Consider the following 115343-nt stretch of genomic DNA (forward strand, 5'->3'; position numbering starts at 1 on the left):
CTGCAACCGCATTACTGGTAACCTCCCCCAAACTGGCGGTCACTGTAGTGCTGCCTGCCGCGGCGGCACTCAATAATCCGGCTGGGGTCACTGTCGCCACGCCGGTATCGGCCGAGAGCCAGGCCACCAGGGTAGAGATATCTGCCGACGTTCCATCACTGTAGCTGGCTGTCGCAGCCAGTTGCTGTTGCTGCCCCTTGGCAAGGTTTACCGGTGAAGGTGTCACCTGAATCGCGGTGACCACAGCATCCGACACGGTTACTGCAACCGCATTACTGGTAACCTCCCCCAAACTGGCGGTCACTGTAGTGCTGCCTGCCGCGGCGGCACTCAATAACCCCGCTACGGAGATAGTGGCAACATCATCATCACTGGAGTTCCACAAGACCTCATCTGTAATAATGCGCGATGAACCATCTGAATAATGGCCTGTAGCAGAAAATGGCTGTTTATTGCCGATAGCTAAAGTTAAATTATCTGCTCCACTAGTTTTAACTGGAGTAGCAACAATATCAATACGCTCAAGCTCTATTTGAGATGGAGGGATAACACCAAAAGCATCTTCGGAGTTGCATCCTGATAAGGCGAATGCTAATGCGGCAATAACAATCCCCGAAACGGATATTTTCTGTAAAAAAGACAACATTATATATATCCTTATTTGGTCGAATATTCAAAAGATGGAATAATAACCTCAACCCGGCGATTTTGTGCACGCCCTTGAGGAGTTGCATTGCTCGCAACCGGCATTAACTCTCCTTTGCCTGAGACGCTAATTTGAGACTCTTGCACTCCCAACGAGTGCAATTGACTTGCAACAGCTTGAGCACGCCGCAACGACAACTTTTGGTTATAACTATCGGACCCCGACGAGTCAGTATGACCAACTATATTAACCTTTGCTTGTGGATAAGACTTTAGAGTGGAAGCGACTTCTGCTAAACGCATAATAAAATGCCGACTTAGAGCAGCCGAATCAAATCCAAATGAATAATCTCCACCAATTGTTTCTTCAGAAAACGTATAATTTTTTGTAGAGGTAGTCTTTATCACTTTAACTTCAGGCTCTTTGTAATCAGTTTCTTTTTTTAATTTAATCTTTTCTTTGTTTGAGCCACCAAAAACATAATCAACACCCAATAATAATGCATGACTGTCATATTTTCCTGTACTAGAGCTTCCAATCCCGTCAACATATTTATATCCAATTGACATACGGATATTAGGTGTGGCACGGTAATTTAATCCTATTTCACCTATGGGTGAAAATCCTGTATCATCAATATATTCTGAGTACTGAACAGTTTTCTCTATATCCCAGTAAGCAACACCCAGTCTACCATAAAAGCTCAGATTGTCTCGTATATACCAATCATAACGGATAGCACTTTCGGCTAGCCAAGTTTTAACATTAATTGAAGTTACTTTAGCCTCCAAATCATCATGATATTGATAACCCAAATCCCAGCTCCATGCTTTAGAGAATTTTATTCCACCATAGAGCCCGAATATGCCACCCTTAGGCTCACTGTGGTTATAAGCATCATCTGAAGCTAGTTGATAACCAGCTTTCAATCCAACAAAAGGTTGTAAATAAGACCTTTCTAAATCCTCCTGTTTTGCCTCTACTGCACCACCTAAAGCTAAACTTAGTCCCAGAAATAAAACTGGACCTTTAATCATATAAAAGCCTCCGAAATCTATATATTGGCCGGTGAAGTTGCCACAAAGTCCCGCATTCTCTAACTGGATTAATCCATACAATTACATTAACATCCCCTGCGATAATTATTCTGTACAGGTTAAAAATAATTATGCGAACAATGGGCTATAGTGATATTGCATTAATTTTATTGAACATTGATATCGGAAAGCGATGAACATGAAGTGGGAAGATTCCTAGACCATTATCCTGAACATTGCAGGTGCTGGTCTCTCCCCCGAATTTAAAACCATGACATTGATGAGATTTTCAATGCACTGGAGCCAATGGAGATCTCACAATTAAGAAATGTTACAGCGAAGAAGCTTTGTTTCCTAATATCTAAAACACAAATTTATGTGCAATAAATCAGGATGAAATCCTGTTACATGGGAAGCAATCAATTATGGAACAAGAGCTATAAGCTTATTTGTCGTGTAGTGAGAAGCATCGTATAGTTATTTATCATTTTAGGAAACAAGCGCCCCCAGCTTCTCAAGCATACGCGGCGAGTAAAATGCCCCGGTGGACGCTTCGATCCCAATCAGACAGGCTGAAATATTTGCCAGCGTTTGGAGAAATTATCTTAGGCCTGTGCGTTTCGTATAAACCGGTTTGCCGGTCTGATTTAATCCACAGAGCTGAAAAACATTTTTAGCTAGATCAATACCCAGAAATAAGATATTCATGGCGATTCTCCTGGTGAGCGCATTTCGTACAGTTAACCGCAGCGGGAGGAGGTAGTCCATCCCATTAACTGGCGCAGCAAGCATGCCGGGCTAAATATCTGTTCCTAAATGTAGATCACTGAGTTTCGAAAATAGAAGGAACTCGGTTCGATTCAAGCGATCTGATCAATCGCCAAACCAACCAACTTAACTACATCATCCACAAGAGTAAAAAGACTCAAGCTTGGCTCAAGCAAAACCCAAAGTTTATCTTGTTGTTTCAGCCGGTTTACTCACCTTGGGTTAACAAAATAGAGCAGTTGTGGCACGCACTACATGAAACCATAACCCGAAACCATCAGTGCAAAAGCATCTGGAAGCTGATGAAGCGGGTTAAGTACTTTATGGACCATGCTTCACCATTCCCTGGTGGCGGGCATGGTCTCATGAAAGTGGAGCACAATTAGGATCACTTATTTAGAAACTCCCTGATCTCTGTGCCCATATTTGTTATTGCAACCGTCAGCTTAGTCAGATGCGCGCAGGCATCTTCGGTTGTTTCGCTCTGCTCCAACTGCTCACATAGAGTGACTATGGCGGTCGCGGCTATGATCTTGGCTGCGCCTTTGATTTTGTGAGCTACGCTCTTGGCTTCATCAAGATCACAGTTGTGTACTGCTGATTGTATCCTGGCAAGATCGGCCTCGTTGGCACTCAATAACTCCTGCAATAATTGTTCAGTCAGTTGCTTGTTACCTCCGGTGAGTTTATCTAAGGAGCTAGGCAGGAAACTCTGCCTTGGGCCTTCCTGATTCAGTAGATTTCTGAAACTGTTCAATTTTTGCTGTAGCTCTTCCAAACTTATGGGTTTGAACAGGCAATCGTTCATACCGGCCTCAATGCAGGCCCATTTGGCTTCCAGTTGGGCATTGGCGGTATAACCCAGCAATACAGCAGGGGATAAGTTCTGATTTTGCTCCAGTTGTCTCAAGCGGCGACTCAACTCATAGCCATCCATTTCGGGCATGTTGCAGTCGGTGATGACAATCTTGTAGGAGTGTTGGCTAAATAGCTGTAGCGCTTCTTTGCCATCATTGGCTTCTTCTACAGTGTGGCCCAAGTACCTTAGTTGTTGGGATAACAGCAGTCGATTGGCTGGATGATCATCAACGATCAATACGTGTTGCGCTTGAATCGAGGGTATTACATCGGCGGAAGAGTTGACCTTGTTCTCTCCAAATAGATGAGTTTCGGCAGCTAATAAGGGTATGCACATGCCGATGCAAGTTCCCTGCCCGGGCTCACTCATCATACTAAGTGTGCCACCCATCATGTCGCAAAGTGAGCGGCATATCATGAGTCCCAAGCCGGTTCCTCCCTTGTTATGGGCACCGTTATGAACTTGGGCAAAGGGGCGGAACAGCTTTTGCTGCTCTTCAATTGGAATACCTATACCTGTATCTGCGACTCTGAGGAGCAGCTGTGCCTTTCCCTCTGCATCCAACTCTTTTTGTGCAGTGATTTTGATATGCCCTTGATAGGTAAACTTGATCGCATTGCCTATCAAGTTGGAAAGTATCTGCTTGACCCTGAGGGGATCCAACTGAGCATACTTGGGTAGTTCAGGGTCAAACTCCAATGTTAATGCCAGTCCTTTTTGAATGGCGATGCCATCAAAAATGCGGATTACTGAGTCAAGCGTCTGTTTCAGTTCGACTTGAACCGGATTGAGGCTCAGCTGCCCAGCCTCGATCCGTACGACATCGAGAATGTCGCCAATCAGGTCCAACAAACCCTTGGCTGAGTCGTAAGCGACCTGGATAGAGTTGAAATCAAATTGATTATCTTGGGCACGTTTCAACGATAACTCGAGCAATCCTATGATCGCATTCATTGGCGTGCGGATCTCGTGGCTCATGGTCGCAAGAAACTGGGTCTTGGCCTTACTGGCACTATCGGCCATATCTTTAGCCTGGGTTAGCTGCTCCATTAATTTGACCCGTTCGCTTACATCTATCCAACCTCCTACTATACCTTGTATCTGCCCCTGTTCCCCTTTATAGGGTTGAAACCAATGGTATATATCTATAGCTTGATTATTAACGTATACTCTTCTATCTCTATGGAAAGCGCGGTTCTCTGTGATAGCTAGCTTGTACTCTTGGTCAATATTTTCTACTTTTAGTATATTTTGTTTGTTTTCAACTACTGTTTTACCTAAAACTTCTTCTTTAGATAGCTGGAATATTCTCTGATAACTTTCATTGCAAAGAGTCAGCTTTCGATCAATGTCACGGGCATAGATAGGATGGGGAATGCTGTCGACCACCTCTTGCATGAATACCAGTTGTTCCTTGAGTTCCTGTTTGGCATTGAGTCTTTTGATATAGTGGCTACGGGTAAACCAAGCCCATATCAAGGATGCTAGAATCAACAATATAGAAGCTATGGTTATTGTGTATATGGTATATTTATAATCACGCCAAGTTTCCTGCCTTGGTACTGCATTGCGGCGCCATTGGTTTTCCATGATATGCAACTCATCTACCGGAATTGCTGCAATTGCTTTGTTTAGAATACTGATCAGTTCAGGTTTTTTTTTGTTGGTTGCAAAGGCTGCAGTCGCTAATGGGATATTATCCAAAACCCTGTCTATGGTGAGTTGTTGAAAATATTTACTTATGTAGTAATTAGCTATTGCCATTGGAGCAATAGTCGCATCCACTTCACCTTTAGCAGTCGCTTCCATTGCATCAAGATAATTCCTAACCAAGACAAATTTTGCGTCCGGTATAACTTGCTGTATCAGCGTATTAGAAACATGACTTGTGGGTAGAGCAACTCTTATCCCCGATCGCTCTAGTTTTTCCTCAGTTTTTTTTCCGGAAATTAACACATAAGGTGAATATGTAAACACCTTGCTGAACAGCAGGTTTTGCTTGCGTTTGTCTGAAGGTGAAAAAATGGCTATATCTGCACTATCGTACTCAAGATATTCCTCTATGTCGCTGAAGTTCTTAGTCTTGATAACTATGGTGTCCATACCTGTATAGAGCTTGATCGCCTCAAGTACGTCGGCAGAATAACCGTGTAAGTTATTATTTTGATCAAAATAACTTAGAGGGGCATTAAATTCGTTTAGTACAATTCTTACTGGAGAATGTAGCTCTAACCAACTCTCTTCCTCTGGTGTTAATATAGGCCTACGTGTAACGTTTGGAAGAGTTATTCCCCCTCCACTCCAGCGTTTCTTTATGGCCCACTGCTCACTTTCGGGGATTTGTTTTAATACGCTATTGACGATTTCTTTGAGCACCCTATCATTGGGTTTTAGCGCAAACCCTACACCTTTACTGTCTATCGGTAATAGCGTTCTCATCAATAGTTTTCTTGAAAAACTGTTGTTGACCATATAGTTGGCAGAAAATCTATCAATGATGACAGCATCAGCTTGGCCATAAGCTGCCGCAGCGACAGCTTGCTGTCGTGAGGGATAGTTGATCAGTTTGGCGCTAGGAAATAGTTTAATAACTTCAGAATCGGGTAGGTAGTCATGGGCCATGGCTATACGGGTTGGGTTTTCGTCCGCTAATTTTCCAGAGACATATAATACTGGAAGGTCATTGATATAAACGTTGCTGAGTTGCAGCCCATGGTATTCTTCGTAGCGATTAGATGTTGTCAGTAAATCTAATTTGCCAGCCATCATAGCTTCAATCGCACTTAGACGTGAATTATAGAAATGCAGTTCTATTTTCATTTTCAGAACTTCAGAGAGAATTTGAAGGTAGTCGGCACTCAGTCCTTCATAGTAATAGCTGGCACCATTCATGGTCATGTCAAATGGAGGGTAATCAGGTATAGAAATTCCAACCCGGAGTATACTTTTCTCCTGTAACCAGCTCCATTGTTGTTCGGATAATTGAACCTTGACCTCGCCTATAGTGGTGTGGCCAAAGAGTGTCAGCGGGTGATTTTCATCGCTTTTTGCTTGTGGTGAAGCCACAAAACAATAAACCAATATCAAATAGAGCACCCGGATAAGAGGTGCTGTATTCATATAATTTGATTTCGCTTTGATATCTCAATGAGATCAACCAGGGTTCGGGCGTTGAGCTTCTCCAATAGCCGGGTTTTGTAGGTGCTGATAGTTTTATTGCTCAGCAACATACGGTCGGCAATCTCTTTATTGGAAAGGCCATTAGCCAGTTGCTGCAGTACCATCATTTCTCTACCGGAAAGCTTGGCCAGTTTTTCGGCCTCACCCAACTGATTACCCTGGTTGCGCTGCATGCTGGCGATATTGGGGAAGTAGGAATATCCAGACAATACCGCCCGCAGAGCTCCCAAGACTTCCGTCAGATCTTCCTGTTTTGAAACAAACCCTGAGGCCCCGGCCTGAATGCAGCGAGTCACGAAGTATTCAGATGGCTGTGCTGTAAGTACCAAAACCTTGGATGGAAGTGCCAGATTGTTGAGGCGATTAATCACCTCCAATCCGTCGAGTTGGGGAATGCCTATATCCAGAATCACGGCATCTGGCTCGTGCTCTTTGATGAGCTTTAGAGCATCTACGCCATTATCTGTAGTGGCTATAACATGAAATCCATTTTGTTCCAGCATGATCCTTATCGCCATCACCACAACGGGATGATCATCAACAATAATAACGTTCTTCATGTTTTCAATTACTCTTCATCTATTCTCAGTTAAAACAGTCTGACGGCTTACAAGGCCTATGTAAGTAAGACGATTCTTACCGGCATTTCAGACTTTTCGATTGAGAAGCTCAGGTAAAATATTCGCATGCTTCGAGGCTGTAAACGGAAATTCATATTGATTTCCGTGACATGAATCTTGTTTTAGATGAAGCGTTAGTAAATCTTGTTTGCATAAATGATTTTTATGAGTTTTGGCATCACCTTTTCTTTATATTTGTAACTTTGAACACCTTAATTGCATACAAGTTTTCCGTTGGCCAACTTAACCTAAATAAGTAGTTGCCTGAACCCTTATTACTTTTATAGGCAGACTCATGAATAAACTCAGGGTATTGATTCTTGAGGATCATCCGTTTCAACGCACTGTGCTGGAGCATAATCTTAAGTCGTTGGCCTGTGTGGATGTTGTTAGTTTCGGCAGTGCAACTGCAGCCTTCTCTTGGTTAACTCAAAATCGCGAAGTCGACATAGTTATCTGCGACCTGATGATGGGCGGAACCGATGGACTGTCATTTCTGCGTCAGGCAAGGACTAGGTTTAAAATTCGTGCCGTAGCACTTTATAGCGATGTGGATAGAGATCTGCGCCGGGCAGTATCGCAGATGGTCAAACTGTTGGGGTTTCAATATTTGGGAGACTTGGCCAAGTCTCCCACAGTTGAAAACCTGAGCTCAGTGATTTGCCGTTATCGCGAGTTGAACGAACCTCGTCAGCAAACGCTTGAGCCTGAAAGACAAACAGACTGGGTATCTTTGAATTCCAAAGACTTTAAGGATGCAGTTATGGATCAGCAGTTTGTCGGCTTTTATCAGCCCAAGTTCCACGTATCTGATTTACAGATAGAAGGTGCTGAGGTCTTGGCGCGTTGGCAGCATCCCGTGTTTGGTCTCTTGAGCCCGGCACTGTTTATTGGGCCTTTAATCCGCTATGGGCTACTGGATGAAATGTTTCTGCGACTATTCCGCCAGGGGATAAGGCTGCAAAAGCAATTGCTGGAACAAGATTATCGCTTGTCGCTGGCCTATAACCTGGATATTTCTCAACTGAATTCCACTGAGCTGGTATATCAGATCTCCAAGTTGATCCGTGACCACAAGTTGCCACCGAAATTGGTCACCATAGAGATCACCGAGTCCGGGCTTATCTCGGCGCCGGCCCTCAATATGGAAAACCTGATCCGCTTGCGCATGTTGGGCTGCGAGTTGGCCATTGACGACTTTGGTGCAGCTTATTCTTCTATGGCTCGTCTGTGTGAGCTGCCTTTTTCGCAAATGAAACTGGATGCCTGTTTTGTGGCTGGCCTGGATACAGAGCCCAGATGCAAGGCCGCGATTTCCAGTGTGATAGCACTCTCTGATGCACTCGATATGCAGCTGGTGGTTGAAGGTATTGAGACCGAGGCCCAGCTCAGGTTGTTGCAAAATCTTGGCTGCAATCTGGGGCAGGGATTCTACTTTTCCAAACCCTTGAGTGAAGCCGATTTTCTTAAGCGCTATTTAGATTCCCAAATTCTAAGCATTTCTGGTTGAATTGATCGCAGCAATAAGCTGTTTACGCTGTACCTTGAGTCCCTCTGCAACCTGCTGCGGCCAGGGATAATAGTGCCTCGGGCGCTTAAAGCGGGCCAGCTTGTCTGCCAGGAAGGCGGTCAACTCGGCTTCACTCGGCGCCTGTGAGCCTCGATAACGCAAAATAGCGGCCGGTAGTAAACCAAACTCGGGGTTATCTTCACCAAAGACGATGGCATCCAGGATGGCCGGATGTTGTTTCAGTGCCGCTTCTACCTCTTCCGGTTGAATATTCTCGCCGCCGCAGATAAACATATTGTCGACCCGCCCCTGAATATGCAGTAGCCCATCCTGGCTCCAAAAGCCTTTGTCCTTGGTGCAGAACCAACCGTCTTGGGTCTCTTTAACTATGCTTCCATCCGGCTGCAGGTAACCCATGAACAGGGTCTCACCCCTGACCCAGATAACTCCTTGTTCTATTTTGAGTTCGCGCCCGGGTAACAGGCGGCCACTGCTGCCATCGCTGCGGGCCATTCCCGTGGTGATCTGCGAGCCCATCTCTGTCATGCCGTAACTGGTAAAAGCTTTCACCTTCAAGGGGGATAGCCTGTCCAGCAGGCCTTGGCCTATGGCGCCGCCGCCAAGTAGCAGGCACTTCACTCCCATAAGGCTTTCGGGGTTGTCGTCCAACAGGCGTTGTAACTGGGTGGCCACCAATGAGAGATGAGTGATGGCATCACGCTTTAACTGCGCCGCCATAGTCAGCTTATTATCCGGCAGCACCACGGCTGCGGCCGCCAGGGCGCAGCGATTAAGAATGGCCAGGCCACCGATATGGAACAGCGGCAGCGAGAGCAACCAGGCATCACCACTTGCCAAGGGGATCAACTGCCGACTGCCATCGGCGTTGGCGATATGGTTGTTAAGGCAGTGGACTGCGGCCTTGGGGCTGCCACTGGAGCCCGAGGTAAGAATAATATTGAGCGGCGTATCGGTCGAGACAGTGGCTATCTCGGCTGGGATACCATTCGATTCGTGAATGGCAAAATCCGCCTGCACTCGGGTGACCGCCAGCGCTTGCCAAAGCTGATCTCTGGCGTTATCCGGACACCAGATAAAGCGAATATGTAAACGTTCAAGTAGCTCCTGAAGCTGACTATCTGGAAACTTGGGTGACAGCGGGCAAAAGAGTAGCCCCAGATCCAGACAAGCCCAATACAACAACATCTGCTCGCGGCAGTTGGCAGCCACACAGGCCAGTTTATCCCCGCGCTGCAACCCCAAGGCTTGCAGCTTAGCGCCGAGCGCCAACACCTGCTGGCTTACTGCCTGATAACTATGGCTGATACCGCCCTCTACCAAGGCGATGGCATCTGGAGTCTGTTGGCCACTGAGGTGAAGGGGCGAGTAGGTCATGTGCTTTCCTGTTACTGAGATTGCTGGTTGCAGAGGCTGTCTGAGCTTGGCGGTTACAGACAGGGCCACTGACCCAAGAGTTCCAGCTCAGCAAAGTCCAGACAGGGTTTGTGGCCTTGGCCGACAATAATATCGCGTCCGAAAGGCGCCAGAGTATCCAGTCCGGGGGCTTCGTTTGGGGTCAAGAGGGCACTGACCGCCTCTAGATCGGCAATTCCCAGAGAAGATTCCAGGCTGGAACTCAATAGGGCGCGCACGCCTGCCGCTTCGGCCTGTTCGATCAGGGTTTGCAGTCTGGTTAAGCTGCCGAGCAACATGGGTTTAAGCACCAGCGCGGTGAGACCGCTTGCGAAGTCATTGCAGTCAGGTACAAACTCACTTTGCAGCAGACTTTCATCCAGGGCATAGCGGATCCCTGTGGTCTTGAATAGGGCCGGGTTATCGTCGGCGCGGCGGCAGGGTTCCTCAATATATTCAATGCTGGCCTTGGGCAGACAAGCGCAAAAATCCACTGCTTGCTGATACTCAAAGCCCTGATTGGCATCCAGCCTGAGTTTGAGATGAGGTTTGGCGGCCAATACAGCATGGATCAGTCTGAGCTCTTGCTCCATGCTGGTCTGGGCGACTTTGATCTTGGCTCTGAGAACCGTATCGGGAAGCGCCACCAACCTTTGTTGCAGCAGCGCCAGAGGCTCTTCTTCCCTGTGATAGATGAGTGGAATGGTTTCAAAGGCCGGCCAACGCTGTGGCAGTTGTCCTTTGAGTTTGGCATCGAGCAGACTTAGCCCCCAGGCGAGCGAGGGATACTGACAGGCATCGGCCGCCTGACTCAACTCCAGCTCTTTGGCTGCCAGTGCTTGCATCAGCGCCAAGGCTGCTTCTGTCACCTCCGCCAGCGATTCACGGCTGAAACCCAGCAGTGGCTCGCCGTTGGCATCCAGGCCGCTCAAGGGGGCGACTTCCACAAAATGCTCTTCATTGCCGCAACTGGCCTTGATAACCAGCCCGGACCTCTGTTCGATTCTTTGCTTGCCCACAGGTAGTGAGGTTTCCAGCGGTAGCCTATAGCGGGCCAGTGACAGTGAGTCTGGATGCATCATTCCCCCCTTTAAATCGCGTTCAGGGCGCCTTTGAGCGCCGTGGCAAAAGCGCCGGGTTGGGCCTGATGGCTATTATGGCCCGCATCGGCAATGGTATGCAGCTTGAATCCGGCTTGTGGCTGCCAGGCCTTGGCGAGAGCGCTAAACTTGGCATCCTGCTCCCCTAGGTAGTAGTGGCTTGGGCAGGCAAGCTTGGCCGGCACCTGGCGCAGATCCTGTTGCAGTGCCAGTGAGGTGGCCTGGTAACAGTTGATTAGGCCTAGCGGCTGCTGATGGCCGCGTTTTTCGATTAAACGTTCACGTTCGGCGCTTGATAGGTCGGCAAATACCGCTTGCTGATACCAGAGGGCCAGCACTTGTTCAATCGGCATAGTGTTAAAACGTTCGGCCCACAGCTTATCGGCCATCGCCCTCTGCTGACGTTCATCATGGGATAACAGGCCCGGGTGACAGGACTCAAGATGCAGGCTCAGCAGCGCCTCGGGCCAGGTTTGAGCCAGATGCAGCGCGATACGACCACCAAGCGAGTATCCCAATAAGTGAAAGCGTGGGATGCCAGCCTTGAGCAGTGTATGACGCAGCAAGGCAACACAGTCACTGAAGCCCGGGCTGTCGATTTGGATATCACCGCTGCGGCCATGGCCCGGGAGATCGACCGCAATACAGTAGTAGTCCTGACTCAGGTGCGGCAGCAACTCGCGCCAATCATGGCTGCTGCCGAGAAAACCGTGCAGCAGCACCAAAGGCGGCTGGGTTGCTGAACCCTGAGTCGTTGTGGCTAACATCAGCTTTGCTTTACCCATTGGCCTATGCTGGCTATCTGGTCGCTGGCCTGGGTTTGGCTGACGCAAACCTCAATAACCGAGGCGCCGTTATAGTTGAGCGCTTCACTGTAGGCATCCATAAAGCCCTGGAAGTCTTCCACCCTATTGTAGGGGAGGCCAAACATGGCTGCGCCATAGCCAAACTCCAGCCCGTGGCTTAATCGGTAATAGTGAGCCCTTACTTGCTCATCCGGTACCGGCAGGATATTGAAGATATTGCCGCCATCATTGTTGAGTATCACTATCACCAATGGCCCCTGAGCCTGGCGTGCCAGTGCCAGAGAGTTGAGGTCGTGCAGCGCCGATAGATCGCCGAGCACCAAGGTGGTGGCCTGGCCCTTGTGGTTGGCGACGCCGCAGGCACTGGCCAGCAGGCCATCTATCCCCGAAGCGCCGCGGTTGGTATAGGTGATGGCGGCGCAGCAACTGATGGGCGCGAACATATCATAAAGTCGCACCGGTAAGCTGTTACCGATAAACAGCTGCTGCTCGCCGGTGCGGATTGCCGCTATGGCCCTGATCACCTGGGCCTCACCGAACTCGCCGTTATCGATTTGGCGTACAAAGAGCTCATTGAGCGCCTCATTCTGGGCGGTGAGCTCCAGCGCCCAATTGGCGGAGGACGAGCGTGGCCACTCAAGCGCGGCTATCTGCTGTAGCTCTGCCAGCCAGATCTGCTTGGGTTTATGGCTGGGATCCAGGCGCATCTGCAGCGGCAATACTTGCCAATACTGGTGCCAGTTCTGCTGTTCCAGGTAGCTTATTAAGCGTTTCGACAGCAGGCGTCCACCAAATACCAGTGCCCGGTCTGCCTGTTGCAGCAGGGCTCGGCCCTTGGGGTTGAGCAGCAGTTGGTCGACATTGCCTATCGCGGCAGGATGTTGACGCAGCTGAGACTGGGCATCTGTCAGCAGCGGCCAACCGAGTTTGCTGGCCAGTTCGACCAACTTTTGTGGATTATCGGCACTATCCAGGGTGCCGGCAATGATAACACCCTTGCCGTGAACAAAACGCGCCATGGTATCCCAACTGGGGACTTGTCCCATGCCTACAGCTGCATATTGGTTATAGGGTGTGCTTGCCTGTTGCCAGCTCGCCAAAGGTTGCAGGTAGTGCTCTATGGCCTGGCTTCTGGGGGCATCCAGGCTGCTTGGGTACAGCGGCTCACGATACATACAATTGATGTGGACCGGCATGCTTTGGTTGGCCACGGCTTCATCAATCTGAGTCAGCAGTGCCTGAGGGGCTATGGCCAGATCCGGTGTCGGCAGGTTCAACTGCTTGGCATATTGGCCGAAAATCGCCGGTTGGAGTATGGCTTGGTTGGCGCCGCAAGCTATCAGCTCAGGCGGTCTGTCGCCGGAAAGCACGACCAAGGGGACTTGAGTCAACCAGGCCTCAACGATGGCCGGATACAGGTTGGCAACGGCCGTACCCGAGGTGGTGATAATGGCCACCGGAGCCCGACTGGCCTTGGCGAGCCCGAGCGCCATAAAGCCCAGTCCACGCTCATCGAAGTGCAGGTGTTGTTTTAGTTTGTCCTGGCGGGCGGCTGCCAGCGTCAGGGGCGTGGAGCGCGAGCCCGGCGCCATGCACACATGCTGAGCCCCAAGGCGTGCCAGTTCTTCAAGTATGAGGGAACCCCAAAGGAGATTGAGTTCGGCGTGAGAATTGATTTGCATAAACAGCTTACCCAGTATCGAATGCTCATTAGTGTACCGCTTTTGGCAGCGCTATTGTATGAACTCTTGGGCAAATCTGTCTGTATACCTCGAGGCCAAAGATCGGCTGAGATCGGGTTCAGATTGATGTGACAAGCCTACAGCAAGGTTCCGCTCACCAAACGCAGCTGTGAGCGAATCCATTCCAGATCCGGGTCTTGCTGGCCGCTGGGGCTGAGCAGTGTCAAAGTCAATGGCTCAGTGACATTGAACAGCCGGGTTGTTTCCATTTCCGACAGTTTGCAAAGGTGTAGCAGGGGTTCTTCGCCCAGCAGATCGAATACCGCCTTATAGGGCACCAAAGCCACCGCCTGTGAGGCTTCCAGATAGGCACTCAGGGAGGAGATGCCGGTGATGGTCATCTCGACATTCAAATCCAGATTGTTGATCCGGCAGTAGTCTTCAAATGGGCTCAGGCTGTTGGGCCCAAGGCCCAGATCTGTATTGATATAGGGATACTCGGCTATGGTTTCCAGTGTCAGTTCACGGGACAACAGCGGATGATTCTTGTTGCAGATAAGGTAAAGGCTATCCAGCTTTCTCAAGGCTTCTATCTGTAACTTATTGCCGATTGCCAGCAAATCCTGCGGGTAATGGCAACTGCAAAGCCCGGCACTGATGTTGCCGTCTATTATTCCTTGCAATGAGTTGCAGCCCCAGGAGTTCAAATTGATATGCAACTGCTTGTTCTGTTGTTTAATGGCCTGCATCAAGGCTTTTGGGTAGGCGTAGGATATCAGCCCGGGGGTGACCAGCTCGAAGTTTTTGTTTCCTGCCAAGGTTGGGTTTCCAAGATGATTGAAGCCCTTGGCACAGTCGACTATTTCTTTGGCAATAGGGTAAACCTTGGCTGCAAATTCATTTGGAATAAGGCCATACTTCTTTCTTAAAAATAGCTCGTTACCAAAAATAGATCTGGCGGTTTTTAAACAACGGCTTATTTTTGGTGCGGGTACATTTAGAATTTTGGAAACATGTGTTGCAGACTTGTTCTCATATAAGCTAACAAGAATGGAAAGACTAAGAATATCCAGTTTTTCAAAGTCAATATGGTTCATCTGCAATACTCCTTTAGTGGTACCCTCGATATCTATATTAACCAGTTTTTTCAGAAAAAATAATTTTATTCGAAGCTATTTTTGATTCTGTATTCTAGATCACTAAATGCTGGGTTTTAGGTTAATTAAAGGTTGTATGTGAGAGGGATTCTCATTACGCCTGCATATTTCAAATAGTGAAATAGTGTATTTTCAAATATCGTTTTATCTAAATTCAATTTCTTATTTTTAGCAGTTTATTTTCTAGAAAATGGCAATGTAGTCAGTGTCTTATGTTTTGTTTTTTAAGTCTTTCTCCGGATGGTTATTTGATGATGATCAAAATTTATATTGCTGTAGATAGTAATAATTCAACTGCGCAATAAGCGCATTAAAAACTAAAAATGATGTTTGGAGGGTTATATGGATACTTCAGTTATTCTAAGTTATGCCTTTATCTACTTCGTGCTTTTTATTGCAGTACCATTCGTGCTGGTGGTATTTGTGATGACATGTATCAAGTTCTTTAAGTCAGACGAAAAAAACGCCGAAGCGATAAAGCTCAAGAATCGGTTCTTTGACAAACAGAGTTTAGACTTTTTTAAATCTCTGAAGTCTTTAACCAATGGTCGATACGAAGTTTGCAGCAATGTAGCTTTGGAGTCAGTGGTTGATATTGACCCACATGCGCCTGCAAGTCACTCACGTCTGGACTATGTATTGATAGATCAGAATTCTTCAGAAATAAAAATGGTAATTTCAGATTTCAGTGATGCTGAAAGTGCCAATTCAAAGAGCCTACTCGAAAAACTCAACGTTCGCCTCATCGATATGAAACGCTCCAATCCCCTGGATGCACAGCATCTTGAGCAGATGTTGACGGCTTAGGCTGCAATAACGGGTGGCGGTGCTGCGCTGCCACCCTTGAGTCCCTGTTAGATCCAATTGAAAGTGAGGACCCGAGATGTCCAGTATTCGATGGCGTGCAATATTAGGCGCGGCCTCTTTGACTTGTTTGTTGGGAGTGAGCGGCGTTGTCTATGCCGAGACCGCGTTGAAAATCAACAGTGATCCCTGTGTGAAGTGCCACAAACGTAATGGCTTAATGCAGGGACACCATGGCCAGGATCAGCTCAATATGAGTTGCAGTACCTGTCATGGTGAAAAAGGAAACCATCCAAGAAAGCCCAATGATTTAAGGGTATTTACTCCTCAGGAAGGGATTGCACCTGTAACCCAGAATGCCACCTGTCTCAAGTGTCACCAGCCGCAGAAATTGGCTGAAAAAGAGTGGACCCACAATGTTCACGCCGACAAGTTGAGCTGCGCCGCCTGCCACAAGCTGCACCCGTTGGACGATCCAATGAAACAAGCAACAGGCAAACAGCACAGTAAGTTGTGCCGCGACTGTCATACGGCCAACTAAGGGGTAAGAGTAATGGAAAATTCCAGAAGACGTTTTTTAAAAGGGGGCTGTGCCCTGATGGCCGGTGCCTCTCTCTATCCATTGAGTGGCAATGAAGCGGTTGCCAGTGCCGATCATGACTCGGGCATCAATTATGCCCTGCTCCATGATGAAACCAAGTGTATTGGTTGTAACGCCTGTAGTGACGCCTGTCGGGAAGTCAACCAGGTACCTGAAGGGGTTTCCCGGTTGGAGATTATTCGCACCGGCCCTTACGGCGAATACCCAAACCAGTTTTATCACTTTAGCCGTAAGTCTTGTCAGCACTGTGAAGATGCGCCTTGTGTCAACGTCTGCCCAACAGGTGCGGCGTTCAAGGACAAGAAAACCGGCATAGTGACTGTCGACGCCTGGAAGTGTGTCGGTTGTCAGTACTGTATCGCGGCTTGCCCCTATCAGGTGCGCTTTATCAACCCTGTTACCAAAGCGGCCGACAAATGCGACTTCTGCCGTGAGACTCAACTCAAGCAGGGTAAACAGCCGGCCTGTGTGGAAGCCTGCCCAACCAAAGCCTTGGTATTCGGTAACCTGAAAGATCCGAGTTCAGAAGTGGTGCAGATAATTCGGGCCAACCCAACCCAGAGATCCAAGGTCGATCTCGGCACCCGGCCCAAGCTGTTCAAGATTGTGGCCAAACAGGGGGAGATTAAGCTATGAGTCCTTTTCATTTTGATACTTTGGTTTGGCACTGGCCCATTGCGTTTTATCTGTTCTTCGCCGGGGTTTCGGCGGGCGCCATGTTCTTTGCCGTGCTGTTGAAAAACCTTTGTCTGAAGCAGGATGCCTGGCGTTCCGGCTTTGTCCAGGCAGCTTGTCTGGTGGCGCCGATCACTGTGATGGCGGGCTTGGGGATCTTGGTAATCGACCTGACCAAGCCGTTCCATTTCTGGAAGATCCTGGTGTTCTATAACCCCACTTCAGTGATGTCCATCGGGGTGATGATCCTCATGGTTTACATGGTGTTCATGTTTGCCTGGATTGCCATGGTATTCCGTCAACCGATAGATGACTGGTGTGAGCAACGTTTCCCCGTGGTGCTTAAAGTGACAGGCTTTTTGGCCAAGCATGAGCCCAGTTTGACAGGTCTGTTGCTGATCTTCTCCCTGGCACTGGGGGCTTATACCGGCTTCCTGCTGTCGGCTCTGCCCGGTTACCCCATGCTGAAGAACCCGGTATTGCCTCTGCTGTTCCTGATCTCCGGTTTGTCTTCCGGTGCGGCGGCGTCTCTGCTTGGTGGTGTACTGCTCAAGGGTAATCCTGACGGCAAGGAAGTGCACTTTATTCACAAGATAGAGATCCCTCTGATCCTGGTGGAAATTGCGGTGATCTTCACCTTCTTCGCCGGCTTGGTACTCACCGGTGGCCAAAGCAAAGTCGCGGCCTTCAATGCCATAGGGGAAGGTTTCTGGGGCTGGGTGTTCTGGCTGGGGATCCTGGGTTGTGGTCTCTCTATTCCACTGGCCATGAATCTGTTTATGACCGCCACGGCCAAGCGTAAATGGTCTTATGTGGCTGCGACAGCAACCCTGAGTCTGTTGGGGGTCATTTTGCTGCGCCACTTCATCCTGTACACAGGACAAATGACGATTGCTTAACCCCCATAAAAAGGAAAATGTGATGTTGAAAAAAATGCTTCTGATGATGGCTCTGGGTTTCTCCGGTTCACTGCTGGCTGCCCCAATTGCCGATTCCCACACGGAAATGTCCGGCTGTGAAGCCTGCCATAAAGATGGTTCGCCTTCTGCCGACTATGCCTTTGAAAACGAGCAATGTGCTTCCTGTCACGGTGATATGAAGTCGCTCGAAGGTGAGGCTCACAAGAAACATGATGGCGTGCTCAGCTGTACTGACTGCCATACAGCTCACGAAGAAAAAGACCCGGCAGCGGGTTGCAAAGACTGCCACTGATAAGAGGTTAAGGAATGCGGCGGCTTTGCAGTCAATAACAAGCACCGCCGCATCCTGAAGCAGCGTTTTACGTTGCTGACAAGGAAGTGATTGGGCAGGAAGCCACTTTGTTATTGCGCCTTTGACGCATTTCCCGATCCTCCACGGGACTCGCCACCTATTGAGCACGCGGGTGGCTTTTCTTGGTTTTAGTTCACTGGTTATTAATCCACTCGCTCATCACCACATGGGTTTTAATCTTCACTATCTCGGTGTGTGTGTCGATATATTCGCGGATCTCATGCAGCCGCCGCATGGATGGGGTTTTGACAAACACCAGCAGATCCATGTCGCCTGAGATACCATGGCAGGTCACGACTTCCGGAATCGCATGAAACACATGCACCACATCGCTGCAGCGGGGGCACTTATGCTGAATTTCAAAGTAAGCACTCACGGCTTCTTTTTGGGATTCGCTGAGCAGCAGTTGGTAACCGCGGATTACACCGTTTTGCTCGAGCTTCTTGATCCTGTCCGAGACAGCGCTGCGGGACAGCGACACTTCGGCTGCCACATCTGAAATACTCCGACGGGCGTTTTTTTTAAGCGCATTAATGATTGCTTTATCGAACTTATCCATGCTACCTGACGTTTTGAGTGTTTTTTGCTGATTTGCCGTCATTTCGTCGGCCTAAAAGCCGTATTTGACGGAAACGAATGACAGAAAGTCTGCCGGAGAACGACTATACTGGCGCCATTCAAGATACTGATAATTTAGCAGATGAATCAAGTTACAGGAACCATAGGACGCTGGCAGGGCGCCGGCTTAATGGCCACCACATTGTTGGGTACCGGGGTGTTTATTTTGCCGCAGATGACGGTCGCCAAAGCCGGTAGTGGGGCCTTGTTGGCCTGGGCTTTGCTGACCTTGGCCATTATTCCGGTGACCCTGGTGTTTGCCCGTCTGGCCAGTCGTTTCCCTCACGCCGCCGGGCCGGCTTATTTTGTCGAACGAGCCTTTGGCCGTACTCTGGGCCGCACCATAGGCCTGAGCTTTTTGATGGCTGTGCCTATCGGTGCGCCCGCCGCCATTTTGATGACTTTCCAATTCGTTAATGCGCTGGTTCCCGTGTCCGGCTGGGTTCAGGTGGGCTGCGAACTCTTGGTTCTGCTCGGGCTCTGGCTACTCAATCTCAGGGGGATTCAGGTTTCTGCCAAGGCGCAATTTGCCCTGACACTGGGAATTGTGGCCGTGGTGGTAATGATGTTCGGCGCCGGCGGCGCCAAGGCCGGTGAATTGGTGTCTTTGACTGCTCATTCCACTCCCGATTATGACGGCGTGATGCTGGCAATAGGCATCGCCTTCTGGAGTTTCCTCGGTGTGGAGGCCATGACCCACTTGGCCAACGATTTTCGGCGCCCGGATCGGGACTTGATCCCCGCCATGGTGATAGGGGTGATTTTGGTCGGCGCGGTTTATTTGGCCTGTACCTTGCTGTTATTGCTGGTGGAAGTGGATACCAAGGTCGCCATGATAGGCGCATTCGATACCCTGCTCGGCGGATACGGCGCTCAGGTGATAGGTGTGCTGGGTATTGCCAGTGGTCTGGCGGCGGTTAACGTTTATGCCGCCAGTGTATCGCGGCTGCTTTGGAGCTTCAGTACCGAGGGGATATTGCCGGCCTGGTTCCGTGAGCGTAACAGTTATCAGGTACCGGTCAGAGCCTTGTCGGCCGTGCTGGGTGTGATGGGGCTGGTGATAGTGCTGACCTATATTTCAGGCCAACAGCTTGAGCAGCTTATTGCCTGGAGTAACGGGGTATTTGTGGTGATCTATCTCTTGTCCATGCTGGCAGCCATTCGCTTGCTGAGCAAACGCTACCTGCCTTTGGTACTGCTAAGCTGCGCGCTTTGTGTTTTGCTGGCGTTTGCACTCGGCAGCGCTATGGCTTACGCCCTGGGGTTGCTCTGTGTGCTGGCTGTGTTGTTGACACTGCAACAGCAGTGGCAGAAACGCCAATTGCCGCCGGTGATCCCTATGCAATAAAGCGTGCAATAAAAGGCGGGTTCAGTCTGAGTTGCCAGTCATGGCCTGGTTGCGCAGCTGGATCAGCTCAGAGTGTTTGAGATACAGCAGGTCGGCACAGCGGCGAATGATCTGGTCTTCGTAGCGGCACAGTTCGCCGTCGGCATAGGCCACACGCCACATCGCCAGGATCAGCTGCTGCTTCTGCTCAAGGGTAAAGCTATCATTGATGGCTGAGGTGAACTCAAACAGTGAGGTGGCATCGTGACGGCTTTGTTTTGCCTCAACTATCAGCTCGGCCGCCGCTTCGGCGGCTATACCCAGCGTTTGTTCGAGAAGTTCGGGTAACAGCTGGGCCTCGGTGCCGGACATCTCCTCATCGGCATAAACCACTTCCAACAACATGCTGGCGGCTGCCAATTCCAGTTGTTTCTGTTGTTCCTGCGGGGATTTACTCTGCTGATGGGCATTCAAAAACTGCTTGAGTTTGGCGATCATAGGCTTCTCTTGTCAGTTGGCTCAGTGTTGGGGCTAACCCTGTTGGCTCTGGGAGTGTCGGGCCGCGCGGTTTGCGGCTTGGGTAGGGTGAAAACCAGCCTTGCCGATGCGCGCTTTAACCGGGCGGCCACATTTTTTAGACGCCATCAGTGGCCGCGGGTTCCCCTTTGATAGCGTGAACCGCTTTACAGCAGTGAGCCCAGCCCCTTGACCAGGAGATCGGCTGTGCCTTCGCCACCGCTACTTTGCAGGTAGTTTTTGACTATATCTATCATGGGCGCAGCCAGCTCTTTGGAGATCCCAAGTTTGGCAAAGGCATCATAGACCATGGCGCTGCCCTGTAGAGAGTTACCCAGGTCGCCGGCTTTGGAAAGCAGGCCCGTCATCCCTGAGTTGCCATCCAGCTTGGGCGCTGCGGCCAGCAAGCCATCAATACCGGGAATGCTGTCGGCAATGGGAGAGAAAGATTCTTGCCCCAATGAAGTCTTGGCCAGTCCGAGCAGGCTGCCAAGGCCACCTTCGGCCTGGGTTTGAGTCAGACCCAGCTGTGACATCACGGTGCCAACCAGCTCACTGTTTTGAGTGGCGGTCTGGGTATTGGTGGCTGTATCGGCTTGTGTCTGGGGGTTGCTGGTGAGTTTGTCGAACCAACCGGCCTGCGCTGGGGCCGCCAACAGTGAGCCCACGATTACGGCTGCAGTGATATAAGCTTTCATTTCTGCTTTCCTGTGCAAATAAAAGGTCTTCTGGGGCCATATTCTAGTCTTATCTTTGGCGTCGATGCACGGCTTTTGCGTGACAGGCGGTCGTTTTGCTGTATTTCATTTGTGCATTGGCGCGTGAATTTGGGTATCCTTGGCGTCTATCTTGATCCTTTAATTACAACCTTTTTGGGAAAGCTGCATGTCTCTGTCTGCCATCCTGACCGAAGCTTATAACTTCTTCCGTAATCATATCGTTCAGCTGGCGATGCTGACCGTTCCCTTACTGCTGTTGCAGGTGGGTATTCAAATGTGGCTCGGTGCCGAGCTGCTAAATGCCGATCCTGAAAATCCGCAGTTCGGCACTCCTCATATGCTGGCAGTGATCGCCTTGATGGTGATCTTCTCAGTGCTTATCGCGGCGTTGACGCTATTTATGGAGCTGCGTACCGAAGGCATGCAGCCCAGTACAGGCCAGGTGTTGAAATCCAGTCTGGCATTTGTGCCTGGGCTGATGTTGGCCGGAGTGTTCTCCGGAATGGCGATCGCGGCGCCGACCATGATCCTGGCGGCCATAGGGCCGATTTGGATCCTGGGGATGGGGATCAGCCTGTATCTGTTTGCCCGCCTGGCCTTTGTTAACTTTATGGTAGTGGTCGAGCGCATGAGCCCGTTGCAGGCCATCAAGGCCAGTTTTGAGTTCAGTAGCGGGCTCACTGGCACGACAATCTTGGTACTGCTGAGCTATTTTCCGCTGCTGCTCATCGGCAGTGTGCTGTCGCAACTGGGACAGGCTGGTGGTATGCCACTGCAGTTGGTAGTGGATACCTTTGTGGCTTTCATTGGTTTGTTCGTCAATGTAGCCTTGTTCCGCCTCTATCGCGTTGCCCGTAAGGGCCGAGCTTGAATCTTCTTTGCTAGCCGCTCAAGCGGCTCTGTGAGGTCAGACTGTGCTGGATGATGTTGCCTTTATAGCCAGTGTGTCGGAAGACTTGGCCCGGGAGTACCGGACTGCCAAGCGCTATGTGCAGGATGTGCCAACCCAGGCACTGCTGCATGTTCGCAGCTTTGCCCACAAATTGACTGAGCTGTTGGCCGCACCGGCCAAGCTCAGTTTTGACAGCCCCAACCTTTATGATCGTATCGAACAGCTCAATCGCCAGCGGCTGATCGATGTGCGCATCACCCGGGCGCTGCATAGGCTGCGGGCCGATGGCAACCGCGGCGCCCATCCGGAAAAGTTCCACCTCACCGAAACGGAGCTGCTGGCGCTGGCCAGAAAGGCCATCGGCGATCTGTTGAAACTGATGGAACTGGCCTACCCCAGGCTGAAGGGCCGGGAAGCACCTGAATACCGCTTTGATGACTTTGATCTGCAGGCCGGACGCGAGCTCTGCTATCGGGCCGTGATGGAGGATGATGCCGAGGCGCAATATTTGCTGGGTATGGCGCTCAAGAATCGGGCCCTGATTGCCCGTGGCCAGGAACAGGCCCTGCAAGATAAGGCCGACGAACCGCTCACGGGTGACTCGGCGCGAATGCTGGCCAAGGCGGCACACTGGTTTGCCGAGGCGGCGCCAACTGAACCCAAGGCGTTGTTTGAACACGGAGTGGCCCTTATTCATGGCTACAGTGGTGATGTTGATCTTGCTAACGGACAGCAGGCTATTCGCCAAGCCGCCGAGGCCGGCGTGACCGATGCCATGGCGCTCTTGGGCTACTTCTATCTGGTGGGCAGCGGTGAGCTGGCTAAAGATGAAATCGAGGCAGAACGTTTCCTCAGTGCTGCTGCCGCCAACGAACAATCTGAGGCCATGGCCAATCTCGGGGTGCTCTGTTATCAACGCGGCGAGCTGCAACAAGCCTTTGAACACATAACCCGGGCGGCCAGAGCCGGGGATCCCCACGCTCAATACCACCTAGCCCTGATGTTGGCCCGTGGCGAAGGCTGTGAAGCAGACCAAGGTGCCAGTGAACAATGGTTGGCCGAAGCGGCAGAGCAGGGACAACTGGATGCCATGTTGGCGCGGGCGCAGCATATGCTCAACGATGACACCGCATTTGGCTCGGATCTGTCTCAGGCCGAAAGTTATTTAAGACAGGTTATCCGCTATGGCCACAGTGTGACCGCCATGATTGAATTGGCGATAGCCCTGACCGATGGTTGCCTTGGACGTATAGACGTGGTGGAGGCTGTTGCTTGGTTGCGCCTGGCGCGAGAGCGAGCCGATGAGCGTGAACTGGAGGTAATAGGCCCCTTGTGGCAGTCACTGCAACAACAGGTTGAGAATGTATTGCAACTGAGCCAATCGGCAGATGAGCGGCGTGCCCTGAAACGGGCACAGGAACTGCTCGCCGATTAGTCCGGTTCGTGCTCTATGATACGACCCCTTGGGCTCAAGCCTGAATCCCGGCACAGGTTGGGATCCAGGTCGTAGAGATCTCTTTGTCTGCCTCTTTGGCGGCATTGGTGGATGCTGGCCAACTGACGTTTCAAATAGCTGCGGCCAAACAGGCTCAAACACAGGAGTGTAGTCGCCGCCAGGATCAACACCAGGGGCATAAGCAAGAGTGCCAGGCTAAAGGCACTGAGACTCAGCAGTGCTCCCGCCAAGGTTCTGGGATTGAGTGGCTGACTCTGCGCAAATTGTCGGTACATCTTTCTTCCTCCGGTCTTTGCTTGGGTCCAAGTGTGACCCCATCCCTGGCTCAGGTCACGTTAAATCTGCTTCATTATTCATCATGTTTAATACGACTTTATTAAGAAAGCGTTAAGAGGCAGGAGTTCCCCGAATAAATAATTATTCATCAACTGTGGTTTAAAACCCAAAAGCCAGATTTTTTGTTGCAATTTTGACCTGTTTTTCAACTAATTGTGAACTATCACTCAGTCAAATCAGCAGAATATGCGATCATTTCGACAAAGCTGTAGGTCGCTACTCCGATGGTTGTCGGCCTTTTCTCAAATATCGGACCCCGCTGAAGATGAAACTCCGCTCATTGAAACACAAGTTGCTGGTGTGTGTGGTACTGGCATTGACTCTGGTTGTGGCTCTGCTTTCCTGGCAAAGCTACAGCACTCAAAAAACACAACTGTTGCAAGCCAGCCAGCAAGAGTTAAAGCGTATTGGTGATATGCAGGCACAGCGTGTCACCGAGTGGTTGGCGATTCGCACCAACGTGGTTTCATCCTTGCAGGAATACATAAGTGATGACTTTGTGCCTGCACTGCAGCAGGCCAGGGCGGCCGGCAAGCTGGAGTCTGTCTACTTCGGTGGCAGTGACGGCAAAATGCAGGATGCCGATCCCAGCGTGGACAACAGTCATTACGACCCCCGCAGCCGTCCCTGGTACCAGGATGCCATGGCCAAAGGCCGGGCCATTATCACCAAACCCTATATCGACAGCGGCTATGGTATTCAGGTGGTCTCTTTGGCGCAGCCAACCGCCAAAGGGGTGATAGGTGGTGACTTGGCAATTGATACTCTGGTGGCCGAGGTCAACAGCATGGCTATCCCGGCTGCGGGTTTTGCCATCATGATGCATAACGACGGTACCGTAATCGCTTATAAGGATGGCAGCAAGGCGATGCGTCCGGTTGCCGAAATTGATGATGATCTCGGTGCAGGCATTCTGGCCAACATTCAAAAAACGGCGCAGTTGCAATCCCTGTATTTTGATGCCGATGGTCGGGACAAACTTGTTTGGGCAACGGCCATCCCGGATACCGACTGGCAGCTCTTGCTGCTGCTGGATAAGGCAACGCTTGAAGCACCGCTCGGCAAATTGCTTTGGACCCAGGTTGGCTTGGCGGCGCTTGTGCTGCTGGTGAGCACGGCGGCTATCTCTTGGTTTCTCGGACTCTTGTTGGCTCCGCTTGGGCGGGTATCCCAGGCGCTGGCACGGATTGCCGACGGCAATGGCGATCTGACCCAAAGGATCACGGTCGACAGCAATGATGAAGTGGCCGAGCTGGCCGACAACTTCAACCGCTTTGTCTCGGCCCAGCATCAGCTGATAAGCCATATACGTCAGTTGGCGGCCGAACTGGATCTGGATGCCGAGCGGGGGTTGAATACCACCCAGAGCTCGGTTGTTGAGCTGCAAAGGCAGCAGCAGGAAGTAACCATGGTGGCTACCGCCGTTACCGAGATGGCCAGTGCCACTCAGGAGATTGCCGCCAACGCCGAGTTGACCGCTACTGCAGCGCAGCAATCTTCCTGCAGCTCGCAGCAGGGTAAGAGCCTGGTACTGCAGACCCGAGACTCGATACATTCATTGGCTGAGGAAGTAGGCCAAACCACCGAAGTGATCAATGAGCTCAATCGTCATGCCCAGGCTATCAGCGGTATTCTCACCGCAATTCAAGGGGTGGCCGAACAGACCAATCTGTTGGCGTTGAACGCCGCCATCGAGGCTGCACGCGCCGGCGAGCAAGGGCGCGGCTTTGCCGTGGTGGCCGATGAAGTGAGGGTTCTGTCTCAGCGTACTCAGGATTCGGCCTCCGAAATCCACGACACCATAGAGGCATTGCAGCAAACCACCGCCAGGGCGGTAGCCTCCATGGAAAACAGCCGCCAGATGGCAGGCCGCAGTGTCGGCGATGCCGAAGAGGCCAGTAAGGCGCTGGAAGAGATAGCCGTTGCAGTGGCACAGATATCCGATATGGCCGGGCAGATAGCCACGGCGGCGGAAGAGCAGACTCAGGTAACGGGGGAGATTACCCAAAATACCACGGCCATCAAGGACGTTACCGATGAGATCACCGCCACCGCCATGGACGACCTTGAGCACGCCAAGGCGCTCAAGGTGCGTGCGACCGATCTCAATGCCAAGGTCGCGACCTTCGTGCTCTAATCACGTTTAACTCAAGACCGCTGCTCAGGCGGTCTTTTTACTGCTCATGCTGTCACCTATCAGCTGCCGCATCCAGCGGTGGCCTGGGTCGTCATTATTGCGCTCATGCCAGAGCAACACATAAGCCATGGGCATAAAGTCTATCGGCAGTGGCAATTGCTGCAGCGAGTATAGCTTGCAGGCGTGCAGTGCAAAACTGGAGGGCAAGGTAAACACCAAGTCACTGTGAGCGCAAATACTGGCAGCACCGTAGAAGTCGGGCACTGTAGCACTGAGGCGGCGATGATGACCGAGATCCGCCAGAAAGTAGTCCAGCGCCCACCAATCATTACCCTCACAACGCACCTGTACATGGGGTAGCGCCAGATAGGCTGCCAGATCCCAGACCTTGTTCTTTTGAGCTTGCAGCGCCGGGTGTCCTTCGCGCACCAGACACACTTGATGATCCTGAAACAGAGTTTGGTACAGGATCCCTTCCGGCAACTGGCTGAAGTGAAAGCTGGAGCTGGGCTGCAGATCCCTTCCAGAAATTCCCAAATCTATCTGCCCCTGCTGCAGTGCCTGCATGGATTTTTCGGTCCAGACATAGGAGTCGAGCCTGACATTGGGGGCGTTGCTGAGCAAGCGACCGATAAAACTGGGCAGCAGAGTTTCATAGGCGCTTTCTACCATGGTGAGCGAAAACTGCCGGTTGCTGCTGGCCGGGGTAAATACGGGAGGTTGGGTCAGTTGATGCAGACTCTGTAAGGCGATAGGCAGATGTTGCGCTAACTGTTCGGCGTGAGCCGTCGGTTTGAGGCCGTGGGCGGTGCGCTGAAACAGAGGATCGCCCAACATGTCGCGCAGGCGGTTGAGGCTCTTGCTCAATGCAGATTGACTCAGGTGCAGTCGATTGGCGGCGCGGGTCACGCTGCGCTCTTCCAGCAGCACCTGCAACATGACCAACAGGTTGAGGTCGATACGGGCCAGATTATCCAGATTCACCCTGATATTCCTCAGAGGAAATTATGTTGTGAGATTATATCATTTCTTTTCATACCACCAGTTCATTAGAATGTGCCCCATCTCAGTTTTCACTCAGGATTGAACGACAACCTATGGCAAAAAACCTCCTGCCTATGCTGATGGCCATGGTGCTGTTAAGCCCACTGGCTATCGATATCTACTTGCCCTCTTTGCCGACTATGGCGATTGAATATGGCGTCAGTGCCGGCGAAGTCCAGTCTACTCTGGTGCTTTTCCTGTTCGCCATGGGGGTAGGGCAGATCCTCATAGGCCCTTTGGCTGACAGATTTGGCCGCAGGCCTGTGGCATTGGGGGGAATTTCTCTCTATGTGCTCAGTGCGCTGTTGGCTGTGGTTGCCATGGAGTTCGAATGGCTACAGATTGCCAGGGTATTGCAGGGATTGGCGGCTTGCTCCACTTCTATCGTTGTCTTCAGCGCAGTGCGTGACTGCTACGCACCGGCTGAAAGTTCCCGTATCTACAGCTATCTCAACGGCGCGATTTGCGTCATCCCCGCACTGGCGCCAACGCTTGGTGGCGTGATGGCGATGCAATTCGGTTGGCGTTCAACCTTTGGACTGATGGCTGTTTACGGCTTGGTGATCCTGCTGCTGGTGAGTATGCGTTTTCCAGAAACCCGGCCGCAGAATACTGTCAGCAGTGGGCCGCTGTACCGCTGGGGCCGCTATCAGCCTGTATTGGCCGAACGCCACTTCCTGTTTTATGCCTTCTGCTGCATGGCGGGTATGGCCTCAATATTGAGCTATGTTTCCTACGCACCTGTATGGCTGATTGATCATTTGGGTATGTCAGAACTGGCATTCAGTGGCCTGTTTGGACTCAACGCCTTGGTGAACATTATTGCCTGCTTTGCCGCGCCAGTGGTCACCAAACGCCTTGGAAATCGCGCGACCGTTGTGTTTTCGCTCTGGTTGCTGCTGGCTTCTGCCGCGATGCAACCTGTGCTGCAGATCTATGGCCCTCAGCAAGGTATGGCTGCCGCCATGAGCTTTATGTTGCCCATGATGTTGCTGTGTGTCGGTTTCGCCTTCCTGCTGGGTCCGGCAACCAGTATGGCGTTGGCGGCCTTCGGCGAGCGTGCCGGTACTGCGGCAGCCTTGCTCGGTTGTATTCAGATGAGCGGCGCCTCTTTACTGGCCGGTCTGGTGCAGCAAACCGACCTCAGTGCGCCATTCGCCGTAACCTTGGTGATGGGCAGCCTGTCTATGGTGCTGCTGCTGATTATGGCCCAGCGTCGTTTCAATGCCTGGCATCAGGAGCAGCAGTTTGCGCATCACTGAGTTTTAACAGATTTAAGCATCACCCTTGGCCCGTTGCAGTTGACCGCTGCCGCGGGCATTTTTTTAGTGCCAGGATGGTGTATGGGGGCAGTGCCTGTTGCCGGCGGGGGTTGTGTTACCATAGCTGGCGCTGTGGTAGGTCCGCAGTCTTAAAAGTGTTGAATCTCTGATAGAGAAGGCCTATGTCGCGCCCTTACTGTGAACAATGTGGTTACCCGCAAACGGCCTGTGTTTGCGGGGCCGTGTCAGCTATATCTCCCCGCAACCGGCTGTTGGTGCTGCAGCATCCCTCCGAGGTGGAACATGCCAAGAACAGCGTGCGTTTATTGCAGTTGGCGGTGCCGAGCACCAGAGTGGTAGTGGGCGAAACCGAGGCGGACTTTGCTGAGCTGAGAGCCGAACTGGCAAGGGATAGCATGCCGACTTTCTTACTCTATCCCTCTGATGAGAGTCAGCTGTTACAGGCAGCAGAATCATCTGAAGCGGTACGGCTTATCCTGCTGGATGGCACCTGGCGCAAAACCTTGAAAATGTATCGACTTAACCATTGGTTACAGGCCTTACCCCAAAAGCATTTGTCACTGACGGCGCCGACAGCGTATCGCATTCGCAAGGCCAGTCGCAGCGATAGCCTGTCGACGCTCGAGGCGGCAGCAGCGGCCCTGTCTCAGTTGGAGCCTGGGCTGGATGTGGCGCCTATGCATGGGTTACTGGCTGAGCTGGTGGCGCAGCGGCTGCGACGGATGCCGGCCAAGGTGCGGGAGCGGTATTGAGTAAGCGGTAGCGAAAATTTCGTGTAGATCACGACATTTATAAGCTAATCCGGTTTTAATTAGCGTACATCATCCCTGATGATGGAGTGGGACTGTCGGCTTACCGCTTTTGCAGGGGAGTGGTAGCAGAATGACTCTGTTGCCGGCAGTCCTGTTCACTCCGCTGACTAAAGCTGAAAATGTGCCAGGGCAAACTGTTCTGGATGCAAGGGATAACCGAAAAAGAACCCCTGTGCCAGCCCGTCACCCATCTGCCGCACCATATCATTTTGATCGGCTGTTTCTATTCCCTCGGCAACAAACTTGAGCTCCAGTGCCTGTGACAGCTGCACTATGGCCTGACACAGACGTTTGCCTTTCTGATGCTCCAGCTGTTCGGCAAATTCACCGGCAATTTTCAGCCCATCCAGGGGCAGGCTGCCTAAACGGCTCAGTGATGACAGCCCGGTACCGAAATCATCTAGGACGATTCTGACCCCCAGTTCCCTGAGCTGTTTGAGGGTTTGTTTGGCCTGGCGTGGATGGCCCAGCAGTGCCGATTCTGTGATCTCCAAAATCAGTGCTTCGGCGGGAAGCTGATGATGTTGCAGCGCCGATTTTACCTGCTGGTAAAAGTCCAGGTGCTCCAGCTGCAGCGGCGACACGTTGACCGAAATAATAAAGTCGTTGTCCTGTTGCCGCCAAAGCGCCAGTTGCCGGCAGGCTTGCTCCAACACCCAGTTGCCGACAGTGACTATTAGACCGGTTTCTTCCAGCAAGGGCACGAAATCGGCCGCTTCCAGCAGTTCGTGTGGACTCTTGTGCCAGCGCAGCAGCGCTTCGGCGCCGGCCATGCGGTTATCCTTGAGCCTGACTATGGGTTGGTAAAACAGGCTCAGTTGCCCCAGCCCCAAGGCATGACGCAGATCGCCGAGCAATTTGAGTTTATGTTCGGCGGCCTCACTCATGGAGCTATCATAGAAATTGATATGGCTGGCGCTGCGTTTGGCACTGTACATGGCTGTGTCGGCCTGACTCAGCAGCTCGGAGGGATTTATCTCCCGGTCGCCAAACAGGCTGATACCTATGCTGGTACCCAGGTAGAATTTCTGTCCTTCCAACTCAAACGGCGTCTCGAACAGGGCCAATATCTGCTGCGCGAAACGGTAGATATCTTCTCTGTCGCGGCAATGCTGTAACACCAGGGTAAATTCATCACCGCCCATGCGGGCGATGTCGGCTCTCTCTATGCAACCTGCTTCCAGCCTGGCGGCGACCAATTGCAGTATTCTGTCACCCATGGAGTGGCCAAAGCTGTCGTTGACATGTTTGAAGCCGTTGAGGTCGAGAAACATTAAGGCACCTGTGGTTGGTTTTCCTTGGTTGGCTGCTTCGCGACTGGCACTGAGAGCCTGGCGCAGTTTGCGCTTCATATGACGACGATTGGGAAGTCCGGTGAGCATGTCGAACATGGCTTGTTCTGTCAGGCGAGACTCCAGTTGCTTGCGCTCGCTGATATCGCTGAAGATGGTGACCAGATAGCAACCGGATTCGGTCTGCAACCTGCGACTGCTCTGCCAGGCGGGAAAGTGACTGCCATCGACTCGGGTATGGCTGACCTCGCCCTGCCAGAAGTCCCGCTGCGCCAGGGCGGCGCGGCATTCTCTCTGTTTGGGATCGTTTGCGGTTTCGAGGATCTGCAACTGCTGGCCTATCAATTGTGCCTGGCTGAAACCGCAAAGGCGGCAGAGGGCCCGATTGACTGCGAGGATTTTGCCCGAGGTATCACTGATGACAACGGCTTCGGCACTTTCTTCAAGAATGCCCGCCAATACGCTGCGGGGCAGCAAGCCAAATACGTCCTGAGCTTCATCTCTGGGACCCAGGCGACGATCCAAGGCTTCGAAACGCACCAGGATCATCTTGTTACTGTCTATTCTGACTGGTTCCAGGTAGAGGCGGGTTGGCAGTTCTTTGCCGTGGCGATTGAGATGCAACCACTCCTGCACCTGGGACTTAGCCGTAGCGGCCTGCAGTAGTTTTTTCGCCAACTCTATGCTGCTCTGGCCGCCCAATTGCAATCTGGGGGCAAAGTCATAGAGAGTGGCATCGAGAATTTCCTGGTGGACACAGGCGAAGTAATCCAGCGCGGCCTGGTTGGCTGCGAAAATTTTACCCCCTCTGAACAGTGCCAGAGGTGTTGAGTGTGGATCGCTGCGCCAGAGTTGCAACTGGGGGCCAAGCTTTGTGTCGGCCACCAGACTCTGCAGCAGTTGTGTCCATCGGATCATCCAGGATACTCCCTTGTCGTTCTCCCGCTGAGAACCACTTCCCTTTGTCAATACTTCAATCCTTTGGTTTTAAAACTAAACAGATCTACTCTGTGGCTCAATCAAAATTTCGTTTTGTTGCTAAAAATGTTCATTATCGGTCAAACTGGTGAAAAAATGTGTGATAGTCCTTGGAAGATGGATTTTTGTTCTCTCTCATGCAGGAGTGAATTATGGCGAGATTCATACTGTTACTGAGTTGGCTGCTGGCCTTTGGCGTGAGTGCGGCCGATTTGACTCAACTGAGTGAAAAAGCCAGTGAAGATGCCCGGCGTCTGGAGCAGGAACAACTGGAAAAAGCCAGGGCCGCAGCCAAGGAAACTGCCGAGCGGGAACAGAAGGTGCTCAAACGCCAGCAATCCGGTGAATGGCAGGAGGAGCAAAGGCTAAAAGCCAGTAAACAGTTTGATGAGAGGGCGCAGCGGGAACAGAAATACTTGCAGGAAGCCAAAGAGGCTGCGGCCAAAGAGCGCAAAATCGAAGAGCCCAAGATGAAGAAGCTGAAACAGAAGCAGATAGAACCTTAAGCCAGCTGTATTTCAGCCCCCAAGTTAAAGTGCTCGCCGTCCAAACCATTCAGACTAACAGGGAGATGTTATGAAATCTTTTGTCTCGGGACTGAGCCTGGTTCCTGCCTGGTTGTTGCCATTTGCCGCATTCGCAGCCGACCCTACTGTGCTGGCGCAGCAGCAAGCCGCCAAGTTGGAGCCAAAAGTGATTGAATGACGACGGGATCTGCATAGGCACCCTGAGTTGTCCAACCGTGAGTTTCGCACGGCCGCCAAGGTCAGTGAGCACCTGCAATCTTTGGGATTGGAAGTACAGACGGGTGTGGCTCATACCGGTATCGTTGCCTTGCTCAAGGGTGATTATCCCGGGCCCTTGATCGCTCTTCGGGCCGACATGGACGCCTTACCTGTTACTGAAGCCGTGGATCTTCCCTTTGCCTCCAAGGTTAAGGCCGACTACCGTGGGCAAGAGGTGGGTGTCATGCATGCCTGTGGTCACGATACCCACGTGGCTATCTTGATGGGGGTGGCCGAAGCCCTGAGCAACTTGCGATCTCAGCTTCATGGTGAGGTGATGTTTATTTTCCAACCGGCGGAGGAGGGAGCGCCTGAAGGGGAAGAAGGCGGCGCCGAGTTGATGCTGAAGCAGGGGCTGTTTGCCGCCAAACCCGAACGTGTTTTTGGGCTGCATGTAACCTCGAATCTCCCAACAGGCATGATAGGGCTCAGAGCCGGGCCAACCATGGCCAGTGAAGACTCTTTCAGCATCCAGGTTAAAGGGCGTCAAACCCATGGCTCCCGTCCCTGGAATGGCGCCGACCCCATAGTGGCCGCGGCACAAATTGTCAGTGCCTCGCAAACCATTATCAGCCGCCGCACGGATTTGACTGCCGGCCCCGCGGTATTGAGCTTTGGTGCCATCAACGGCGGGATACGTTCGAATATCATTCCCGATGAAGTTGAGCTTATCGGCACCATCAGAACCTTTGATCAGCCGAGCCGGGCCAATATCAAACAGCAACTGAGCAAGACCGCCGAAATGATAGCGCAAGCCAATGGCACTGAGGCGAAGACAGAGATAGTCCAGGGTTATCCTGTGCTGGTGAACAGTGCTGAATTGGTGGCCGAAGTCAGGCCCTTGCTGGAGCAAGTGGTCGGCAAGGGGAGGCTGGTGGACCCCGGGCTTATCACAGGGGCTGAGGACTTTGCTTTCTACGCGCAAGAAATCCCGGGAGTTTTCTTCTTTCTTGGGGTAACTCCTGAGGGGACTGACCCGGCAACGGCGGCCAGCAATCACTCCCCCTATTTCTATGCCGATGAAGCAGCGTTCAAGACGGGGGTAGAGGCGTTGACCACACTGGCACTCTCCAGCTTAAGCGGCAAATAAACCGTACGGGATAAAGCATTTTGCTTACAAAATCTGACAATTCCGTATCACTTGTTACTTGATTTACAGTGCTTTTTTACCCGATATTGGATCTTTTGAAATCAGCAATCAGCCAAGGAGCGACCCAATGAAGCGTACGCTGACCGCCCTGCTGATGTCAGCCAGCCTTCTTGGGGCGGCGACAACACAGGCGACCACGGCCGAAGATATTCAGAGTTTTACCCTGAATAACGGCATGAAAATCATGGTATTGGAGGATTCATCCATTCCCAATGCCAACATGTATCTGTTTTGGAAGGTGGGCTCACGCAACGAGGTGCCCGGGATCACAGGGATTTCCCACTTCTTCGAGCATATGATGTTCAATGGCTCCAAGAAATACGGCCCCAAGATGTTTGACCGCACCATGGAAGCGGCCGGTGGCGCCAATAACGCCTACACGACTGAAAACGTGACCGTTTATACCGACTGGTTCCCTTCCAATGCTCTGGAAACCATTTTTGATCTGGAAGCCGATCGGATTGCGGCGCTGGATATCAATGCCGAGATGGTAGAGAGTGAGCGCGGCGTAGTTGCCTCCGAGCGTACCACAGGGCTGGAAAACTCCAACTGGCGTACCCTGCAGGAAGAGGTAAAAGGTGTGGCCTTCAGGGCGCATCCCTATAGCTGGTCTGTGATTGGCCATGAATCTGATATTGCGGCCTGGACCTTGGAAGATCTAGTGCAGTATCACAAGACCTACTATGCCCCCAACAATGCGGTTGTGGTGATTGCCGGTGACGTTAAGCTGGCCGAGGTCAAGCGTCTGGCCCAGCGTTACTTTGGCCCTATCCCGGCGCAAGAGCCACCCAAGGCGGTGAAGACAGTCGAGCCGCTGCAAAAAGGGGAACGACGGGTCTTCGTCAAGAAAGAGTCTGTCAGTACGCCCAATATCATGCTGGCCTATCACGTACCGGCCACCACCAATAAAGACTATTACGCGCTGGATCTGCTGACCTCGATTCTGAGTGAAGGCAACAGCTCGCGCCTCTACAAGGCTCTGGTGGACAAGCAGTTGGCGATTGCCGCCGAGACTTATATGCCCATGTCTTTTGACCCCAACCTGTTGTACATCCTTGGGGTGGCGGCCCCAGGTGTCAGCGCCACCACTCTGGAACAGGCATTGATCGAAGAGGTCAACCGTATTGCCCGTGACGGCGTTAAGGTTGAAGAGTTGGAAAAGGCCAAAAATATCAAGCTTATGGATTTCTATCGCAGTATGGAAACCATCAATGGCAAGGCCAACACCCTGGGCACCTACGAACTTTATTTCGGTAGCTTCGACAAGCTGTTCCAGGCACCGGATGCCTATAATCAGGTCACAGTGGCCGACATTCAAAGGGTGGCAGAAACATACCTGCGCCGTGCCAACCGCACTGTGGGGGTACTGGCTGCACAAGAGGAGGCGGATCAATGAGCAAGGTTTTTTCTCTCAAGGCCTCTCTGGGCGCCGTGGCCATTGCCGCAGCCTTGATGGTTTCAGGTTGTCAGTCTACCCAGGTGAAGGTGAGCCAGGATACCGGCCACTTTGTACTGCCAACATATGAAAGAGTCACTCTGGATAACGGCCTGACGCTGATGCTGATGCCGCAGAAAGAGGTGTCGCTGATCACCCTGAACGCCGTGGTGAAAGTCGGCAGCGTCAATGACACCACAGCCGGTGTGGCAGAGGTGACGGCTCAGGGCTTGTTGCTCGGCGCCGCCGGTCGCACCAAGGCCAGCATAGAGCAGGAGGTGGACTTTCTCGGTGCCAGTCTGAATGCCGATGCCGGCCGTGAGGGCAGTTACCTCAGCGCCGATTTTATGGCCAAAGATGTCGATACCATGCTGGGATTGTTTGCCGATGTGCTGACCCGTCCCGACTTTGATGCCACCGAGTTTGATAAACTCAAGAGCCGCAGAGTCGCCGAGCTGGCGCAGGAGAAAGAGAGTCCCAAGTCCGTGATTGGGCGCTACTTCAACAAGTTGGTCTTCGGTCAGCATCCTTATGGCAATGCCACTTCGGGAACCAGTGAGTCTGTGTCCCAGTTGACAGTCAACCAGCTGAGAGCCTTCCACAAGGGCTACTATCAACCGGCCAATACCGCTATCAGCGTGGTGGGCGATTTCGACCCGGCGCAGATGAAGGCCAAGCTGCAAGCGGCATTCGGTCAATGGAACAACAGTGAATCGCTGCGTGCCGTCGACCTCAAGCAGGGGCTGCCGACTCTGTCTGCCAGCCGAGTCTTGCTGGTGGATAAGTCGGACGCGATAGAGACCACCTTCACCATAGGTGGCCTGGGTGTGACTCAGGATAACCCTGACTATGTGGGCCTGACTGTGGTCAACACCATACTCGGTGGCCGTTTTACCTCCTGGCTCAACGATGAGCTGAGGGTGAATGCCGGTTTGACCTATGGCGCGCGCTCGGGTTTCGTTCCCTATCGTGACTCAGGGGTTTTTATGATCAGTACTTTCACCAAGTCGGCTACTACAGAGGAAGCCATTGACTTGGCACTCAAGACCTACAGTCGCCTGTGGCAGAAAGGGATAGATCAGCAGACTCTGGATTCGGCCAAGGCCTACGTCAAAGGCCAGTTCCCGCCCAAGTTTGAAACCAGTGGCCAGTTGGCCGGTCTGCTGTCAGACATGTACCTGTATGGTTTTGATGAGTCCTATATCAATCAATTCCAGCAACGGGTGGATGGACTGACTCTGGCGCAGACCAAGCAGTTGGTCGACAACTACTTCCCCAAGGATAAGTTGCAGATGGTGCTGATTGGCAGCGGCGACAAGATAGCCCCGATAGCGGCCAAGTATGGCGAGGTGACCCGGGTCGATATCAAGGATGTCGGTTTCGGCGGTTAACCCGACCAACTGGATCATAAAGCCACCTCAATTGAGGTGGCTTTTTACATCATTCTGCATCCGCGCTTTTACTTTGGGGCTTGAACCTCACACAAGTTCAGCCTGCGTTTGTCGTGAACGACAAACAGCCTGTCATCCATAAAGCTGACCTGAGCCTTGGCCGGTTTGATGTCACCGAGACTTTGAACCTGGGTTAGTGCCAGTTCAAAGGCGCTTTGATCCTCGGCCAGTGGATGACACTCGAAGCGATTGTTGCCCTTGGTTCTTAACCACAGCTGTGGCCCACAATTGCTGAAGCGGGCGCTGCCGGGCGCCAGAAGGCGAGACGACTGCAAGAGCAGATCTTTTTCCTGACCACTGCCGAGCATTTTGGAAAGCTTGCCAAAGAGGCTGTCCGGCAGGCCATATCTGTACTCTGCCAATATCGTCTCTTGACTGTCCGCTGCAGACTGCCCCTGACAGAGGCAGAAAATCTGCCTGTCACAGACCTGGATCTCTTCCAGCCAGTGTGGGCTGCCTGGCTTTAAGGCGGTGAGCTCAGGTTCGTCCGGCTCCTTGTATCTGTTGACCAAGTGACACTGATCATCTTTGATAAATAACCAGGAAATGGCCCGGCCCTTACGGGTATTGGGGGAACTCATTCGCAGCAGCAGTTGATTGTCATCCAGCGGGCAAAGCTGCAATGGCAGAAAGTGGAAGTGTTGCTGCTCCACTGTCATGGAAAGCACATCCGGATTGGCAAAGGGGTAGTGCTGCGCCTGATCTTCTGTCAGCGAATCCCAGATCCAGAGCCCGGTTTCATCCACCAAGGTGAGTTGTTGATGCCAGAGGCAGACCTGGGGATGCCCCTTAAATTGGGTGAGATCCAGCAGCAAGCTGGGGGAGTCCGCCTCGGTAGGCCAAATGGCCAGCAGCGGCTTACGCTCTGATTCGTCCCACAGCGTCAGCGCTAATAACTGCGGTGCCAGGAAGCGTGCGGCCTCCAGCAACCAGCCTTTGTGGTTGAAATCCCACTCTCTGATGATACGGCTCTTGAGTCTGTGCATGAGATCTCCGGCAATAACAGCATTGGCATTGATTGTCGCAGAAACTGTGCAATAGATCTGCTACGAAAACAGAAATTTATCGGCTTGTTTATCGGGAAACTTTGTTCTGTTCCAGGTGCGGTTCGACTGTGGGATTTGGCGGAGTTCAAAAGCTCCTGGGCACTAACTCCCCGGGTACTAACGCATAGTCACGATACCGGGTTGCCGTTTGCCGGCCGTGCCAGGTAAGAGGCAAAAGGCGTTTTATGTCCTAAACTTCTTTATGCCTGCCACTCAGCCACAGAGATCCCCATGACCATGACAGATAACAAGCCGCTCGAAACGCCCACGACTCTGGATTCACTCGATTCGGCCCAATGGCTGCATATTTCGGAAACGGTAAAACTCTTGTTGTTGTCGATAGCCCAGATAGAGTTGACCCTGACTGACGGTGAGCACAATGTCACCGGTTTAGGGAGCCTGTTTACCGACATGGCGGAGCAATTGCGTGAGGTGAATGCTTGGTTGGAAACTCAGGAGAATACTCCGGCCGAGATCCGCGATCATGGCCGCCATCTGGCCGGTAAGGTCAATGAAGGCATAGTGGCTTTTCAGTTCTATGATCGTCTGTCACAAAGGCTCAACCATGTGGTGACCGGGCTGGCGCTGACTGAAGAAGTTCTGCGTGATGAGCATAGTCGCACCTCGGAACATGCCTGGAAAATGTTACAGCGTACGATTAAGTCGACATACTCGCTGGACTGTGAACGCAAAATGTTTGATCTTGTGCTGCAGGGAATGCCACTACATGAGGCTTTGAGCCAGTATCAAGATGAACATCTCAAGCAAAACAACAACGATATCGAACTCTTCTGACTTTCTACGCCTGTTTATTATTTCCCTGGCCTTGGCCTGGCAACCCGCCTGGGCCGGCAAGGCCTCCTTTAGCCAATTCTGTGAAGCGCTCAATGGCCATTGGCAGGGGGATGGCGCCCAAAGCGGACAAACCCCGAAGGAGCTCAGCCTGGATGCCATCTGCAGTAAAGACAAGCGTCAGTTGTTACTCAGCGTCAGTGAAGGGGCACGCCATCCCCTGAGTGAAACCTGGTGGTTCAGAGACCAAGACCCCAGCGTGGGGCTCTGGTACTTTGATGGTGTGACCGAAGAACGCTTTCAATCTTTCACTCTCTACCATCAGGGCAGCGGATTTTCCCTGCTGGGTGAAGGGCAGTCCGGCGGACGCCCGGCGCTGATCCAACTGCTATTCGAAGCCGACAATGACGGCTGGCTCTGGCGCCAGAATTTGCACTATCTGGATGAGGACTCGGATAGCTATCAAACCTACAGAGCCATCTCACTGCAACATCGCTGATTTATTTAGCGCCGCTGAAACCTTGTTGACGCCATGCTTCATAGCTGATGATAGCCACTGCGTTGGAAAGGTTCAGGCTGCGGCTGGAGGGCACCATAGGGATCCTCAGTCTGTGCTCTGCAGCAATGCTCTGCAATATTTCCTGAGGCAGGCCGCGGCTCTCTGGGCCAAACAAAAGCACATCACCTTGCCGATACTCGAGCTCAGAATGTGGCCGGCTGCCCTTGGTGGTGCAAGCCAAAATGCGTTTGCCAGCCATGGCCGCGAGAAAGTGCGGGAAATCCGGGTAACGGTTTACTCGGGTCAGATCGCCATAATCCAGCCCGGCCCGGCGCAGTTTTTTCTCTTCCAGATCAAAACCCAAAGGTTCTATCAGGTGTAGCTCGCAGCCGTTGTTGGCGCAGAGACGGATAATGTTGCCGGTATTGGGGGCGATTTCGGGTTCATAGAGGGCAATGTGGAACACGGGTTTACCTTATTGCATGCAGATGCGGGCATTATACCATTCCGCTAAGGAGTGTACTCTCTCAGTGAGAATGCAAAGTCGCTAGAAAGTAAAAAAGCCCCTTACGGGGCTTTTTCAGGCGAGGTAATCGCTTACATCTCGTATTTGACAGTCAGGTAGAAGAAACGACCTATGTTGTCATAGCTGGCACTGCCTGCACCTGTACCAGTGGTGCTGCCTGGCAGATCACGGTCGAACACATTGTCCACCCCGAGACCGAACTCCAGTCCATTATCCATGGTATAGGTGGCATACAGGTCTGTAACACTGTATGAACCATAGCTCATAACATTGGAGTAAGGCACGTCATAGTTGGCGCGGAACTGTGGTGTATACAGATCTACCGAGTCCAGATAACGTGTCTTCCAGTTCAGGTTCCAGGCGTCGTAGCTGTAGTTCAGCACCAACTGACCTTGCCACTGTGCTTCACCCAAAGTGCCGGCATACTCTTCAAAATCGGTCGCATCATCCTGGAAAGGATACTCGTTGCGTTCAATCAGATAAGTACCCAGCAGGTTGGTGCGCAGGTCGCCGCCGAATAGTGGGAAGTCATAGCCGACTTCAAAGTCGACCCCTGAAGCTTCCTGCTTGGCTACGTTCTGCACAATTTGAGTGATGTTAGTGATCTCGTGTGAGGTGGGATCACGGGTGATCAAGTCACAGTATTGGTTGTTGATACCTGTGGGTGAATCCACGCAGCGATCGATAATATTCTGTGCAGAGATATTGGCGATAGCATCTGTGATTTCAATGTTCCAGTAATCCACAGTCATCACCAGACCTTCAACGAATGAAGGCTGGAATACCAGACCGACAGTGTAGCTGTCAGACTCTTCAGGCTCCAACTGGTCATTACCACCAGAAACCCCTTCTAGGGTGGCGCTGTCATAGTTGGAATCGAAGTCAGCCGGAATACCGAGAGCGGCACAGTTGGCTGCACGAATCGCCTGCTGATCCGGGCTCAGACCCGACAGCTCACTGGCTTTACAGCTATCGTCAACACTGAAGAAGTTCTGGCCTTGGGCACCATAGTATTCACCAATGTTAGGTGCACGCAGAGCGGTAGACAGAGTCGAGCGTAAACGCAGTGAATCTATGATGGTCCAGTCCAGACCCAACTTCCAGCTGGTGGCATCGCCAATAGTGGAGTAGTCGGCGTAACGGACAGCACCATCAACCGTCAGGTTCTGGATACCAGGTAGGTCTTCCAGCAGTGGTACAGAGATCTCGGCATAGATTTCTTTGACATCGAAATCGCCGCCTTCACTTTGCAGGGCGTTGAAGAAGGTGGCGCCGGTGGCGGCAAATGGATCTTCTTTACTCTTACTCTTTTCCTTGCGGTATTCGATACCGGAAGCGAAACCAACCATACCGGCAGGCAGTTCAAACAAGGCAGAGTTGGACATAGAGCCACCGATGACATACTGCTCAATCTTGGCGGTACCTTCAGTGGTAGTGCTGAACCAGTCGGCAGCTTCGCGGGTTACTGCACCATCGCCAAACAGATTGACTGGCACACAACCTGCGGCCTGGGCATCTGCGTCACGACAGACGATTTCGCCGCTGACAGGATCGCGGATGGCATCGACTGACTGCTGGAAGTTTTCAAAGATCAGGTTGTTGTAGTTGGTACGGGTCTGCTCTGTCTGGCCATAGATGGCATAGGCTTCCATCTCCCAGTCTTCCAGTACAACGCCGTTTAGACCGATAACATACCTTTGAGTGGTACGCTCGTCATCTTCAGCGCGAGGCCCCATATCGGTCATAAAGCGGTTAACCACAACATAACCTTCTCCGGCCTGATCCATCAAAGCACCCAATTCATCAGAGATGTAGGGGTTATCACGGGTAACCAGAGTGTTGTCCGGATCGAAGAAGAAGAACGCCGGCTGCCCTGAAGTAGTGGCGTTGGTTCGGCTCCACTTGGCTTCAAAATAACCATTCAGGCTATCGGTAAAGTCGTAGTTGGCCTTGAAGTTGATGGTGGTACGATCAAACTCAGGCTGCAGCTCTTCCCACTGACGCAGGTTGATATAGTCACAGCCTTCACCGGCACAGAGTACACCGTCGGTGAACTCACCTGTTCCTACTTCGACCGGAGTGCCATCTGGCTTGAAGGTATAAACACCTGGGGTGCCACCGTAGAAGCCAACGGTACCGGCATTACTGATACCCCAATAACCGGCATTCTGGTACAGGGTCTTGTAAGTGTCACTACCGGGTGGGTTGGTCAGTGAAGACCATGAGATAGCGGTCTGGTCGCGATCCAGCATCTCCAGGCGGTCTTGCTGAGCGTATTCGACCGAGATGGCGGCGTTACCACGATCGTTATCAAAGTTGGAGCCATAGGCCAGGCTAAAGCGCTGGTTATTGTAGTCGCTGTCATCGGCGATACCGGCGGCGGCTGAGGCTGTCAGTCCTTCAATCTTCTTCTTCATCTTGAAGTTAACAACACCGGTAACCGCATCGGCACCATAAATGGCCGAGGCACCACCCGTGATGATTTCAACACTCTCAACCCACTCGGTTGGAATGGTGTTAACGTCAATAGAAGAAGTACCTGGGCTACTGGCTACATGACGCTTACCATCGACCAGTACCAGAGTCCTGGAGGCGCCCATGCCACGCATATCCAGCAAGTTCAAACCGGCAGTACCGATAGAACTTCCTGAGTTGGCCAGTGAGTAAGTGTTTGCCAGAGCTGGCAGTTCGTTGAGTGCTTCACCTATGTTCACGGCCCCTGTTTTGATCAGAGACTCGCCTGAAATTACGGTAACCGGGCTTGGTGCTATCGCACCTTCACGCAGAATACGTGAGCCTGTTACCTGGATTTTTTCAATCTGCTGCTCATTTTGTTCCTCTGCCATGGCCGGAGAGGCCACTGCCAGGGAAGCAAAACCCGTTGCTGCAAAAAGTGAAAAGCGAATGGCGTTCGCCAGCAATTTCTCTTTTAACATACCAACTCCCTATGAAATTGTTTAGATATTGTTATTTATGTTTCTTGTTGTAGCTAAACAATACTAGTGTTTGTAAAAAACTCTTTCAATAGTTGATTTGTTGGCATGTTTTGTATTCGTAAATGTTAATTTACTGTATTAAATTTGTGTAATAAAAAAACCGGCCGAAGCCGGGCTTGTTTTTACAGTGTTTGGTTTAGAAGAAACCCAAGGGACTGGTGGAGTAACTCACCAGCAGATTCTTGGTATTTTGGTAGTGAGACAGCATCATTTTGTGGGTCTCCCGGCCGATACCTGACTTCTTGTATCCTCCGAAAGCGGCATGTGCCGGGTAGGCATGATAGCAGTTGATCCAGACCCGTCCTGCCTGGATCCCCCGCCCCATCCGCTGTGCCCGATTTATATCCCGGGTCCAGACGCCGGCACCCAAACCATACTGAGTGTCGTTGGCAATGCTGAGTGCTTCTGCTTCATCTTTGAAGGTGGTTACAGCAACGACAGGGCCAAAGATCTCTTCCTGAAATACCCGCATCCGGTTATGGCCGCTGAGTATTGTCGGGGTAACATAATAGCCCTGACTCTGGGAGCCAGGCAGATTGTTGGCCTGACCGCCAAGCAGTACCTTGGCGCCTTCATTGCGGCCAATTTCCAGATAGCTGAGTATCTTGTCAAACTGCTCCTGTGACGCTTGAGCGCCGACCTGAGTGTCGGTATCCAGCGGATCTCCCTGTTTGATACTCTGGGCTCTGGCGATGACCCGCTCGATAAACTTGTCGTAGATGGACTCCTGGATCAGTACCCGGCTGGGGCAGGTGCAGACTTCACCCTGGTTGAAAAAGGCCAGCAACATGCCTTCGACCGCCTTATCCAGATAGTCGTCTTCCTGTTCCAGGACATCGGCGAAATAGATGTTGGGGGATTTCCCGCCCAGCTCCACGGTCGAGGGGATCAGTGACTCGGCGGCGCACTTGAGTATGTGATAACCCACTTCGGTTGACCCCGTGAAAGCCAACTTGGCGATGCGTTTGCTGGTGGCCAACGCTTGACCCGCCTCGGCGCCAAAGCCGTTGACGACATTAAGCACCCCGGCAGGCAGCAAATCCTGAATCTGCTCCAGCAGTACCATGATGGAAACCGGTGTCTGCTCCGCCGGCTTGAGTACGATACAGTTGCCGGCCGCCAGTGCCGGGGCTATCTTCCAGGCCGCCATCAAGAGTGGAAAGTTCCAGGGAATGATCTGCCCAACCACGCCCAAAGGTTCGGGAAAGTGATAGCTGACCGTGGTGGCATCAATATCGGCAGCGCTGCCTTCCTGCGCGCGAATACAGCCGGCAAAGTAACGGAAGTGGTCCACCGACAGGGGTAAATCGGCATTGAGGGTTTCCCTGACCGCCTTACCGTTTTCCCAGGTTTCGGCCACTGCCAGCATCTCCAACCTCTGCTCTACTCGATCGGCAATGCGCAGTAACAGATTGGCCCGTTCGGTGACTGAAGTCTTGCCCCAACTCTCTTTGGCGGCATGGGCCGCATCCAGCGCCAGCTCGATATCCCGGGCATCAGAGCGGGCGGCCTGACAGAAGACTTCGCCGGTGACCGGGGTACGGTTATCAAAGTATTGTCCGCCAACCGGCGCGAGCCACTTTCCACCAATAAAATTGTCGTACTTATCCTTGAACTGCAGCAGGGCACCCTGAGTGCCGGGTTGGGCATAAATCATGGTGAGTTTCCTCGTCTTGTTGAAAGGTTTTTCTTGTATTTATCTGTTCGGCCACAGCGGCCTTGGCTCAGGTAAACGCAAAGGCCGGGCCAGTGTGAGCCTGCTTGTTCATTTATCGTGCTAACAGTATGATGAAAAACTAAATTTGCGATTGCTGTATCTTGGCGTTGTGCCGGGTACTCGAGTTGTCTATCGCGCAAACTGTGGCAAAAAGGTACACACAGGTGTGCCAGAATGGAGCAGGGCTATGACACTCAAGACCCATTCCCAATCCTGGTTATCGGCTTCCTGGCAACGTTGCCAGGGGGCTGGGCTCAATCCCGCCGCCATACCCGATGAACTCAGGCTCAATACTGCAGCCCTTGATGAGCGGCGCCAGCGCCATGGCCGGCTGCTGCAAGCCGTGGAGCACAGTGCTCTGCCACTGTTCAATCAACTTATGGGGCGAACCCAGAGCCGGCTCATCCTCTCGGATCCTCAAGGTTTTGTGCTGCATCACTGGGGCGTGAGCCGCTACTCACAAAAGCTTGCCAATATTGCCTTGGATACCGGGGTCAACTGGCTGGAGCAATACAAGGGAACCAATGCCATAGCCGCGGCACTCAGCGAACGCCAGTGTGTTTCGGTTATCGGTGAGCAGCACTTTATCAAGAGCCACAGATTTATGAGTTGCACCGCCAGCCCGCTGTTTTCCCCGGACGGTGAGTTGCTGGGAGCCTTGGATATCACCAGTGAGCAGCAAATCCATACCCCAAAGACAGCTATCTTGGTGTCCAGTTTGGCGCAGCAGTTGGAGCTGGCCTTATTGTGCCGACTCCCCGGCGCTGCAGTTCGATTGGATCTGGCGCCGCAGCAGGCCCTGTTGCATTCAGGTTGGCAAGGCGTATTGGTGCTCGACCTTGATGGACGGGTGCTGGGCGCTAACCCTATGGCAAGGCAACTACTCAAAGGCATCAACCTGGGCCAAATTCATCAGGCCTTGTCCCCTCAGGTATTGAGCCGGGGCAGCGGCCGCTTGAAGCAGGGATTGGTGTTCAGAACCCAGGCGTTGGAGCAGCCTCAAAATACCAAGCCTGTGGTTCGAGCGAGCCAGAGCCGAGAAAGCCAGAGCAGAGAAAGCAGCACAGCTTTTAAAGAACCCTGGTTGGAGCAAGCCTGGCAGCAGGCGCGTAAGGTGTTGGCACGAAATATCCCTTTGCTGATCCTGGGGGAAACCGGAGTGGGCAAGGAGCAGTTTGTCAAACAGCTGCATGTGCAAAGTCCCAGGCACCAGCAGCCTTTTGTGGCGGTCAACTGCGCCGCGATCCCGGCGGAGCTGGTGGAATCAGAGCTGTTTGGTTATCAGGCGGGTGCCTTTACCGGAGCTTCCAGGCAGGGATATGTCGGCAAAATACGTCAGGCGCACCAGGGATCCCTGTTTCTGGATGAAATAGGCGAGATGCCCCTGGCGGCCCAGAGCCGTTTGCTTAGGGTGTTGCAGGAGCGCGAGGTGGTGCCCATTGGCAGTAATCAGGCACACAGCGTCGACATTCAGGTGATTGCCGCCACTCATATGGACTTACCAGCATTGGTGCAGCAGGGGGCCTTTCGCGCCGATCTCTATTACCGGCTCAATGGCTTGCAGGTCACACTGCCTGCATTGCGCCAGCGAAGCGACCTGCGGCGTCTGATCCACAAATTGCACCAGCGCTATCGAGTTCGGCCCCAGAGCCTGTGTCCTGTGCTGGAGCAGCGATTGCTGCAATATCATTGGCCGGGAAACCTACGGGAGCTGGATAACCTGATGCAGGTAGCCTGTTTGATGGCCGAAGAGTTCCCTGAACTCAACTGGCAAACGCTGCCTGAGAGTCTGCAGCAGACCTTGGGGACTGCAGAAGAAGCGATGGCCGGCTTGGCACCCGCGCCGGGCAACAATCTGCACAGCCAAATGCAGATGCAAATTCGCGACACCTGGCTGGCCTGCAATGGTAACGTCAGTGAAGCGGCACGCCGTTTGGGGATTAGTCGCAACACCCTATACCGTAAGCTTAAGGCGTTGGCGCTGAAGTAGTTTTAGATGTTGGTATTTTGTTAGTAAGCTCGCAGTGGTACAGTCAATGATTGAGGCCAGTGCAACAGATTGGAATTATTGAATGTGAACCAAGCCGCGAAATAGCCCATGAGTTGCACGCCTCGACACTCTGCGAATTATCCGATGTCTCGGCGGTAGTTTTTCCACTAGTCTTGAATCCATATTTTCAACAGCAGGAGCGGTAATCATGTTTAAGGCACTCGTATTGACCCAAAACGATAAACGGACCCAAGCCCAGATAACCCAATTGGAGGACAGCGATCTGCCTGAGGGGGATGTTCTGGTCGATGTTGCCTACAGTTCGCTGAACTACAAAGACGGCCTGGCGGTGACCGGGCTTGGCAAGATTATTCGTCAATTCCCCATGGTACCGGGTATTGACTTTGCCGGTGTGGTGCGAGAGTCGGCCCACCCGGATTATGAGCCAGGCGATGAGGTTATCCTCACCGGCTGGGGTGTTGGCGAAAACTATTGGGGCGGTATGGCCGAGAGTGCCAGAGTCAAGGGTGACTGGCTGGTGCCTATGCCACTGGGCTGCACAGCCGCCAAGTCGATGATGATAGGCACCGCCGGCCTCACGGCCATGCTGTGTGTACAAGCGCTGCAGCAAGCGGGGATCAAACCGGAAGATGGTGAGGTGCTGGTAACCGGCGCCAGTGGTGGGGTCGGCTCGGTGGCCGTGACGCTGCTCGCCAAACTCGGCTTTAAGGTTGTCGCCAGTACAGGTCGCCTGGAGCAGAATGCGGCTTGGCTCAAGCAGCTTGGCGCCAGTGATTTAATTGAGCGCAGCGAGCTTGACCAGGATGCCAGACCATTGGATAAACAGCGCTGGGCCGCCGTAGTGGATACCGTAGGGAACAAGGTGCTGGCCAGCGCCTTGTCACAACTGAATTATGGTGGGGTCGCCGCGATTTGTGGCCTGGCGGGTGGCTTTGCCCTGCCAACCACGGTTATGCCCTTTATTCTTCGTGGCGTCAGCCTACTGGGAATCGACTCGGTGCAGTGCCCGGCCGCCAAACGCCGTGCTGCCTGGGAGCAGATAGTGGCTTTGCTGCCTGAGAGTTACTATCAAGCGGCTTGCCATGAAATCACTCTGGAGCAGGTCCCCGAGGCCGCAGCGCAAATCGTTAAAGGTGAAATCAGCGGCCGCACTCTGATTAAAGTCGGCTGATACTCGCCTAAAGGGGCCTCTGGGCCCCCAACAGTTTGTTGTGACCTGTCCGGAATACAGTTAGGCCCCAACAATACGGCTCCACCCCAGCTTTTCTGTTGATATTCCCTCTTATTGAGTCGGTGCTTGGCTAACTTTGACTTCGATTAGCTTTTGAGCTTGGGAAAGAGCCAAAGTCATAGCGGTTTATCTGTCGCTCTCATTTCCCCCTGATTTCTTGCCTGTCTTGTGGGCTGTGGCGAAGTTTGGAAACCGTTCCAAAAAATGTCACTTGTCCAGCTTTGCAGTTAAAACCCAAGCCAGATGTCATTTTTAAATGTTGCCCTTTTGTTTAAAAAGCAACTGACGCTTAACTCCCGTTTTGGAATTGATTCCATCCCTAAGATGTCAGTGTCGATTAAAACGAAAAAGGTGATGACAGATGAGCAAAGTAGATCTGCTGGGACGCCGTAACTTTATTAAGGGCGTTGGCGCCGCTGCCGGAGTTGCCGTGGCTGCTCCCGTGTTGGCTGTATCGGAAAAAGCCACGGGTGTGAGTTGGGATAAAGAAGTTGAAGTGCTGATTATCGGTTCAGGGTTTGCCGGTTTGGCAGCGGCCATTGAAGCGACCCGCAAAGGCGCCAAAGATGTACATATCTTCGAGAAGATGGCCTACTTCGGCGGTAACTCTGCCATTAACGGTGGTCTGTTTGCCGCGCCAGGTACGCCGATGCAGAAGAAAGAGGGTGTAGAAGACTCGGTCGATCTCATGGTGGCGGATCAGCTTAAGTCTGGCCGTGGTATTGCCGACGAATCACTGCTGCGCCATGTGGCATCCCATGCCGTCGAGGCCCTACAGATGACGATTGATGCGGGCGCCGAGTTCCATCCTTACCTGCAACAGCTTGGCGGCCACTCGGTGGCACGTACCTATCAAACCACGGTGAGCTGTGGCGCCGGTATCACACAACCGCTCTATAAAGAATGTAAGAAGCTGGGTGTTCACACGCACAACCGCTCAAAGTTCGAAGGTTTCCTGGTGGGTGAAAAAGGCGAAGTAGTTGGCGTTAAAATGCGTGAAAACTACCACTTCGGTGAAGACCAGCCTGGTAAGGTGCTGAAGATCCGCGCCAAGCGCGGCGTGATCATGGCCACCGGCGGCTTCGCGCAAAACGTCGATCTGCGTATGGCGCAGGATCCGACCTTGACCTCTGAGGTGGGTTGTACCAATGCCCCTGGCGCAACCGGTGAAGGCATGTATGAGATGTTCCGCCTGGGCGCGATTCCGGTTCACTTAGCACACATTCAATCGGGTCCTTGGGCGTCGCCTGACGAAGGTGGGTTTGGTTATGTGTCTAACTACTCTATCTACAACTTCCCACATTCAATAGCGATTAACCGTATGACAGGTAAGCGCTTTATGAATGAAATTGCTGACCGCAAGACCCGCGCCGATGCCGAGTTGGCATGTCGCGACGAGAAGGGCAATCCGTTGCCACCTATCTTGATCACCAGCTACAAGGACTCCAAGCAGCATCCAAACACCAAGAAGGTGATCAAGTACAACGTAGGCTGGAAGTTCGACACCATCGAAGAACTGGCCAAGCACTTTGAGGTGCCTCTGAAGCCGCTTAAGGCGCAGATCGAAGAGTACAACCGCTACGTCAAGAGCGGTGAAGACAAGCAGTTCGGCAAGAACATGACCAAGGCAAAAGATAAGTATATCGAGGCGCCATTTACCGTGGTACGTCTATGGCCGAAAGTGCATTACTGCCAGGGCGGAGTTCTGGTGAACACCAAGGCTGAGGTGAAAGACAGCTTTACAGGTCAGCCAATTAAAGGCTTGTATGCGGCCGGTGAGGTCTGTGGTGGTATCCACGGCGTTAGCCGCTTGGGTAGCTGCTCAATTCCTGAGTGTATGGTGATGGGTATGACGGCTGCTCGCAGCATCATGAAAGCCTAGGTCGACCGGTAATTAAGAGGAATCAATAATGAAAAAATTAAATATTGTACTCGCGCTGGTCTTAGGTGGCTTAGTGAGTCTGTCTGCTCAAGCTGTTGAGCAACGCCCTTGGCATAAAGAGGTGATCGGCAAAGATTGTAAGGTATGTCATGACAATGGCATCAAGCAATTCCCGTCGGATCAGGCCTGTCTGCAGTGTCATGATATCGATGACCTGGCCGAACAAACCGCCCGTAGTGAAGAGGATAAGTGGCAGAATCCACATAACAACCTGCACTATGGTAAAGACTTGCCTTGTCAGGAATGTCATGGCGAACATAAGGCGAAGAAACCTTTATGCAGTAACTGTCATACCTTCAAGTTTGACAAGCATAAAGAGTAATACCCTTTGAGTGCGAGACCCATGGTTATCATGGGTCTCATCCCATCTTAGCTCTCCCTTCCTCCCAGGAGGAATCACAAGTTTCGGTTTCCCTTTGACTTGTGAAAATCTTTTAGCGACAGAGACAGTTTTATTATCCCTGCAAGGTTCTCAGCTGTTAATTGTTTCGTTTATATGCTCCTTGGTTGACATGACCAAGGGGCTTTTTTTATATCACTAATTTACATAAAACTTCTTTATAAACAGTATCTTGATAGTTTTGTGAGCTGGGTTGTCTTTTCTGCTGCCAGATTGTTGCAAATATGTGCAGATTACATTTTTGGAATGGATTCCAAGCATATTATGCCGCTCAGTAAGTGGTGAAAAAATAATATGTGAATAAGGATGAGATGAATGAAAAAGACCATTATTGCTCTGTCATTGTTGTCGGCCAATGGCGCGATGGCGGCGAGCCTCCCCGATTTTCTGGATCAGCAGGATATCGACAATGCCGAGTTCAAATGCCTGGGTAAACCTGTGAAGCACACCAAGGCGGATCAGAAGTATGTCGACATGCTGTGGGATGAGACGCTGAGCTACCTCAAGGCTTATGCCATCGCCTTAACCAATGGTGAAAACAGCCACTGTCTTAACTCAGACGAGGCCATGGTCGACTCGACCCAGGGCGGTCAGAAGATCTGCATCATGGATCGCCGTGACATGAAGCTGATGGTGAAGAACATCTATCAGGTGATCAATAACCCAGACAAGGCCAAGCAGTGCTTCGGTGCTCGTGAAGACGTTAACTGGATCTATAACCCAGGCGGTGAGCTCACCAAGAATTCACCCGTGGCGCAGCATTTCAAGCGCACCACCTTCGATGAGTTCTTCAAGACCAAGGTGACCAACAAAGAGGTGCAGAAACTGGGTAAAACCTTTACCAAGAACTTCGCCAAGATGGTGACTGGCGATGAAGTCAAAATGCCTTCGGCCTTCCCTTATGACATCAGCGCCAACGCCTTGCCAAACCTGTGGGCCGCTGCCGGTTGGTTCCCTATGTATGCTGAAGAGAGCAAGCGTAACGATAAGAACTTTAACAACATTCGCGGCGGTTATGCCTATGCCGAAATCTTCGGTCACTGGGGGCTGCTGCGTATCGATGAGATCAATGGTGAGAAGGTGGGCGCTGAGGTGGGGATGACGGTGCAGTCGGTCGATACCCTCTACCCCTATCATAATCACGCGATCTCAGAGATCTACTACAACATGCGCGTGCCGGCATGTACCAATCAGTTCAAGAGCTTTGCCGTGCGCGCCGACTCGCCGCTGCTCAAGACGGTGAAGCAGGACGATAAGATGCGCCGGGTGCAGTTCGATGCCGGGCAGCACAATGGCCACACCCAATGGTTAGCCGGCAGCTATCAGCAAGATCCACTGATGTACTTCCACCAAAACACCATACATGCCTTCGATGTCGACGGCAGCTGTGAAGCCAAGCCGGAAGAGAGGGCCATCGTCTCCGTCTGGGCAAGAAGTAACGCCCACGATAAGCGCAATGACTATGGCACCACCTTGCTGTGTGAATCGGCAAAAAACCCAGGTACGCCAGCCAATAAAGACGAGGTTATTCAGTGCGATCTAACCCATCTCAAGTGGTAACGGTAGCTTAAATACAGCGCAGTAAAACCTAGTACAGCTTAAGTAAGGCCAAGAATATGGCCAGGCTCGCCGTGCGCCGTTGTTGCACGGCAATTAACAATAAAGGGTGAAATGATGAAGAAGTTTAATGTATCTCTCGTGGCGGCGCTGCTGCCCCTGGCCTTGGCGGGAGTGGCCCAGGCGCAAGAACAAGAAGATGGCATCGATGTGTCGGGCACCGTTAGGGTGAACTACGCCTATAAAGATTACAGTGAGAGTTCGAAAGACAAGGGGGGCGACTTTACCTTCGACATGGCGGCGATCAAGTTTAACGGCAAACTCGGTGAGTGGGGCTTGGCGAGCGAATATCGTTTCTTCGATGGCTGGCAGGCGCTGCGTTACGGTTATGGTTTTTACGACCTTAATCCCGAGTGGCAGATCCAGTTTGGTGTGAACCAGGTGCCCTTCGGCAATCCAGGCTTCATCTCTAACAGCTTCTGGTTTGGCGTGCCTTATTACCTGGGCTTCGAGGATGACTACGATCTGGGGGTTAAAGGGGTATATTCCAGTGGCGCCTGGGGCACAGAGATGGCCTTCTACAAGAATGCCGAATACGGCGCCGGCCGCGCCGATCGCTATTCAACCGATCTTTACAGCGGTGTGGTTAATGGTACCGAGTACAACAACGAAGAGACTAACCAGCTAAACCTTCGTCAAACCTATGAGATGAGCTACGAAGGTGGCAGGACGCTGTTTGGCGCTTCTGTCGAATTTGGCCAGATCTACAACAATAAGACGGGCAACAATGGCGACCGTTATGCCGTGGCGCTGCACATGGATAGCAGCTACCAAGGTTGGAACCTGCAGCTGCAGGCGATGCAATATGAATATGACGCCGCCGATGCCGTAGATAGCAACAAGATCGCCGTGGCGGCCTACAACTGGCAATATGAGATTGCGGCTAAGGCTCAGGCCTATAGCGTTAACCTTGCCAAGACGATAGAGACCGATTGGGGTAGCCTGAAGTTCTATAATGATTTTGGCATGGTGACTCCAGATGTGGCCGATGACGGCTACGACAACAGCTACCAGAACGTCACAGGCTGTGCCATCGCCGCCGGTGCCACCTATACCATGGTCGATTTTATCCTGGGTAAGAACATGTATGCGTCGACCCGTGACAACGGCCATGTTGGTCTACCAGAAGTGGGTGACAGTTGGGATAAGCGTATCAACATCAACTTCGGTTACTACTTTTAAGCGCTATCGTAATAGCGCTTTAACGCCTAAATCGAAAGCCATCATCTCTGTAATAAAAATGCCAGCCTCAGAGGTGGCATTTTTTGTTTAGTAATAAAAACCACTGATTTTCATCGATTAAATTCTAATCGGCAGTCAGAGTCACAGCTTGGAATTTGTTCCGTCGATAAAGTAGGCGTCAGTTAATGTTAATTTGCCCTCATGACGAGCATGGTCCTGCAATGAAAACCATCGGCTTCAAGAAAACCATCACCCTGTCGGTGATCCTCTTAGTTTCTCTGTGTTTGGCACTGTCCAATTTATTTTCTTACCTTACGTTGAAGAGCAATACCGTCGAACAGGTGAACAATAAATTGCAAACCATGGTGCGCTTCGAAGCCGAAGGGATTCAGCATTGGTTTATGAGCAAGGCCAGCAGTATCGATGCGTTAGCGGCGCAATATCGGCGCGGGCAACTCAATGGTGAGTACGTCATGGTGGCCCGGTTAGTTAAAGAAAGTAGTCTTTTATACTCTGTTTTTTGGGGGTTTGAAGATGGTAGCTCCTATGCCAGCGTGGTCGATGATGCGATTTGGCACAATGGCGTTGCCGACCCCAGTCAATATGATCCCCGTCCAAGGGGGTGGTATCAGTTAGCCAGAAAAAGTGATAAGGCGGTATTGACCGATATTTATGTCGATGCGGTTACCGGCAATCCGGTGATCTCTATTGTTACCGATGTGGGAGATGGTGTGTTGTCGGGAGACATTGGCTTGGAGATCCTTGAGGAAACAGTGACCAGCATTGACTTTCCAGGTGCATCGGCGGCCATTGTCGATGAGGTAGGCAAGGTGCTGGCCTCTAATATGGCAGATTTACAGGCGGGTAAGCTGATGAGCCAGCAGGGCTGGGGGCAGATGAAACAAGAGATGGTGATCCAAGATGAGTTCACGTCAGCATATCACGCCACAGGTAAAGATCTGCTGCTCTACAGTCATGCGATTCCGTTATTACAGGGTAAAAAACAATGGTTTCTATTGCTTGGTATCGACCAGGATATTGCCTTTGCCAAGGTCGATGAGGCACTAAAGACGGCCTTGATCAATTCCGGCATCATGTTGCTTGTCAGTAGCCTGCTGGTATTGCTTATCTTAAACTGGCTTTATCGTCCTATTTTGCAGCTAAAACAAGTCATTACCAGCTTGTCGCAGGGCCAGGCGGATCTTACCATGAGACTACCCGTAAATAGCCGTGATGATCTTGGTGATATCGCCGCCGGCGTCAATCGCTTTATTGCGCATCTTGAAGGAATAGTGAAGGAGCTGTATGCCGACTCGCAGGATATAGGGCGGAGTATAGTCGCGCTTGAGGGGCAGATGGAAAGCAATAGCCAAGTGCTGAGCAAGCATGTGCAAGAGACAGAGCAGATAGTGGCCGCCGTTGAAGAGATGAGCGCTACGGCAAATGATGTGGCCAATAATACGTCGCAAGGCTCTCGGGCTGCGACGTTGGCAAGTTCACAGATCAATGATACCAAGCAGATCGTGGCGAATACCCGTGAGACGGTCAAACGATTGATCGAGGATGTTGAGGCGACTGAAAGTAGTATTAGCAATATAGCTCAAGATGCAGCAACGATTACCAAAGTGTTGCAGGTGATTGGTGACATTGCCGATCAGACCAACCTATTGGCATTGAATGCCGCTATTGAGGCTGCAAGGGCAGGCGAGCAAGGACGAGGGTTTGCTGTGGTTGCCGATGAGGTGAGGGCTTTGGCGGCTAGAACCCAATCGAGCACCGCGGAGATAGAATCAACATTGAGTCAGCTGCTCAAGGGAATCGATGCGACGGTCATTACCATGGTGCAAACTAAGGAAACCTGCGAGAAAACCAATCACTGGACCAACAATGTGACAACCAATCTCGATGAGGTGATTCAGTCGGTGGAGACGGTGAGCGATCTTAATACTCAAATTGCCACAGCAGCTGAAGAGCAAAGCATGGTGTCGGCTGAGGTGAGTCGCAATATGGCCGAGATATGCGATATGGTTGTGGTTTTAGAAGATAGTGGTTCGGCGAGTCGTGATGAGACGATTAATTTGTCAGCCTTAAACAAGAAACTGCTGGCAGTGGTGGACAAATTTACCATAGGTTAGCTACACGTTGAGGGAAGCTTCGACTGGCGGCACTACCCTTGAATAGTATCGGGACTTAGCTGGGGAAATCTCTCGGCTAAGTTGCTGACGTTAGCCTTGATCAAAGTGATCAATTGTTGAGTCGCATCAGTTTTGGTATCAGGGTTGAGGTATAACGCCTCGTTAAACACGGGCAAGGGAGGGAGATCATGCTCTATGGGATCGAGGATCTGCATCTTGTCGTTGATCCTGAATTCGGCAATCGGAGCTATGCTCAAATCATTTTCAACCGCCATGCACAAGGCTTGGGGAGAGGGGGTGGAAAGCAGCACATTGATGGGCCGCATCGACAGTTGGTGGTTGGCAAACACCTGAGCTCTGATGGGGCAGTTTTCCGGGTAAAGTGCCATGGGAATCGTTTCCCGTTTATGGGCACTGCCGTTCTTGGCGGCCACCCAATGAAAACGTCGTTCGAACAGGAGCTCTCCCTGCACCGGAGGCTGCCAATGGGTCGCCACTATCAGGTCGAATTCCCCTTGATGCAACCGCTTATACAGATTGCCGCTGACATCTGTGTCTATGACCAACTCAATACAGGTGAACTCACGGACAAATTCCAGCAGGCAGTTGTCCAGATAATAGGTAATATAATCTGTGGGAACGCCAAGGCGAATCACTTCGCGATTCTGGCAGTCTTTCAGCTCATCCAGGGCCTGGGTGTTGAGTTGCATCATCTTATAGGCGTAGTTGAGCAGGGTATTGCCGGATTCGGTCAGCACCACGCCTCGATTGTCTCGGAGCAACAGCGGTTGACCGACACTTTCTTCCAGCTTTTTGATCTGTAAGCTCAATGCCGACGGGGTGCGACAGACTTTTTCTGCAGCCTTGGATAAATTGCCGCATTCGGCCACAGCAATAAAACTCTCGAGCAATTCTATTTTTAACATTGGCTATTGGCGTGACTCATAATGGTATCAGTATTACTCAATATCGCAGTCGCAGAAAGCTTGTTACTATTTTATTGTGAAGTTGGGAGAGTTTGTATTTAAGCTTTGCTCAGGAGTGGCCAATGGGAAAATGGGAACGACGGGGAAACTATTTGGTTGAAGTGGCGCAACGTTGTTTAAGAGGACAGAAGACTTTCGGTTTATGTCGTTCTCATCTTGTTGAAGCCAGTCAAATATCCAAAGGCACTATATATAATCATTTCACTACAGAAGCCGATCTCATGGTGGCAGTAGCTTGCAGTGAATATGAGTATTGGCTCAAGCAGGCCAAACAGGATGAAATACAATATAAAGACCCTCTGGAAAGGTTTATATTTCATCATTGTCAGCGGCTCTATGAAGTCTTGTCGACAAACAAATTTGTCATTGAGCGGATAATGCCGAATCAAGCTCTGTTATTGTTGGCGACCGAGTTTTATCGGCATGGCTGTGAAAGACGTTTCGATGAATATATGCAGTGGAATGCCAAGACCATTTCCGCTGTGGGAGAGGTGCCAGGATTTGATCGGGTCGAGCTGGTGATGAGTTATCTGCGTGGCGCCATGATCAATACCGACGATGCCTGCAAGGCCCACGACGACCCGCAGCTCTATTACCAGTTCAGTTATGCGCTGATCCATCTGATGGGGCACTCAGATAAGCGCAGCCCCTCCAAGCAACAGTTTGCCGCCTGGCTAAGCCGCCAACCCAGTCTGGAGTATGAGCCTGAAGGTCTCAGGCGTGTGGTAAATGGATGACGACCTCAAGCCCACCTTGGACGCGATTGCTTGCCTGGATATTGCCGCCGTGGGCTTGCACTGCGGCATCGGCAATGGCCAATCCCAGCCCCCAACCGCCACTCTCTCTTTCCCTGGCTGAATGCGGTCGATAGAAGGGCTTGAAAATAGCCTCCAACTCAGATTCCTCAATACCCGGGCCGTCGTCAGTAATGCTTATCTCTACCCATGGCCCCTTGGCCTCGGCGCAGATATTTACCTGGGTACGGCAGTAGCGGATGGCGTTGCGCAGCAGGTTTTCAATCGCCCGTGACAGCGGTCTTGGGTAGATGGGCAGCTCCAGCTCTTCCGGTATCTGGATGTTGAGTTCCTTTTGCTGCTGTTCGGCTTCAAATTCGGCATCGTCCAGTACCTGACTCAGTGATTCGGCCAACCCCACCTTCAGCTTGTTGTCCTGTGCCTTGAGCTTCACCCGGGAAAGCTCCAGCAGCTCGGCAATCATTTTTTCCAGTTGGTCGGCCTCATAGGCGATGCGTTCGGCTTCATCTCCGGCCATCCCCTTCTTGCGCGCCAGAGCCAGTGCCAATTGCAGCCTGGTCAACGGAGTTCGCAGCTCATGGGAGATGTCGCTTATCAGTCGCTGCTGATTATTGACCATGGTTTCGATGGCGGCCGCCATACTGTTGAAGGCCTGGGCCAGTTCGCCGATTTCGTCGTGACGTCCGGCCGTGGCATCGTCGACCCGGCTGTTCAATTGCCCCAGCGCCAGGGCGTTAGCGCTCTGTTTCAACGAACGTAGCGGCTTGCCCAGGTGCCAGGCCAACAAACCACAGAGCAACCCTGAAAGCAGAATCGCCAGCGACAATGTCAGTAACTTGTGTTCAATAAAGAAAAAGAACCAAGGCATGGGGTGGTGATCCGGCAACCGGCCATAAAGGGCATAGGGGGTGCCGTTAACCTTAAAATCGAACGGGCCGAATATCAGTTCATCGCGAAACTGGTGTGAAATCGGCGCGTTGGCTTCCTCCGCCATCAACATAAAGCGGCGCATGCCTTTGGACACTCTGTGAGTGTTGATTATCTGTCCCTGCTCATTGACCAGATAGATGCGAATTGGCTTGCCTTCCATGCTGCGTCTGCGCTCCCAATGGTGCAGAAAGCGGCCATTCAACTTGGCCGGTTCCTGTTGCAGCTCATCGGCGACCTGAGACAAGACCTCCCGCAGTTTAGGCGGCATTGGGGCCCTGTCATGGTTTTGCTGCAGCAGCGGCAGCATGCCAACAGCAAGAATGATCAGGCTGCTGCAGAGCCAAAAGCCCAGCAGCAGTTTGATAAAGAGGCGATTGGGCAGGGAAAATGACTTCATCAAGGGATCCAGATATAGCCTTTGCCACGTATGGTCTTGACCCTGGGACGACCGTCGCTGCGTTCCGGCAGTTTCTTGCGCAGGTTGGAAAGGTGCATGTCCAGGCTGCGATCAAAGGGCATCAGTTTTTTGCCAAGCACGGTTTCACTCAGTTCGTCTTTACCTATCAGTTCTCCGGCCTGATTGGCCAGGGTGTAGAGCAGGCTGAACTCAGTGCCGGTCAGCAGCAATAACTGTTCATTGCAATAGGCTTCCTGACGGGCAGAGTCCAGGCTGAGATCGCCTATGGTTTGAATACCGCTCTGGGGAATGTCCTGCGGGGTGATATTGGCGCGGCGTATGATGGCGCGGATCCTGGCTACCAGTTCCCTGTCATTGAAAGGCTTGGGCAGATAGTCGTCTGCGCCTATCTCCAGGCCAACCACTCTGTCTATCTCATCACCGCGGGCGGTAAGCATAAGCACAGGGGTTTGTTTCTTGCCACGCAGTTCCCTGAGCACTTCGAAGCCGTTGAGCTTGGGCAGCATCACATCCAGCAGGATCAGGTCGTAATCATTGGCAATCGCCAGTTCCAGGCCGCTCTGACCATCATGGGCCAGTGTCAGCTCAAAGCCTTCCAGCTCCAGTAATTGCCCCAAGAGTTCGGCCAGGCCCAGGTCATCGTCTATCAATAAAATTCGGCTCATTTATACGCCTCACACAATTTCTCTCTGCCGAGTATACCCGCTTTTGAGTCAACTGCGGTTTAGCTGTGTAAGTCTGGGTAAAGATACGGATCTTCAACCCGGATAACCAAGCTTTACAGTGCTTTACTCAGTTTGAACCCACACTTACACATAGAGGACTAGACTGGAAGACGTCAAATACTTCCCGACCGAGAACGAGGATACTCTTATGAAGACTTCAATCAAAGCAAGCTTGCTGGCCCTGATTGCCGGCACCACTCTGATGGCTGGCGCGGCACAAGCCGGTGACGGCTACGGCGATTGCCCACACCGTGACGGCGACCGTGGTTATCATCACATGAAGGGCGAGCGCGGCTATCACCATATGAAAGGCGGCAAGGGCCATTTCGGCATGTTTGGCCTGCGAGGTCTGGATCTGACCGACGCCCAGAAAACAGAGATCAAGGCGTTGATGGACCAGCACAGAAGCAGCATGTCACGTCCTGACAAGGAAACCCGTGCAGCGCACAGAGCCGAAATGCAGGCACTGATGACCTCAGGCAACTTCGATGAAGCCAAGGCCAAAGAGATTATCGAGCAGCGTCAACAGGTGCGTGAACAACACATGCTGGAGCGGATGAAGCTGCACAACCAGATCTATAACCTGCTGACTCCGGAACAACAAGCCAAGTTCAAGGAGCGTATGGATAGACGTGGTGAGCGCCCTGAGCCTATCCAGGATTAAATCTGCTACTATGGGCTCAGTGACTCCCGACCGCTGAGCCCTTGAATGACAACGACTTCCCGCTACGAGTTTTGGGTTAAATTGGCGAGCCGCGCCGCAGTGGCGACCGCGATTACCCTGATCCTGATAAAACTGGCCGCCTGGCTCTGGTCCGGGTCGGCCAGTATGCTGGCCTCTCTGACCGACTCCTTTGCCGATGCCCTGGCTTCCATAGTCAACTTTATTGCCATTCGCTATGCCTTGGTGCCCGCCGATCAGGAGCACAGGTATGGTCACGGTAAGGCTGAGCCGCTGGCGTCTTTAGCCCAATCGGCCTTTATTATGGGGACGGCATTCCTGCTGCTGTTTCACGGCGGCGAGCGCCTGGTCAACCCCATGCCTTTGACCCATGCCACTTTGGGCGTTGTGGTGTCCATTATTGCCATAGTGCTGACCTTGGCCTTGGTCATGCTGCAGAAACGGGCGCTGGCGGCCACCAAGAGTACAGTGGTCGAGGCCGATGCCCTGCACTATAAGTCAGATCTGTTTCTCAACGGTGCCGTGCTGTTGGCGCTGGTTTTGGCGCAATATGGCTGGTGGTGGGCCGATGGTCTGTTTGCTGTATTGATCGCCCTTTACATAGGTCAACAAGCCTGGTCGCTGGGGTATCGCTCGATTCAGGCCCTACTCGATAGAGAGCTAGACGATGAAACCCGGCTGCGTATTCGGCAATTGGCCGAGCAGGATACTCAAGTGCGTGGCATTCATGACCTGCGTACCCGTCAGGCGGGCAAGACTACCTTTATTCAACTGCATCTGGAGCTGGACAAAGACCTGAGCCTGCAACGGGCCCATGCCATTGCTGTGGCCACAGGCGAGCGGATCCGCGCCGACTTTGACCATGCCGAGGTGATCATTCACCAGGATCCTGTGTAGCGGGCACTGTCATGGCATGGATGCAACAACAGAGGTTGAATCTCGAAGGGGGTGAACTGCACTGTCGGTATTATCCATTAAGCAGTCGTCTGGAACTTGAATGGCAGGGGCAACAGTGTTTTTGTCAGCGCCTCTATGGTTTGCCAAGACGGCAAACCATAGTCTTGAATGGTCAAGACTACCGACTGGAGATCATCTCTTTACCTCTTTGGCGCGCCGAGTTGATTGCAGCCGATGGTTCCAGTTGGCCACTCTTGCCTGAGCGCAGACGCAGGGGACTGATACGTTGGGGCTATTCCCTGAGTTTGGCGATACTACGTCTGGGCGCCAAAATCCTCTCTTAATAACCTGCACCCTTGGGCTTAACTGGGTCATGTACCTATCTTTATGAGGTTTCAGTCCATTGCCAGCTCTTTAAGCTTGCGGGTCAGGGTATTGCGGCCCCATCCCAAGCGTTTGGCGGCTTCCTGTTTGTGGCCCTGGGTATGCTCCAGCGCGGTTTCCAGCAAGATGCGCTCAAACGCGGGTTGGATTTCGGTCAGCAGATCGCTCTCGCCCTGTGACAGGCGCATATCCAGCCACAATTTCAGGGCGTTTTGCCAATCCTGGGATGGGCCGGCACTGCCTTGAGGTGCCTTGGGCTCCTTGAACAGCTCAGGCGGCAGATCCTGAGGGATAATTTCCTGACCCGAGGCCATCACGGTCAACCAGCGGCAGGTATTTTCCAACTGACGCACGTTGCCGGGCCAGGGCAGTTGCTGCAGCTTGGCGGCGGTTTCCGGGGTGAGTATTTTGGCCTCTACCCCAATCTCTTTGGCAGCACTGGCCAGGAAATGGCGCGCCAGCTGTGGAATATCTTCCCGCCGCTGTGATAGCGGTGGCAGATGGATTCGAATCACGTTCAGGCGGTGGAACAAGTCTTCCCGAAAGCCCCCCTTGAGTACCAGTTGTTCCAGGTCCTGATGGGTTGCGGCAATAATCCTGACATCGACCTGCACCGGAGAGTGGCCGCCGACCCGATAGAATTGGCCATCGGCCAGTACCCGCAACAGCCGGGTCTGTACGTCCAGTGGCATATCGCCTATCTCATCGAGAAACAGAGTGCCGCCATTGGCCTGTTCAAACCGCCCCTGACGCACACTGGCGGCGCCGGTGAAGGCACCTTTTTCGTGGCCGAACAGCTCGGATTCGATCAGCTCCTTGGGGATGGCCGCCATATTGAGGGCGATAAAGGGTTTGTCTCTGCGTGGGCTGTGTTTGTGCAGTGCCCCGGCAACCAACTCTTTACCCGTACCGGACTGGCCGTTGATTAGCACACTGATAGATGAGCGCGACAAACGGCCTATGGCGCGAAACACCTCCTGCATTGCGGGGGCTTCGCCGATGATCTCCGGTGCCTTGACCTGAGGCTCGGCCGCTGCAGGAGCCTGCTCTGTGGCATGGTTGAGCGCCCGCTCCACCAGGGCAATCGCCTCATCTATGTCGAAGGGCTTGGGCAGATACTCGAACGCCCCGGCTTGATAGGCGCTGACGGCACTGTCGAGATCTGAATGGGCCGTCATTATGATCACCGGGATATGGGGATAATGCAGGCCGATACGTTCCAGCAAGGTGAGGCCATCGGTTCCCGGCATGCGGATATCCGAGACTATGACCCTGGGCTGGGAGATTTCCAGCGCCTGCCACAGTGACTCGGCGGCGGCAAAGCTGGCGCAGCTGAGTTTGGCGCCTTGCAGTGCCCGTTCCAGCACCCAACGAATTGAACTGTCATCATCGAGGATCCAAACCTGTTCACTCATATTGTTTCCTCTCTTGTTAGCCGCTGTGGTTGTTGATCGGCAATGTCAGGCTGAACTCTGTGTGTCCCGGGGCCGAATCGCAGTCGATACGGCCGCCGTGCAGCCTGGCAATATTGTGGGCGATGGATAGCCCCAGGCCGTTGCCGTCCTTGCGGCCTGTGACCATGGGGTAAAACAGGGTATCCACCAGTTCCGGGGCAATACCCGGGCCGTTGTCTATGATTGACAGCACCAGCACCAACTTGTGTCTCTGGTTGCCTATGGTGACCTGATGGGCAGTGCGGGTGCGGATCATGATATCGCCGCCCTGATGCTCCAAGGCTTGTACTGCATTTTGCACTATGTTGAGGATTGCCTGTTGCAGTTGATCTTCATCCATAGGCAAGTCCGGAATCGAGGGGTCGTAATCCTGGCGCAGATGTATCTGTTGCGGCAGGGTCACACTCACCAGGTTGATCACCTTTTGCAGCACCAGATGGATATTCTGCAGCTTGTGCTGCGATGGTTTCTGCGGCCCCAGCAATCGGTCGACCAGGGCGCGCAACCTGTCGGCCTGCTCTATGATGAGTGTGGTGAACTCCTTGAGCTGCGGCTCGCTGAGCTCGCGGGACAAGAGCTGCGCCGCGCCGCGCAGTCCACCCAGCGGATTTTTGATCTCATGGGCCAGATTGCGCACCAGATATTGAGCCGCCTGCTGCTGGGCGTCCAGGGTCAACTGCTGGTGAATACGCCGCTGCTGATCCACCTGCCTGAGTTCCAACAGGCTCAAGGGTTTGAGCTGTTCTCCCTGCTCCAGAGGGATCAGTGTCATATCCACAGTGTGATGTTGGCCATCCAGGCTGATGAGCTGGGCGGTATTGACCGTCAGCCCCTGACGTTCCAGCACCGCGCTTTGCAGCACTCTGGGTTCAACTCCTATGGCATGCAGATGCTCTGTCAGTACCTGCTCCTGCAACCTGTGGCTGGAGACGCCCAGCAACTGCTCGGCAGCGGCGTTGGCATAGCTGGGGAGCAGGTCACTGTCGATGACCAGAACGGCAGTGGCCAGATGATTGAGCAGGATATTTGTGTCCATTGAGTTTCCCATAGCAGGATTGCACCATAATGGTGCACCAATTCGGTGCAGGCCGCAAGCCAACAACTCTGTGGACTAACTCGAAAAACCAATTATCTAACTTATTGAAATAACGTTAGTTACTTGGCTTTGGGCCTTTCCCGGGTGCCGGGAAGGCGGGTTGCATCAGTCCGGCTTGGTGCAGAAAAATGGTTATGGGACTACTGGATGCAAGGACTTTGCCGTTTTGTTGCACTGCCTTGAGTTGCAGCGTGTGTTCGCCGCGGTCGATATCCTTGAGCTGGAAGAGATTGCTGCGCTGAGCGTCGCTGGAGGAGATGCCATCTATGTAGAGTTGCAGAAAATGACCCGAAGCCAGCTCCGGCTCTACCTCTACCTGAACCTGAAAATCACCGGCGTTATCGCGAATGGTTTCCTCATGCTGTGGTGAAAGTATCTTTAACGCATAGCCGACCTGTTCCACTGTTATGGGATCGGGCAGAGGTTTAGGCGTTTCCAGGCTTATTTGATTCTGGGTCTTGTCGGTGAATTCCACTGCCTGGGCTTGGGGGTTGGGCTCATCGCTGTAATGCACCTTACCATCTTTATCGACCCACTTATAGACAGTCGCCTGGGCAACCAGCGACAGCAATGCCAGGCTGATTATCATCAGAGTACGCATAAAGACTTCCCTTGTTATGCAGTTGTGAACTAGCTTCAGATTAGCCTGTTTATTGGCAAAAATCACTGCCTTTAAAGGCTGGCCTGAAAAACCTGTCGGCTCAGCTCAAGGTCGACCCGGCCGTCCTCCCCCAGTTGGGTCAGCCCCTGGCGCTCAAGGTTCTCCAGCAGCGGCGTTATGGCCTCATGGCCTATGCCATAGTCACTGAGGTGAGTCTTGAGCCCCATGGATTCGAAGAACTGCCGGGTCAGCTCTATGGCTGCATCTATGCGTTGCTCCTCGCTGCCGTCGCAGAGTTGCCAAACCCGCTCGGCATATTGCAGCAGCTTGGCGTGTTTGGCGGCCTTTCTCAGGCGCAGCATAGTCGGCAGCAGTATGGCGAGGGTCACGGCATGATCCAGGCCGTGGCGCACCGTCAGTTCGTGACCCAGCTTATGGGTCGACCAGTCTTGCGGAACACCTGTGCCGATCAGGCCGTTGAGCGCCATAGTGGCGCTGAACATGATATTGGCGCGCACCTGATAGTTTTCGGGCTCTGCCAGCGCCTTGGGGCCTTCCTCTATCAGAGTGAGCAGCAGGCCTTCGGCAAACCTGTCCTGCACTTTGGCATCGACGGGGTAAGTCAGGTACTGCTCGGTCACGTGCACAAAGGCATCCACCACACCGTTGGCAATCTGTGGTTGCGGCAGGCTGAAACTCAGTTGTGGCGCCAGCACAGAGAAGCGGGGAAACACCGAGGGATGACGAAAGGAGCGCTTGAGGCCAAGAGCGCTATTGCTGATCACCGCGCAGTTATTCATCTCTGAGCCTGTGGCCGGCAGGGTCAGCACAGTACCGAGCGGTAGAGCTTGGTCAATGTGGCGACCGTCGGTTTCCAGTATCTCCCAGGGCTCTCCCTGATAGGGCGCTGCGGCGGCAATAAACTTGCCCGCATCTATGATGGAACCGCCGCCGATAGCGAGAATAAAGTCCAGCTTTTGTTGCCTTATCTGCTCTACTGCCTGCAACAGCTGGTGGTAGTCGGGGTTGGGGCTAATGCCGCCGAACTCGGCGCAGATGCGTTGACCCAATACTTGGCTGACCTGGGTCAGGGTGCCATTGCGTTTGGCGCTTTGGCCGCCGTAGAGCAAGAGCACTCTGGCATCCTTGGGTACCAGAGTGTCCAACTGCTCCAGGCTGCTGCGGCCAAAGAGCAGGCGGGTTGGATTGTAAAATTCAAAATCGTACATCTTGGACTCCTGTCAGCTGTGAGCGTTGCCGCTCAGGGCGTAGGGACGTTGCCAGTCGAGCCAGGCATAGAGATGGGCAATATCCTGCAGTACCCAAGTGGGAATCGCTTCAGCTTGTCTTGCTGAAAGCTGCGCTGGCTCATCTGTTGAATCGGGCGCTGGCCCGGACTCGGATTGATGCATCTCTGTTGCCAAGAAGCGCTGACGAAACAGCTGGGGCCAGGCCGCCAGCTGTTGCTCCGCCAGATGCAGCGGCTGCTTTTGCTGCTGGCGTGCCACCAACACCAGGGTGCAGTGCAGCGTCAGCCCAAGCCAGAGAAAACTCTGCCAGTCCTGCAGCTCCCGCTGGCCTGTGTTGGGCTCGAGCTTCAAAAAGCCGACTTCTTGGCCCAGTTGCCTCAGCGCCGCATGGGCTTGCCAACGCAGGGCATTATCGGCTTTACCTGTATTGATACTGGCAAGCCAAGCCCGCTCCAGCTCGATAAAGTGGCATACATAGCTGTCGAGCCAGCGTCGGGTCCAACTGGGAATAAACAGATGCATCGCCAGGAATGCCATCAAAGCGCCGGTAAAGGTGTCCAGCGCCCGGTAGAAGGCGATATAGGGATCGCTCGGCAGTAGCAGGGTGATGGCAAACACCATCAGCATGGTGAGCCAGAACACATGAATCTCATATCTGGCCTTGTAGAAGGTGGCAAAGGCCAGAAAGGCACTCAGGCAGGTGGCCGGTAATAACCAGCTACCTGCCCCCAGAAACCAGATTAGCCCCAGTGCCAACACAGAACCGAGCACAGTGCCATAGAAGCGGCTCCAGATCCTGGCCTGCAACTGCCCGAGCGGCGCCACCATCAGCACTATGTAGGCGGTGAGCGTCACCCAATAACCCTGCGGCAGTTGCAGTAGTTCCACCACTGCCTGACAACACAGCAGAGTGAACAGAATTCTCAGGCCGTGGTGCCATTCCCGCGAGTGTTTCACCAAGGCCTTGCGCCATTGACTGCGAACGCTTTGGGCATCGGAAGGCCAAATAAGCCCCAGGCGTTCGCGCCAGTCGGCTGCCAGCGGTCTTTGGGGATCCAGCGCCAAGGCCAAGCGGTCGGCGGCGTCCAACAGCAGAGGTTGCGGCTTGTCTCCCAAGGGCAGTGGCGTCGGCTCTGTGCCTTGTTCTCTATGGGTCTTGAGTTCGCTGGCAAAATTGGCCAAATACTGCTGCAGTGCCGGGCTGGCGGCATCATTTTGTTGCAGCCTGCCTATGCTCTCCAGAGTTTCTATCAGGATAAGACTCGACTCCAGTTGCCGGGCGATGCGTTGCACTTCGGCTTTATCCGGCATTTCCAGCAGCCAATGGGCCAGCACGGCAATAGCATCATCGAGTTGCTCCCGCAAGGCCAGACGCTGGCCGACATTGGCGACGTCCGAGTGGCTGAGTATATTGCACCAGAAGCCGAATTTGCGCTGCACACTGGCCAGCAGCTGTTCGCCCTGACGTATCGCCATCCAAGGCCCGGCGATGACGGCGCTGATGACAGCCAACCAGCTGCCGAACAGGCTGGAGAGCAACAACATCTTCCAGTCGGTACCCGACTCCAGCAGATGCAGGCCGCAGATCAGGCAAAAGCCGGCGTTGTAGGTCAGCAGCTGAATGTACTTTCTTTGGTTGGAACTGAGGCCATATAACAGGCCTATGGCGCCGAGTACGCTGATCCCCAGCCAAGGGTGGATCAGGCTCAGCAAGGCCAGGGCGCTGCTGATACAGCACAGAAGTGCCGACTTGCTCAACAGCCCGGCACGTTTGGGATAAGCCAGGTTGCGGCCCTGGACGCCGACCAGCCAGGCACAGATCAGGGCGTTGACGCCGCTGGCACTGTCGCCGAGAAACGAAAACAGCAACAGGCCCGCCATCATGGGCAGCCCTATGCGTAAGCCTTCGGGAAGATCGGCACGATCAGGTAGCCATTGCAGCAGGCGCTGGAATAGATTGGATAGATTCACTTTATGTTGCTTAGGCAGCAGAATGGCACAAGAGGGACGCCATTCTACCTCATTTGAGTCTGCTTGAGTGCCGGGTGGATAACAATTTTCCACCCGGTGAATCGGCTCAGTGGGCCAACAGGGCGAAGTGTTGACTGTGGCGCTTGGGATCAAAGCGCCAGACAATGGCCAGCATGCCCAGAGACACAGCCGCGAGCAGCAACCAGGAAAGCGTGAAGCTGCTGGAGCTGTCCTTGAGATAACCCGCCAGCAGAGGCGACAGGGATGCCAGCAGGTAACCTATCCCTTGAACAAAGGCCGTCAGTTGTCCCGCCTGGCTGTAGTCGTCCAGATGATCCAAAGTGACAATCAGACTCAAGGGGAAGAGGCCACCAATGCCTATACCCAGCAGCGCAGCCCATAACCAGGGCTGGGCCAGAGGCATCAAAGCCAGCCCGATAAAACCGCCAATCGTAGACAGGAGCAGCAGCAATAGCAGTGGCCTTCTGTCATGACTGCGAGCCGCCAGCGTCGGCAGCAACAGGCCTGCGACCACTTCCATCAGCGTCAGAAACGCCAGCAATAGCCCTGCCTGAGTGGCTTGCCAGCCCAAGTCGATAAAGAAGGGCGCCAACCAAGCGAGCACACAGGTATAGGATGCTGTGCTCAGGCCAAAGAAAAGCCCCAACAGCCAGGCCCTGGGAATGCGGCTAAAGCTGCCTATGCCCACATTTGGGCTAACTCCCGGTTTTCCTGAAGGCTTCTTTGCTGCTGCCTTATTGAAGCCCTGGGGTTGCAGGCCGTGTTTGCCCCAGAACCAAAATAGCATCGCCGGCAGACTCAACAGAGCCCAGAAGGCCAGCGCCGACTGCCAATGACCAAACCTGTGCTCAAGCCAAGGGCTAATGGCTGCAGCCAGGGCCGCTCCACCCATGATGGCGGTTACGTAAATCCCCATGTAACGCTCAATATGCTGGCTATAGCTGCGCTTGATCATTCCGGGCAGCAGTGCCTGAATAAGGGCGATACCTAAGCCGGCAATGATTGCGGTCAGTAGCAGTTGCAGGCCGCTGCCGGCCCAGAACCGAGCCAGGTTAGCCAAGCCAATCAGTAGCAGCGACAGTAGCAGGGTTTGGCGCTCTCCCAGTCTGGCGGCCAGCTTGGCACCGATAAACATAGCGACTCCCATGGTCATCACGGGCAGCATGGTCAGCAGTGCCAAGGAACTGTAACTGAGGGGCAAGGAAGCCCGGATAGCCTCCAGCAGTGGGCCTATAGCAGCCATGCTGGGGCGCAGGTTGAGGCCGAGAATAATCAAGGTCAGGATCAGCCACACAGGCTGCCATTTTGATGAGCTCATAGTCCATCTCCTTCAAACATGCTGTTGGCGGCATTGGTGTTATCTTTGTCGGCAGACATCTTTAGTCGCGGACTCGCATCGTCCGCGGCTCGGACTGCATTGAGTTGTGGTTCTGTCAGAAACTGCATCATGGTCAATCTCCTTATTTTGCCAAATTCAGTTAAGCCGAACCCTTGGCCCCTTTTTCAGGGGCCAAACAGGGTTCTTATGTCAGGTGAGTGTCAGCGCCGGCTGGGGCGCAGGCGATACCAGATGGCCGGGACAGGAAGTTTCATCAGCAACAGCGATGACATGATCAGGCCGATCCCCAGCCATTGATAGCTATCCAGCTGTTCGCCGACCAAAAACACCCCGAGCGAGACGGCCACAACAGGGTTGATCAAGGCCATCATGCCCATGATTTGCGGTCCCAGATGTTTGATGGACCAGATCCAGGCCCAGTAGCTCAGCGCCGTGCTGAAGATGGCCAGCCAAGCGATGGCGGGCCAGGTCTTGGGCTCGGGTAGTGTGGGTGCCCCGGCTACTGTCCAGGCCAGCGGGATCAGCATCAAGCCGCCGAGCAACAACTGCCAGGCGGTCAATACCAGAAGATCGCCGGTTTGCCAGCGTTGCATCCAGCGGGATGATTGGGCTACCAACAGAGTGGCACTCAGGGCGCAGAGCACACCAATCAGATCCAGATTGGCCGAAGGATTGAGCAATAACATCACTCCACTCAGTCCCAGCAGTGCCAGCAAGGTCCACTTCAATGCCGGTCTTTGGCCATCGAGCAGCCAGGCCAGCAGCAGAAACATCAGTGGCAGTGTGGCCCCCAGGGTGCCTGCCACGGCGCCGGGAAGGCGGTAGGCGCCCATAAACAGCAGGGCGAAGAAGGCGCCGATATTACAAAATGCCAGCAAGAGTATTTTGCTCCAGGCGAGCGAAGGCAGCTTGGGCCGTAGCAGCAATAACAGGATCCCGGCCGGTAGCGCACGCCAGACGGCGACCCAGAAAGGGGACATATCCTGCAGGTACAGGCTGACCAGGGCATAAGTGGTTCCCCAGAAGACGGGAGCGAGGAGTGCAATTAGGTAGGGCATTTTCTTTTCTTAAAGTATCTTGATGTGAAGATATTTTAAAGTTCAGTGCCGGGATAAGCAAGCCGCATTTGAAAAAGAGCTTTATTATCTCTGGATGATAAGTCCAACTGATTGAATATTATGTCAATCTTGGTAGGTTAGTTTACCCTGTTCATCATAGACCCGGGTATGCAGTACCTTGCCGTTCGTGCCTATCTCTTCCTGCAGATAGTTGCGCCCCTGCTCATCAAAGTAGTTCAGGGTCTGTGGTATGAGCTTGTCCTGGTCGAAACGTTTGCTCACCTGCAACTGGCCATTGCAGTGAAAGAGTTGCTCCTCACCCTGCTTGGCGCCTCGACGGAACGGAGTACGTTTGCTCAAGGCGCCATTGGTCTCACAATAACTGAGCCAGATGCCGTCGGCGGCTATTGAGGGAAAGAAACCATAGTGTTGCTCGGACTGGCGCTGGCCATTGCGCCAGAAGGTGTGCTGCACTGCGGTGCGCTGCCGGCGGTCGAACAGGTAGTCCAACTTGAGTCGGCCGTTGGCGTAGTAGCCTTGTTCCTTGAGTTTTCTGAGATTTTCTTCATCCAGATGTTCACTGAAGCTCTTTAATGAACCATCGGGAAAATAGCTTTTCCAGACGGTGAGTTTCTCGCCGTCCCGCTTGAACTGTTTCATCCGCTCCCGCCCCTGCTCGTAGGAGATGAATTCAATCACTTTACCTTGGTCGAAACGCTTGAAACTGTCGAGTTGGCCTCGGTTGTCGTAGAGCCAGAGTTCCTGGCGCTCACCGTCTTGAAACAACTCCCTGCTGCGTAATTGGGTTTGCTGGTATTGAAAGTTCAGCTGCCAGCCGTGCAACTTGCCATTTTTATACCAGGCGCTTTGGCTTAGCAGACGCTCGGGCGGCGCGGATGTGCTGAAGCTGTAGCCGTCCCGCAGGCCATCCTTGAACTGGGCCGCGCTATAGCTGGGGCGATCCGGCGCTCCCCAAATGGCAATGCCGTTGAAGGGGTCACCTCGGTATCCGTCAACGCAGCCTTCGAGGTAATAACCCAGGGCGCTATTGTCATCGCTGACTTCCCGGCAGTTGATTTGCTCCAGCTCGTCAGCCTGAATTGGCAGTTGCACCTCAGAGTGACAGCCGGCCAGCAACAGGAGAATGAGTAAAAAGACCTTGAGATTCATAGCAGATCCTTGCTTGACGAAGAGGCTCATTGTCGCTGCCGTTGCTGCTTGGCTCAAGCCTCTTGCCGGTGAACTGTTGAATTTTTGACTCTTTAACACTGAAACCCGCCTTGGATCACATCTGCACAACAGGAGAGGGGATAAGCTGAGTTTGCTTGCAAGCTATTGATTATAAAGAGTTAATTTTACTTAATTTGCAATTCTGCAATATGTAAGTGCAAAAAGAGGTGATGAGTATGAACGTGAATCGACGTCAGGCGATGGGCCAGATTGTAGGTTTGGTTGGTGTGGCTGCAGGGAGTTCGCTGATCGCGACCACAGCTCTGGCCGCAGAGTCTTGTCCCGGAGATACCAGCATAGGGATCGGCAGTGAAGGGGGCAGCGATCTGGGCACCAAGCTGCTGACCTATGTGAAATTGGACCCTATGGAAGTCGCCAAACTGGCCTATGAAGGTTATGGCCGTGGTGGTTGCATGTATGGGGTTTTCGATGCCCTGGTGAAGGCCTTGGCGGCCAAAGGGCATGAGGATGCCTGCAAATTCGCCGCTATCCCTACCAACCTGGCGGCCTATGGTGGTGGCGGTATCGCAGGTTGGGGAACCCTGTGTGGTTGCTTGAATGCGGCGGCCATGGCGGTCAACGTCCTGGGCGGGGTCGACCGCACTGCGGTGATCCGCTCCGTGTACCGCTACTATGAACACACAGCCATGCCGAGAAATGATGAAGCCTTCCTCAAGGCGATTGGCGCACCGACCCGTAAAGACAACGCCGGTGAGCTACTGACCGCAGATAAGATAGGCCAGTCGGTTGCCAATTCCATTCTCTGTCACACCTCGGTGACCCACTGGTCGAAAGCGAGCAAGTACGGCTCCAGTCATCAGGCGAAATTGGAACGCTGCGCTCAGCTGACGGCCGAGATTGCTTATGTCACTACTGACTTCCTCAATAAGTCGCTGGACAATGCCCTGGACGCTGAAATTGTGGCAGCGGGCAATGCTGAGTGTAGTGGTTGTCACAGCAGCACCAAACGTGAACCGGACACTTACATAGGTGCCGATGTCAATTCACAGATGGAATGTCAGAGCTGCCACAGCGCCCATGATGTCGGCGCCGGTTTGACCGGGGTTCACGAAGGTGCGGTCTGCAGCGATTGTCACTAGGAGGCTGTTATGAAACATAAGAGTTTGATAGTAGCGTCTTTGCTGTTGTGCCTGGGAGGTTGTGACTGGTGGGATGACGATGATGACCCTGTGCTTCCGCCGGATCCTGAACCTGAGCAGTCTGTGTCCATTAAGGAAGCCGAAAGCCTCAAGGTGGCACTGAGCGCCGTGGATCCTCAAAGCCAGGCACTGACCTTTAGCCTGACTACGGCGGAGGGCAAACCCGTCAAGGATGCCGGCAGCAACTATCTGGTGATGTACCTCAAAATGCCCGCTGAGCAGGTATCGGCCTTCTCCATGCCTTGGCATAAGGGGGTGCGTTTCGAATGCAGCGAAACCGTCGACACCTGTGCTGGCACCATGGAAGCGCTGGAGACAGAAGGCCAATATCGCTTTACTCCAGAAGGGCTTGAGGAGTTGAACCAGACAGAAGGTGAACTCAAGTTGGCGGTGATACTCACAGGGGCCAAGGCCCAGAGTGCTCCTGAGCTTGTCAGCGCTCCCTGAGTGATTTGAGTTTTATGGCCTTAAAATAGTAGCGCCCCGGGATTGCTCCCGGGGCGCTTTTCTTGTTATCCGATGGCTTGACTCATCGGTTGATTGCAGGGCAATTAGAGGCTGTAGTACAGCTCAAATTCGACTGGGTGAGTGGTGCGGCTGACGCGCTCGGCCTCGGCTTGTTTCAGCTTGAGGTAAGAGTCGATAAAGTCATCGCTGAACACACCGCCGCGGGTCAGGAACTCACGGTCTGCATCCAGAGCCGCCAGGGCGACTTCCAGAGATTCGGCCACAGTCGGGATTTCCGCTGCTTCTTCGGCCGGCAGATCGTACAGATCCTTGTCCATGGCATCACCAGGGTGGATCTTGTTCTGGATACCGTCCAGACCGGCCATCAGCAGTGCTGCGAAGGCCAGATAAGGGTTGGCCATAGGATCCGGGAAGCGGGTCTCAATACGGCGCGCCTTAGGACTTGGTACCACAGGGATACGGATAGAAGCCGAGCGGTTACGGGCAGAATAAGCCAGCATCACAGGGGCTTCAAAGTGTGGCACCAAACGCTTGTAGGAGTTGGTGCTTGGGTTGGTGAAGGCGTTCAGGGCACGGGCGTGCTTGATGATACCACCTATATAGTACAGGGCAGTTTCAGACAGGCCGCCGTACTTGTCACCGGCAAATAGGTTGGTGCCGTCTTTGGCCAGTGACTGGTGTACGTGCATGCCGCTGCCGTTGTCGCCGACTATCGGCTTGGGCATAAAGGTGGCTGTCTTGCCGTAGGCATGAGCCATGTTGTGAATCACGTACTTGAGTACTTGGATTTCATCGGCCTTGTTGGTCAGAGTGTTGAAGCGAGTAGCGATCTCGTTCTGACCCGCGGTAGCAACTTCGTGGTGGTGAGCTTCCACAACCTGGCCCATCTCTTCCAGCACCAGACACATGGCACTACGCAAATCCTGTGAAGAATCCACAGGTGCAACCGGGAAGTAGCCGCCCTTAACGAATGGACGGTGACCTGTGTTGCCATCTTCATAGCTGGTACCTGAGTTCCAGGCTGCTTCTTTGGCATCGATTTTGACGAAGGTGCCGCTCATGTCGGTACCGAAACGTACGTCATCAAACAGGAAGAACTCTGGCTCAGGACCGATCAGCACAGTGTCGGCGATGCCGGTAGAACGCATGTACTCTTCGGCTTTTTTGGCGATAGAGCGAGGGTCACGGTCGTAACCCTGCATGGTGCCGGGCTCGAGGATGTCGCAGCGGATCAGCGCTGTGGTTTCTTCGGTGAAAGGATCCAGTACAAAGCTGCTTGGATCTGGCATCAGCACCATGTCAGATTCGTTGATCCCTTTCCAACCGGCGATAGATGAACCATCGAACATTTTGCCGTCTTCAAAGAAATCAGCATCTACCTGATGAGTCGGGATAGATACATGCTGTTCCTTACCTTTGGTATCGGTAAAGCGTAAATCAACAAACTTAACTTCCAACTCTTGCAGCTGTTGTAAAACTGATTCGACTGACATTATCAAGCCTCCGGTAGGGTAAAGGGGGTGCCCTTTGTCAACTCTTAGTATGTAGCGTCTGGCGCCTTGTTGGTCTCTATTAAGCCAGACTCATGCCAAGATGCTAAGGTGTTGAAAATAAAGGGAGTGGTAAAATCGAGGGCTGGCGAGGCAAGCGGGTTTGCACTATCATGGTGCATTGAGTGTTCCAAAAAGGTGCGTTCACCATAATGGTGCGTGCGCTGAATAAGCCGGATATTCATAGGTGTCTAAAAAATAATCCTGTGCGATAGCCCCTCGCTAGAGTAGAATGGCACGCTTTTTAAAGCAACCATCCGGGGAAATTGTGCTCCCCGACACGATGGCAGCCCAGGTTTTATAAGGCCTGGAAGGCAATCGCCAAGCAGTCATAAAGCGGTTGTACCATTCAATTTATATTGCTGCATCCCACAGAACAGAGATCGTAAGAGGCAAAACTGTGTTAGAGAATTTACGTAACATCGCCATCATAGCGCACGTTGACCACGGTAAGACTACCCTGGTAGACAAGCTGTTGGCACAGTCAGGAACCCTGGCAACCCGCGGAGAAGCCACCGAGCGGGTGATGGACTCCAACGATCTGGAGAAAGAACGTGGGATCACTATTCTGGCGAAAAACACCGCCATTAAGTGGAACGACTATCGGATTAACATTGTAGATACCCCAGGACACGCCGACTTCGGTGGCGAAGTAGAACGGGTTCTGTCTATGGTTGACTCTGTACTGCTGCTGGTTGATGCGCAGGACGGCCCAATGCCACAGACCCGCTTCGTGACCAAGAAGGCATTTGCCCAGGGTCTTAAGCCTATTGTGGTGATCAACAAGATTGACCGTCCGGGCGCCCGTCCTGATTGGGTTATCGATCAGGTATTTGACCTGTTTGACAACCTGGGTGCCACCGACGAGCAGCTGGACTTCCCAGTGGTTTATGCCTCTGCACTGAACGGTTTTGCCAGCCTGGATCCTCAGGACAACAGTGAAGATATGACCCCACTGTTCCAAACTATCGTTGAAAAAGTATCTCCACCGGATGCCGACGCCGAAGGCGCATTCCAGATGCAGATCTCTCAGCTGGACTACAACAGCTATGTAGGGGTTATCGGTGTGGGTCGTATCAAGCGTGGTAGCGTCAAGACCAACCAACAGGTCACTATTGTCGGTGCCGATGGCAAGAGCCGTAACGGTAAAATCGGTCAGGTGCTGGGCTACATGGGCCTGGAACGCCACGAAGTGGACAGTGCCAATGCCGGTGATATCGTTGCTATCACAGGTCTGGGCGAGCTGAAGATTTCCGACACCATCTGTGCTGTTGGTCATGCCGAAGCATTGCCACCTCTTTCTGTTGATGAACCAACCATGACTATGACCTTCCAGGTCAACACCTCTCCTTTCGCGGGTAAAGAAGGTAAGTACGTGACTTCACGTAACATCCTTGAGCGTTTGCAACAGGAGCTGGTACACAACGTGGCTCTGCGTGTGGAAGAAACCGAGAGTCCGGATCGTTTCCGCGTATCCGGCCGTGGTGAACTGCACCTGTCTATCCTGATCGAAAACATGCGTCGTGAAGGTTATGAGCTGGCGGTTTCCCGTCCTGAAGTGATCATCAAAGAGATCGACGGCGAGAAGTGTGAGCCATACGAGCAGCTGACTGTGGACGTGGAAGAAGAACATCAGGGCGGCGTCATCGAGAAGCTGGGTACCCGTAAGGCCGACATGCGCGACATGCAGCCTGACGGCAAGGGCCGTGTACGTATCGACTTCATGATCCCAAGCCGTGGCTTGATCGGTTTCCAGACCGAGTTTATGACAGCGACTTCAGGTACAGGTCTGCTGTATCACACCTTCGACCACTATGGTCCTTACAAGGGTGGCGATATCGGCCAGCGTAGCAACGGGGTATTGATCTCCAACGCCACAGGTAAGGCTTTGACCTTCGCGCTGTTTGGTCTGCAGGATCGCGGTCGTCTGATGATTGGCCACGCCGCCGAAGTTTACGAAGGCCAGGTAGTGGGTATCCACAGCCGCTCCAACGACCTGACAGTAAACTGCCTCAAGGGCAAGCAACTGACCAACATGCGTGCCTCTGGTACCGACGAAGCTCAGGTACTGACTCCGCACATCCAGATGACCCTGGAGCAGGCGCTGGAATTCATCGATGATGATGAACTGGTTGAAGTCACGCCCAAGAGCATCCGTGTGCGTAAGCGTCATCTGACTGAAAATGACCGCAAGCGCGCCAGCCGTGGCTAAGCCATAGGCGAACAATAAAAAACCCGGCATGACCGGGTTTTTTATTGCGTTCAATTTGCCCAGCATCTCATTAGACTGCGGGATGTTTAGCCAAAGCGCCGTCCGGTGCTTGTCGGGTTCCATCTGCCAGGTGCGACCTTGCATGCAGATGGCGCCAGAACCTAGGCAACACCAACAGTGCCAGCAGCAGGTTGGACAGCGGCATAGCCAGCCAGACACCGGTTTCTCCCAAAAACAGCGGCAATAGATAGAGAAACGGTAACTGGATCAGCATATTGGTCAGGGAGATTGCCAAAGCCATCCCGCCTTTGCCTATCGCCATAAAATACATGGCTGCCAGCACTATCAGCCCCTCCAACCAGATAGCCGCCAGATGGATACGGATCCCGGTTCTGGCCTCCTGGGTTAACAAAGGATTGTTGTCGGCGAACAGGCCTATCATGGTTTCGGGAAATAGGTTGAGCAGCGCCAGCCAACTCAGGCCAAACAGCAGGGTGACCTTGGCGCCCAGCTTGACTATGGCGATAATATTGCCGGGCTGGCGGGCCCCGTGGAAGTAGCTCACCGGTGGCTGCACCCCTTCGGCTATACCCTCAGCCAACAGATAGTAGAGTGTCATCAGATAGCCGACTATGGCAAAGGCACTGACGCTCAAGGTGGTGCCATACTGCATAAACTGATGGTTATGGGCCGCCACCATAAAGCTGGTGTAAAGGTACATCAGTAGTGCCGAAGCCCCCAGTTGGACAATCCGGGCGAACTCCCCGGCTCTGGGTAGCGCATCTTTGAGCCTTGGCTTAAAGCCTGAATGGCTCGAACACAGGTAATAGCCGGCCCCCAGACACACAGCTGTTTGGGCAATGATGGTGCCATAAGCCGCGCCGTTTAACCCAAGCCCAAGTACGGCAACAAACAGATAATCCAACAGGATATTTCCAAGCGCCCCCATCACCAACAGGGCGGTGGCAACTCTGGGGCTGTCATCGTTGCGGATCAACATAGGCAGCGCCGTCGAGGCTATGGTGATCGCCGCGCCCCACTGAAACACGGCAATATATCCCTGCCCCAGCTGCAGAGTCGCTTCAGTGGCCCCCTGCAGCTGCATTAGCGGCTCACTCAAGCATTGCAGCGCCATAAATGCCACCAGGGCCAATAGAACAATCAGCCAGATACTGGCCAACAGGGCTCGATTGGCTTGCGTTTGCTGCCCGGCTCCGCGGGCGATGGAGATATGGCTGCCGCCACCCATACCCACCATAAGCCCGAGGCCGGAGAGAATAAACACTATCGGCCAGGCCATGTTGATGGCGGCCAATCCTTGAAAGCCGACATAGTGGCCGACAAAAATACCTGCGCTTATCTGGTACAGGCCACTGACCAGCATGGCAGCGATGGCTGGGATGGTATAGCGCCAAAAGGTGCGTCGCAGCTGGTTGTGACTCAGTGTTTGCTGAGAGATTCCGGTATTCATAATTGCACTACCTTTAACCGAATGCAGGAAAACAGGGTCGCAGATTATGCTTGTTTTTCGGATTGGTGAAAGATAGCTTGTATCCGTTATTCGGATACTTTGGTGGATGGAATGAATTGGACCCTGGATCAACTGAGCGCCTTTGTGATTGCGGTGGAAAAGGGCTCGTTTTCGGCCGCCGCCAGAGAGCTTGGCAAGGCGCAATCTCGGGTGAGCACAGCCGTGGCCAATCTGGAGATAGACCTGGGGCTGGAGTTGTTTGACCGCAGCGCCAGGTTGCCCAGGCTGACAGCCGCCGGCGAGCAGATCTATCAGGAGGCCAAGGTGGTGTTGAGGCAGTGCCAGCGCCTGGACGCCAGAGCCCTGACGGTCAGTTCGGGCGAGGAGGCCACCCTGACGGTTGCCATGGACGAGGCCCTGCCCATAGAGCGCTTCGAGAGTTTCTTCGTGCGGGTGGCCGAGCAGTTCCCGGGTTTGAAACTCACCCTGATCAACAGCTCCCAGGATGATATTGCCCGCTGGGTCGATGAGAAAAAAGCCGACCTGGGTATCTTGTTCCGCCAGACAGATGAGCTTTTGGATTCCTTGGAGTTCAACTCGATAGCTCACTTTCAGCAGTCGCTTATTGTCGGTCGTGAGCACCCGCTGGCGAATATTGCCGAGCCTTCGCTCGACCAGCTCAATCAGCACCGACAACTGGTGATCCGCTCCCGCATCGGCGACAGCCAGTCGCGCCCCGTGTCCAGCAATCACTGGCATATCGACAGTTATTACTACATCACGGCGCTGGTGATCAAAAATGTTGGTTGGGCTCTGGTTCCCGAGCATGTGGCGACGGCCGAGTGGTACGCCAAGGATCTGGTGAGGCTGTCCGGCGCCAATATCACAGACAATCAGTGGGTCGAGATAGGCGTGGTCAGACGCAGGGACAAGGGCATTGGCCCTGTGATGCAGTGGATGCTACAGCAGTTGGCCAGGGAATAGTGCCGGGGCATGGCCCCGACACTTTATCGACCAATCAAAGCTGCAGATACTGCTTCAGTGGCAGATCCCGGTAGCGCTTGCCGCCGGCGGCCACTATGGCGTTGGTCAGTGCCGGTGCTACCGGGGGCACTCCGGGTTCGCCCACACCGCCGGGTACCTCGGTCGAGGCGATGATTTGTGTTTCTATCTCAGGGCATTGCGGCAACCGCAGCAGTTGATAGTCGTGAAAGTTCGACTGTTGCACCTTGCCATCCTTGAAGCTGATTTCGCCCAGCATCGCCAGGCTGAGGCCGAAGATGACCGCGCCTTCCAGCTGCGAATGCACTCTGTCAGGGTTAACCACAGTGCCGGCATCCAGCACTGAGATGGCCTGTAGCACCTGCAAACGCTCACCATCCAGTTTGACCTTGATGGCGACCGCAACATAGCTGACAAAGCTGCGGTGCACCGCAAACCCCCAGCCTTCGCCCGCCTTGGCCGGTGATTGCGCCATACGTTTTTCGGCGGCGTCTATGACCGTCAGATAACGCGCGACATCCACAGGGTGACGGCTGAGTTCTTCGCCATAGTTACCGTATTTAAAGCCCTGTTCGGCAAAGTTCTCCACTCTGGGTTGCCCAAGAAGCTGCCGCCACATGGCCGGGCAACTCTGGCCGGTGCGCAGCGCCAGTTCGTCGACAAAGCTGCCAATGCCGAAGGCATGCTGAATGTTGCACACAGAGCGCAGCCAGCCTATGCGGGTATGAGCCTCGGCCTTGGCGGTTTCGCAGCGCAGCGACGGCAACTGAAACGGCAAGTCGATAAAGCCCAAATCCAGTTCGCCGTCAGAGGGTTCATCCACGCCTTCGGCAAAGGTGGAACTGATGGAAGGGAAGGCGGTGCGCGACAACAAAGCCTCCACCTTGCCATCATCACTGAGCAGTGCCTGATAATGCTGGGCGCTGATGGCGTGCAGATAGCCGTTTTGCAGCTCATCTTCCCGGCTCCAGAACACCTTCACCGGCTTGCCGCTGCGTTTGGAAAGCAGCGCCGCTTCGACGCTGAAGTCCGGCTTGGACTTACGGCCAAAGCCGCCGCCCAGCAGGGTGACATGCACCTTGACCTGCTCCTCCTTCAACCCCAAAGCGGCCGCCACATTCTGCTGGGTACTCTGGGGAGTTTGGCTGCAGGCCCAAATTTCACAGCCATCCTTGCTGACTCTGGCGGTGGCCGCCGGCGGCTCCATCATGGCGTGAGCCAGATAGGGCACAGTGTAGTCGGCGCTGAGCGTGCGCTCTTCTGGCCAGCTTGCGGGAGGCTTGCCCAGCTCTCGCCTGACTTTGCCACTCTGCTGTACTCGCTGTTTCAGGGTGGCGATAAACGCTTGGGAGTCGTGCTTGTCGTTGGGGCTTTGCTGCCACTGAATCGCCAGTGCCTTGCGCCCTTCGAGGGCGCTCCAGCTGTTGTTGGCCAGCACAGCCACACCGCCAAGCGGTTGGAAGGCCGGTGCCCCTTGGGGAGCGGGCAGGCTGATAATATCCACCACACCGGGGAAGGCGCGGGCCTTTTTATCATCGACACTCGCCGCTTGGCTGCCGAGCACAGGTGGCCGGGCAATCGCGGCATAGAGCATGCCTTCCAGACGTATATCCTGGCCATAGATGGCGCTGCCATCCAACATGGCATCCATATCCACTATGGTGCGTGACTGACCTATCTGGGTGAATTCTTCTCTGGGTTTGAGCCTGAGTTGGCTCTCATCCGGAAGCGGCAGCTTGGACGCCGCCAGCGCCAGTTCGCCATAGCTCAGGGAGCGGCCTGACGCCTTGTGAGTCACTCTGTGAGCCTTGGCGCTGACTTCTGCGACCGGCACTTGCCAATGCTCGGCGGCAGCCTGTTCCAACATGGTGCGCGCCATGGCACCCATCTGCCGCATTCTGGCGTAGTGTTTACGTATGCTGCGACTGCCATCTGTATTCTGGCTGCCGTAACGCTTGTCGGCCAGGCCCTGCACCACCACGACTTTGTTCCAGTCGGCTTCCAGTTCGTCGGCCAGCACCTGAGGTATGCCTGTTCGTATGCCCTGGCCCATTTCCGAGCGATGGCAGGTGAGGTAGACCTTGTCGTCTTCACCGACGGCGATAAACAGATTCAGAGGTTGCAGCTTGTCCTGCGCCAGGCTCATGGGGCTCCAGCCCAGGGCGCTGCTGCCCAGCATCAAGGCACCGCCACTGGCGCCAAAGAGTTTCAGTACATCACGACGGCTGAAGTTTTCCACTGCGGTAAACCGGCTCATGAGCTTTGCCCCCCTTTGACGGCGACATCCTTGATGGCGCTGCGGATCCGGGTATAGGTGCCGCAGCGGCAGATATTGCCGGACATGGCATCGTCTATCTGTTGGTCACTGGGGTTGGGCGTTTCACTCAAGAGCGCCGCGGCAGACATGAGTTGCCCTGTCTGACAGTAACCGCACTGGGGAACCTTGTGTTTGCTCCAGGCGGCTTTCAGCGCCGGATTATCCAGGCCTTCTATGGTGGTGATGTTCTTGCCCTCGGCACTTTTGAGGCTGGTGAGGCAGGCTCTGGCGGGCTTACCGTCCAGATGTATGGTGCAGGCACCGCAGAGTCCGGCGCCACAGCCGAATTTGGTGCCTGTCAGCCCCAGGAGATCCCTGAGGGCCCATAGCAAGGGCATATTGGGATCGGCCTCGACCGAAAACAGTCTGCCATTGATTTTGAGTTGCGACATTGTTCACTCCTTGTGCTGGTTGAGGCGTCTGAGATCTGCGCCCGTGTCTATGTCTATGGCGGCGCGGTGCAGCACTATCCGGCCCAGTCGTTGTTGTTGTAATTTCTCGGTCAGCAGGGCCTTGGCCCCTCGGTCACCCTGCAGTTGGCTAAGGGCGTTGAAGTCTGTAGCATTAAAGATAGCAGGCGCGCCGGGGGCATCCCGGTAAAAGGCGCTGCTGCTGAGTTGGCTGCCCAGCCAACAGTCGAGCAATTCAAGGTAATCGGCGCTAGTGAGCGCAACCTGATCGGCCAGTGCCAGTAGCAGGGCATCGGCGGAGCAGGCCTTGGCTTGCTCGGCGGCCAGGGCGATGGAGTGTCCCAACCCCTGTTGCCAGAGGGGGTTGAAACGGCAGTTGGCATGGGGCGGCAACAACGCTTGCAATTGTTCCTTGTGGCCGCCGAGTATGGTCAGCAGCGGCAGCAGCTCAAGCTTGGGGTACTTCTGGCTTGCCTGAGCGCGCATCTGCTCCAGCGCTTGCCAACTGAGACGCAGCAGCGGCGTGCCATGGCTGTCCTGTGCCGCCAGTTTGGCATGGCCGGGCACTGAACTGTCGGCGGCGAAGCGGCTCGATGCTCCGGCGGCCAGTAACACAGGCAATAGCCTCATGGCATCAGGCCCTCAAGCCCAGTCATGGGCGCATCAAACAAAACACTGTGGCACTGGGCCAAAATGCTGAGGGCGATGGCCCCCGGGAGTTCGCCGCCGAGTGCCAGTCCGGCGGGGGCCGCCAGTGGCACGGCAAACTCTGCCAGTTCAAGGCCGGCATGTTTGAGTACCTTATCGCGCCTGTGAGTCGGCCCTAATAGCGCCAGATAGCGTGGGCAGCTTACTTGCAGCCGTTTGAGAATGGCGCTGTCGAGCTCGACATTGTGGTGCATCACTATGGCGCCATCCTGACGCTTGAGCCACTCGCCATCCAGCTCGTCGGCGCCGAGCTTGATTATGTCGCAACCGGCAAAGTCATGGCTGCGGGCGTAGGCGGCTCTGGGATCGACGACGCTCACCTGCCAGTCCAGTTGCAAAGCCATCTGTGCCAGCGGCTTGGCATCCAGACCGCCGCCGAAAATCGCAAGCGCAGGTTTGGGGCCCACAGGTACGGTTAACCAGCTCTGTTGCCCATTCTGCCCAGTCTCTGGACTCCAAATCCCGGTGCGGCGAAAGTCATTGGCGGGGAAAGGCAGAGGCTCGACATAGGTTGAGGGGGAACCCAGGGGTAAAAAGCGCGCCTCAAGGGTTGCGGGCGCTTCACCGGCTTTTGGCATCAGCAACTGCCAGAAGCCGGATTGACCGGCATTCAGAGCCTGGCGCAACTCATCGAGTGCCAGAAAATGATTCTCCCGCCCCAGAGGCAACAGGCAGATGTTCACCAAGCCGCCACAACCCAGTTGGTAACTGGCATCCTGATCGTCGCGGGCGTCATAACAGACTTCCACCACCCTTTGTTCCGTCAGGGCCTTGTGTGCCTGATGGCGTAGATCGGCCTCCAAACAGCCGCCGCTGAGGATCCCCAGGCTCTGGCCCAGGGGATGAAACAGCATCATGGCTCCGGGTTTGCGATAAGAAGAGCCTTGTACCGAGGTGATCAGCGCCAGCACCCAGGGCTCGTCTGCGCTAAGAGCCCATTGTTGCAGCAAGGTTTGCAGATGGTGCGCCATAAACTTCCCGTGTTTTTGGTGGAGAAGTTAGCATTGCATAAAATCGCACCGGGAAACAATCTTGCCGGGTGTGGCAAGTCAGGAAGGGGCAGTGGGACTCGACGGCAAGCGCAATAAAAAGGCCCGCCTGTCGGCGAGCCTGAGTGGTTAAGTTTAGTGACCTACATAGTCGATCATCTGCAGTAGTTGCATCCGAACCGCATCCGGCGTTTGGCTTTCCCAGAAGCCGGAGGTGTAGGCTATCAAGGGCAGCAGGAACAGCAGTCCGAGTACCAGAAGCATTACTGACTTGGCCGACCAGAAATGATTGCGGCTAAGGCCGAACCCCAGCGCCGCTTTCTTGGGACAGGCGGCCACGCAGCGCATGCAGGCCTGGCATTCATCGCTGTGCACTGTATTTTTGGTATGCACTATGATGCCGGCCGGACAGGCGCGGGTGCACTTGTCGCATTTCATCCCCTTGGACTCTATCAGGCAATGCTCTGGGGCGCGGCGGATTTTCAGCGGGCTGAGAAAACTCAGCAGTCCCAGCAGGGCGCCATAGGGGCAGAGGTAACGGCAAAATCCCTGACGGCGCCAGGCGACAATGGCAAGGATCAGGCCAAAGCAGGCCAGGGTGATGAGTCCCGGAGTGATGAAAAACAGCGCCATCTTGAGATCGGCTATCTTGTGATAATTACTCTCCAGGTAGCCGGGGATCCCCATAGACGGCATGCCCAGCACTATGTAGAGCAGCGCCGCCAACAACAGATACTTGAGCATACGCAGTGGCCAGTCGAGCCAGGCAGGCGGCATAAATTCGCGTTTGATGAAGCGTTTGCGCAGGCGATAGAGGTACTCTCCGGCCAATCCCAGCGGGCAGGCCCAGCCACAGAAGGCGCGCTTGCACAGCAGTCCGGTCAACAACACCACTGCCAGCATCACGGCCGCCGCCGGGTGGGTTTGATCCCAGAGTCCCAGGGTGGCTATCGCCTTGAGCTCTATACCGCCGGCAATAGGCAGAAACGCATCCACCACATCCGGGCGCCCAATCCAGGGCGTGACTCCGGCCTTGAGCATCAGGCTGTTGATGGTGTACTGAATCGCGACCAGAAACAGGGACAGCGCCAACAGGTGCTGGCAGCCGCTGCGCAGGTTATTGATCCTGGGCTCGGATTGCAGCAAGCCGGGGCGCAGTTGCTGCAGCAATGCCAGGCTACCAACGGCTGTCAGTGTGGCCAGCAGCAACATGGGGCTGCTGCTAATCAGCAGCGCGGTTAAAATCAGCAGCAAGGTGAGGCCGGCGCCGAAACGGCGGCCGCTCCACCAGAGTTGGCTGACACCATAGAGGAGTGCCAGCATGAGGGTGAGCGATTCGGTCAGTGTCATGAGAATAGAGGCCAGCAACAAACGACTGCCTATTGTGAACTCAAATAAGGGCACAAGTTCTTGAGTCAAAAAAGGAAGTGTGCAGCAGATCCAAATTTACATTCGCAGATGGAGAAATTCGTGCACTGGCTCACAGCTGAAAAAAAGCCCCGCGGTGCGGGGCTATCTCTATGGCTTGGCGGTCAGTTACCCGACTCCATTGCCGCAATAAAGCGGTTGGACTCATCGATGGATTTATTCATCTCTTTGATAAGGCAGGAGATATCGCTCTGCAGACTGGCAAACTCCCCCTTGATGGCCCCTATGGTCTGGGCGTTGAGGTTGTGCTTGAGGTAGAGCATGTTGTCTTTCATTGAGGTCAGGATGGGAGGCATCTTGCTCTCGGCACGGCGCATGCTGCGGATCAGCTGCTCGTAGGAGCGGCGGGTCTCTTTCAGCTTGGCCTGGCTCTTACTGCGCAGGCTGGCCTTGCTGATCTCACCGATTTCCCCTTGCCACTCATCGAACAGGGCTTCGGCCACATCTTCCACCTTGTTGATGCGGTTGCTGACATCATCGGCGGCTTCCTGGGCAGACTCATATTCGTCTTTGGCCTTGTTGTAAGCCTTTTCCAGATCGCCGCCGTCATGGTTCAGCAGTGCCTGCATCTCTTCCAGTGCCGAACTGAACTGCTCCTGAGCTTCCTGTTGCGATTCTTTGGCGTCTTTGACCCGGTCGACCATGATGTCACGTTTGTGATAGCCAACTTTTTCCATGGCACCGTAATAGGCACTCTGGCAACCACCCAGCAGCAATCCCAGGCTGACCAGGGCGGTGGTGAGGATCTTGTTCATAAGCTTTCTCTTTTCTCTGTTTATGCTTTGTATTTGGCGGCATCTATGATGCACCAGAGATGGGCGATGGCACCTATGATAGCAGGAACTACCAACCACCAGAGGGCGTAACCTGTAACTGTCACCAGAAAGAAGATCAGTGCGGCCAGGATCCGCCCCTGAACCAACTGCCCCAAACCCGGGAAAAATACGCTTGCCAGCGCGGCAATCACATTGCCCGCCGATCCTTGTTGTGACATTAACTCTCTCCTTTAAATGATGGGAGAAGCGCTGAATGACGGGCCTCGGCGTATGCCTATGCATAGCACTGGCGTCATTCCCGGCTTCCTTTGCCCTGCTGCAGTGGCAGCATCACACTTTGTAATCCGGGCATTATTGTACGAAGATAGCGACACTAGACCCAGAGGATCAAGAGAAAACCGTGAGCAACAAGATAGATACCCGCAATTTCAGCTTGTTTATGAAAGGCTGCTGGCACTTCCTGCTGCACCTGAAACAGAGATTGCAGGACGATCAAATCAATATCCGAGCCGGTCATCTGGCCTATGTGACCCTGCTGTCGCTGGTGCCCATGGTGGCCGTTACCATGTCTATGCTGTCGGCTTTCCCTGTCTTCAAGGGGGTGCGGCAACTGATAGAAAACTTTATTTATCAAAACTTTCTGCCGGCCGCAGGCGATACGGTTCAGGTCTATATCAACGAGTTTGTCGGCAACGCCTCCAAGGGCACGGCCGTCGGTATCGGCGCCCTGGTGGTGGTGGCCATTTTGCTGATCTCCGCCATAGACAAGGCGCTGAACTATATCTGGCGCACCAAAGAAAAACGCCAGACTGTCGTGTCTTTTTCCATGTACTGGATGATCCTGACGCTGGGGCCCGTGCTGATGGGGGCCAGCCTGGCGGCCACTTCCTACTTAGTATCGCTGAAAATATTCAACGAAGCAGATACTTATGGTGTAGGTACCTTCTTTGTCGCGCGTCTGCCATTTCTGTTTTCTGTTGCGGCCTTCCTGCTGCTTTACACTGTGGTGCCCAATCAAAAAGTGAAGCTGCTGCATGCCCTGCTCGGGGCCATAGTGGCTGCCTTGCTGTTTGAGGCGGGCAAGAAAGGCTTTGCCCTGTATGTGACTCACTTCCCCAGCTACGAGGCGATTTACGGCGCCCTGGCGACGATTCCGATACTGTTTGTCTGGGTCTATCTGTCCTGGATGATAGTCCTGATGGGAGCCGAGATCACCGCATCTTTGCCGGAATTCCTCGATGGTGAAGCCCCATTGGAGCCGCTGGATGACGAACCCGAATCGGCATAATCCGTTTGCCCGCGACTGGCTGGAGGTGGGTGGCGGCCACCGCCTGTATCTGGCGCAATTCGGCAACCCGGAAGGCATCCCGCTGCTGTATCTGCACGGCGGGCCCGGCGCCGGTTGCAACCTTGAAGAGTTGGCGCTGTTTGATCTGCGCCGCTTTCGCTTATTGTTTCTGGATCAAAGGGGCGCCGGCTTATCGCGCTCCGAGAAAGGCCTGGCGCAGAATCACTTCCAGGGCCTGCTCGATGATCTCGAGTCGGTCAGGAAGGCGCTGCGGTTGCCGCGCTGGTGTCTGGCAGGGGGCTCATTCGGGGCAACCTTGGGGCTGGTGTACGGCGGTTTATTCCCTGAGCGGGTCATAGCCCAGACATACTGGGGCAGCTTTATCCCCTCTGCCGAGGGCCGCGATTGGCTCTATGGTGCTGCTGGCGCCGCCAGCCGTTTCCCGGTGGACTATCATGGCTTTTCCCGCTGGCTATCCAGGAGTGAGCGCAGCACTGCGGCGCTGCTGGAAAGCTATGCCAAGGGATTTACCTGCCTCAATGCCCAGGATTATATCCGCAGTTGGCTGCGCTGGGAGCAGCATCTGTCTTTACCCGGGGGGCTGTTGCCGCCGCCAAGGGCGCCTCGGGACAGCAATATGGCCAGAATCGAACTTCACTATGCCCGCCATCACTATTTCGAAGCCATGAGTCTATTTGACGCAGGGCTCAATAACTGGCCGAAACAGACCCGCTTGCTGCAGGGGGAAAACGACTGGGTCTGTCCCACTCACTTGCTGCAGGCTCAGCTTGCCCGCCAGATCCGCCCGGCCGAGTTGCAGCTGGTGGCCGGAGGTCATCACTCGCTGGTGGATGATAAAATGCGTCACGCCGTGGTTGCAGCCCTGTGTGCTATGGGCGACACTGCGGCCTCTTGTGAAACAGAATTAAGGAGTCAGGATTGATCGCCCTGATACAGAGAGTCAGCCGTGCCAAGGTAACGGTTGCCGATGAAGTGACCGGCGCCATAGATAAAGGTTTGTTGGTGTTGTTGGGCGTTGAACGCCAGGATGATATGGCGGCGATGGAAAAGCTGGCCACCAAGGTGATGAATTACCGGGTGTTCAGCGATGACAACGGCAAGATGAACCTCAATCTGACTCAGGTCGGCGGGCAGTTGTTGGTGGTGTCGCAATTTACCCTGGCGGCAGATACCAGCCGCGGTCTGCGTCCCAGTTTCTCGGGTGGTGCCAGTCCGGCTCAGGCCGAAGAGCTCTATGAAGCCTTTGTGGCATTTTGTCGCAGCAAGGGGGTGACCACAGAAACCGGCCGCTTCGCTGCCGATATGCAGGTGGAACTGCTGAACGACGGGCCAGTGACCTTTAATCTGAGTGTTTGATATGTCTGAGCCATCACTGCTTAAGCAATTGGAAAACACCTGGCATGGCACCATCCCCGTCAGTGCCTTTATGGGGATCCGGCCACTGGCTTTTGATGACACAGAATTTCGTGTCGGTGCACCGCTGGCGCCCAACATCAATCTGCATCAGACCATGTTTGCCGGCAGTATCTATACCCTGTGCACTCTGTGTGGCTGGGGCATGCTCTGGCTGCAACAGCAGCGGGCCGGAGTGAGTGGTGATATAGTGCTGGCCCAGGCCGAGATCCGTTATCGGGCGCCGGTGACTGCCAATCCCGGTGAGTTGATCGAGGCCAGAGTCAGCTGGCCGGGCGTGTCACTGACGCCTTTGAGTGAAGGGCGCAGGGTCAAAGTCAGGCAGGAGGTGGAACTCTGGAGTCACGGCCTTTGCTGTGCTTCTTTCTTGGGGGTTTACGTCAGCCAGCCCAAGCAAGAGCCGACCCTGTCCTAGCTGGGATTACCTAGGCTTACAGGTTCGGTTTTAACCTTGTAAGCCCTGGATAACAACCTTTCCTTTCTAAAAAATCGAATTTAATATCAAATTTTCTCCGCTTTTTTTCTATTTTATCCATCAGTAAACTGCTCAGCATAGATTGGAGCAAAAGCTCTGACTCAAACAAATTCCTGAATCGAAGCGGAGCAATATCATGAGCAAAGTATTAGTTTTGAAATCCAGCATCCTGGGTGGTTACTCTCAGTCCGGTCTCTTGGTCGACCACCTGATCAAGCATTGGCAGGAGCAGGGTTCCAGCATCACAGTCAGGGATCTGGCGGCCGAGCCGCTGCCGGTACTGGACGGTGAAATTGCCACCGGCCTGCGCGGCGGCGAACAGCTGAGCGAGCGCCAGCAACAGGCGTTGGCCTTGTCTGATGAGCTGATCCAGGAACTGAAAGATCACGACACACTAGTAATAGCTGCGCCCATGTATAACTTCGGTATTCCGACCCAGTTGAAAAACTGGATTGACCTGATTGCCCGTGCCGGTGTGAGTTTCAGTTACACAGAAAATGGCCCTGTGGGTCTTATCACTGGTAAGCGCGCGGTAGTGATCACTACCCGAGGTGGGGTACATAAAGACTCGACCACAGACCATGTGGTGCCTTATCTGAAAACCGTGCTGGGCTTTATTGGAATTACCGAAGTGGAAACCGTCTACGGTGAAGCGCTGAACATGGGCCCGGATGCCAACGCCAAGGGTATTTCAGCAGCCAAATCTTCGCTGGCTGCCATCTCTGCCTGAGGCAAACATCTCTTCCACCATCAATCTGAACGCCAGTTGCTTGACTGATTTGGTTCTACTGCCCCGGAGGTGACTCCCCGGGGCTTTTTTGTGACGGCTTGTCCGGCTCGAGCGCCTTGCTGCAAAGGGGACAAGCGGCATTGACTCCTTCGGCGGGCCACTGCTCACGATAACGCACCCGCGCAGAGGCTTGGCCGCGATGTTGGCTTATCTGAAATCGCCCGGGCTTGCTTGTCATTATGGTTACTCAGGTTGGCAGCAGACCAACTCCTTGAAGGCGCCGCCGTTGAGCACGCAATCAAAGCCGTTGGCCCGCAGAATTTCGCAGCCCTTCTGGGCGCGCATGCCGGCACCACAATAGAGCACAAAGGGTTCCTGCTTATTCGGTTGCTGCTTTAGCCAGGTATCCAGGGTATCCAGTGGCACATTCAGCGCCTGCGGCAGGTGCCCTTCGGCATATTCGGCGGCCGAGCGGACATCCAGTACCCGAACTCCCTTGGCGATCATCTCATGGCACTGCTCAGGGCTCAGGCAGCCGTCTTGTGGATTGGCGTTGGTTTGCATTTTCAGACTCTCTATCAATTAGAAAATTTTCAATAAGGTTAATCTTATGGAATTGGAAATGCAATGGTCTGGATACTGGCCGTTTTCTCACCAGGGCTGTTTTTTGTTCTATCCTTTGGAAAAAGGAAATGATTTGAAAATAGTGTATGGACAAGAATATGCCAACAGCTCTCTGGCTGCAGGGTCACAACGCTTCTGAGCGCCTGGAGCGCATTCACGATCATCTGTTGCTCAACTACCCTTGGGTGGATCGTATCGCCTGTGCCCTGTATCACGATTCGACCGGGCTGCTAAAAACCTTTATCAACAGCACTCACAGGGGACAGGCCATAGTGGGTTATGAATATCCCATGTCCGACAGCCCGGTGCTCAGCCAATTGGCCGACACAGGGCAGTATCGGGTGATAGACGATATCAAGGCCAATATCTTGCCGGAAAACAGCCATTCGCGTTGGTTGCTGGAGCAGGATTACAACTCCTCCTTTACCGTGCCCCTCTACGATGAACAGAGGTTTCTGGGGTTTCTGTTCTTCGATTCATACCGCGTGGCGGCCTTCGATGCCAAGGCGCAGCGCGATATGGTGCTTTATGCCAACTTGATCAACATGTCTCTGTGCGCCGAACTCAATGCAGTGCGCACTATTCTCGCCTCGGCTCAGGTGGCACGGGACTTTGCCGACCTGCGCGACTTTGAAACCGGCGCGCACCTGGATCGCATGGCGGCCTATTCGGGCCTGATCGCCGGCATAGTCGCCCCCAAATACGGCCTGAATGATGAGCAGATAGAACATATCACCCAGTTTGCGCCGCTGCATGACATAGGCAAGATAGGTATTCCGGACAAGGTGTTGTTGAAAGAGGGGCCCTTAAGCATAGACGAGCGTACTCTGATGGAGACCCATGTGGATAAGGGCGAGTGCCTGATCCGCAAGGTGCTGGGGGATTTTGGTCTGGCGCATCTGCCGGATTCGACCATCATGCTCAACATAGTGGCCTGTCATCATGAGTATCTGGATGGCAGCGGCTATCCCCGAGGTTTGAAGGGGGAAGAGGTGCCGATTGAAGCCAGAATAGTGACTGTGGCGGATATCTTCGATGCCCTCAGCAGCGAGCGGCCCTATAAGCAGGCCTGGCCACTGGACGCCTGTTTCCGTGAGTTGAGAAGTATGGTGGCCGCCGGCAAACTGGACGGCCACTGCGTCGAAGCCTTGGCGGCTTCGACTACACAGATCCTGGATATCATGGGGCGCTGCCGCGATGACAAGGCGGCCTGAAAAGAGGCCTGCAGTGCCGATGCATTCCGCTAAAGCTTTCTTGGGCTTCCTGGGGCTTTCTATGGCTAAGCTCAGTCCTGCCAGCGGCGGAAGATCAACGAAGTATTGATGCCACCAAAGGCAAAGTTATTGCTCATCACCAAGTCGGTATCCAGTGCCCGGCCTTCGGCGCGAATATAATCCAGCTCGGCGCAATCCTCGGCGACATTTTCCAGGTTGATTGTGGGTGCAAACCAGCCATCACGCATCATCATAATGCTCCACCAGGCTTCCAGTGCGCCGCAAGCGCCCAGGGTATGGCCGGTATAGCTCTTCAGCGATGAAAACGGTATCTGTTCACCAAATACTGCGGCGGTAGCCCGGCTCTCGGCGGCATCGCCGCGGTCGGTGGCCGTACCGTGGGCGTTGACATAGCCTATCTGCTGTGGCGCTATCTTGGCATCTTTGAGCGCCAGCCGAATCGCCTTTTCCATGGTGTCGGCGTTTGGTTGCGTCACATGCAGGCCGTCTGAATTGGTACCGAAACCCAGCACTTCGGCGTAGATGCGCGCGCCTCTGGCCTTGGCATGCTCCAGCTCTTCGAGCACCAGAGTGCAGGCGCCTTCGCCTATCACCAGACCGTCCCGGTCGCGATCGAACGGCCTGGGGGTCAATTCAGGAGTGTCGTTGCGGGTACTGGTGGCAAACAGGGTGTCGAACACGACCGCTTCTGTGGGGCAGAGTTCTTCGCCGCCCCCGGCCAGCATCAAATCCTGCTGGCCATACTTGATGGCTTCATAGGCATAACCTATGCCTTGGCTGCCGGACGTACAGGCGCTGCTGGTGGTTAATACCCGCCCCTTGAGGCCGAAAAATACCCCGACATTGACCGCCGTGGTATGGGCCATCATGCGGATATAGCTGGTGGCGGTGACGCCGCTCATATCGCCGTGTTTGAGCATGTCGCCAAAGGCGGTGATGGGATCTGTACTGCCGGTGGAAGAGCCGTAGGCTATGCCCATGGCGCCTGAGGCTATCAGAGGATCATGCAACAGGCCGGCATCCTCCAGCGCCATTTCACTGGCGCGGGTGGCCATCAGAGACACCCGGCCCATGGAGCGGATCTTCTTGCGCGAATAGTGTGCCGGAGTGCTGAAGCCGTTGACCGGCGCCGCCAGACGGGTGTGCAGGCCATCGAACCTGTCCCATTCATCCATGCGAACCACGGCATTTTGGCCTGCCTGCAGCCTGGCCTTGACGCTGTCCCAATCCTGGCCCAGGGCAGAAATGCCGCCCATGCCGGTAATCACCACCCTGCGGCTCATAGCATGCCTCCGTTGACCGAGATCACCTGGCGGGTGATATAACCGGCTTCGTCAGACATCAGGAAGTTGGCCAGGGCCGCTATCTCTTCAGGCTGGCCCATGCGCCGCAACGGCACCAGTTGCTGTACCAGTTCGGGGCTGAAGGCATCGACCATTTCGGTTTCGATAATCCCGGGAGCGATGCAGTTGACCGTGATCTTACGTTTGGCCAGCTCCAGTGCCAGCGCCTTGGTGGCGCCTATGATACCGGCCTTGGAGGCGCTGTAGTTCACCTGGCCACGGTTACCGGCCAAACCGGAAACCGAAGACAGCGTAATGATGCGGCCGCCCTTGCGCCGTTGGATCATCGGCATCAGTGCCGGATGGATCACATTGTAGAAACCATCGAGATTGGTGTGGATGACACAGTCCCATTCGGCCTCTGTCATCGCCGGGAAAGCCGTATCGCGGGCGATACCGGCATTGAGAACCAGGCCGTGATAGGCACCGTTGGCTTCTATGTCGGCCTCAATGACTTGGCGGCAGGTCTGGCGCTCGGCGACATCGAACTGCAGCAGGCTGACCTTGACGCCCAAGGCTTGGATTTCGGCGGCGCTGGCCTCGGCGGCGGCTTGATTGGCATGAAAGTGCAGGGCGATATCAAAGCCGGACTGCGCCAGGCGCAGGGCGATAGCCTTGCCTATGCCGCGGCTGGAACCTGTGACCAAAACTCTCTGTGTCATGCGGAATCTCCCTGCATCGCCTCCAGACTACCGGCAATATAGGCTTGGGTGTCCTGGGGCTGAAAAACGTTTACATTGGCGCTGGCGATCTCTGTGTCGCCATCAAAGATGCGGCAGTCGAACACTGCCAGTCCCGTGTCTTCCTGATAGAGGCGCTGCACCTGGGTCAGGTACTCGCGTCCGGGCAGGAATCCCGGGGTATGCATGCTGAGCTTACGGCTGCCCAGCAAAAAACCGACCCGGATAATATCACCGCGGGCCTCGGCTTCCACTCCGGCCAGTGCTGCTATGCTCTGGGCCATATATTCTATGCCGACATAATTGGGCACCAGAGCCCGGGCGTCATCGAAATAGGGGCTCTGCTCACTAATCTTTACCTTGGTCAGCAGTCTGTCTTGGCTGTGCTCGACCACGGCGTCTATCAGTATCATGGGCGCCCTGTGGGGCAGAAAATCGGCGATATCACGCTCGGTTAAAGGCTGGGTCATTCCGGGGCTCCACGGCTGAAGATCAGGCTGGCGTTGCTGCCGCCAAAGGCGAAGGAGTTACTCATCAGGTGATTCAGTGAGTGGCGACTGCCCTGTTTGACCAGCGGCAGTGCGGGATCATTGCCGTCCTGCTCACCGTCCCACAGGTGCGGCGGCAGTTGCCCATCAGGGTTGAGGGGCGACAACAGCAGCCAGCAGAATACCGCTTCCAATGCCCCGGCGGCGCCCAGTGCGTGGCCGGTCAAGGGCTTGGTGGAACTGCAAGGCGGCAGTGCTTCGGCAAATACCGAGTGCATGGCGCGGCTTTCCATGGCGTCATTCTTGGGGGTGGCAGTGCCGTGCAGATTGACATAGTCGATGTCATCAGGCGTCAGCCCCGCCTGCTTGAGTGCCATCTCCATGGCGGCAATTGCGCCGCAGCCCTCGGGATGGGGCGCCGAGATATGGTGGGCATCGGCCGACTCGCCGACACCGGACAGCAGCACCTGGCCGCTTCCTCTCTCCAGGGTAAACAGCGCCGCGCCTTCACCTATGTTGATGCCGTCGCGGTTGGCGCTGAATGGATTGCAGTGCCCCTTGGAGACAGACTCCAGTGCATCGAAGCCGTTGAGGGTCAATTGGCACAGGCTGTCGACCCCGCCGACTATCACCATGTCGCACAGCCCGGCATCCAACAGCCGTTTACCGGCGGCAAACACCTTGGCGCTGGAGGAACAGGCCGTCGACAGTGTGTAACAGGGACCGCTCAGCTTGAACCAGGCTTGCAGGAAGCGACTGGTGCCCCCCAACTCCTGCTGAAAATAGTGGTAATCCGAAGGGAAATGACCGTGGCGATTGCGGTACTCCAGTGCCTCTTCGCCCTTGGAGATCCCTGAGGTGCTGGTGCCTATGACAACCGCGATGCGTTCCTTGCCATATTTGGCCTTGGCGGCTTCCACCGCCGGAGTAATTTGCAGCGCGGCGCACAGCAACAGAGCGTTGTTACGACAGTCATAGTCGGCAAACTCGGCGGGAATGGCTGGTAACTCGGTGTTCACTACCCCGACTATGGCCGGCCGTTCAAACAACAGGTTGTCGCGGCTGACCATGCCGCGGCTGTCACCGGCGAGCAAGGCGTTAAGCACCTCGTCGGCCCGGTTGCCGAGAGGGGTACAAAAACCCGCATGATTTATGGCTGTAGTTGTCATATCTCTATTTTGGGATCCGGCCCTGTATCCATTACAGGGGCTTAATGTTCAGTTTTAAATCGGCCTGCGGCATGTTCATGGCCACTTCCGCATGCCAGATGTCGGGGCTGGAGTAACTTATCCGCATCAGCTCGCGATTGTCATTGCTCAGCAATACCCGGCACAGGACGGCGGCGCAATCTTCCAGTTTCACCCTGGCGCCATCCAGATAAGCGTTCAGCTTTTCCTCCGGCCAATAGATGAGCTGCAGCAAGGCCAGCAGATATTCTGCTTTAAACTCATTGCCGAGCAGCACACTCTGCTCGCTGGTCAGTGTATGTCCATCGTAGATCAAGGTAAACAGTGCTTGGCCCAGAGGTGCCAGCCCCACCACAGTCATCTGCTGCGGCTGCAGTTCCAGTTGGCTGATAAGCTCATGGCTCTGCTCCCCTCGTTGCAGCCGCACCTGCTGGCTGAGACTGAGCGTTTGCTCCAAAGTTTGAGCTTGAACCGAGCCACTGCCCTGAGGCTCATCTGGCTGCTTTGAGTCTTTGGCAGCCTTGGTATCAGAGGTTTGTCCCTTGGGCGCGGCCTGGTTCAGCGGCAGCGGCGCCAGACAATAACTGACATCCTTTGCCAGGGCAACGCAGGTTTGGCGATACAATAGCTGGCTGCAGCCACTCAGGCCAACCAGCACAGTGGCAAACAGCAGCAAGCGGGTGACAGCGGCTGTCATAAGGCTTCCTCGACAGCGTCGCGGCAGAGGTTCACCACCAGATCCAATCTGCGCCGGGATTCACTGACAAAGGGGTTGTTGCTGTCCCAGGCGTAGCCCGCCAGGATAGAGCAGATCATCTGTTTTATTTTCGGATTGGCGTCTTCAAAGAAGATCACTTCCTGGAATCTGCCGTCATACCAGGCTTCCACATAGGTACGGAAGGTGTTGACCCCCAGCATCAAGGGATCGGCATAATCCTGCTGCCAGTCTACCGCTTCCCCCTTGAGCTGGCGTACCAGACAGTCGCAGGCCAGGCTGGCCGAGTGCATGGCTATGGTCACCCCGGAGGAGAATACCGGGTCGAGAAACTCACCGGCATTGCCCAGCAGGGCAAACTTGTTGCTGGCCAGGGTGCTGACATTGGCCGAATAGCCCTTCAAGGTGGCACAGTCGCGGATCACTCTGGCGTCCTTAAGCAGCGCCTCCAGCCCTGGCTCTTCATTGACTATGGTGCGCAGTTGCTGCTCCAGGCTGCCTTCGAGTCTTGCCAGCAGGTGCGGTTCGGCCACCACCCCCAGCGAACAGGTGCCGTTACTGAAGGGGATCAACCAATACCAGATATCCTTGTTGCGCGGATGCACGCTGATAAGGATCTTGTTACGGTCAAACTCCGGGTCGCTGATATTGTCCTCAATATGGGTAAAGATGGCTGAGCGGGCCGGCAGGCTGGAGGGGCATTCCAGCTGCAGCAATCTTGGCAACACCCGGCCAAAGCCGCTGGCATCCAGCAGATATTTGGCCAGCACTGAATAGACTCGTCCATTTTCGTCTGCCACTGTCAGCCGTGGCTCTGCGCTGAGATCCACCGCGGTGACCGTCTGGCCATAACGTATTTCTACCCCTTGGGTACTGGCGGTGTCGGCCAGCAGTTTGTCGAACTGGCCTCGGGGAACCTGAAAAGTGGTGCCGGGGCCCGGGGTAAACTTGTCACTGAAATCAAAGGTGGTGTAGCGGCCGTTGCGTCGAAAGGCGGCGCCGTTTTTAAACTGAAACCCCGCCTCGGCTACGGCTTCTGTCATCCCAGCTTGCTCCAGCACTGTCATGCAGCAGGGCAGCAGACTCTCTCCGATGGAAAAGCGTGGAAATTGGGCCCGCTCCAGCACCAGGGCATCTACTCCTTGTTGTTTCAGCAGGCTGGCCGCGACCGAGCCGGATGGCCCGGCACCGATAATTACTACATCGACTTGTTCCACGGCATTGGCAGTGTTCACTTTGCATTCCTTGTAAGAGTTGAGGTTAGGGGAGCGAGTAACAGGGTAAAACCTATGCCCAACGCCAGGGTTATACCAAAGGCGGCAATGGCATAGGTGTCACTCAAAGCCAGCAGGCCAAAGGCCAGCAGGGTGGAGGCGGCAGACATCAGCACCGCCAACATCACGCCTCTGGGATGCTGTTTGGCTTCGGCAAAAAACAGGCTGTAGTCCACGCCTATACCGAACACCAACACCAGTGCCAGGGCATGAAACAGGGTCAAGCCGCTGCCGAGCCAGCCAAGGGCACCCAGAGTCAGAATCGCTGCTAGAGTCGGCACCAGCGCCACCCAAAGGCCGCGGCGCAAACCAAAGCGCCAGCTGAAAATCACCGCCGCCAACATCAGTGCCAGCGCCAGCATCAGCAGGGTCAACTGACGGTATTTGGCCATCAGCGCCGAGATATCGGCGACCTTGTCGACCAACTGCACGCCCGGGTGGCTGCTTGCCAGCTGCTTGAGGGCGTCGAGATCGTGGATGCCACCGAGCAGCACTATGGCGGCGTGAGCCGATATTCCGTCAGTGGGGGCGAGGTAGAGGTCACTCAGCCCTGAGGATTTAGCCCCTTCACTGGCGAGCCAGTCTGTGGCCGAGAGCGGTTGGAATTCGGCCCATTGCCTCGAGAGCGGCCCGGCCAACTCGGCATTCAGCCCCAGGGTGTCCAAAACCTTGTCTGTTTGGCGATAGATAAGCCCCTGCAACTGATGATCTTGCTGCTGGCGTTTGATGCTCGGCAAATAGCAGGCGATATTCACGCTGTTGCCGAGTTTGCCTTCCGCAATCAAACGCTCGAGCCCGGGCGCCAGCTGTTCGAGACGCTGCAGCATCTCCTCGGCGCTGTCACCCCGGACCAGCAGGAACTGATTGTCCGTGCCGCCACTCAGCAGTTGCCTGAGAGCATTTTCCGTCTCGCTGACCGCTGGTGGGCTGCTCTGCAGCGCCCGGATATCATCGTTGGCCTTGAGGTCAATGCCGCCAAACAGCAGCAGTAACCCCAGTGGCACCAGGATTAACAGACTGCTGCGCCGACCGAGAGCTTGCCAGAGATTCAGCAAGCGTCCAGCCAGCGCCAGGCGGCTATCTCCGGCAAGCAAAGGGCTGGCGGCTATGGCCGGGTAAGCCAGCAGCAGTGTCAGCCAGGTGAAAATCAGCCCGCTGGCACAGAACACGGCCACTTGTTGCATGCCGGGAAAAGGCGCCAGGCCTATGCCCAGGTAAGCGCCGACACTGGTGATCAAGGCCAGGGTCACGGCCGGGAATATCAGGCCAATCACCTGCCTGGGAGAAGCCTTGGGATGTTGCAAGCGCTCGCAGTAGAAGTGAAAGCTGTAGTCGATGGCGATTCCGATAAGGCTGGTGCCGAACACCAGCGTCAGCAGATGCAGTTCGCCAAACAGTGTCAGGGTCGTGACTGTCGCCGCCAGAAATCCACTGCCCAGGGTGAGCAGTGCCACCGTCAGCGGCATCAAGGAGCGAAACGCCAGCAGCACCAGCAGGATCACTCCAAGCAGGGAGACTAATCCGATACGGTTGATCTCGCTCTTGGCCGATTCTGTGGCGGCCGCGGCATGAAACAGGGCGCCGGCCTTGAGCACTCGAATATCTTGCGGCAGAGGCGCCAAGGCCTGCTCCAGTGCCTTGAGCTGGGTTGCCTGTTGCTGCGGGTTAAAGGCGCTGCCTATGCCCTCGGCCATCACTATGGCTGCATACTGGCCCTGCGGCGTTGGCGCCAACAGTATGCCCTCTGCCTGGGTGAGACTGCGGCCCTCGGCCAGCGACTTGAGCCAGTCGGGGAACAGCAACAGCGGATCTTCGGCAATCAGGTCGCTGCCGGCGGCGCCAAAGGCGCTATAGAGCTGTTGCTGCGCGTTTTGAATCAAAGGCGTTAATTCACCGCTAGCGAGTTGCTGCCTCTGGCTGTCACTGAGCAGCCCCATGCGATAGGGGAAATAGAAACGCCCCAGGGCGCTGAAGCTGTCGGCCTCGGCGCTGCGCACTCTCTTAAAGGCGCCTTGCTCCTTTTCCAGCGCACTTTGCAGCTGTTTGCCGGCGTCGATCGCCTGAGGCTTATCCTTGGCAATCAGGCCGATATACACTTGATTGCCCAGTTTCTGCTCCATGCGTTTCAGCGCCGCTTCGGCGAGCGGATCTTCCTGTACCTTGGGCAGCATGGCGAGAATATCGCTCTGAATACGGCCGCCCTGTTGCCACTGCCAGACGCCAAGCAGAATAAGCAGCGTCAGCAGCCCCAGCCACAACAGCAGGCCAACCGGCGCCGAGAGCCAGGGACGAGCGGGTTCAGGGCGAGGCGACATCAGGGGGTCACCTCGGGAAAGAAGCGAGCGCGCTCGCTGTCATTGAGTGGGGATTTATCCAGTTCAGAGAAGAATATCTGGCTGATATCGCCGTTCTTGGCCAGCAGGGTCAGAGATTCGAGATCCTGATTGCCTTCGAGCACCATTTGCGGCAGCAGAGCTGCCATTGTCTGCTCCTTGGCCTTGAGTCCCAGTTGCCAATGACCCGCTTGGTCATTGAGCAGATAGAGTTCAAACCCTTGGCTCAATGCCTGAATATCACCGGAGAGCAGGGATTGCATCATGCGCGGCAGCATTTCAGCCAAGGCCGCCGGGCCGGCATCGGCCTTGGTGACACTGAGTTTGCCCTGGCTGTCCTGCTGGATAAGCTCGCCCTGTTTCAGCAGCAAGAGGTTGCCAAAGGGAGTCTGCTGTTGCCAGAGCATGCCCAGTTCTCGCTGAAACAGAAATTCGCCGCTGCTGCGAAGTGGTTGTTTCAGCACCCTGAGCCAGCGTACTTGCTCAAACTGGCCTCGGCTGCTGTCGCTGAGGGCCATCTTAGTGCTTAACTGTTGCAGAGCCTGCTCTGTGGCCGGGTTGGCAAAGAGTTTGTCGAATGCCTGTGCCTCCGGCCTGATTTTTCCCTTGGCTTCGGCGGCCAGCACTGCCACCGGCTCTGTCTGAGTGTTATCAGCCGCCACTTTTCCCAATGCCATATTGGCCGGCGCCACTTCTCCCAATACCATAGTGGCTGGCGCCACTTCCCCTAAAGCCATGTTGCTGCAAGCGGCTCCAAACCAAACCAGTCCCAGCAGCCCAAGCAGTAAGGCGGGCTGCCGAGTGAGCCGAAAGCCGAAGGCTGAAGGTTTCATGGCTTGGCCTCGGTAGCCCCGATAAAGGGCGCCAGGCGCTCGCGGAACACCGGCGGGGTCACCAAGCACAGTTCCTGAGTCTGCATATCCACTGCGGCCTGTATGGTGTAGCCCTTGGTGAGGCGCTCACCGCTGGCGGCGTCGCAAATCTGGTAGTTAATCTTCAGTCGATTTTCCCACTCAACCAAGGCGGCACTCACCCGGATCTTCTGCTCGAAACGGCTGGGTTTGACGTATTTCAGCTGCAGATCCACTATCGGCCAGGCGTAACCTGACTCCTGCATTCGGCTGTAGCCGTAGTCGAACCTGTCCAGCAGCTTGCAGCGGGCTATCTCAAAATAACGCAGATAGTTACCGTGCCAGGTAATGCCCATGGAGTCGACATCGTGGAAGGGGATCTCCAGCTCTATTTCAGTGCTGAGGATGGCTTTCATCGGCACACCTCCCACTCCCCGGCTTGGATCTTGGCCAGGGTTTGCCGCAACAAGGCTTCCAGCGGCCTGTCTTCAATCAAGAGTTCAAAGTCGGCTTCCAGCTGCGCCAGGGTGGTAGCTACTGACTCGGTCAGCGACTCACGTTCCAGTTCACCGGCGAGCAGGCGCAGGCGGATCCCCTGACTCATGGCCAGCAGTGCGGCAGCGGCCACCTGCTCGGTCAGTTCCAGCACCCGCAGGGCGTCACGGGCGGCAATGGTGCCCATGCTGACCTTGTCCTGGTTGTGACACTCGGTAGAGCGCGAGAACACGCTGGCGGGCATAGTGTGTTTCAGTGCCTCGGCGGTCCAGGCCGAGCAACCTATCTGCACTGCCTTGAAACCGTGGTTGATGGGGCTGCGCTCGCCCTGGCTGGCCGACAGGTTGGCCGGCAGGCCGTTGTTGAATTTGGGATCCATCACCAGAGCCATCTGCCTGTCCAGCAGATCCGCCAAATTGGCCACCGCATTCTTGAGGCTGTCCATGGCAAAGGCGATATGGCCGCCATAGAAGTGGCCACCGTGGAGAATATGTTCCCCCTCGCCGTCCACTATCGGGTTGTCGTTGGCGCTGTTGAGCTCGGTCTCGATAAATTGGCGCATAAAGGGCAGGGCATCGGCCAAGACCCCGATAATGTGCGGCGCACAGCGAATCGAATATCTGTCCTGCAGTCTATCTGAGTTACGTGGGTGCTCGTGGTGGTTGAGGTCTTCACGGATCCAGGCCGCGACCTGGTTCTGCCCCGGGTGCGGCTTGGCGGCAAACAGTATCTCGTCGAAATGGTTGGAGTTGCCCTTGAGTGTCAGTGAGGCCATGGCGGTAATGCGGGCGCACAGGCGGCTCAGGTACTCGGCCCTGTCATAGGCCAGACAAGCCAGCGCCGTCATCACGGCGGTGCCGTTCATCAGTGCCAGGCCCTCTTTGGGCCTGAGCTTGAGGGCGCTGATCCCAAGTTCGGCGTAGACCTCGCTGGTGGCGCGGCGCTGTCCTTGATAGAAGACCTCCCGCTCGCCAACCAGTACGGCGGCCAGATAAGACAGTGGCGTGAGATCGCCGCTGGCACCCACAGAGCCTTCCTCCGGGATCACCGGCACTATGTTGAGATTCAGCAGCAGGGCTATACGCTCCAGCAGCTCATAGCTGACACCGGACTTACCCACGGCCAGTGAGTTGAGGCGACAGGCCATCACGGCTCTGGCCTGGGGGATCTCCAGCACCTTGCCCATGCCGCAACCATGAAAGCGCGACAGATGCAGCGGCAATTCGTGTACCAGATCCGGGCCGACATTGACGGTACAGGAGTCGCCGTAGCCTGTGGTGACCCCATAGACCACGCCTTCTTCATGAAGCAGGCTGTCGATAAAGCGGGCGCCGCGCTGGATATAGTCACGGTACTCTGCACTGGCGTTGAGGGTCACCGGCGCCCCTTTGGCAATGGCGACCACCTGTTCCAGTGTCAGTGATGTTTGGCCGAAGCCGACCGTCTTGGTGGCCTTAACTGTTGCGCTCATGAGTTGTCCTTGGGGCGGTCAGCAACTTGGTCCTGCCGCCAAAAATCGAAAAAGTTAAACCACTGCAGTGGTGCCTTGCGGGCAAAATGTTCCAGCCGCCGGGCATAGAGGCCTGCTGCCTGTTGCAGTCGCTGCTGCCGCTCGGCTCTCGGGCCTTTGAGACTCTGCTCGAAGGGCTCGAGCCAGACCTTATAGCCCTGCTGTTCCCGCAGGCAGAACATGGTGTAGATGGGGCAGTCCAGCAGACCGGCCAGAATAAAGGGACCCTGGGGGAAGGGCGCCATCTCGCCGAGAAATGGCACTTTCACCGTGCGACCCGGGCTGTGGCTGGAGGTGCGATCGGCGGCTATCACCACCAATTCACCGGCCTCGACCTTGCTTTGCAGCAACATGGAGGTGGCCGGATTGAGTTCGGTGACCTGGAGTAAGTTGAGTTCACTGTCCGGGTTCAGCTGCTTGAGCACCCGGTTGAAGTTTTCGGCATTGCGGGTCATCACCATCACATTGACCTTCACCTTGCGCTGGTGAATGGAGATGGCGCGGCACAGCTCGATATTGCCAAGGTGGGACACCAGCAACACGGCTCCCTGGCCGCTTTGCAACTGCTCGGCCAACTGCTGACGGTCGCTGAACTCCACCTGTTGCAAACGAATGCGATCGCACCAGGCATCGATGCGATCCAGCGCGGCATTGCCGAAGGCGAAGAAGTGGCGCAGGCTGTCGCGCCAAGTCACCGGCTGGCTGAGACTCGGGTGCTGTGGCTCCTGTGCCTGTACCCGCTTTAGAAACGCTTGTGACGCCTCGCGGGCCTGTCGCCCCGTGATAAAGAAATAACAGATCACCGGGTACATGATTGCCCGTGCCAGCCAGTGGCCGCCGAAACGATAGCTTTCGGCCAGCAGCTTGATACCCCAGTAGCTGCCTCGCTCCTTGACGTTGGACCAATGAGCGCCTTGGGGGTTGCCTTGTGCCGCTTGGGTTGGCCCCAGTTTCTGCCCCTTGAGCTTGCGCCACAGCATGGAGAAAAACAGCCTGGTGTGCAGCTTGCTGATCCTTACATTGTCGGCCAGCCCCTGAAAATGGCTGCTGCCGTCTTCCGGGTAGATCACCTTGGTGGGAATATGTTCTATGGCAACACCGCGCCAGTAGAGACGCACCATGACTTCGATATCAAAATCCATCCGCTCGCCGAGGGCTTCGCTGCGAAGCAGGGCCTCGGTGGCCGCCAGTGGATAGATTCGAAAGCCGCACATGGAATCGCGGATATCCAGGCTCAGGGTCTCGACCCAGACCCAAAAATGGGTCAGGTAACGGCCGTAGAGCCGACCCTTGGGCACGGAATCATCATATTGCGGCAGGCCGGAGATCAGCGCCTTGGGGTTGAGCTGTGCTCTGGCTATCAGCGCCGGAATATCTTCCAGATTATGTTGGCCGTCGGCGTCCACCTGTAGGCCATGGGAAAAACCCGCGGCCCAGGCGGCGCGCAGGCCTGTCATCACGGCGGCGCCCTTGCCGCGGTTGTATGGGTGATGCAGCAGGCTGACCCAGTCGCTGTGTTGTTCGGCCAACTGTTGCAACAGATAGCGGGTCTCATCGTCGCTGCCGTCGTTGATCAAAAAGCAGGGCAGCCCCAGCGGTTTGAGGGCTTCCAGCGTCGCAGCGATATGGCCCCTGTGGTTGTAATTGGGGATGATCAGCGCCAGCTTCATTGCTTGGCCTCTGTTTTGAAGGCGATACGGCCCGAGCCGAACTTCTGTTCGCCGTCGCTGTAACTGAAGCTCAGTTTGCCCTTGGCGGGGTTATTGCTGATGCTGAGGGTGACTTGCATATTTGGCAACAGCAGTTGCTGAAACTTGAGCACCTCGAGTACCGCGACTTCGGCATCATAGCCGAATGCCTGGCTGCCGAGACGCACGGCCCAGTCCAGTTGAGTCACGCCGGGCAATACTGGCTGGCCGGGAAAGTGGCCGGCAAACATAGGCAGCTCGGCCGGAATGCTCAGGCGCCAACTGGCTTCATTGTCCTGATGCCGGTGTTGAACAATGGGCGGAAGAACAGACTTAATCATGATCAAACAGCTCAAGAATATCGTTTTTGAGCAACTTGCCCTGGGCGTTGAGCGGCAGCTGCTGTGGATAGCGCCAGCGCCTTGGCAGAGTCACACGTTCAAATTGGCTCAGCAGATGGGCCTTGAGGGCGTTGTTGATGCTGAGTTTGCCCTCGGCTTCCAGCTGTGCCTTGCCGGCGGTGGAAAGCTCTACCGCCGCGCCCAGTTGTACTCTGGGGTTTTCCAGCAGCACCAGATGCGATTGGGTCACCCAGGGATGGGCGTTGAGCAAGGTTTCCATCTGCACCAGAGACAGGCGCTTTTCCTCTATCTTGACGATGCGGTCCAAACGGCCTTCGAGGCAGAACTGGCCTTCGCCCAGCAGCCGAACCTTGTCTTCACAGCGGTATTGGCCGTCGTCTTCGAGATAGGGCGAGCGCAGCAGCAAAGCGCCGTCGCTGTCATTGCTCAGCTCCATGGGGGCAAAGGCCTGCCAGGGCGTGTCGCTGCTCTGTTGGCGCCGATAACCTATGCCGCCGGTTTCCGTGCTGCCGTAGACCTCGATTGGCAGGCTACCGTAGCAGCGCTTGACCCCTTGGGCGGCTTCCAGGCTCAGGGGCCCTCCGGAGCTGAAGATCAGGCTGGGAGTGTGCAGCTGGCGTTCATGCTCCAGCGCATCCGGCAGCCTCGACAGCTGCGCCGGGCTGCTGATCAGGCACAGGTTGGGAAACAGGGCGGTGTAGTAACTCAGGGTTTCCGGGTATTCCACCAGATCGCTGAGGAAGGGGCGACTGGCCGCCAGTGGCCAGAGAATCTTAAACAGCAAGCCATAGATATGCTGGTGGCTGACGGTGGCAATCACGCTGCAGTGTGGCAGGTGAGCGGCGAAGGTCTGCTCCAACACACTGACTTCTGCATCCAGTTGCTGCAGACGCTTGCGAACCGCCTTGGGTTGGCCGCTGGAGCCTGAGGTGAACAGCAGCAGTTCGCCGAACTCATCCCCCTCGGCCATCTGCGGCCAGGGCGAGTGGGGCAGTGACAGCTCTTTTTTCAGCTCGAACCAGATCTTGCCCTCACACAGGGGGCGGTCTGACACTATGGCATCAAACTCCTGGGTCAGTTCGCTGAGAGTACCCGGCTGAGTGTTGGCCGGCAGTATGATCTGCTTGCCCGACAACAGGGCGGCGCAGAGGCCAACGGCGAACAGATCGCTGCTGTCGCAGGCCAATAGCCAACGCTTTTCCGGCCGGGCTTGCAGGCGCTGATGCAGATGATAGACCTGGGTGGCGAACAGTGAACCCGTGACTATGTCATGGTGGTTAAAACTGATCAGTTGTTGCCCTGCTGGGCCTTGGGTAAGCCAGGTTTTCAATAACTCTGTCATAACTGTCCCTTTATGATCGCTTCAGACAAAAGTGGCGATAGAGCCATTCTCCGCCACCGAGCAGCCCCATCAGCAGATAGGCTATCAGGCCGTTGTACAGGGTCCAGGTCTCCAGGCTGGTAAACAGCGTCGTATAAGCCGCCATGCCGCCGTTGAAGACAAACAGACCACACCAGAGTTGTGTGACCCTCACCAGGTAGGGCCTGGCTTCCTCGGGCAGATCCGGCTCGGCCAACCTGGCCAGACGTTCCACCATGCTGGGACCTTTAAGCAGCGAAGAGGCAAACAGCACCAGCATGCAGGCATTGACCAGCACAGGGTAGTACAGCAGCCAGTCCTGACGCTTGGCGAGCAGGCTGCCGAGCGCCAGCAGTAACCCCAGAACGACCGGAGCGGCCAGCGCCTTGAGCTTTTGCTTCCCCAGCAGCAACCTGGCACCGAGCAAGGCCGCCAGCAAGAGTGCCAGGCCATTGCCCGGCAGATAGTTCAGCCCCAGATATACCGCCAGGGGATATCCCAGCAGCAACAGGGCCGTGACTGTCTGAGCCAGGGCGCGCATCAGTCTTTAACCAGTCCCTCGATGGCGTTAACCACGTCGTTGATCGTCCGTACCGACTTGAATTCATCGGGCTGGATCTTTTTGCCGGTCAGCTGTTGCAGTTTGATCACCAGATCCACCGCATCTATGCTGTCCAGATCCAACTCTTCATAGAGGGAAGCCTCAGGGGTTATCGCCTCGGCATCCACTTCAAACTCATCGACCAGGATCTTGCTCAGCATTTCCAATATCTGTTCACGGCTTTGCATGAGCACCTCCTACGCGCGCTGGGATTCGATAAACGCGGCAAGGCTGGCCACACTGTAAAAGTGAGCCTTGGTTGCCTCTGAGTTGGCTTCTATCTTGACGTCGAACTGCTTCTTGATCGCCAAGCCCAGCTCAAGTGCATCGATGGAATCCAGTCCCAACCCCTCACCGAACAGCGGTGCTTCGGTATCTATATCGTCGATACTGATATCCTCAAGATCGAGGCAATCTATGATTAGCTGTTTAATTTCGTTATGTAAGCTCATAATTTATATCTAATTGTTGTTTGTAATAGGTTTCCAGATCTCTGGTGAGTTGGCGTGCCATCCGGGCATCGCCACCGCTTTCGGCATCATATCTCAGATGCGCTATGCTTGCCCCGGTTTCCACTTGCATCTGTATGGTGCGTCTCGGGATTTCGTACCAGGGGTCCTGTTTGGTGAGTCCGGGATGAACCACCCTGAGTACCACTGGCAGAATATCGGCCCCGGTGCGCAGGGCGATATTGGCCGAACCGCGGGCAAAGGGATTGATCGCCGCGCCTTTTACCGTGCGGGTGCCCTCGGGAAAGATGATCAGATTGGTGCCTCTGGCCAACACTTCACGGCAGTCCTGTAGCAGCAGATCGGCGCCGCGGTTGGGAATATAGCCCGCGGCGGAGACGACTCCGCGCAGAAAAGGGTTACGCCACAGCCCCTGTTTTACTATGCAGCCGGCATTGGGCATCAGGCTGATTAACACCACTACATCTATGAGGGTGGGGTGATTGGCAATCACCACCATGCCTTTGGCCTGCTGTAATCGCTGCAGATTGACTGTGCTGACCCTGACCACGCCGGCCCAGGTCAGCATATGCACAAAGCCGCGGAACATGTAGTGCACCGCTTTTTGTACTCTTTGAATGCGCACATCGCGCTCGCCTGGCCAGAACCTCAGCACAGGTAAAATGGTCAAGGAGCTCAGCAAGCCGCCAAGGCCGAAGGCGATATAACAGCTGATGCCGGCGAGCCAACGGGGAAAATAGCCGATACCGGTTGCCGGGGCTGTCATAGCGGCTCCCTTGAGGGTTCCAGCTGCCAATGCCAATGGGCCAGTTGCCCCTGGATTGCCGTGCCGTTTGCCAGTGCCTGCAGCAGGGCGCCGAAGCTCAGCGGCTGCCCGGCGCCGGTCTGCTGGCTCAGGGTAACTCGGGCGATGCCGGTAACCTTGGCCGGGGCCAGCTGCAGAGACAAGGCCAGCGGCAGTTCCATCTCTTGGGTAAATTCATCATAGACGGGCGGCACAGGGTCATCGCCGAACACCAATAGCAGGGGGCTGGGGTCCTCGGCCAACTGGGCCCAGGCTTCCAACATGGCTTGGGAGAGGGTATCTGTGCCCGCCGCCACTGAAGTGGAAGCGCCAGTATTACCCGTGACTATGCCAAACAGACCGCTGGCGGTGTTGTGAACCGATTGGCTGAAACCCATGGGGGAGAGTGGCTGCCTGGCAATAATATCCTGCAGCAGTTCTATGGTGCGATTGAGTTCGCCATGGCGCGAGGCAAATACGCTGCGGCATTGGCTGGGGGCTTCAGCCTGAAAGGCGGCTTCCAGCATCATTTTGCTCAGGCGGCTGAAACGGCGCCGCTGCATGGCGGCAACCTGAGGTAACTTGGGGGCAATGCGATCGCTGTCATCAAGGGCGCAGTTGCTACTTTGCCACTGCTGCCAATCTTGCTGCTGTTGATACTCCGGGGACCAGGCTCCCCAGGAGAGAATACTGAACGCTAGTTGCACTGCTTTGCCTCTGACACAGATCTTTGTTGCTATCCCTTACGGGTCGTGAGGGAGTGAATCTGTCGGGTCGGAATGCGACCGCCGTACCGATTGCCCGTTCCCTCTGAAACACCGGTACAAAGGGCCATATTCTACACTGAAAGTACGGGTTTTAAGAAGGGGTTTAGGTTACAGCTAAAGATCAGTTACAACTTTTCGCTAACAAGGGAATCACCCGGCGGGCGCCGGGTGATTCAGATGCCGCTCAGTTGCTCAGCTGGCTCTGCAGCCGCCGCAGTACCGTCTTGATCTTACGGGTGTTGTCGGGACCCATACGTACCAGCATTTTCTGCGCGTTGGGCAGGGCTTCCAGTTTGGGATCGACAAACTTGTAGTTCACGCTGATGGCGTACAGCTCGATAGGATCTTCTATCACTGGGGTTGCCAACAGCACCTTGATGGCTTGTTGCATCCGCTCATCGAATTTGAGGTTGGGATAACCCAGCTCATCGAAGGCCTGCTCCAGCAGCGGCGACAACTGACGATAGGTGTTGAGCAACTGCTCGTCGTTGAGGCCGGTGAGAAAGTCGGCGTAAAGGTCGTATCTGTGATAGCTATCCGGATCCAGATAGGTCTTGTTGGAGATTTCAGATACTGTGAAGGTGTCGCTCGGACCTTTCATCGGACTGGTTTTACGGGCCAGTTCGCCTTGGGCAAGGTTATCGACAAACACCACGAACTGGCGTACCAGATCTTGTTCAACCAGCAGTGGCTCTATCTTCATGCCATCAGCCATTGCCACGGCCTTTTCATGAACATATTCATCACTTTCGGCCAGTGAAGGCAGAGGTTGTTCCGGCTCGACTTCGGGCTGAACCACTTCAGGTTCTGGCTCGGGTACGGTTTCAGGTTCAGGCACCTGGACTTGGGTTTGCAGCGGTTCGCTGGGAGCGGGTTCGGGGAGTTCAACCTGGGTGGGCTCTGCTGCTTGCTGCGGCTCTTGTTCGCCGCTGAAATAGTAGTAGGCTCCTCCTGCAATCAGCAATACCAACACCAATAGGATGATAGCAATGCCACTGTTGCCAGAGGACTTTTCCTGCGGCGCGATTCTATCTTCTTGATTGACTTGCATTGGATTTCCTTTCATTGATACCTGTGAGGCAGCGCCTCTCCCATTCTGCAAATATTGGCCATCTTGTCCAGCGTTCGGCCGCCTGGCAGCAGGATTTATTTGTGAAATATTGCCAGTAGAGCAGATCCTGTGGTGATTGACTTGAACCCCGGCTGAACTCTCGGCAACTTTGTGACGTTTTTAGCGCACTAGGCCTGAACATACTGCTGCCGGTCGCCCAGCCAACGCTGAATGATGGCATCGACATTCTCCGGTGCCTGGCTCATCACGTGGCGAGCCAGTTTCTGGATGTGGGGAATAAGCGCCTGATCCCGTACCAGATCGGCCACCTTCATATCGGCTATACCTGTCTGGCGGGTGCCCAACACTTCACCCGGGCCGCGGATCTCCAGATCTTTTTGGGCAATGACAAAGCCGTCGTTGCTCTGACGCAATACTCCAAGCCGTTTGGTAGCCGTGTGTGACAGCGGTGCCTTATACAGCAGGACGCAGTGGCTGGCCACGGCGCCGCGACCGACCCGGCCGCGCAACTGGTGCAGCTGTGCCAGCCCGAGCCGTTCCGGGTTTTCGATGATCATCAGACTGGCGTTGGGCACATCGACCCCCACTTCAATGACAGTGGTGGCCACCAACAACTTGAGTTCGCCGCGTTTGAAGCTGTCCATGACTTGTTGTTTTTCGGCGCTCTTCATACGGCCATGTACCAGGCCTATGCTCAGCTCCGGCAGGGCGGCACGCAGTTCTTCGCAGGTGTCTTCGGCCGCCTGGCATTCGAGCACCTCTGATTCCTCGATAAGGGTGCAGACCCAGTAGGCCTGGCGACCGTCATTGAGCGCCGCCTGACGTACCCTGTCGATCACCTCCTGACGCCGACTGTCACTGATGGCCACTGTGGTGACCGGGGTACGCCCAGGTGGCAACTCGTCGATGATGGAGGTATCCAAATCCGCATAGGCTGTCATCGCCAGGGTGCGGGGAATAGGGGTCGCCGTCATGATCAACTGGTGGGGATGAAAACCCTGGCTGATGCCTTTCTCTCTCAGCCCCAGGCGCTGATGCACGCCGAATCTGTGTTGCTCATCTATGATGATCAACGCCAGCTTGTGAAACTGTACCTGCTCTTGAAAGATGGCGTGGGTGCCTATCACCATGTGGGCACTGCCGGAGGCGATATCCTCCAGCGACTGAGCCCTGGCCTTGCCCTTGAGCTTGCCCGCCAGCCAGCCGACTTTGAGCCCCAATGGCTCCAGCCATTGACTGAAATTAATTGCATGTTGCTCGGCCAACAGCTCTGTGGGCGCCATCATGGCCACCTGATAACCGTTTTCTATCGCCTGCAGTGCGGCCATGGCCGCCACCAGGGTCTTGCCCGAGCCAACATCGCCCTGAACCAGGCGCATCATGGGTTGCGGCTTTTCAATATCGCGGCCGATATCTGCCACCACTCGCTGCTGCGCCCCCGTAGGTTTAAAGGGCAAGGCGGCGAGGAAGGGATTGAGTAAAGCGCCGGTGGCCGGCAAAGGCACGGCTTTGTCATGATTACTGCGCTCCCTGAGCTTGAGCATAGACAGGTTATGCGCCAGCAGTTCTTCCTGCACCAGGCGTTGCTGCGCCGGGTGTTGCCCCTGTTCCAGACGGTAGATATCGACATCCGCCGGGGGCCTATGCAGGGTGCGCACCGCCTGAGCCAGGCTTTGCTGATTGGGGCGCAGCGCCTCGGGTAGCAACTCCTGCAGTCCGTCCTCCTGCAGCAGGTTTAGAGCCTGCTCGGTCAATTTCATCCAACTGGCCTGCTTGAGCCCTTCAGTGGTGGGATAGATGGGCGTCAGGGTTTCACTGAGGTTGGGCGGTTCGTCGCCTTTGAGTATCTTGTAATCCGGATGAATGATCTCGGCCTGGTGGTTACCTCGGCGCACTTCGCCGTAGGCTCTAATGGTCAGACCTTGTTGCATGGCATTGCGCTGGGCGGCTGAGAAATTGAAGAACCTCAGGGTCATGGTGCCGCTGTCATCACGGACATTGCAGATCAACATACGCTTGCGGCCATTGATGATCTGGCTGGACTGAATTTCGGCTTCTATGGTGCCGTAGCTGCCGGGTGTGAGGCTGGCTATGGGGTAGATGCGGGTTCTGTCTTCGTAGCGCAGCGGCAGGTGGAACAGCAGATCCTGTACCGTGTTGATTCCGAGCTTGTGCAGTTTCTCAGCCATTTTAGCGGCTACGCCCTTGAGCTCGGTGATAGCAATAAGATCCAGTCTCTGCAAACCTTTAGCACCGGATTACTGTGAATTTATACATATACTATCAGAGAAATAGCCCTTGGCAATGCGTTGCGTTTATCGGCTGGGTAAAGTGTGGCGCAATGGTGGCAGGGCTTCTGCCTGGGGGCGAGTGTATGGCAAAAGCCCTGATATATTGGTGGCAGATTAATCTGTCAGCGCCACCAGTTGAGCAGGGTGACCAGGGGCTTTATCAGTAGCTGAACACTGCCTATTACAAACAGCCAGGCGCCGATAATAGTGTGAACATCTGTGAGAAAAAAGAAGCTGCCCAGTAGAAAACAGAGAGCGACTATCAGGTCGCTTAGGGTATTGAACAAGGCGTGTTTGGGAAGAGGGGTGGCGGGGGCTTTGATATCTTGCTCGGCAAAATATCGCTGCTTACTGTCGATCATGGTTCCTTCTTGGTAGTTATGATTCGCCGCGATACCTTAACGCTGCCATCCTCCGAGCGCAAATCTAATTCCCTGTTTTAATGCAAATAAATATATCAACATAATCATTGGATTAAGTTAACAGCTGGCCCCTTTGGTTTGTCAGGCTTGGCTAAAGAGTAGCGTAACTTAACGGCCCAGGCCTGAACCCTGGGTAACTGTTATTTCGCCGTTAAAGCCTATCAGTTCGGCGAGTGTTTGCGCGTAGGCTCTGGCCTTGTCTGTGGCCTGCTTTTGAGGTTTGAACAGGCCAAAACCGAGTCGCTCACGCTCAGCAAAACAGAGTACCACGCTGACACTTATGAGCTCTTCGTCAGTCAGGTGTTCAAGCATGTGACTTCTGAATCTTTCGTTATAGGTATTGCGTTGCACCTCTATGCGGCAGAGTTGACTGAGAGGCTTGCTTTTTCCGCCCCGGAAGAAGCAGCCCTGTTGCAGATCCAGAGTAACGGGTTTGAGCAGGTGGTAGAGGTTCAGGCCCATGATGATGCCGCTGAGCCCCAGCACTATAGCTATGATGGCAGCCGTAAACCAAGTGTCCTGTCTGGCGGGGTCCAACATCAGTACTCCCAGAATTCCGGCAAGCATCGCCAGTAGTCCCCAAAGCGCGTATTTCAGTTGCGTTTGCCTGCTGCGCCAGACGAGTTTCAACTTGCCTGGCTCAGCCTCGAGCTTTGTCATCAGCATATGCTGCTGATATTGGCAGAGCCTGGCCTGCTGTGGTTTTTTGGTCATACAATGGTCACCATGAAATCAGTAGTTTGTCGTAAAACCCAGTGCTTAAGCCAGCAGGCTCGAGTGAGCCGCTATCAGTTGCCAGCCGCTTGTCCTGCGCAGCCAAACCCGGGTAAAGCGAAAACGGCCGTTGGTTGGCGCTTTGGCATAGCTGCCTTGAATATTCACCTCCGCCGACACTATCGCAGTCCCCTGATGCAGCCGTATCTCTTCGGCCAGGGTGTCTATCCGAGTGATATTGAGCAGGCCTGAGCTGTGGGCATGCAGATCCTCTGCTTTGCCGAGCATTTGCCCCAGGTGATTGGTGAATATCAGTTGAGGCGACAACAGTCTATCCAGCAAATTGATATTCGAATTCAACATGGCGCTACGCAGTTGGCTTTCCAGTTGCTGAATGTCTGAGATGTGATTCATGGTTATTCCCAAGGCCTGATGAGTGACGGCAAAGAGGTAAGGAGGTTTAAAAAATACTGACTTTGGCACACTTGCCACAGTACCAGGAGTTCTGCCATTGATTTAGTGCCGCCTGGTATTGCCGCATCGACTTTCGCCCTCCCAAGTAGTTTTTCCACAGCCAATCGGCGCTCAGGATCAGAGTAAAACAGGAGACAAAAAAGCACAGCGCTCCCAGCCAAAAACTGCTCCAGTTGCTGCCTGCCTGAAACCCCAGGTAGCCGCCCAAGAGTAGCCCGGGGAAAGCCGCCAGAAATAGCACCAAGGGCTGAGGGTCAGATGGCGGCGAGCAGCGCTTGGCCAGTTCGGTTTGCAGTTGGGCGCTACCCTTGAGTTTTTGTTTTCCATGCACTGAGAAGGGTTGGTTGTTCCACGCGGGTTTGGCCGAGGCGCTGACTGACACTTCTGTTGTTCCTTCGGCATGAATGGCTTTGAAATGTCTGATACTGTCTGAGCCGCAATGTCTGCAACGCATTGATTGTTCTCCTTAACTTGGACTAACCGGATCCATGATACTTCTCGTCCAAACAACAAGCCTTTGCTGGTCGCCGAGTCATGGTAAAGCTTTTAGCCTCGGCGGTGAACCCGAAAACCAGCTACAGGCACTCTTTTTATCTGTATTAGCAGCGTTTGGGTAAACTCATATAAATTAACTTCTATGCACTTATGATGAAAATATATTCATTGGATGCTGGAAGTGTGAAAGATAGTTCATCTGCGGACGGCCAATTTCATATTGATCGATTGGATTGGCAATACAAATTTCGCCGGAATGTTTGCTAAAGCAGATTGGCTTCAATATTTGAGCCGCATTTGGCTTAACTTAGTCTATACATCTGCCGAGGTGGACTTTATCTATTTACAATAATCATACAGGTTTGGCCCCATATTTAACTCATTGAGATTAATAAAAATACATTAGGAATTTATATTCCTTGAATATTAAATGGTTCAAAAAATAAATAAAAAATAATTGAACCAGGGGGCGTAATGACAGCAGCAATATCGGCAGTAGAAATCACCAGGGGCTCGGCACAGTGGAAGGCGGCAACCCGCTTCGACAGCACGGACTGGGGTTGGGTGATCATGAGTATAGGCATGGCCATTGGCGCGGGGATAGTATTTCTGCCCATTCAAATAGGCTTGATGGGACTTTGGGTATTCCTGCTATCGGCCATTATTGGCTATCCAGCCATGTATATGTTTCAGAAACTATTTATTAATACCTTGGTGGAATCTCCCAAATGCCGGGATTATCCGGATGTGATTTCCGGTTATCTGGGGAAAAACTGGGGAATATTACTGGGTGTGCTCTATTTCTTGATGTTGGTGATTTGGGTATTGGTTTATTCGACCGCAATTACCAATGACAGCGCTTCTTTCCTGCAGAGTTTTGGCCTCACTAAACAGCTGTTGTCCGATAATCCCTTCTACGGGTTGGCACTGGTTTGCATCCTGGTGAGTCTGGCATCCAGAGGCGAGGCGCTGCTATTCAAGGTTTCATCCTTTATGGTACTCACCAAATTGAGCGTGATTGCGATATTGGGTGTCATGATGATAGAGCAGTGGGATCTGAATAACATAGGTGCGGTTCCCACTCCCCAGAGTGGCTTCAAAGACACTATTGTTATGCTGCCATTTACCCTGTCATCGATTCTGTTTGTGACCAACCTGAGCCCTCTGGTGATCTCCTATCGTGCCAGGGAAAAGTCGATAGAGGTGGCGCACTACAAGGCTCAGAGAGCGATGAAGTTGGCCTTTGGCATTTTGTTTGTAGTGGTATTTTTCTATGCCGTGTCTTTCAGCCTGGCCATGGGGCATGACCAGGCGCTAAAAGCCTACGATGAGAATATCTCCGCCTTGGCCATGGTGGCTCAGGGTATCCCCGGAGACACCATCAAGCTGTTCAGCCTGATCCTGAATATTTTTGCCGTTATGACAGCCTTCTTTGCGGTTTACATGGGGTTTCGTGAAGCCTGTTATGGACTGACCATGAACTTGCTGAGGCGCACCACTGCGGAAGAGAAGATCAATACCAAGTACGTCAATCGCGGCATTATTTTGTTTACCATACTGCTTGCCTGGGGCGCCATCTGTTTCAATGCGCCTGTGCTCAGCTTTACCAGCATCAGCAGCCCGATCTTCGGCCTGGTGGGATGTTTGATCCCGGCTTACCTGGTCTATCGGGTGCCTGCGCTGCATAAATATAAGGGCTTGTCTCTCTACATAGTTATCGCGACCGGCATCTTGCTGTGTCTGTCCCCCTTGCTGACATTCAGCTGAAGCCTTGTCGCAAGGCCTTGAGCAGGTTGGATTTCCTGTTCAAGGCCTACCCAGCTTCACCCCCAGGCTTTGGGACGTAATCCATCACGCAATTCACTCTATCTCTGTCGTTTAAGGAATCCTATGCACGAGTATCTGCTGTTTTCCCTGGGCGTATTACCGCTCTTGGTCATGATCCTGCTGATCCTGAAAATCAAGATGCCGATACATCAGGCGGTGTTAATCACTCTGTTACTGACCCTGGTCGAGGCAACCATTTTCTGGCATACCCCGGCACAGACCTTGGGCTCGGCCATGGCTTATGGGGTTATCAAAGGCTTGTGGCCAATAGTGATAGTGATCCTGGGGGCCATCTTCAGCTATAACCTGATGCTTCAAACCCGCAGCATGGAGGTACTGAAAAACCTTCTCGCCGGGATCAGCGACGATAAGCGGATCCAGGTGTTGCTGATCTCCTGGTGTTTTGGCGGATTTCTCGAGGCCGCCGCTGGATACGGTACTGCAGTGGCGATTCCTATCGGGATATTGATTGCTTTGGGTTTCAAGCCGCTGAAGGCGGCGATTGCTTCTCTGGTGGCCAACACAGTGCCTACGGCGTTTGGTGCCGTGGGGATCCCTGTGTCGATTCTGGCTGAGCAGGTAAACCTGCCTGTGACTGAGCTGAGCGGCAC

At 54.2% G+C, this 115343-nt stretch carries 106 protein-coding genes and 3 pseudogenes (1 of these 109 running past the window's edge); 42 read left to right on the plus strand and 67 right to left on the minus strand.

From position 1 onward, the window contains the following. The 3 genes and pseudogenes from N512_RS24345 to N512_RS24515 form a co-directional block, all read right to left on the minus strand. Positions 1-646, minus strand: a 646-nt coding sequence (locus N512_RS24345; RefSeq protein ID WP_197021442.1) for an Ig-like domain-containing protein, incomplete at its 3' end; no start/stop codon positions are given. A gap of 11 nt (positions 647-657) precedes the next feature. Beyond that, positions 658-1683 (minus strand): OmpA family protein, encoded by a 1026-nt coding sequence (locus N512_RS22550; protein WP_028779999.1) that lies wholly within the window; start codon positions 1681-1683, stop codon positions 658-660. 504 nt (positions 1684-2187) lie between these two features. Continuing rightward, positions 2188-2391: pseudogene (locus N512_RS24515) on the minus strand (IS110 family transposase); the annotation flags it as partial. A gap of 188 nt (positions 2392-2579) precedes the next feature. Here N512_RS24515 and N512_RS24035 point away from each other — a divergent pair. Then, positions 2580-2837: pseudogene (locus N512_RS24035) on the plus strand (transposase); the annotation flags it as partial. A gap of 2 nt (positions 2838-2839) precedes the next feature. On the opposite strand, the gene N512_RS22555 reads toward N512_RS24035, so the two are convergent. Both N512_RS22555 and N512_RS0108190 read right to left on the minus strand, forming a co-directional pair. Then, positions 2840-6430, minus strand: coding sequence for an ATP-binding protein (locus tag N512_RS22555; RefSeq protein ID WP_051472716.1), 3591 nt, complete (start codon positions 6428-6430; stop codon positions 2840-2842). Beyond that, positions 6427-7050 (minus strand): response regulator transcription factor, encoded by a 624-nt coding sequence (locus N512_RS0108190; RefSeq protein WP_028780000.1) that lies wholly within the window; start codon positions 7048-7050, stop codon positions 6427-6429. Before N512_RS0108190 ends, N512_RS22555 begins: the two co-directional genes overlap by 4 nt. Before the next feature lie 355 nt (positions 7051-7405). Between N512_RS0108190 and N512_RS22560 the strand changes: the two genes are divergently transcribed. Further along, complete coding sequence (locus N512_RS22560) at positions 7406-8620, plus strand: EAL domain-containing response regulator (protein WP_037474534.1); 1215 nt, start codon at positions 7406-7408, stop codon at positions 8618-8620. Here N512_RS22560 and menE read toward each other — a convergent pair. From menE to N512_RS0108220, 5 genes are all read right to left on the minus strand, one after another. Then, entirely contained in the window at positions 8603-10015 is a 1413-nt protein-coding gene (menE, locus tag N512_RS0108200) for an o-succinylbenzoate--CoA ligase (protein ID WP_028780001.1), read from the minus strand. The genes N512_RS22560 and menE overlap by 18 nt on opposite strands. 53 nt (positions 10016-10068) lie before the next feature. Further along, on the minus strand, positions 10069-11112 hold the full coding sequence (menC, locus tag N512_RS0108205) for an o-succinylbenzoate synthase (protein ID WP_028780002.1): 1044 nt from the start codon (positions 11110-11112) through the stop codon (positions 10069-10071). An 11-nt stretch (positions 11113-11123) separates the two neighbouring features. Continuing rightward, on the minus strand, positions 11124-11900 hold the full coding sequence (gene menH / locus N512_RS0108210) for a 2-succinyl-6-hydroxy-2,4-cyclohexadiene-1-carboxylate synthase (RefSeq protein WP_028780003.1): 777 nt from the start codon (positions 11898-11900) through the stop codon (positions 11124-11126). Then, positions 11900-13621: a 2-succinyl-5-enolpyruvyl-6-hydroxy-3-cyclohexene-1-carboxylic-acid synthase gene (gene menD / locus N512_RS0108215; protein ID WP_028780004.1), complete on the minus strand. Its 1722-nt coding sequence runs from the start codon at positions 13619-13621 to the stop codon at positions 11900-11902. Before menD ends, menH begins: the two co-directional genes overlap by 1 nt. A 137-nt stretch (positions 13622-13758) precedes the next feature. Then, entirely contained in the window at positions 13759-14439 is a 681-nt protein-coding gene (locus tag N512_RS0108220; RefSeq protein ID WP_157771182.1) for a LysR family transcriptional regulator substrate-binding protein, read from the minus strand. A gap of 681 nt (positions 14440-15120) precedes the next feature. Between N512_RS0108220 and N512_RS0108225 the strand changes: the two genes are divergently transcribed. The 5 genes from N512_RS0108225 (at position 15121) to N512_RS0108245 (ending at position 18070) form a co-directional block, all read left to right on the plus strand. Continuing rightward, positions 15121-15585, plus strand: a complete 465-nt coding sequence (locus tag N512_RS0108225) for a hypothetical protein (RefSeq protein WP_025010743.1) — start codon at positions 15121-15123, stop codon at positions 15583-15585. Between the two features lie 76 nt (positions 15586-15661). Continuing rightward, positions 15662-16123 carry a nitrite reductase gene (locus tag N512_RS0108230; protein WP_025888903.1) on the plus strand — a complete coding sequence of 154 codons (462 nt, stop codon included), beginning with the start codon at positions 15662-15664 and terminating at the stop codon, positions 16121-16123. A 12-nt stretch (positions 16124-16135) separates the two neighbouring features. Next, positions 16136-16819, plus strand: a complete 684-nt coding sequence (locus N512_RS0108235) for a 4Fe-4S dicluster domain-containing protein (protein ID WP_028780005.1) — start codon at positions 16136-16138, stop codon at positions 16817-16819. Beyond that, positions 16816-17757, plus strand: a complete 942-nt coding sequence (nrfD, locus tag N512_RS0108240) for a cytochrome c nitrite reductase subunit NrfD (RefSeq protein WP_028780006.1) — start codon at positions 16816-16818, stop codon at positions 17755-17757. Before N512_RS0108235 ends, nrfD begins: the two co-directional genes overlap by 4 nt. Before the next feature lie 22 nt (positions 17758-17779). Then, on the plus strand, positions 17780-18070 hold the full coding sequence (locus N512_RS0108245; RefSeq protein WP_025010747.1) for a cytochrome c3 family protein: 291 nt from the start codon (positions 17780-17782) through the stop codon (positions 18068-18070). A 193-nt stretch (positions 18071-18263) separates the two neighbouring features. Here the strand turns inward: N512_RS0108245 and N512_RS0108250 are convergent, their stop codons facing one another. Then, a complete protein-coding gene (locus N512_RS0108250; RefSeq protein ID WP_028780007.1) occupies positions 18264-18689 on the minus strand; it encodes an Lrp/AsnC family transcriptional regulator in 426 nt (141 codons plus the stop codon). 141 nt (positions 18690-18830) lie between these two features. Here N512_RS0108250 and yjeH point away from each other — a divergent pair, with 141 nt between their 5' ends. After that, positions 18831-20096: an L-methionine/branched-chain amino acid transporter gene (gene yjeH, locus N512_RS0108255; protein WP_028780008.1), complete on the plus strand. Its 1266-nt coding sequence runs from the start codon at positions 18831-18833 to the stop codon at positions 20094-20096. A 21-nt stretch (positions 20097-20117) separates the two neighbouring features. Here yjeH and N512_RS0108260 read toward each other — a convergent pair whose 3' ends face one another. Both N512_RS0108260 and N512_RS0108265 read right to left on the minus strand, forming a co-directional pair. After that, positions 20118-20573, minus strand: coding sequence for a tellurite resistance TerB family protein (locus N512_RS0108260; protein ID WP_028780009.1), 456 nt, complete (start codon positions 20571-20573; stop codon positions 20118-20120). Between the two features lie 185 nt (positions 20574-20758). Beyond that, complete coding sequence (locus tag N512_RS0108265) at positions 20759-21289, minus strand: DUF2780 domain-containing protein (RefSeq protein ID WP_028780010.1); 531 nt, start codon at positions 21287-21289, stop codon at positions 20759-20761. Positions 21290-21476: 187 nt separating this feature from the next. Between N512_RS0108265 and N512_RS0108270 the strand changes: the two genes are divergently transcribed. Together N512_RS0108270 and N512_RS0108275 are read left to right on the plus strand one after the other, a co-directional pair. Beyond that, the gene (locus N512_RS0108270; RefSeq protein WP_025888906.1) at positions 21477-22181 is read left to right on the plus strand and encodes a hypothetical protein; all 705 of its coding nucleotides are present in this window, start codon (positions 21477-21479) and stop codon (positions 22179-22181) included. A gap of 43 nt (positions 22182-22224) precedes the next feature. Then, on the plus strand, positions 22225-23637 hold the full coding sequence (locus tag N512_RS0108275) for a tetratricopeptide repeat protein (protein ID WP_028780011.1): 1413 nt from the start codon (positions 22225-22227) through the stop codon (positions 23635-23637). Here the strand turns inward: N512_RS0108275 and N512_RS22565 are convergent. Beyond that, a complete protein-coding gene (locus N512_RS22565; RefSeq protein ID WP_025010750.1) occupies positions 23634-23933 on the minus strand; it encodes a hypothetical protein in 300 nt (99 codons plus the stop codon). The genes N512_RS0108275 and N512_RS22565 overlap by 4 nt on opposite strands. A gap of 326 nt (positions 23934-24259) precedes the next feature. On the opposite strand from N512_RS22565, the gene N512_RS0108285 reads away from it, so the two are divergent. Further along, the gene (locus tag N512_RS0108285; RefSeq protein WP_028780012.1) at positions 24260-26131 is read left to right on the plus strand and encodes a methyl-accepting chemotaxis protein; all 1872 of its coding nucleotides are present in this window, start codon (positions 24260-24262) and stop codon (positions 26129-26131) included. Positions 26132-26155: 24 nt separating this feature from the next. Here the strand turns inward: N512_RS0108285 and N512_RS0108290 are convergent, their stop codons facing one another. Further along, entirely contained in the window at positions 26156-27115 is a 960-nt protein-coding gene (locus N512_RS0108290; RefSeq protein ID WP_025888907.1) for a LysR family transcriptional regulator, read from the minus strand. Between the two features lie 113 nt (positions 27116-27228). Here N512_RS0108290 and N512_RS0108295 point away from each other — a divergent pair, with 113 nt between their 5' ends. Together N512_RS0108295 and N512_RS0108300 are read left to right on the plus strand one after the other, a co-directional pair. Next, positions 27229-28437: a multidrug effflux MFS transporter gene (locus N512_RS0108295; RefSeq protein ID WP_028780013.1), complete on the plus strand. Its 1209-nt coding sequence runs from the start codon at positions 27229-27231 to the stop codon at positions 28435-28437. Between the two features lie 182 nt (positions 28438-28619). Continuing rightward, positions 28620-29210 (plus strand): tRNA-uridine aminocarboxypropyltransferase, encoded by a 591-nt coding sequence (locus N512_RS0108300; RefSeq protein ID WP_028780014.1) that lies wholly within the window; start codon positions 28620-28622, stop codon positions 29208-29210. A 167-nt stretch (positions 29211-29377) separates the two neighbouring features. Here the strand turns inward: N512_RS0108300 and N512_RS0108305 are convergent, their stop codons facing one another. Then, a complete protein-coding gene (locus N512_RS0108305) occupies positions 29378-31480 on the minus strand; it encodes a putative bifunctional diguanylate cyclase/phosphodiesterase (RefSeq protein WP_028780015.1) in 2103 nt (700 codons plus the stop codon). A 212-nt stretch (positions 31481-31692) separates the two neighbouring features. Here N512_RS0108305 and N512_RS22570 point away from each other — a divergent pair, with 212 nt between their 5' ends. The 4 genes and pseudogenes from N512_RS22570 to N512_RS0108325 all read left to right on the plus strand — a co-directional run bounded on the left by N512_RS22570 (position 31693) and on the right by N512_RS0108325 (position 36301). Beyond that, a complete protein-coding gene (locus N512_RS22570; RefSeq protein ID WP_051472717.1) occupies positions 31693-32046 on the plus strand; it encodes a hypothetical protein in 354 nt (117 codons plus the stop codon). A 70-nt stretch (positions 32047-32116) separates the two neighbouring features. After that, positions 32117-33415 (plus strand): annotated as a pseudogene (locus tag N512_RS22575) (amidohydrolase). Positions 33416-33542: 127 nt separating this feature from the next. After that, complete coding sequence (locus tag N512_RS0108320; protein ID WP_025010755.1) at positions 33543-34871, plus strand: M16 family metallopeptidase; 1329 nt, start codon at positions 33543-33545, stop codon at positions 34869-34871. 56 nt (positions 34872-34927) lie between these two features. Then, complete coding sequence (locus N512_RS0108325; RefSeq protein ID WP_443018267.1) at positions 34928-36301, plus strand: M16 family metallopeptidase; 1374 nt, start codon at positions 34928-34930, stop codon at positions 36299-36301. A gap of 68 nt (positions 36302-36369) precedes the next feature. Here N512_RS0108325 and N512_RS0108330 read toward each other — a convergent pair whose 3' ends face one another. Beyond that, entirely contained in the window at positions 36370-37347 is a 978-nt protein-coding gene (locus tag N512_RS0108330; protein WP_028780017.1) for a hypothetical protein, read from the minus strand. A 291-nt stretch (positions 37348-37638) separates the two neighbouring features. Between N512_RS0108330 and N512_RS0108335 the strand changes: the two genes are divergently transcribed. Continuing rightward, positions 37639-38202, plus strand: a complete 564-nt coding sequence (locus tag N512_RS0108335) for a hypothetical protein (RefSeq protein ID WP_028780018.1) — start codon at positions 37639-37641, stop codon at positions 38200-38202. Continuing rightward, positions 38159-38698, plus strand: a complete 540-nt coding sequence (locus tag N512_RS0108340) for a hypothetical protein (RefSeq protein ID WP_025010759.1) — start codon at positions 38159-38161, stop codon at positions 38696-38698. The genes N512_RS0108335 and N512_RS0108340 overlap by 44 nt, the downstream gene beginning before the upstream one ends. Position 38699: 1 nt before the next feature. Here the strand turns inward: N512_RS0108340 and N512_RS0108345 are convergent, their stop codons facing one another. From N512_RS0108345 to exaC, 3 genes are all read right to left on the minus strand, one after another. Further along, positions 38700-39164 (minus strand): tRNA (cytidine(34)-2'-O)-methyltransferase, encoded by a 465-nt coding sequence (locus N512_RS0108345; RefSeq protein ID WP_025010760.1) that lies wholly within the window; start codon positions 39162-39164, stop codon positions 38700-38702. A 131-nt stretch (positions 39165-39295) separates the two neighbouring features. Further along, the gene (locus N512_RS0108350; protein WP_028780020.1) at positions 39296-42160 is read right to left on the minus strand and encodes a TonB-dependent receptor plug domain-containing protein; all 2865 of its coding nucleotides are present in this window, start codon (positions 42158-42160) and stop codon (positions 39296-39298) included. A gap of 196 nt (positions 42161-42356) precedes the next feature. Further along, positions 42357-43877, minus strand: a complete 1521-nt coding sequence (exaC, locus tag N512_RS0108355; RefSeq protein ID WP_028780021.1) for an acetaldehyde dehydrogenase ExaC — start codon at positions 43875-43877, stop codon at positions 42357-42359. A 247-nt stretch (positions 43878-44124) separates the two neighbouring features. Between exaC and N512_RS0108360 the strand changes: the two genes are divergently transcribed. The 7 genes from N512_RS0108360 to N512_RS0108390 all read left to right on the plus strand — a co-directional run bounded on the left by N512_RS0108360 (position 44125) and on the right by N512_RS0108390 (position 54455). Beyond that, entirely contained in the window at positions 44125-45927 is a 1803-nt protein-coding gene (locus tag N512_RS0108360) for a sigma-54-dependent Fis family transcriptional regulator (protein WP_028780022.1), read from the plus strand. A gap of 208 nt (positions 45928-46135) precedes the next feature. Beyond that, on the plus strand, positions 46136-47119 hold the full coding sequence (acuI, locus tag N512_RS0108365; RefSeq protein WP_028780023.1) for an acrylyl-CoA reductase (NADPH): 984 nt from the start codon (positions 46136-46138) through the stop codon (positions 47117-47119). A 421-nt stretch (positions 47120-47540) separates the two neighbouring features. Then, entirely contained in the window at positions 47541-49061 is a 1521-nt protein-coding gene (locus tag N512_RS0108370) for a flavocytochrome c (RefSeq protein WP_028780024.1), read from the plus strand. 28 nt (positions 49062-49089) lie between these two features. Next, positions 49090-49443, plus strand: coding sequence for a cytochrome c3 family protein (locus tag N512_RS0108375; protein WP_028780025.1), 354 nt, complete (start codon positions 49090-49092; stop codon positions 49441-49443). A 393-nt stretch (positions 49444-49836) separates the two neighbouring features. Beyond that, entirely contained in the window at positions 49837-51081 is a 1245-nt protein-coding gene (locus N512_RS0108380) for a hypothetical protein (protein ID WP_028780026.1), read from the plus strand. Positions 51082-51192: 111 nt separating this feature from the next. Next, positions 51193-52320 (plus strand): hypothetical protein, encoded by a 1128-nt coding sequence (locus N512_RS0108385; RefSeq protein ID WP_028780027.1) that lies wholly within the window; start codon positions 51193-51195, stop codon positions 52318-52320. Positions 52321-52541: 221 nt separating this feature from the next. Continuing rightward, positions 52542-54455 carry a methyl-accepting chemotaxis protein gene (locus tag N512_RS0108390; RefSeq protein ID WP_028780028.1) on the plus strand — a complete coding sequence of 638 codons (1914 nt, stop codon included), beginning with the start codon at positions 52542-52544 and terminating at the stop codon, positions 54453-54455. A 32-nt stretch (positions 54456-54487) separates the two neighbouring features. Here N512_RS0108390 and N512_RS0108395 read toward each other — a convergent pair whose 3' ends face one another. Continuing rightward, entirely contained in the window at positions 54488-55381 is an 894-nt protein-coding gene (locus N512_RS0108395) for a LysR family transcriptional regulator (RefSeq protein WP_028780029.1), read from the minus strand. Positions 55382-55503: 122 nt separating this feature from the next. Between N512_RS0108395 and N512_RS0108400 the strand changes: the two genes are divergently transcribed. Continuing rightward, positions 55504-56178: a TetR/AcrR family transcriptional regulator gene (locus N512_RS0108400; RefSeq protein WP_028780030.1), complete on the plus strand. Its 675-nt coding sequence runs from the start codon at positions 55504-55506 to the stop codon at positions 56176-56178. On the opposite strand, the gene N512_RS0108405 is transcribed toward N512_RS0108400, so the two are convergent. Both N512_RS0108405 and N512_RS0108410 read right to left on the minus strand, forming a co-directional pair. Further along, complete coding sequence (locus tag N512_RS0108405; protein ID WP_037474537.1) at positions 56156-57523, minus strand: ATP-binding protein; 1368 nt, start codon at positions 57521-57523, stop codon at positions 56156-56158. The two genes, N512_RS0108400 and N512_RS0108405, sit on opposite strands and share 23 nt — an antisense overlap. Then, on the minus strand, positions 57523-58209 hold the full coding sequence (locus tag N512_RS0108410; RefSeq protein WP_025010769.1) for a response regulator: 687 nt from the start codon (positions 58207-58209) through the stop codon (positions 57523-57525). The genes N512_RS0108405 and N512_RS0108410 overlap by 1 nt, the downstream gene beginning before the upstream one ends. 208 nt (positions 58210-58417) lie before the next feature. Between N512_RS0108410 and N512_RS0108415 the strand changes: the two genes are divergently transcribed. From N512_RS0108415 to N512_RS0108425, 3 genes are read left to right on the plus strand one after another with little or no spacing between them, the layout of a single operon-like run. After that, entirely contained in the window at positions 58418-58933 is a 516-nt protein-coding gene (locus N512_RS0108415; protein WP_025010770.1) for a Spy/CpxP family protein refolding chaperone, read from the plus strand. A gap of 45 nt (positions 58934-58978) precedes the next feature. Further along, complete coding sequence (fieF, locus tag N512_RS0108420) at positions 58979-59848, plus strand: cation efflux pump FieF (RefSeq protein WP_028780032.1); 870 nt, start codon at positions 58979-58981, stop codon at positions 59846-59848. 11 nt (positions 59849-59859) lie between these two features. Then, the gene (locus N512_RS0108425; protein ID WP_156029127.1) at positions 59860-60192 is read left to right on the plus strand and encodes a hypothetical protein; all 333 of its coding nucleotides are present in this window, start codon (positions 59860-59862) and stop codon (positions 60190-60192) included. Positions 60193-60243: 51 nt separating this feature from the next. On the opposite strand, the gene glnG is transcribed toward N512_RS0108425, so the two are convergent. The 9 genes from glnG to N512_RS0108470 all read right to left on the minus strand — a co-directional run bounded on the left by glnG (position 60244) and on the right by N512_RS0108470 (position 70192). Next, entirely contained in the window at positions 60244-61647 is a 1404-nt protein-coding gene (gene glnG, locus N512_RS0108430; protein ID WP_028780034.1) for a nitrogen regulation protein NR(I), read from the minus strand. A 16-nt stretch (positions 61648-61663) separates the two neighbouring features. After that, the gene (gene glnL, locus N512_RS0108435) at positions 61664-62722 is read right to left on the minus strand and encodes a nitrogen regulation protein NR(II) (protein WP_025889905.1); all 1059 of its coding nucleotides are present in this window, start codon (positions 62720-62722) and stop codon (positions 61664-61666) included. 115 nt (positions 62723-62837) lie between these two features. Further along, positions 62838-63383 (minus strand): DUF4124 domain-containing protein, encoded by a 546-nt coding sequence (locus N512_RS0108440; protein WP_028780035.1) that lies wholly within the window; start codon positions 63381-63383, stop codon positions 62838-62840. 71 nt (positions 63384-63454) lie between these two features. Then, positions 63455-64612 (minus strand): iron-containing alcohol dehydrogenase, encoded by a 1158-nt coding sequence (locus N512_RS0108445; RefSeq protein WP_028780036.1) that lies wholly within the window; start codon positions 64610-64612, stop codon positions 63455-63457. Between the two features lie 12 nt (positions 64613-64624). Then, a complete protein-coding gene (locus tag N512_RS0108450; protein WP_028780037.1) occupies positions 64625-66604 on the minus strand; it encodes an FUSC family protein in 1980 nt (659 codons plus the stop codon). A 106-nt stretch (positions 66605-66710) separates the two neighbouring features. Then, entirely contained in the window at positions 66711-67943 is a 1233-nt protein-coding gene (locus N512_RS0108455; RefSeq protein WP_028780038.1) for a cyanate transporter, read from the minus strand. Further along, positions 67940-68074, minus strand: a complete 135-nt coding sequence (locus tag N512_RS24770) for a hypothetical protein (protein WP_269319536.1) — start codon at positions 68072-68074, stop codon at positions 67940-67942. The genes N512_RS0108455 and N512_RS24770 overlap by 4 nt, the downstream gene beginning before the upstream one ends. Before the next feature lie 90 nt (positions 68075-68164). Next, positions 68165-69022 (minus strand): DMT family transporter, encoded by an 858-nt coding sequence (locus N512_RS0108465; protein WP_025889910.1) that lies wholly within the window; start codon positions 69020-69022, stop codon positions 68165-68167. Positions 69023-69145: 123 nt separating this feature from the next. Beyond that, positions 69146-70192, minus strand: coding sequence for a toxin-antitoxin system YwqK family antitoxin (locus N512_RS0108470; protein WP_028780039.1), 1047 nt, complete (start codon positions 70190-70192; stop codon positions 69146-69148). A 236-nt stretch (positions 70193-70428) separates the two neighbouring features. Here N512_RS0108470 and N512_RS0108475 point away from each other — a divergent pair, with 236 nt between their 5' ends. Together N512_RS0108475 and N512_RS0108480 are read left to right on the plus strand one after the other, a co-directional pair. Then, complete coding sequence (locus tag N512_RS0108475) at positions 70429-71352, plus strand: C-GCAxxG-C-C family (seleno)protein (protein WP_025010779.1); 924 nt, start codon at positions 70429-70431, stop codon at positions 71350-71352. A gap of 9 nt (positions 71353-71361) precedes the next feature. Continuing rightward, positions 71362-71859 carry a hypothetical protein gene (locus N512_RS0108480; protein WP_028780040.1) on the plus strand — a complete coding sequence of 166 codons (498 nt, stop codon included), beginning with the start codon at positions 71362-71364 and terminating at the stop codon, positions 71857-71859. Between the two features lie 104 nt (positions 71860-71963). Here N512_RS0108480 and glnA read toward each other — a convergent pair whose 3' ends face one another. Then, entirely contained in the window at positions 71964-73373 is a 1410-nt protein-coding gene (gene glnA, locus N512_RS0108485) for a glutamate--ammonia ligase (protein WP_028780041.1), read from the minus strand. Positions 73374-73830: 457 nt separating this feature from the next. Here glnA and typA point away from each other — a divergent pair, with 457 nt between their 5' ends. Continuing rightward, complete coding sequence (typA, locus tag N512_RS0108490) at positions 73831-75642, plus strand: translational GTPase TypA (RefSeq protein WP_025889914.1); 1812 nt, start codon at positions 73831-73833, stop codon at positions 75640-75642. Positions 75643-75712: 70 nt separating this feature from the next. Here typA and N512_RS22580 read toward each other — a convergent pair whose 3' ends face one another. After that, positions 75713-77113 carry an MATE family efflux transporter gene (locus tag N512_RS22580; protein ID WP_051472718.1) on the minus strand — a complete coding sequence of 467 codons (1401 nt, stop codon included), beginning with the start codon at positions 77111-77113 and terminating at the stop codon, positions 75713-75715. Positions 77114-77224: 111 nt separating this feature from the next. Here N512_RS22580 and N512_RS0108500 point away from each other — a divergent pair, with 111 nt between their 5' ends. Then, entirely contained in the window at positions 77225-78097 is an 873-nt protein-coding gene (locus N512_RS0108500; RefSeq protein ID WP_025010784.1) for a LysR family transcriptional regulator, read from the plus strand. A 34-nt stretch (positions 78098-78131) separates the two neighbouring features. Here the strand turns inward: N512_RS0108500 and N512_RS0108505 are convergent, their stop codons facing one another. From N512_RS0108505 to N512_RS0108535, 7 genes are all read right to left on the minus strand, one after another. Next, complete coding sequence (locus N512_RS0108505; RefSeq protein WP_028780042.1) at positions 78132-80372, minus strand: xanthine dehydrogenase family protein molybdopterin-binding subunit; 2241 nt, start codon at positions 80370-80372, stop codon at positions 78132-78134. Next, on the minus strand, positions 80369-80824 hold the full coding sequence (locus N512_RS0108510) for a (2Fe-2S)-binding protein (RefSeq protein WP_025010785.1): 456 nt from the start codon (positions 80822-80824) through the stop codon (positions 80369-80371). The genes N512_RS0108505 and N512_RS0108510 overlap by 4 nt, the downstream gene beginning before the upstream one ends. 3 nt (positions 80825-80827) lie before the next feature. Beyond that, entirely contained in the window at positions 80828-81472 is a 645-nt protein-coding gene (locus N512_RS0108515) for an NTP transferase domain-containing protein (RefSeq protein WP_028780043.1), read from the minus strand. Continuing rightward, the gene (locus N512_RS0108520; protein WP_028780044.1) at positions 81469-82521 is read right to left on the minus strand and encodes an XdhC family protein; all 1053 of its coding nucleotides are present in this window, start codon (positions 82519-82521) and stop codon (positions 81469-81471) included. Before N512_RS0108520 ends, N512_RS0108515 begins: the two co-directional genes overlap by 4 nt. 153 nt (positions 82522-82674) lie before the next feature. Beyond that, positions 82675-83889, minus strand: coding sequence for a 4Fe-4S binding protein (locus tag N512_RS0108525; protein WP_028780045.1), 1215 nt, complete (start codon positions 83887-83889; stop codon positions 82675-82677). A 182-nt stretch (positions 83890-84071) separates the two neighbouring features. Continuing rightward, positions 84072-84722: a DUF2959 domain-containing protein gene (locus tag N512_RS0108530; RefSeq protein ID WP_028780046.1), complete on the minus strand. Its 651-nt coding sequence runs from the start codon at positions 84720-84722 to the stop codon at positions 84072-84074. Between the two features lie 20 nt (positions 84723-84742). Further along, positions 84743-84961: a hypothetical protein gene (locus tag N512_RS0108535; protein ID WP_028780047.1), complete on the minus strand. Its 219-nt coding sequence runs from the start codon at positions 84959-84961 to the stop codon at positions 84743-84745. 182 nt (positions 84962-85143) lie between these two features. Here N512_RS0108535 and N512_RS22585 point away from each other — a divergent pair, with 182 nt between their 5' ends. The 5 genes from N512_RS22585 (at position 85144) to N512_RS0108560 (ending at position 88670) form a co-directional block, all read left to right on the plus strand. Continuing rightward, a complete protein-coding gene (locus N512_RS22585) occupies positions 85144-86031 on the plus strand; it encodes a virulence factor BrkB family protein (RefSeq protein ID WP_051472719.1) in 888 nt (295 codons plus the stop codon). Next, a complete protein-coding gene (locus tag N512_RS0108545; RefSeq protein ID WP_028780048.1) occupies positions 86009-86974 on the plus strand; it encodes an alpha/beta fold hydrolase in 966 nt (321 codons plus the stop codon). The genes N512_RS22585 and N512_RS0108545 overlap by 23 nt, the downstream gene beginning before the upstream one ends. Continuing rightward, complete coding sequence (gene dtd, locus N512_RS0108550; protein WP_028780049.1) at positions 86971-87408, plus strand: D-aminoacyl-tRNA deacylase; 438 nt, start codon at positions 86971-86973, stop codon at positions 87406-87408. Before N512_RS0108545 ends, dtd begins: the two co-directional genes overlap by 4 nt. A gap of 1 nt (position 87409) precedes the next feature. After that, the gene (locus N512_RS0108555) at positions 87410-87880 is read left to right on the plus strand and encodes a thioesterase domain-containing protein (protein ID WP_028780050.1); all 471 of its coding nucleotides are present in this window, start codon (positions 87410-87412) and stop codon (positions 87878-87880) included. Between the two features lie 196 nt (positions 87881-88076). Further along, on the plus strand, positions 88077-88670 hold the full coding sequence (locus tag N512_RS0108560) for an FMN-dependent NADH-azoreductase (RefSeq protein WP_025010143.1): 594 nt from the start codon (positions 88077-88079) through the stop codon (positions 88668-88670). A 55-nt stretch (positions 88671-88725) separates the two neighbouring features. Here N512_RS0108560 and N512_RS0108565 read toward each other — a convergent pair whose 3' ends face one another. After that, the gene (locus N512_RS0108565; RefSeq protein ID WP_028780051.1) at positions 88726-88908 is read right to left on the minus strand and encodes a hypothetical protein; all 183 of its coding nucleotides are present in this window, start codon (positions 88906-88908) and stop codon (positions 88726-88728) included. Positions 88909-88913: 5 nt separating this feature from the next. Continuing rightward, positions 88914-89234, minus strand: a complete 321-nt coding sequence (locus tag N512_RS22590; protein ID WP_051472720.1) for a rhodanese-like domain-containing protein — start codon at positions 89232-89234, stop codon at positions 88914-88916. 158 nt (positions 89235-89392) lie between these two features. Here N512_RS22590 and N512_RS0108575 point away from each other — a divergent pair, with 158 nt between their 5' ends. Next, the gene (locus tag N512_RS0108575) at positions 89393-90508 is read left to right on the plus strand and encodes an HD-GYP domain-containing protein (protein WP_231473547.1); all 1116 of its coding nucleotides are present in this window, start codon (positions 89393-89395) and stop codon (positions 90506-90508) included. A gap of 71 nt (positions 90509-90579) precedes the next feature. Here the strand turns inward: N512_RS0108575 and N512_RS0108580 are convergent, their stop codons facing one another. The 24 genes from N512_RS0108580 to N512_RS0108695 form a co-directional block, all read right to left on the minus strand. Beyond that, positions 90580-91812 (minus strand): beta-ketoacyl-ACP synthase, encoded by a 1233-nt coding sequence (locus N512_RS0108580; RefSeq protein ID WP_028780053.1) that lies wholly within the window; start codon positions 91810-91812, stop codon positions 90580-90582. Beyond that, positions 91809-92534, minus strand: a complete 726-nt coding sequence (locus tag N512_RS0108585; RefSeq protein ID WP_028780054.1) for a 3-ketoacyl-ACP reductase FabG2 — start codon at positions 92532-92534, stop codon at positions 91809-91811. Before N512_RS0108585 ends, N512_RS0108580 begins: the two co-directional genes overlap by 4 nt. Next, the gene (locus tag N512_RS0108590) at positions 92531-93022 is read right to left on the minus strand and encodes an ApeP family dehydratase (RefSeq protein WP_028780055.1); all 492 of its coding nucleotides are present in this window, start codon (positions 93020-93022) and stop codon (positions 92531-92533) included. Before N512_RS0108590 ends, N512_RS0108585 begins: the two co-directional genes overlap by 4 nt. Then, positions 93019-94209, minus strand: coding sequence for a beta-ketoacyl-[acyl-carrier-protein] synthase family protein (locus N512_RS0108595; protein ID WP_028780056.1), 1191 nt, complete (start codon positions 94207-94209; stop codon positions 93019-93021). The genes N512_RS0108590 and N512_RS0108595 overlap by 4 nt, the downstream gene beginning before the upstream one ends. 31 nt (positions 94210-94240) lie before the next feature. Beyond that, positions 94241-94924 carry a DUF3261 domain-containing protein gene (locus N512_RS0108600; RefSeq protein WP_028780057.1) on the minus strand — a complete coding sequence of 228 codons (684 nt, stop codon included), beginning with the start codon at positions 94922-94924 and terminating at the stop codon, positions 94241-94243. After that, positions 94921-96177, minus strand: coding sequence for an NAD(P)/FAD-dependent oxidoreductase (locus N512_RS0108605; RefSeq protein ID WP_028780058.1), 1257 nt, complete (start codon positions 96175-96177; stop codon positions 94921-94923). The genes N512_RS0108600 and N512_RS0108605 overlap by 4 nt, the downstream gene beginning before the upstream one ends. Then, positions 96174-98531 (minus strand): MMPL family transporter, encoded by a 2358-nt coding sequence (locus tag N512_RS22595; protein ID WP_037474548.1) that lies wholly within the window; start codon positions 98529-98531, stop codon positions 96174-96176. The genes N512_RS0108605 and N512_RS22595 overlap by 4 nt, the downstream gene beginning before the upstream one ends. After that, a complete protein-coding gene (locus N512_RS22600; protein WP_051472721.1) occupies positions 98531-99382 on the minus strand; it encodes a LolA family protein in 852 nt (283 codons plus the stop codon). The genes N512_RS22595 and N512_RS22600 overlap by 1 nt, the downstream gene beginning before the upstream one ends. Beyond that, on the minus strand, positions 99379-99816 hold the full coding sequence (locus tag N512_RS0108620; RefSeq protein WP_028780059.1) for an acyl-CoA thioesterase: 438 nt from the start codon (positions 99814-99816) through the stop codon (positions 99379-99381). Before N512_RS0108620 ends, N512_RS22600 begins: the two co-directional genes overlap by 4 nt. Beyond that, on the minus strand, positions 99813-101366 hold the full coding sequence (locus N512_RS0108625) for an HAL/PAL/TAL family ammonia-lyase (protein WP_028780060.1): 1554 nt from the start codon (positions 101364-101366) through the stop codon (positions 99813-99815). Before N512_RS0108625 ends, N512_RS0108620 begins: the two co-directional genes overlap by 4 nt. Then, on the minus strand, positions 101363-103075 hold the full coding sequence (locus N512_RS22605; protein WP_051472722.1) for a glycosyltransferase family 2 protein: 1713 nt from the start codon (positions 103073-103075) through the stop codon (positions 101363-101365). The genes N512_RS0108625 and N512_RS22605 overlap by 4 nt, the downstream gene beginning before the upstream one ends. Then, positions 103072-103434, minus strand: a complete 363-nt coding sequence (locus N512_RS0108635) for an ApeI family dehydratase (protein ID WP_028780061.1) — start codon at positions 103432-103434, stop codon at positions 103072-103074. The genes N512_RS22605 and N512_RS0108635 overlap by 4 nt, the downstream gene beginning before the upstream one ends. Then, positions 103427-104797 carry an AMP-binding protein gene (locus tag N512_RS0108640; protein WP_028780062.1) on the minus strand — a complete coding sequence of 457 codons (1371 nt, stop codon included), beginning with the start codon at positions 104795-104797 and terminating at the stop codon, positions 103427-103429. The genes N512_RS0108635 and N512_RS0108640 overlap by 8 nt, the downstream gene beginning before the upstream one ends. Before the next feature lie 10 nt (positions 104798-104807). Then, on the minus strand, positions 104808-105356 hold the full coding sequence (locus N512_RS0108645; protein WP_028780063.1) for a hypothetical protein: 549 nt from the start codon (positions 105354-105356) through the stop codon (positions 104808-104810). Next, positions 105356-105604, minus strand: coding sequence for an acyl carrier protein (locus N512_RS0108650; protein ID WP_028780064.1), 249 nt, complete (start codon positions 105602-105604; stop codon positions 105356-105358). The genes N512_RS0108645 and N512_RS0108650 overlap by 1 nt, the downstream gene beginning before the upstream one ends. Positions 105605-105613: 9 nt before the next feature. Next, positions 105614-105868 carry a phosphopantetheine-binding protein gene (locus tag N512_RS0108655; protein ID WP_025010130.1) on the minus strand — a complete coding sequence of 85 codons (255 nt, stop codon included), beginning with the start codon at positions 105866-105868 and terminating at the stop codon, positions 105614-105616. Beyond that, on the minus strand, positions 105855-106652 hold the full coding sequence (locus N512_RS0108660) for a lysophospholipid acyltransferase family protein (RefSeq protein WP_081737118.1): 798 nt from the start codon (positions 106650-106652) through the stop codon (positions 105855-105857). Before N512_RS0108660 ends, N512_RS0108655 begins: the two co-directional genes overlap by 14 nt. Further along, the gene (locus N512_RS0108665; protein WP_028780066.1) at positions 106649-107377 is read right to left on the minus strand and encodes a beta-ketoacyl synthase chain length factor; all 729 of its coding nucleotides are present in this window, start codon (positions 107375-107377) and stop codon (positions 106649-106651) included. The genes N512_RS0108660 and N512_RS0108665 overlap by 4 nt, the downstream gene beginning before the upstream one ends. 244 nt (positions 107378-107621) lie before the next feature. Next, a complete protein-coding gene (locus N512_RS0108670; RefSeq protein WP_028780067.1) occupies positions 107622-108488 on the minus strand; it encodes a DUF3014 domain-containing protein in 867 nt (288 codons plus the stop codon). A gap of 188 nt (positions 108489-108676) precedes the next feature. Continuing rightward, a complete protein-coding gene (gene recG, locus N512_RS0108675; protein ID WP_025010126.1) occupies positions 108677-110752 on the minus strand; it encodes an ATP-dependent DNA helicase RecG in 2076 nt (691 codons plus the stop codon). A 170-nt stretch (positions 110753-110922) separates the two neighbouring features. Then, complete coding sequence (locus N512_RS22610) at positions 110923-111162, minus strand: YrhK family protein (RefSeq protein WP_037474551.1); 240 nt, start codon at positions 111160-111162, stop codon at positions 110923-110925. Between the two features lie 168 nt (positions 111163-111330). Further along, positions 111331-111936 (minus strand): hypothetical protein, encoded by a 606-nt coding sequence (locus N512_RS0108685; RefSeq protein WP_028780068.1) that lies wholly within the window; start codon positions 111934-111936, stop codon positions 111331-111333. A gap of 45 nt (positions 111937-111981) precedes the next feature. Then, entirely contained in the window at positions 111982-112350 is a 369-nt protein-coding gene (locus N512_RS0108690; protein WP_028780069.1) for a nuclear transport factor 2 family protein, read from the minus strand. Positions 112351-112396: 46 nt separating this feature from the next. Then, positions 112397-112864, minus strand: a complete 468-nt coding sequence (locus N512_RS0108695; RefSeq protein WP_028780070.1) for a hypothetical protein — start codon at positions 112862-112864, stop codon at positions 112397-112399. 515 nt (positions 112865-113379) lie between these two features. Here N512_RS0108695 and N512_RS0108700 point away from each other — a divergent pair. Further along, positions 113380-114672 (plus strand): amino acid permease, encoded by a 1293-nt coding sequence (locus N512_RS0108700; protein WP_037474554.1) that lies wholly within the window; start codon positions 113380-113382, stop codon positions 114670-114672. A 123-nt stretch (positions 114673-114795) separates the two neighbouring features. Beyond that, positions 114796-115343, plus strand: the start of a protein-coding gene (locus N512_RS0108705) for an L-lactate permease (protein ID WP_028780072.1). Its footprint extends 1006 nt past the window's final position; the window shows 548 of its 1554 coding nt (coding positions 1-548); its start codon is at positions 114796-114798; its stop codon lies beyond the right edge, outside the window.

Origin of the sequence: Shewanella sp. 38A_GOM-205m, assembly GCF_000518445.1 — a bacterium.
Classification (GTDB): Bacteria; Pseudomonadota; Gammaproteobacteria; order Enterobacterales; family Shewanellaceae; genus Shewanella; species Shewanella algae.

Excerpts from the sequence above, each read along its gene's own strand:
- N512_RS22550 (WP_028779999.1), bottom strand. The coding sequence starts at position 1,683 with ATGATTAAAGGTCCAGTTTTATTTCTGGGACTAAGTTTAGCTTTAGGT.
- N512_RS22555 (WP_051472716.1), bottom strand. The coding sequence starts at position 6,430 with ATGAATACAGCACCTCTTATCCGGGTGCTCTATTTGATATTGGTTTAT.
- N512_RS0108190 (WP_028780000.1), bottom strand. The coding sequence starts at position 7,050 with ATGAAGAACGTTATTATTGTTGATGATCATCCCGTTGTGGTGATGGCG.
- N512_RS22560 (WP_037474534.1), top strand. The coding sequence starts at position 7,406 with ATGAATAAACTCAGGGTATTGATTCTTGAGGATCATCCGTTTCAACGC.
- menE (WP_028780001.1), bottom strand. The coding sequence starts at position 10,015 with ATGACCTACTCGCCCCTTCACCTCAGTGGCCAACAGACTCCAGATGCC.
- menC (WP_028780002.1), bottom strand. The coding sequence starts at position 11,112 with ATGCATCCAGACTCACTGTCACTGGCCCGCTATAGGCTACCGCTGGAA.
- menH (WP_028780003.1), bottom strand. The coding sequence starts at position 11,900 with ATGTTAGCCACAACGACTCAGGGTTCAGCAACCCAGCCGCCTTTGGTG.
- menD (WP_028780004.1), bottom strand. The coding sequence starts at position 13,621 with ATGCAAATCAATTCTCACGCCGAACTCAATCTCCTTTGGGGTTCCCTC.
- N512_RS0108225 (WP_025010743.1), top strand. The coding sequence starts at position 15,121 with ATGGATACTTCAGTTATTCTAAGTTATGCCTTTATCTACTTCGTGCTT.
- N512_RS0108230 (WP_025888903.1), top strand. The coding sequence starts at position 15,662 with ATGTCCAGTATTCGATGGCGTGCAATATTAGGCGCGGCCTCTTTGACT.
- N512_RS0108235 (WP_028780005.1), top strand. The coding sequence starts at position 16,136 with ATGGAAAATTCCAGAAGACGTTTTTTAAAAGGGGGCTGTGCCCTGATG.
- nrfD (WP_028780006.1), top strand. The coding sequence starts at position 16,816 with ATGAGTCCTTTTCATTTTGATACTTTGGTTTGGCACTGGCCCATTGCG.
- N512_RS0108245 (WP_025010747.1), top strand. The coding sequence starts at position 17,780 with ATGTTGAAAAAAATGCTTCTGATGATGGCTCTGGGTTTCTCCGGTTCA.
- N512_RS0108250 (WP_028780007.1), bottom strand. The coding sequence starts at position 18,689 with ATGGATAAGTTCGATAAAGCAATCATTAATGCGCTTAAAAAAAACGCC.
- yjeH (WP_028780008.1), top strand. The coding sequence starts at position 18,831 with ATGAATCAAGTTACAGGAACCATAGGACGCTGGCAGGGCGCCGGCTTA.
- N512_RS0108260 (WP_028780009.1), bottom strand. The coding sequence starts at position 20,573 with ATGATCGCCAAACTCAAGCAGTTTTTGAATGCCCATCAGCAGAGTAAA.
- N512_RS0108265 (WP_028780010.1), bottom strand. The coding sequence starts at position 21,289 with ATGAAAGCTTATATCACTGCAGCCGTAATCGTGGGCTCACTGTTGGCG.
- N512_RS0108270 (WP_025888906.1), top strand. The coding sequence starts at position 21,477 with ATGTCTCTGTCTGCCATCCTGACCGAAGCTTATAACTTCTTCCGTAAT.
- N512_RS22565 (WP_025010750.1), bottom strand. The coding sequence starts at position 23,933 with ATGTACCGACAATTTGCGCAGAGTCAGCCACTCAATCCCAGAACCTTG.
- N512_RS0108285 (WP_028780012.1), top strand. The coding sequence starts at position 24,260 with ATGAAACTCCGCTCATTGAAACACAAGTTGCTGGTGTGTGTGGTACTG.
- N512_RS0108295 (WP_028780013.1), top strand. The coding sequence starts at position 27,229 with ATGGCAAAAAACCTCCTGCCTATGCTGATGGCCATGGTGCTGTTAAGC.
- N512_RS0108300 (WP_028780014.1), top strand. The coding sequence starts at position 28,620 with ATGTCGCGCCCTTACTGTGAACAATGTGGTTACCCGCAAACGGCCTGT.
- N512_RS0108305 (WP_028780015.1), bottom strand. The coding sequence starts at position 31,480 with ATGATCCGATGGACACAACTGCTGCAGAGTCTGGTGGCCGACACAAAG.
- N512_RS22570 (WP_051472717.1), top strand. The coding sequence starts at position 31,693 with ATGGCGAGATTCATACTGTTACTGAGTTGGCTGCTGGCCTTTGGCGTG.
- N512_RS0108320 (WP_025010755.1), top strand. The coding sequence starts at position 33,543 with ATGAAGCGTACGCTGACCGCCCTGCTGATGTCAGCCAGCCTTCTTGGG.
- N512_RS0108325 (WP_443018267.1), top strand. The coding sequence starts at position 34,928 with ATGGTTTCAGGTTGTCAGTCTACCCAGGTGAAGGTGAGCCAGGATACC.
- N512_RS0108330 (WP_028780017.1), bottom strand. The coding sequence starts at position 37,347 with ATGCACAGACTCAAGAGCCGTATCATCAGAGAGTGGGATTTCAACCAC.
- N512_RS0108335 (WP_028780018.1), top strand. The coding sequence starts at position 37,639 with ATGACCATGACAGATAACAAGCCGCTCGAAACGCCCACGACTCTGGAT.
- N512_RS0108340 (WP_025010759.1), top strand. The coding sequence starts at position 38,159 with ATGAACATCTCAAGCAAAACAACAACGATATCGAACTCTTCTGACTTT.
- N512_RS0108350 (WP_028780020.1), bottom strand. The coding sequence starts at position 42,160 with ATGTTAAAAGAGAAATTGCTGGCGAACGCCATTCGCTTTTCACTTTTT.
- exaC (WP_028780021.1), bottom strand. The coding sequence starts at position 43,877 with ATGATTTATGCCCAACCCGGCACTCAGGGTGCCCTGCTGCAGTTCAAG.
- N512_RS0108360 (WP_028780022.1), top strand. The coding sequence starts at position 44,125 with ATGACACTCAAGACCCATTCCCAATCCTGGTTATCGGCTTCCTGGCAA.
- acuI (WP_028780023.1), top strand. The coding sequence starts at position 46,136 with ATGTTTAAGGCACTCGTATTGACCCAAAACGATAAACGGACCCAAGCC.
- N512_RS0108370 (WP_028780024.1), top strand. The coding sequence starts at position 47,541 with ATGAGCAAAGTAGATCTGCTGGGACGCCGTAACTTTATTAAGGGCGTT.
- N512_RS0108375 (WP_028780025.1), top strand. The coding sequence starts at position 49,090 with ATGAAAAAATTAAATATTGTACTCGCGCTGGTCTTAGGTGGCTTAGTG.
- N512_RS0108380 (WP_028780026.1), top strand. The coding sequence starts at position 49,837 with ATGAAAAAGACCATTATTGCTCTGTCATTGTTGTCGGCCAATGGCGCG.
- N512_RS0108385 (WP_028780027.1), top strand. The coding sequence starts at position 51,193 with ATGATGAAGAAGTTTAATGTATCTCTCGTGGCGGCGCTGCTGCCCCTG.
- N512_RS0108390 (WP_028780028.1), top strand. The coding sequence starts at position 52,542 with ATGAAAACCATCGGCTTCAAGAAAACCATCACCCTGTCGGTGATCCTC.
- N512_RS0108395 (WP_028780029.1), bottom strand. The coding sequence starts at position 55,381 with ATGTTAAAAATAGAATTGCTCGAGAGTTTTATTGCTGTGGCCGAATGC.
- N512_RS0108400 (WP_028780030.1), top strand. The coding sequence starts at position 55,504 with ATGGGAAAATGGGAACGACGGGGAAACTATTTGGTTGAAGTGGCGCAA.
- N512_RS0108405 (WP_037474537.1), bottom strand. The coding sequence starts at position 57,523 with ATGAAGTCATTTTCCCTGCCCAATCGCCTCTTTATCAAACTGCTGCTG.
- N512_RS0108410 (WP_025010769.1), bottom strand. The coding sequence starts at position 58,209 with ATGAGCCGAATTTTATTGATAGACGATGACCTGGGCCTGGCCGAACTC.
- N512_RS0108415 (WP_025010770.1), top strand. The coding sequence starts at position 58,418 with ATGAAGACTTCAATCAAAGCAAGCTTGCTGGCCCTGATTGCCGGCACC.
- fieF (WP_028780032.1), top strand. The coding sequence starts at position 58,979 with ATGACAACGACTTCCCGCTACGAGTTTTGGGTTAAATTGGCGAGCCGC.
- N512_RS0108425 (WP_156029127.1), top strand. The coding sequence starts at position 59,860 with ATGGCATGGATGCAACAACAGAGGTTGAATCTCGAAGGGGGTGAACTG.
- glnG (WP_028780034.1), bottom strand. The coding sequence starts at position 61,647 with ATGAGTGAACAGGTTTGGATCCTCGATGATGACAGTTCAATTCGTTGG.
- glnL (WP_025889905.1), bottom strand. The coding sequence starts at position 62,722 with ATGGACACAAATATCCTGCTCAATCATCTGGCCACTGCCGTTCTGGTC.
- N512_RS0108440 (WP_028780035.1), bottom strand. The coding sequence starts at position 63,383 with ATGCGTACTCTGATGATAATCAGCCTGGCATTGCTGTCGCTGGTTGCC.
- N512_RS0108445 (WP_028780036.1), bottom strand. The coding sequence starts at position 64,612 with ATGTACGATTTTGAATTTTACAATCCAACCCGCCTGCTCTTTGGCCGC.
- N512_RS0108455 (WP_028780038.1), bottom strand. The coding sequence starts at position 67,943 with ATGAGCTCATCAAAATGGCAGCCTGTGTGGCTGATCCTGACCTTGATT.
- N512_RS24770 (WP_269319536.1), bottom strand. The coding sequence starts at position 68,074 with ATGATGCAGTTTCTGACAGAACCACAACTCAATGCAGTCCGAGCCGCG.
- N512_RS0108465 (WP_025889910.1), bottom strand. The coding sequence starts at position 69,022 with ATGCCCTACCTAATTGCACTCCTCGCTCCCGTCTTCTGGGGAACCACT.
- N512_RS0108470 (WP_028780039.1), bottom strand. The coding sequence starts at position 70,192 with ATGAATCTCAAGGTCTTTTTACTCATTCTCCTGTTGCTGGCCGGCTGT.
- N512_RS0108475 (WP_025010779.1), top strand. The coding sequence starts at position 70,429 with ATGAACGTGAATCGACGTCAGGCGATGGGCCAGATTGTAGGTTTGGTT.
- N512_RS0108480 (WP_028780040.1), top strand. The coding sequence starts at position 71,362 with ATGAAACATAAGAGTTTGATAGTAGCGTCTTTGCTGTTGTGCCTGGGA.
- glnA (WP_028780041.1), bottom strand. The coding sequence starts at position 73,373 with ATGTCAGTCGAATCAGTTTTACAACAGCTGCAAGAGTTGGAAGTTAAG.
- N512_RS22580 (WP_051472718.1), bottom strand. The coding sequence starts at position 77,113 with ATGAATACCGGAATCTCTCAGCAAACACTGAGTCACAACCAGCTGCGA.
- N512_RS0108500 (WP_025010784.1), top strand. The coding sequence starts at position 77,225 with ATGAATTGGACCCTGGATCAACTGAGCGCCTTTGTGATTGCGGTGGAA.
- N512_RS0108505 (WP_028780042.1), bottom strand. The coding sequence starts at position 80,372 with ATGAGCCGGTTTACCGCAGTGGAAAACTTCAGCCGTCGTGATGTACTG.
- N512_RS0108510 (WP_025010785.1), bottom strand. The coding sequence starts at position 80,824 with ATGTCGCAACTCAAAATCAATGGCAGACTGTTTTCGGTCGAGGCCGAT.
- N512_RS0108515 (WP_028780043.1), bottom strand. The coding sequence starts at position 81,472 with ATGAGGCTATTGCCTGTGTTACTGGCCGCCGGAGCATCGAGCCGCTTC.
- N512_RS0108520 (WP_028780044.1), bottom strand. The coding sequence starts at position 82,521 with ATGGCGCACCATCTGCAAACCTTGCTGCAACAATGGGCTCTTAGCGCA.
- N512_RS0108525 (WP_028780045.1), bottom strand. The coding sequence starts at position 83,889 with ATGACACTGACCGAATCGCTCACCCTCATGCTGGCACTCCTCTATGGT.
- N512_RS0108530 (WP_028780046.1), bottom strand. The coding sequence starts at position 84,722 with ATGAACAAGATCCTCACCACCGCCCTGGTCAGCCTGGGATTGCTGCTG.
- N512_RS0108535 (WP_028780047.1), bottom strand. The coding sequence starts at position 84,961 with ATGTCACAACAAGGATCGGCGGGCAATGTGATTGCCGCGCTGGCAAGC.
- N512_RS0108545 (WP_028780048.1), top strand. The coding sequence starts at position 86,009 with ATGACGAACCCGAATCGGCATAATCCGTTTGCCCGCGACTGGCTGGAG.
- N512_RS0108555 (WP_028780050.1), top strand. The coding sequence starts at position 87,410 with ATGTCTGAGCCATCACTGCTTAAGCAATTGGAAAACACCTGGCATGGC.
- N512_RS0108560 (WP_025010143.1), top strand. The coding sequence starts at position 88,077 with ATGAGCAAAGTATTAGTTTTGAAATCCAGCATCCTGGGTGGTTACTCT.
- N512_RS0108565 (WP_028780051.1), bottom strand. The coding sequence starts at position 88,908 with ATGACAAGCAAGCCCGGGCGATTTCAGATAAGCCAACATCGCGGCCAA.
- N512_RS22590 (WP_051472720.1), bottom strand. The coding sequence starts at position 89,234 with ATGCAAACCAACGCCAATCCACAAGACGGCTGCCTGAGCCCTGAGCAG.
- N512_RS0108575 (WP_231473547.1), top strand. The coding sequence starts at position 89,393 with ATGCCAACAGCTCTCTGGCTGCAGGGTCACAACGCTTCTGAGCGCCTG.
- N512_RS0108580 (WP_028780053.1), bottom strand. The coding sequence starts at position 91,812 with ATGAGCCGCAGGGTGGTGATTACCGGCATGGGCGGCATTTCTGCCCTG.
- N512_RS0108585 (WP_028780054.1), bottom strand. The coding sequence starts at position 92,534 with ATGACACAGAGAGTTTTGGTCACAGGTTCCAGCCGCGGCATAGGCAAG.
- N512_RS0108590 (WP_028780055.1), bottom strand. The coding sequence starts at position 93,022 with ATGACCCAGCCTTTAACCGAGCGTGATATCGCCGATTTTCTGCCCCAC.
- N512_RS0108595 (WP_028780056.1), bottom strand. The coding sequence starts at position 94,209 with ATGACAACTACAGCCATAAATCATGCGGGTTTTTGTACCCCTCTCGGC.
- N512_RS0108600 (WP_028780057.1), bottom strand. The coding sequence starts at position 94,924 with ATGACAGCCGCTGTCACCCGCTTGCTGCTGTTTGCCACTGTGCTGGTT.
- N512_RS22595 (WP_037474548.1), bottom strand. The coding sequence starts at position 98,531 with ATGTCGCCTCGCCCTGAACCCGCTCGTCCCTGGCTCTCGGCGCCGGTT.
- N512_RS22600 (WP_051472721.1), bottom strand. The coding sequence starts at position 99,382 with ATGAAACCTTCAGCCTTCGGCTTTCGGCTCACTCGGCAGCCCGCCTTA.
- N512_RS0108620 (WP_028780059.1), bottom strand. The coding sequence starts at position 99,816 with ATGAAAGCCATCCTCAGCACTGAAATAGAGCTGGAGATCCCCTTCCAC.
- N512_RS0108625 (WP_028780060.1), bottom strand. The coding sequence starts at position 101,366 with ATGAGCGCAACAGTTAAGGCCACCAAGACGGTCGGCTTCGGCCAAACA.
- N512_RS22605 (WP_051472722.1), bottom strand. The coding sequence starts at position 103,075 with ATGAAGCTGGCGCTGATCATCCCCAATTACAACCACAGGGGCCATATC.
- N512_RS0108635 (WP_028780061.1), bottom strand. The coding sequence starts at position 103,434 with ATGATTAAGTCTGTTCTTCCGCCCATTGTTCAACACCGGCATCAGGAC.
- N512_RS0108640 (WP_028780062.1), bottom strand. The coding sequence starts at position 104,797 with ATGACAGAGTTATTGAAAACCTGGCTTACCCAAGGCCCAGCAGGGCAA.
- N512_RS0108645 (WP_028780063.1), bottom strand. The coding sequence starts at position 105,356 with ATGCGCGCCCTGGCTCAGACAGTCACGGCCCTGTTGCTGCTGGGATAT.
- N512_RS0108650 (WP_028780064.1), bottom strand. The coding sequence starts at position 105,604 with ATGCAAAGCCGTGAACAGATATTGGAAATGCTGAGCAAGATCCTGGTC.
- N512_RS0108655 (WP_025010130.1), bottom strand. The coding sequence starts at position 105,868 with ATGAGCTTACATAACGAAATTAAACAGCTAATCATAGATTGCCTCGAT.
- N512_RS0108660 (WP_081737118.1), bottom strand. The coding sequence starts at position 106,652 with ATGACAGCCCCGGCAACCGGTATCGGCTATTTTCCCCGTTGGCTCGCC.
- N512_RS0108670 (WP_028780067.1), bottom strand. The coding sequence starts at position 108,488 with ATGCAAGTCAATCAAGAAGATAGAATCGCGCCGCAGGAAAAGTCCTCT.
- N512_RS22610 (WP_037474551.1), bottom strand. The coding sequence starts at position 111,162 with ATGATCGACAGTAAGCAGCGATATTTTGCCGAGCAAGATATCAAAGCC.
- N512_RS0108685 (WP_028780068.1), bottom strand. The coding sequence starts at position 111,936 with ATGACCAAAAAACCACAGCAGGCCAGGCTCTGCCAATATCAGCAGCAT.
- N512_RS0108690 (WP_028780069.1), bottom strand. The coding sequence starts at position 112,350 with ATGAATCACATCTCAGACATTCAGCAACTGGAAAGCCAACTGCGTAGC.
- N512_RS0108695 (WP_028780070.1), bottom strand. The coding sequence starts at position 112,864 with ATGCGTTGCAGACATTGCGGCTCAGACAGTATCAGACATTTCAAAGCC.
- N512_RS0108700 (WP_037474554.1), top strand. The coding sequence starts at position 113,380 with ATGACAGCAGCAATATCGGCAGTAGAAATCACCAGGGGCTCGGCACAG.